Raw genomic sequence first — 112,758 nt, forward strand, 5'->3', positions numbered from 1 at the left:
GCCCAGTGCGCGGCGCAGCATGTCGTCCAGCAAGCGCACCAGGCGGCCCAGGTTCACCACCTTGGGCGCCAGCGGCTGGCGCCGCCCGAAGGCCAGCAGCTGCGACGCCAGCTTGGCGCCGCGCGCGACGCCGGCCAGCGCGTTGCGCAGGCGCAGTTCGGCGCGGGCGTCGCCGGCCAGGTCCCGCACCAGCAGCTGCAGGTTGCCGCCGATCACCTGCAGCAGGTTGTTGAAGTCATGCGCAACGCCGCCGGTCAGATTGCCGATGGCCTCCATCTTCTGCGCCGTGCGCAAGGCCTCGTCGGCATGACGCAGGGCGGCCTGGGCTTCGCGGTCGCTGGTCACGTCGCGGCCGACCCCGTGGATATGGCCGTTGGCCGGATCCACCGACAGGGTCCAGGCCAGCCAGCGCAGCGCGCCGTCGGCGCGTGGCTGGCGGCATTCAAAGCGCGCCGGCACGCCGTTGTGGCGCAGTGCGGCCAGCTGCCCGGTGGCGCCTGCCACGTCGTCCGCGTAGATGAACGACAGGTACGGCCGGCCCAGCACGTCCTGCGGTGCATGGCCGAGCGCGCGCGTCCATGCCGGACTCACGCGCCGCAGGCTGCCATCGAAGTCCGCCACCATCAGCAGGTCTTCGCTCAGTTCCCACAGGCGGTCATGGGCCGCCACGGCTTGCGTGACACGGCGCTCCAGCGTGGCGTTGAGTTCCTGCAGGCGGCGCTCCGTGGCGCGGCGCAACTCGGACAGGCGCAGGTTGCTGGCCACTCGCGCGAGCAGTTCGCGCGCGGAGAAGGGCTTGACCAGGTAGTCGTCGGCGCCGCAGCCAAGGCCACTCACGCGTGCCTCCTCGCCGGCGCGCGCGGACAGCAGCAACACCGGCGTGTCGCTCAGCGCGGCGTCGGCGCGCAGCGCGCGCAACAGGCCAAAGCCGCCCAGGCGCGGCATCATCACGTCGGAGACGATCAGCGCCGGCGGCTGCGCGCGCGCGAGCGCAAGCGCCGCCTCGCCATCGGCGGCCACTTCGACGCGATGGCCCGCGGCGCTCAGCAGGCGCCGCATATAGTCGCGCAAGTCGTCGTTGTCATCCACCACCAGCACCGTGGCGCCGCTCGGCGCCTCAGCCGGCGCCGCCGTGTCTTCCGCTGCCAGCGTCATCGCCGGCGATGGCGTTTGCGCTTCCGGCCAGCGCAGCGCGGCATCGACATAGGCGCGCGCCTGCATGCTGCTGTACGCTGGCGCGGTCTCCAGGCCGGCCACTTCGGCCGCGCTGGCAGGCAGGCTGACGGTGAAACAGGTGCCTTCGCCCGGCACGCTCTGCACGTCGATCGTGCCGGCGTGCAGCCGCACCAGTTCCTGCACCAGCGCCAGGCCGATGCCGCTGCCTTCGATGGTGCGCCCCTGCACGCCTTCCACGCGATGGAAGCGCTCGAAGATGCGCGGCAGTTCCGCCGCCGGGATGCCGATGCCGGAGTCGCGCACGCTGAACGCCACGGCGCCGTGGCCGTGCGCGGCCACGGCCACGGTGATGGTGCCGGCAAAGGTGAACTTGAAGGCGTTGGAGACCAGGTTCAGCACGATGGTCTCCCACATGTCGCGGTCCACCGCCACGGCGCGCGCCAGCGGCGGGCACTCGACCCGCAGCGTGATGCCGGCCGCTTCCACGCTGGCGCGAAACAGCGAAGCGAGATCGCTGGTGAACGCGGCCAGGTCAGTGGGCTGGCGGTGCATCGTGACACGGCCCGACTCGATCCGCGAGAAGTCCAGCAGCGCATTGACCAGCTTGAGCAGGCGCAGGCCGTTGCGGTGGGTCATCTCCAGCAACGCGCGCTCTTCGCCGGCGTCCGCGCGCCGCACCAGTTCTTCAAGCGGGCCCAGCATCAGTGTCAGCGGCGTGCGGAACTCATGGCTGATGTTGGAGAAGAAGGTGGTCTTGGCGCGGTCGATCGCGGCCAGTGCCTCGGCGCGCATGCGCGCTTCCTCGTACGCCAGCGCCGAGTTCATGGCCGCGCCGATCTGGCCCGCCGCCAGGGTCAGGAAGCTGCGGTAGCGGTCATCGAACAGTCGGAACGGATTGAGGCCCACCACCAGCACGCCGCGATGCGACGCGCTGCCGGAGGGCGCCACCTCGATCAACGCCGCGGACGACGGCGGCACGGCCCATGCGCCGCCCGGCAGCGGCGCCGCGAAGCGCGAGGCCAGCCCGTTGACCAGCCCTGGCCGCCGATGCGCCAGCACATCGGCCACGGGCCAGGGCGACACCGCGTCCAGCGCGATCTCTGGCGCAGCGGCGGGGTGGTCCGGATCGATGCCGATGGCGCCCGCGCGTTGCAGCGCGCACTCGCCGGGCCCGGCAATGTAGAGCAGTGCAAACACGATGTCGCGCGGGTCCGACGACAGCGCCGCCATGGCGCGTTCGCACGCTTCGCGCCACGCGCGCGCATCGGTGGCCGACGCCGCCACGTCGCGCAGCACGTTCAGCTGCCGCTCGGCCAGCACGCGCTCGGTATCATCGCTGTTGGCGCAGATGATGCCGCCGGTGCCGCCATGATCATTCGGGACCGGGCTGTAGGAGAAGGTGTAGTAAGTCTCTTCCGGGTAGCCGTTGCGCTCCATGATCAGCAGCTTCTGCTCGACGAAGGTGCCTTCGGTGCCGGTCATCGCGGTGGCCAGCAGGGGGCCGATCTCCGGCCAGAGCTCGCGCCAGACCACCGATGTCGGCTGGCCGAGCGCGCCCGGGTGCTTGCCGCCGATGATGGACTTGTAGGGGTCGTTGTAGAAGAAGTGCAGCGCGTCGCCCCAGCCGATCCAGATCGGCTGGCGCGAGGTCAGCATGATGCGAATGGCCGTCTTGAGGCTGTGCGGCCAGGCCTGCGGCACGCCAAGCGGCGTGGCAGCCCAGTCGAACGCACGGATCAGCGCGCCCATTTCGCCGCCGCCGGCAAGAAAACCGGGCGCGTCGGCGGGCGGGTCAGGTTCGGCCGGAGATGCTGGCGCAGATGGCAAGGGTGTCGTGCTGCCGTCTGGTGTCCTCATCGTCGTCTCCCGGGTCGCGCAGGCTTGGCGGCGGCCGCTGCGTCTCGCGCGGCTTTGCCAGCCTTGCCTCGCAACGCAATCAGGCCGCGAGCGCGCCTGGCCCCGGCGCACTAGCGGCCATTTCCGGCGACCCGCCGCAAAAACTTACAGCGGCGGCGAGATCCAATACGGGTCGCGGCCGTAATACTCGTGCAGCGACCTGCCCCACTGCGGGTCGGCCATGGCGGGCCAGCTGTCCTTGTTGAAGCCGGGCGCGGACTTGATCCGGTCCGCGGTCACGGCGATGCGGAAGCACTTTTCGTCGGTGTCCATGACCAGCGCATTCCACGGGATGGCGTGCAGCGTGTCGCCCATTCCGAGGAAGCCGCCGGTGGTCAGCACCGCATAGGCGATGCGGCCGTGCGGCACGTCCAGCATGATCTCGGAGATCTTGCCCACATGTTCGCCATCGGACGAATATGCTTTGGTGCTATCCAGGCTGGATGCTGCCATCACTTCCGGGCCCGGGCCTTCGCCCGCGCCGGAACCGACGATGGCCGCGCCTTCACTGCTGGGGGGGTGGTTTTGCATGCTGTGCTCCTTGTCGCAAGACGGTGGGACATGCGCAATGACCATGCCTGGGCCATTTATGGCGCGGGGGCGCGCAGCGCCGTGGTGGCGATGCCGCCGCCGTGGTAAATCTTTCGCGTGGCTTGCAAAAACAACGCGTCAACGCTGCGTCGTCGGCGCCCACGGCGAGACCGTGGAGCGGGACGTGCCGGGATCGTTCTACGAGCTCATCACGCGCGACCGCTTTGCCGAGGAAGCGGCGGCGCCGCAGCGCTATGACCTGGGGTTTGATGCGGGCAATGCGCAGGGGATCTTCAAGATGACGGCGGCGGCTTGCTGAGGTGGTGAAGGGGGGAGGGCGCGGGCGCGCGGATGCGCCAGCCCTCTCCCCCGGCCCCTACCCAGGAACCGCTTCTTTAGAACGTTGCTCCACTCCGTCATTCCCGTGCGGGCGGGAATCCAGCGTCTTTGAAGTCACTGGGTCCCCGCCTTCGCGGGGACGACGTGTCGGTTCCTGGAAGCAAGTCGGCATGACCAGTGTGCATCGGTCTCTCGCGCAAGCGGGAGAGCAAACCTTCCTTACCCCGCCCGCTTCGCCGATATCACCGCCTCGGCCACATTGGCCGGCGCCTCGGCATAGTGCTTGAACTCCATCGTGAACGTCGCACGCCCCTGCGTCAGCGAACGCAGCGTGGTGGAGTAGCCGAACATGGTCGCCAGCGGCACCTCGGCGCGCACGATCTTGCCGCCGCCGCCGGCAATGTCTTCCATCCCGTGCACCATGCCGCGGCGCGATGACAGGTCGCCCATCACATTGCCGGTGAATTCCTCGGGCGTCTCCACTTCGACCGCCATCATCGGCTCCAGCAGTGTGGGCCTGGCCCGGCGCACGCCTTCCTTGAACGCGATCGACCCGGCCATGCGGAACGCGTTCTCGTTCGAGTCCACGTCGTGGTACGAGCCGAATACCAGCGTGGCCTTGATGTCGACCACCGGGTAGCCGGCCAGCACGCCCGACTGCAAGGTCTCGCGGATGCCCTTGTCCACCGCTGGGATGAACTCGCGCGGCACCACGCCGCCCTTGATGGCATCGACGAACTCATAGCCGCCGCCATGCGGCATCGGTTCCAGGTTGAGCACCACGTGGCCATACTGGCCGCGCCCGCCCGACTGCTTGATGAACTTGCCCTCGACATCCCTGACCGGCTGGCGGATGGTTTCGCGGTAGGCCACCTGCGGCTTGCCGACCGAGGCCTCCACGCCGAACTCGCGCCGCATGCGGTCGACCAGGATCTCCAGGTGCAGCTCGCCCATGCCGGAGATGATGGTCTGGCCCGATTCTTCGTCCGTGGTCACGCGGAAGGACGGGTCCTCCTGCGCGAGGCGGTTCAGCGCAATGCCCATCTTCTCCTGGTCGGCCTTGGTCCTGGGCTCGACCGCCTGCGAGATCACCGGTTCCGGGAAGCTCATGCGCTCCAGGATGATGACCTTGTCGGGATCGCACAGCGTGTCGCCGGTGGTGGCCTCTTTCAGCCCCACTGCCGCGGCGATGTCGCCGGCGCGCACTTCCTTGATCTCCTGGCGCACGTTGGCGTGCATCTGCAGGATGCGGCCCAGGCGCTCGCGCTTGCTCTTGAGCGGGTTGTAGACGGTGTCGCCGGATTTGACCACGCCCGAGTAGACGCGGAAAAAGATCAGCTGGCCGACGAAGGGGTCGGTCATGATCTTGAACGCCAGCGCGGAAAACGGCTCGTCGTCGTTGGGATGGCGCTCGGCCTCGCGGTCGTCTTCGGTATGGCCAAGGATGGCCGGCACGTCGGCGGGCGACGGCAGGTAGTCGATCACCGCGTCCAGCATGCTCTGCACGCCCTTGTTCTTGAAGGCGCTGCCGCACAGCATCGGCACGATCTCGTTGGCGATGGTGCGCTTGCGCAGGCCGTGCTTGATCTGCGCTTCGCTCAGCGGCTCGCCGGACAGGTACTGGTGCAGCAGCGTCTCGTCGGCCTCGGCGGCGGCCTCGACCATCTTGTCGCGCCATTCCTGCGCGGTGGCCACGAGATCGGCCGGAATGTCCTGGTATTCGAAGCGCACGCCCTGGCTGGCCTCGTCCCAGACGATGGCCTTCATCTTGACCAGGTCGACCACGCCCTGGAAATGGTCCTCGGCGCCCAGCGGGATCTGGATCGGCACGGCGCGGCCCTTGAGGCGGTCGGCGATCTGCGTCTGCACGCGGAAGAAGTCGGCGCCGACGCGGTCCATCTTGTTGACGAAGGCAATGCGCGGCACGGCGTACTTGTTGGCCTGGCGCCAGACGGTCTCGGACTGCGGCTGCACGCCGCCGACGGCATCGTAGACCATGCAGGCGCCGTCCAGCACGCGCATGGAGCGCTCGACTTCGATGGTGAAGTCGACGTGTCCCGGCGTATCGATGATGTTGATGCGGTGTTCGGGGTAGTTGCCGGCCATGCCCTTCCAGAAGGCCGTGGTGGCGGCCGACGTGATGGTGATGCCGCGCTCCTGCTCCTGCTCCATCCAGTCCATGGTGGCCGCGCCATCGTGCACTTCGCCCAGCTTGTGGTTGACGCCGGTATAGAACAGGATCCGTTCGGTCGTCGTGGTCTTGCCGGCGTCGATATGCGCGCTGATGCCGATATTGCGGTAGCGCTCGATGGGCGTCTTGCGAGGCACAGTGTTCTCCATGGGTGAAACACGCTGGAATAGAGTAGCACCACTGGCCATTTCCCGTTGTCCCTGCCGTGGGCAGGGACACGCGGTCCGCGGCGGCCCCGGGAGCGGCGCCGCGCGTCTGAGGCCGGCCTAGGACTTTCGCTGCAGCTGAAGCGGATTCCTCCCATCCTGCGCGTGCTTGCGGCTCCCTATACTGGCGTTGCATCGCGCCCCGGCGTGCGCCGCCCCGGCTATCCCATGCCTGTCTGGGGATGCTTCCTCTGCCGATGCTTCCTCGAACCACGGACCAGCGCATGACAACCATCCTGATCGTTGACGACCATCCGGCGATGCGGCTGGTGCTCCGGCACCACCTTTTGCAGCTGCTTGGCGTCGACGAGGTGATCGAGGCGGACAACGGGCAATGTGCCATCGAGATGGTGCGCGCGCGTACGCCCGACCTGGTGCTGCTCGACCTCGACATCCCGCGCTCCAGCGGGCTGGACGTGGCGCCGCGCCTGCGGGTGATCCATCCGCAGGTGCGCATCCTGGTGGTGACGGCGCTGGACCCGGCGGTGTTCGTCAGCCGGTCATGGCAGGCCGGCGCGCAGGGCTTCGTCAGCAAGACGCAGGACATCAAGGAGATCCTGCGCGCGGTCGAGGCGGTGCTGGCCGGCTACACCGTCTTTCCGGTGCTGGGCCGCAGCGGTGCGCCGCGCCAGTCCATGTCGGCCGACGACGAGATGCTGCGGCGGCTTTCGGACAAGGAACTGGTTGTGCTGCAAATGCTGGCGCGCGGCATGTCGTACAAGGCCATCAGCGCCAGCCTCTTTATCAGTAACAAGACCGTCAGCAGCTACAAGGCCCGCATCATGGGCAAGCTGCAGGTGTCGTCGCTGGTGGAGCTGGTCGACTTTGCGCGCCGGTGCCGGCTGACGCCATAGCGGCCAGGGCGCCGGGCCTCATTCCTTATTGGACATCGTATGATGCGACGGACCAGGCACGCAGCCCGGCGTGCCTGGCCGCCTCAGCCCTGCGCGCCGGGCGAACCTGAAGCCTTGCGCAGCCGCTCGCGGCTGTTGGTCAGGTGCATGCGCATGGCCGCCTTGGCGCCGTCCGGGTCGCGGCGCTCGATCGCGTCGTAGATGTTCTCGTGCTCGATGCTGACGCGTTCCAGGTACTGCACACGCTCGGGCGTGCTGACTTGCAAGCGGCTGCGCGGAATCACCATGGTGCCCAGGTGGCCCATGATGTCGGTGAAATAGCGGTTGCCGGTGGCGCGCGCGATGGCCAGGTGGAAGGCGAAGTCGCTCTCCACGGCGTCATTGCCGGCGCCGGCGCTGCGCTTGAGTTCATCCAGCGCCTGGCGCATCGCGGCCAGTTGCTCTTCGGTACGGCGCGTGGCGGCCAGGCCCGCGGCCTCGGCTTCCAGGCTGACGCGGAATTCCAGCATCGCCATCACATCCATCGCCGTACCCAGCGCGTCCGGCCCGATACGGAAGGGCGACGGCGCTTCGGCCGCGCGTGCCAGCACGAAGGTGCCGATGCCGTGACGCGTCTCTACCAGGCCACTCGCCTGCAGCCGCGACAGCGCTTCGCGCACCACGGTGCGGCTGACTCCCATCGACGCCATGATCTCCGACTCGGTCGGCAGCTTGTCGCCAGGCTTGAGGTGGCCCTGGCGGATCTCTTCGCCCAGGGCTTGCACGACTTCCTCGGCAAGCGTGCGGCCACGGCGGCGCAGCGGGAGGGCAGTGACGGGCGGGATGGATTGGGCGTTAGGCATGGCGGGTGAGTACGAATACGGGCGGGGTTACCCGGACTTGACCGGTTCGAGATGGCCTCATTATACTTGGTTATCAGTTATACGATGACAGATGACGTGCGTGATGACGATGCGGCGTTCCTGCTCCCAGGCGGGAAGTTCAGCAACAAAGGCGCATGGTGCGCTGACTCGGTACCGGCGACGACGCCAGCCGGCTGGCTCATTAAATAAAGACACAGCAGGAGACAACGATGCCCCCCATCCAACGCCAGGGCGCCCTGCCCCTGCACCACTGGCTGCACGCCTTCGCGCTTGGTTCGGCTTTCACGGCAGCGGCCCTGACCGTCAGCGCCGCCGCCCTCGCCGCGCCACAGGACTGGCCGCAACGCCCGGTATCGGTCGTGGTGCCATTCCCGCCGGGCGGCTCCAGCGACGCCATCGCGCGCATGCTGACCGTGCCGCTCAATGAAAAGCTGGGCCAGCCTTTTGTCATCGACAACCGCCCCGGCGCAACCGGCGCCATAGGCGCCACCTTCGTCAAGCGCGCGCCGGCCGACGGCTACACCATGATGGTGGCGTCGATTGGCGTGTATGCAGTGAATCCGTTCCTGCAGAAGTCCCTGGCCTATGACCCGGCCAGGGACTTCGACCTGTTGACCGTGGCGGTGCGTGCGCCCAACGTGCTGGTGGCCAATCCGCGGTTCCCGGCCAACACGCTGCAGGAACTGGTGGCCTACATGAAGAAGAACCCGGGCAAGGTCAGCTTTGCCTCATCCGGCGCGGGCTCGTCCGACCACCTGACCGCGGCGCTGTTCTGGCAGAAGAGCAGCACCGACGGCCTCCATGTTCCCTACAAGGGCGGTGGCCCGGCCATCAGCGACCTGCTTGCCGGCCAGGTCGACGTGTCGTTCCAGAACATCAACGCCGTCCTGCAGCACATCCGCGCCGGCAAGCTCAAGGCGATGGCGGTGACCTCCGACAAGCGCTCGCCGGTGCTGCCCAATGTGCCAACCATGGCCGAGGCTGGCGTCAAGGATGTGGAGGTGTACTCGTGGCAGGGCGTGGCCGCGCCGCGCGGCCTGCCGCCCGAGGTGAAGAGCCGCCTGCATGGCGCGCTGGTGTCCTCGCTGAACGACCCGAAGATGCGCCAGACGCTGTCCGAGAACGGCTTCGAGGTGGTGGCCAACACGCCCGAGCAGTTCCACCAGTTCGAGGCGCAGGAGCTGCAGCGCTGGAAGACCGTGATCGAGAAGGGCAAGATCGCGCTGGACTGACGCCACCGCGCTGAACCTGCACACTGAAGCACCGACCCGCGCCACGCCCGTAGCGTCCCCACAAAATTCGCCCTCGTCGAGGGCGTATTTGGGTGGAAGCTTCAGATTGCACAGGATGTGCTGTTATCGGACAACGTAAGTCGAACACTGCATCCGGCAGCGCGCCGGTACTCAGGATTTTTGAAACACCCATGCAAAGCTGCCGCTGCACGGACCCCGGGCGGCTGGCACACTGGCGTCCTGGACTAACGGGGGAGTGCGCGGTGGGAGAGTTACAAGCCTTGCTGGAACACCACGGGCTGATGCTGGTGTTCCTGAATGTGCTGGTCGAGCAGGCGGGGCTGCCGGTGCCGGCGTATCCCATGCTGTTCGTCGCAGGCGCGCTGGGCGTGCAGGAGACCGGGCCGTCGATCGGCGCGGTGCTGGCGGCGGTCATCTTCGCCTGCCTGGTTGCCGATACCGGTTGGTTCTTCGCCGGGCGCCGGCTGGGGCAGCCGATGCTGCGCACGATCTGCCGGGTGTCGATTTCGCAGGATTCCTGCATCCGCCAGACCCAGTCGCTGTACCTGCGCGTGGGACCGCGCGCGCTGGTGTTCGCCAAGCTGTTGCCTGGCGCGGGGGCCTTGTCCACCGCGATGGCGGGCATGACGGGCACGCCGCTGCCGGTGTTCCTGTTCTATGACGCCATCGGCGCGCTGGTGTGGGCCGGCAGCGCCTTGCTGATCGGCGTGGTGTTCAGTGATTTTATCGATACCATCCTGGCGGCGTTCAGCGCCTATGGGCATATGGCGGTGGTGGCGCTGGGGGTAGTGTTTGCGCTGTTCCTGGCGTGGCGCTGGTGGCGCCGGTTCCGGCTGCTGCGCCGCACCCGGCGCGTGCCGCGCATGACCGTGGATGAGCTGGAATCGCGCCGGCGGGCCGGCAGCCTGCCGGTGGTGATCGACGTGCGCGCGCACGGCGACACGCCGATGGAGCGCATCCCCGGCTCGATGGTGCTGGACATGCAGGGCGCGCTCGACAACCTGGACGCGCTGGGCGTGCCGCAAGCCGAGGCCGACATCGTGGTCTATTGCGCCTGCCCCAATGAGCTGTCCGCCGCGCTGCTGGCCGAGCGCCTGCGCGCGGCCGGCTACCCCAGGACCTGGGCGCTGGCCGGCGGCTTCGACGAATGGAAGCGGCGCCACGGCGGCAGCGCCCCGACCGAGGCGGCCAACCAGCCAGGCCCGGCCGAAGCCGCCTGAACTGCCCGGGCCGCCGGCGCTGTGCTCAACGCTTGCCCGCGGTCTGGAATACCGACAGGTCCGGGTAGACCGCGCGGATCTTCTCCCACTCGGTGGCGTTGAAGAACTGGCACTTGCCGGCGCCGAAGCGCTTGGACACCTCCACGCAGAAGCGCACCGCTTCGGCGATGTCGATCTCGTGGTTGGCCGAGGTCGCGCTGCCCGACACCACCGACTGCGCCGTCACCGCCACACCGACCACCGGCGCCCGGGTGGCGACGTGCGGCTGCATGATGCTGTTGAAGTGGTACAGGCCGTTGTGATACGGCGTGATGTCCTGCTGCGAGATCGGGAAGGTCACCGCCGGGCAGCCGGTGGTGGATTCCATGGTCGCCACCAGGTCCGGCGCCACGCGCAGGATGTAGCCCTGCATCGCCGTCGGCGAGATGGCAAAGCCGCGGTGCTTGATGATGCTGTTGCCCTTGGACGCGTCGATCGAGAGGATCGCGTCCATCTCCGGCAGCACCTGGTAGTCGTTCATGGTGTCGGACGAGACCGGCATGCCCATGAACGGCACCGGGTCGTGCGGCTGCATCGAGACATTGGTCGACAGGTGCGTGGTCACGATCACGTCGCCCGCCAGGTGGTCGCCGCGCGCCTTCATCTGCGCCAGCTTGAGCGCCACCGCCAGGCAGCCGATCGGGCCGTCGGCATCAGACACCAGCCCCACCAGTTCCGGACGCGCGCCAATCGCGCCGTTGCGGCCGATCACGCCCAGCGTCGGCGCGTTGCCGCCGCCACGCTTGCCGGCGGTGCCGGGGATCACGATGGTGATGAAGTCGGTGGTGTTGGCCGTGTTCTCGGGCGGCGCGTTGTTGACCGTGGTCACTTCCACGCTCACGCCGGCGCCCGCGTACGGCGCGAACAGTTCGCTGACGACCGCACCGTTGGCGTGCGGGCTGTCCAGGGCTTCGTGAATGACCAGCGTCTGCTGCAGGGCCATGGCTTTCTCCAAATGATGTGCCCCGTCCGCGCGGCGCGGGCAGGGCGTCTACAAAAAGTCAGAACTGGTGGCGCAGGCCGGCCATCACCGTGGTCTGGTTGTCGCGCCCGTCCAGCGGCTTGCCGCTGCCGCCGGTCCAGCTGGTGGTGTTGTTGCCGAACAGGCCCGACCAGTCGCCGTGCACACGGTCGTAGGCCAGCGCCAGGTAGGCATCGGTGCGCTTGCTGAAGGCGTAGTCGGCGACAGCGTAGGCGGTGGTGCGGTTGCCGCTGAAGCCGTCTGCGCGCGTGCGGTTGTGCATCACGCTGCCGATCAGCGTGACGTTGCCGGTGACGGCGTAGCTCGCGCCCAGCGTGAAGAAGTCGTCGTGGCGGCTGCCGCCGAACACCGAGTTGAAGGCCGCGCGGTTGGTCGGGGTGGCGGCGGTGGACATGCTGGTGATAGTCGCCGTGTCGGTGCCGCCCTTGGACGAATCGAAGCCCGCGTCGCGATCGCTGTGCATGTAGTTGGCGAACAGGCTGGCGCGGCCCACCGCGGCCTTCAGGCCGGCCAGGTAGATGCTTGCGGCGCGGCTCTGGCTGTCGCGGGTCTGCTGGAAGTCGCCCACCGCGGTGATCGGGCCTGCGGCGTACTTCGCACCGAACGACACCGACGAGGTCGCGCGGGTGTTGCCCGCGGTTTCGCCCAGCGCGTATTCGGCGATCACCGATAGCGGGCCGAAGTTGCCGGTGTAGCTGACGGCGTTGTCGTAGCGCTGGCCGGTCAGGTAGACCATCCACGCATTGGACGGCGCCGCGCCCACGCCGAGTGGGTCGACGTAGTACAGCATAGTGTTGGCCGTGGTGTACTGCCGGCCCAGCGCCAGCTCGCCCCACTGGTTGCCGATCTTCACATACGCCTGGCGCCCGAACAGCTGGCCCTGCTGGTCCAGCTTGCCGGTGTCGGCCAGCAGGCCGTTCTCCAGCACGAAGCCGGCCTTCAGGCCGCTGCCCAGGTCTTCAACGCCGCGCAGGCCGAAGCGGCTTCCCGACAGGAACCCTTCGCCGCCCTGCTGCAGCCCGATCTGGGCCTCGCCCGCGGGGTTCGAATGGGACTGGTAGGTCAGCGCGGTATCGATCACGCCGTACAGCGTCACCGCGGACTGCGCCATCGCGGCGGCCGGCAGGCCCAGCAGCAGCGGCAGTGCCAGGCGGACGGCGTGGCGAATGGTCTGGCTCATCTTGTTTTCTCCTCCAAAGGGCAAAAGGGAGCCCGCGCGGGCGGCATGGCGCGGCCCGCGGAGCGGATTTCTGTTTGTTGTGCCCGGGGCTGGCCCGAAGTGGCTAGGCGCTAATCAAATATTCGTGCCGCTGGTTTGCTCCCCTCTCCCGCGTGCGGGAGAGGGGCAGGGGGTGAGGGCAGGCGCTGGCATACCACCGGCCGTACTTCGTAAAGACTCCCGCCCTCACCCCCGCCCATAAATGGGAGAGGGGAGACAACCCTTGTCGATTCAGCAACCAACGGCCTCTCAGGCAGCAAAGCCCGGCCAGTCCTGCATCCCCGCCGGACCGGTGATCTGCGACAGCGGAAAGCTCTCGCCTTCGCGAATGGTTTCGACCTGGCCCTCGGCCGGAAACCACAGCGCATGACGCTCGCCCAGCACGGTGCCGTGGCTGCCGTCCGAGAACAGCGCCGAGCCCTCCGGCAGCGCGAACACCTGTTCCGGCGCGTTGATGTGCAGGAACTCGGCCAGGCGCTCTTCGCGGCTTTCGCCGTTGTGGCCGGCGGGCTTGCCGCTGATGAAATGCGGGTTGATCTGGAACGGCACCAGCCCGAGCGCGCGCAGCGACGGCGGCTGCACGACGGGCATGTCGTTGGTGGTGCGGATGGTCGGGCAGGCGACGTTGCTGCCGGCGCTCCAGCCCACGTACGGCGTGCCCGCGCGCACTTTCGCGCGGATCGCGTCGACGATGCCGGCGTCGTACATGCGCTTGAGCAATGCAAAGGTGTTGCCGCCGCCGACCGCGATGGCCTCGGCCTGCTCGACCGCGCGCAGCGGGTCGGCGCTGTGGTGGATCGATTCCAGCGCGTAGCCCAGCTTCTCGAACACCGGCTTGACCATGCCTTCATAGGTGTCGAAGCTGAACGTCACGCCGGCGAACGGCACGAACAGCACCTTGCGCGGCTCGCGCCTGAGCAGCGTGTGGATCTGCTCGCCGGCGTGCTCGAGGTAGCCGAGGCTGTCCTTGCGCGAGCTGCTCATCAGGAGGATGCGTTGGGTCATGTCTTGGTTTCCGTCAGGAGTCTGGTGAGGTTCTGTGCGGGATCAGGCGATCGCGGCGCGGATCAGCGCGGCGACGCGGTCGATCTCTTCATGCGTGTTGAAGTAGTGCAGCGAGACGCGCGCCATGGTCGACACGCCGTAGCGCGCCAGGATGGCGTCGGCCATGAAGTTGCCGGCTTCGATGATGCATTGCTGCGCTTCCAGCGCGGCGACGATGCGCGCCGGGTCAACGCCGCGCACATTGAACGGCACGATGCCGATGCGGTTGGCCACGTCGGCCGGGCCATACAGTTCGAAGCCGGGAATCGACGCGAACTTCGTCACCGCGTATTCGGTCAGGTCGCGCACGCGCGCCTCGATGGCCTCGATGCCGATCGCGGCGGCGTAGTCGATGGCGGTGCCCATGCCGAGGATCGCCGGCACGATCGGGCAGCCGGCCTCGAAGCGCTTCGCGCCGGCCACCAGCGACAGCGCGCCGGTAGCGCGGTCGTAGGCGCCGTTCCACCAGCCCACCAGCGCGGGCTCGACCTGTTCGATCAGCGCGCGGCGCACATACAGGAAGCCAGAGCCCTCGGTCGCGCGCAGCGCCTTGCGTCCGCATCCGGCCAGGAAATCGCAGTCCAGTCCGGCCACGTCCGAGCGCAGCATGCCCACGCTCTGCGCCGCATTGACCAGCGACAGCACGCCGTGGCGGCGCGCCACCGCGCAGATCCGCGCGGCCGGCTGCACCGCTCCCGTGGAATTGGGCAGGTGCGAGAAGGTGAGCAGGCGCGTGCGCGCGGTCACGGCGGCCTCGAACGCCTCGGGCGACAGCAGCCCTTCGGCGTCGGCCGCGACCATCTTCACGACGATGCCGTGCGATTGCTCCAGCCGGCGCCAGGGCAGCAGGTTGCTCAGCATCTCGGTGTCGGCCACCAGTACTTCGTCGCCCGCCTTCCAGTCGATGCCGCGCGCGACGATGGAGATGCTTTCTGTGGCGTTCTTGGTGAAGGCGACTTCATCCGCCGCGCAGCCGAGCAGCCCGGCCAGCTTGCCGCGCACGGCTTCCACGCGCGCATAGGTTTCTTTGCGGAAGCCCGGCAGGTAGATGCCGACGTGGCCGGTATCGAGCAGATAGCTGCGCACGGTATCGAGCACGGCGTCTGGCGGAATCGAGGCCGCGGCCGTGTCGAGATAGATGGTGGAAGCCGTCAGCGGGGTGTCGGCGCGGATTGCTTGGATATCCATGGAACGTCTCGGTAATGACAGGCGGGCGCAGCGCATGCGCCCCGGGGTAAGGCTTACTTCTTCAGCTTGGTGACCGAGCCGAAGAAGCTGAACAGCGCGTCGCCGGCAATCACGCCGCCGGCAAAAGCGCTCATCTCGGCCACGTGCTTGTCACCGCGCAGGCGCTGCAGCACGAAGCGGATGGCGAGGCCCGCCAGCACCGCCCAGCCCGCCAGCGGCGAGGCAATCAGCATGCCCGTGGAGAGCAGGATGCCGAGCTGGCGCCTGGAGCCGCCGATCAGCTGCAACAGCGCGCCCGGGACGGCCCAGATCGCCAGGTTGCGGGCGATCTCGGCCGACGAGCCCGCCTTGATCGAAGCGGCATAGACGCGGTCCACCGGCGGAATCATGTTCTGCGCGAAGAAGGTGCCGTGGAACACCAGCACCACCACCGCAGCCACCGCGAAGCCGATCATCGCGGCCAGGAACTGCTGCTTGCGCCCGGCCAGCTCGGCCTCCATGTCGCGGCCCTCGCCGCGCAGCAGGTAGCCGGTCTTGAGGTCGTAGCCCATGTCGGCAAAGGCCGGGCCGGTGGCGGCGGAAAAGCCCACCAGCACCGCCAGCGCCGTCGGCGGGAAGCCGATCAGGATGCCGATGGTCAGCGTGATCAGCGCCACCGCGAACGCCGGGAACCAGCCCGAATGCATCGCCGCGATGCCGACGATCAGCTCATGCACGTAGGCGGCAAAGGCGGCATACAGCACGAACACCACCAGCATGCCCAGCGACATGTCCGAGACATGGCCGGCCAGCACCGAGATCAGCAGCGCAATCGCCAGGTAGACCAGGAAGCCGCCCGACAGGATGCGGCCGGCGCGCGAAGCCGGGACCTCGATGTTGCCCGCGCCGGCCGCCGGGGCGGTGCGCGCGCGGCGGATTTCATTGGCGACCTGGAACAGCGCGACGATGCCCGCGCCGATCATCAGCCCGTGCGGGATATAGGCCTTGGCGATGTCGATGCCGCTCAGCGCCACCGAATAGCCACGCACCAGCAGGCCGATGCCGAACATGGTCAGCGCCGCCAGGTTGCCCAGGAAGGCCGCGCCGAACGCGGACATCGGCACGCCCAGCCAGGCCCCGCCCACGCCCACCGCAATGCCCAGGCCCAGGAACGCGGCCTTGCGCCCGCCGCGGTCGCCGGCCCAGATGGCCTCGGCGGTGGCGATGCCGGCCGGCCAGGTGCCGGTGGCGGGGAAGATCTTGCTGCCGAACAGGAAGTACAGCATGGCGCCGTCGACAAACATGGCGATTACCGCGCCGATCAGCATTGGCGTGGCCAGTTCCGGCATGCCCATCGCGTACGGCACCCCGATCGGGATCATCAGCGAGTTGGCGGCGCCGAAGGTGGCCGACGAGATCGCTGTCTGCACCAGGTTCTGCCGCTCCAGCACGCGGAAGCGCCGCGTGATCTCCAGCGGGATGCGCGAGAACACGATCGCGATCAGCGCGCCGATGATCGAGGTGTTGGCCGAGATCCCCAGCGACACGATCAGCTGCATGCCGATCATGGCGCCGAATACCGACAGCCCCACGGAGACCAGCAGCAGCAAGGGCTCCATGAAGCGTGTCCGTGTCGCGGGCTGCGCCGCCATCGGCGCGTTCAGTTGTGTTGGCATGGTCATGTTGTCCACCGCTCCCCGTAGTGTTGTCTGGTTTTGTCTGTTGTGTGTGATGCCTTGCGCGCGATCAGCGCATGAAACCCGCCACCGGGCCGATGGTGTTGCGCGCCGTGCGCAGCGCCTCCAGCAACCGGGGCACCGCCTCGGGTGTCAGGCGCTGCAGCGGACCGGCGATGGCCAGCGATCCGACCACCGCCTGGGTGTCGCGGTGGCGCAGCGGCAGCGCCAGTCCGGCCACCGTGGCGGCGGATTCCTCGCAGGTGTAGGCCCAGCCGTCGGCGCGGATCTGCGCCAGCCGCGCTTCCAGTTCCGGCGCGTCGCCCGCCACCTGGCGCCGGAACGCTTCCGGCTGGAACGCCAGGATGGCCTTGGCGTGCGCGCCCGCGTCCAGCGCGAAGCGCTGGCCGACCTCGATCGAAAAGCGCAGCTGGTGCTGGCTGTGCGCGATGTCCGTGCACAAGCCCTCGCCACCATCCAGCCACGACAGGAACACAGTCTCGCCGCATTCGCGCGCCAGCGCTTCCAGCGCGGGCTGCAACACCTCGGCCGGCGAAAACGTCTTGCGCATCACTTGCCCCAGTTCGAACCAGCGCAGCCCCAAGCCGTAGCGTCCCAGCCCGTCCTGCACCAGGAAGCCGTTGGCGGCAAAGGTGGCCAGCACGCGGTGCACCACGGCGTGGTGCACGCCGCTGTGGCGCGCCAGCTCGCGCACGCCCCAGCTGGGCTGGCGAACGGTGAAATGGGTCAACAGCGCCAGGGCGCCGTCCAGGGTCTTGAGCATGGTTGCGGATTGCTTCGACTGCTTGTGTCTCTATATAAGAGACAACGTCTCTGATACAGAGAAATGCTAGGCCTCGACTCGACCCGCAACAATCAGGGTTAACTCGGGGTCGGGCGGGGTAGGGTGGCGGCGCTGGGCGAATATCGGCCGCGCAGGAGGCCCGGTGCCGGCGGAGCGCCGCCGCCTATACTTGGCGCAGAGCGACTGCCACCGGGAGGACGCGCATGGCCGCGGAACATCACGGAGCCGGCGGGGGCGGCGCAACCGGCGCAACTGGCGATGAGGCCGCCCGCATTGCCCAGCGCCGCCGCCAGCTAGGCATTGCGCCGCGCAGTGGCGACGGCCAGCGCAACTGGGCCCTGGCGTTGTCCGGCGGCGGCATCCGCAGCGCCACCTTCTGCCTGGGCGTGATGCAGGCGATGGCCGGTACCGCGATGCCGGCCAAGGCGGCCGCGCCGGACGCGACGACCCCGGCGGCCGCTGAGCAGGCCGTGCCGGGATTGGCTTCGCTGCTGGCGCAGTTCGACTACCTGTCCACCGTCAGCGGCGGCGGCTACCTTGGCGCCTTCTTTGTCAGCCTGTTCGTGCCCGGACGCCTGCGCCGCGGGTCAGGCCCGGTGCAGGCGGCGGCCGATGCCTATCACACACTGCAATGCGAGCCGCCGGGGCGCATCCATACCTCGATGTCCTACGCCGCCGATCCCGGCCGCGGCGCGGTCGCGTGGCTGCGCGAGAACGGCCGCTACCTGTCGCCCACCGGTGCCGGCGACAACCTCTACGCCACCGCGCTGGTGGTGCGCAACTGGCTGGCCATGCATTACGTGATCGGCAGCGCGCTGCTGGTGCTGCTGGCTGTGCTGGCGCTCGGGCAACACGTTGCGATGGGTGTTTTCTACGGGTTGGGGCGCCATGAGATGGACCTGCTGCACGACGCGCGGCAGGCCTTCAACCAGGGCGAATGCGCGATCTGGTGGAGCACGCTGCTGTGGCTGCCGCTGGTCACGGTGCTGGCGGGCGCGGCGCCGCCCGGGCTGGCCTACTGGCTGATCTACCCGCGCGCCAACGATCCGCAGGCGACGGCGCGATTCCTGGGCCCCGCGCCGCTGCTTGCCACGCTGCAGGGCCTGCTGTTGCTGGCCGCGGCGCGCTGGTCGGAATGGCTCGGTCCGGGGCTGGTCATCGGCAAGCTCTTCTTCGCGCTCGGCGTGCTGATGCTGCTGGGCGTGCTGTGGTGCCTGGCGCTGCTGCAGGGCAAGCCGCCCACGGTGGCCGCCTATCGCGTGCGCGCCACGCGCGCGTTGCGCGGTGCCCTTACGCTGACCCTGTGGCTGGCGGCCCTGGGCATTGCCGACACGGTGGCACGCACCGCTTACCTGTATGCCCACCAGGCCCACCACCAGTGGGGCGCGGCGCTGCCCGTGACCGTGCTCGGCGTGCTGGTCTGGCTGGTGCGCTACGGTTCGCGCTGGCGCGACGCCGGCCGCCAGGGCAGCGCCGACACGCCATGGCGCGCGCTATGGGCCCGACTGCCGTTGTCGCTGCTGGCGGGCGCGGTGGCGGCCGTGCTGGCCCTGCTGTTGTTCGTGCTGTGGTCGTGGCTGGTGCTGTGGGTACGCTGGGACGGGCGCGAGCCGGTCGACTGGCTGGTGTTCGGCAACGCCTATACCGGCCCGGCGCTGGCCACGCTGACCGTGGTGAGCCTGGTGCTGGCGCTGGTGATGGGGCGCTTCGCGGGCTTCCTGAACCTGTCGACGCTGCACCAGTTCTATGCGGCGCGGCTCACCCGCGCGTACCTGGGGGCGTCCAACGGTGAGCGCTTTGCGGTCCCCGACCCGAGCGTCGACCCGGACGGCGGCCTGCGTCCGCGCTTCAGCGTGGCCGAGCCCGTTCCCGGCGACCAGCTCAGCCTGAACACCTACTACGATCCGCGCGTGCTGGCGCCGCTGCACCTGATCAATGTCACGCTGAACCTGACCGTCGACCCGGCCGAGCAACTGGTGCAGCGCGACCGCAAGGGCAAGCCGCTGTGCCTCGCGCCCGGCCCCTGCGTGGCGCAGCCCGGCGCGGCGGCGGCGATCGCGCCGGACGCCTACGCGCGCTTCACCATCGACGGCCGGGCCTGCTGCCCCGACGTGTCGCCGCCGGCTTCGGGCAAGCTGGCCGAATCGCGCACGGTGGGCGACTGGATGGCGATCTCGGGCGCGGCCGTCTCCACCAGGCTGGGGCGCGCGACCACGCTGGGCACGGCCTTGCTGCTTGGCCTGGCGAACCTGCGGCTGGGCATATGGTGGCCGTCGTATCCGGCCAGCCAGGCGCGCGAAGGCGGCCGCCGGGGCCGCGCCAGGCCCTATCCGGAACGTGCCGCCCATCCGTTGCTGGCCGCGGGCATCGCGCTCTTTCGCACGCAGTACTACCTGGGCTGCGAGCTGAGCGCGCGCTTCCACGGCACGCGGCGCGGCTGGCAGTACCTGTCCGACGGCGGGCATTTCGACAATACCGGCGTGTACGAACTGCTGCGCCCGGGCCGCGACGTATCGCTGATCGTGCTGTGCGATTGCGGCGTCGATCCCGGCTACCGCTTCGGCGACCCGGCCAGCCTGATCCGGCTGGCGCGCATCGACCATGGGCTGGAGATCGTGGTCGATACCGAAGCCGCGACCACGCACCCGGTGCTGAGCCGTGTCTTCGGCGTGCCGGACGACTTCCTGCCGGGCACGGCGACAACCGACAAATGCGCCGTGCTGCTCAACGTCTATCGCACCGGCCCGGAGTGCGGCGCGCCACGCGCGCGCACCTGCCGCATCGTGCTGCTCAAGCCGCGGCTGGTGTCATGGGCGCCGGCTGATGTGCGCTACTACGGCGCGACCCATCCCGCGTTTCCGCAGCAACCCACCGGCGACCAGTTCTTCGATGAGGCGCAATGGGAAAGCTATCGCGCGCTGGGCCATGCGATCGGCCAGCGCGTGCTGGGCGGGGCGGTGGGCAAGGCCCTGTTGGTGTAGGCGACCGGTCAGTCAGCGCACGAAGCCAATGACGTCTTCGAGCCGGCCGCTGGCATCGCGCAGCGCCTCCAGCAGTCGCGGCACCGCGGCTTCGTCCAGCCGCTGCTGCGGCCCGGCGATGGCGACCGAGCCCACCACCGCGCTGCGGTCGCGCGACCACAGCGGCAGCGCCAGGCCGGCCACGCTGGCAGCGGCCTCTTCGCGCGTGTGGGCCCAGCCGCGTTCGCGCACTTCGGCAAGTTGCGGCTCGATGCGCTCGCGGTCCAGCGTCATGTGCGGGCCCATGCGCGCGAGCCCCTGGCGGTAGACCTCGTCACGGAAGGCATCGTCCTGGAAGGCCAGCATGGCCTTGGCATGCGCGCCCGCATAGAGCGGAAAGCGCTCGCCCAGCTCGATCGAAAAGCGCAGCTGGTGCTGGCTCTGCACCAGCCCCACGCACAGGCCTTCATGGCCGTCGAGCCACGACAGGAACACGGTCTCGCCGCTTTGCGCGGCGAGCTTTTCCAGCACCGGGCGCACGATCTCGTCGGGCGAGAAGCTCTTGCGCACCACCTGCCCCAGCTCGAACAGCCGCAGCCCCAGCGAATACTTGCCGGTGCCTGCATCCTGCACCAGGAAGCCGTTGGCGGCGAATGTGGCCAGCACGCGGTGCACCACGGCGTAGTGCACGCCGCTGTGCTTGGCCAGCTCGCGCACGCCCCAGGTCGGCTGGCGCACGGTGAAGTGGGTCAGCAGGGCCAGCGCGCCGTCCAGTGTCTTGAGTGTCATCGCTTGTTCCTTCGCATCGGGCTGCATGGTACGGGCAAGCGCGGCGCGACTCAATCCTTCGCGCCCGCGAATATACCCACGCCGCCCGAAGGGCCGCGATCTGGCCGCCAGCACGATCGCGGCGGGGTCTCTAAGATAGCGAGCCATACGCATTGCCTGCGTGCGGCACAGGCCGCCCGCCTCAAACTCATGAATCACGACTCGATCCCCACTGGAGCAGCCGTTGCCTGGTCCGTCCTGGACCTGGCTCCCATCCCGGTAGGCAGCGACGCCGGCCAGGCCATGCGCAACTCGCTTGACCTGGCCCGCCACGCCGAGCAGCTGGGCTACCACCGCTACTGGCTGGCCGAGCACCACAACATGCCCGGCATCGCCAGCGCCGCCACCGCCGTGCTGATCGGCTATGTCGCCAACGGCACCAGGACCATCCGCGTGGGCTCGGGCGGCGTGATGCTGCCCAATCATTCGCCGCTGGTGATCGCCGAGCAGTTCGGCACGCTGGCCTCGCTGTACCCGGGGCGCATCGACCTGGGCCTGGGCCGCGCGCCCGGCACCGACCAGGCCACCGCGCGCGCCTTGCGCCGCCACCTGTCGGCCGACAGCGCCGATACCTTCCCGCAGGACGTGGAAGAACTGCAGGCCTACTTCGACGATGTGCGCCCTGGCCAGCGGCTGCGCGCGGTGCCCGGCGCCGGGCTCAAGGTGCCGATCTGGCTGCTCGGATCGAGCCTGTTCAGCGCGCAGCTGGCCGCGGCCATGGGCCTGCCGTTCGCCTTTGCCTCGCACTTTGCGCCGGGCTTCATGCGCCAGGCGGTCGACCTGTACCGGCGCACCTTCCGGCCTTCCGAAACGCTGGAACGGCCCTACGTGATGCTGGGCCTGAACGTGTTTGCGGCCGAAACCGGCGACGAGGCGCGCCGCCTGTTCAGCTCGCTGCAGCAGCAGTTCCTGGCGCTGGTGCGCGGCACTCCCGGGCAGTTGCGCGCGCCGGTGGACGACATCGAATCGCTGTGGACCGAGAGCGAGGCCGACCATATCCGGCGCTCGCTGGCCTGCTCGGTGGTGGGCGATCCCGACGCCGTGCGCGCCGGCATGCAGCGCTTTGTCGACGACCTGCGCCCGGACGAGCTGATGCTGACCGGCCAGATCCACGACCACCAGGCGCGCCTGCGCTCGTTTGCCATTGCCGCCGACGCGGCACGCAGCCTGAAGACCGCTTCGGCGCTCTGAGCCCCTGCGGCCCTCCGGCATGGCGTGCGCCGCACTTGCGGCGTGCGCCCGCCGGCGCGCCCCCATTCCTGTTTGCGCATCGCTGACCGGCTCGGATACATTAGAAGGCCCGAGACACAGAGAGGCGCGGCGTTCGCAGCACGCGCCCGACAGTCCGCCCGGTCCACCGCCCCATCTTCGACATGGTGGGGCCGACGGCAGCGACGACAGGAGACAGCGATGGACCTGCGGCAACGCGAGCACATCGAGACCGTGGTCCAGGCGACCACATACCTTGCCCCGCCGGCCGTGCTGGCGGACCGGATCGCGCACGACGCCATCATCCAGAACTCATGGCGCCGCTGCGTGCACCAGTACGGGCTGGATCCGTCGCGCATGCAGGAGGCGCGCATCCTGCCGCAGCCGCGCCTGCGCGAGCACCAGGAACGCATCGACGACTTCGCCCGCATCGCGCGCCACGGCCTGCAGAGCCTGTACGGGCAAGTGGCGGGCCTTGGCTACGTAGTGCTGCTGACCGATGCGCAGGGGGTGACGGTCGACTATATCGGCAATGCCCGCACCGACGCCGCACTGCGGCATGCGGGCCTGTACCTGGGCGCCGAGTGGAGCGAGCGCGGCGCCGGCACCTGCGCGGTCGGCACCGCGCTGGCCACCGGCCAGGCGCTCACGGTGCACCAGGCCGACCATTTCGACGCCACCCATATCCCGCTCACCTGCACCGCGGCGCCGCTGTTCGACACGCACGGCAACCTGCACGCCATCCTCGACATCTCCGCGCTGACTTCGCCGCAGGCCAAGGACAGCCAGGGGCTGGCGCTGCAGATGGTGCGCATCTACGCCGCGCATATCGAGAACGCCAACTTCCTGCGCGCGCACCGGCGCGACTGGATCCTGAAGCTGAACGTGGCGCCGGAGTTTGTCGACGTCAATCCCGAGTACCTGCTGGCGCTGGACGACGCGGGCCGCATCGTCGGCCACAACCACCGCGCCAGGCTCATGCTGGAGAGCGAACTCAGCGGCGCGCCGGGTGCCACGGTGCTGGGCCAGCCGTTCGAGGCGCTGTTCGACGCGCGCATGGAAGACCTGGGCCGCTATGTCTACTCGCGGCCGAGCGAGCAGCGGCTGGTGGCGCTGCACCGCAGCGGCGGCCTGCTGTACCTGAGCGTGCTGCCGCCGGCGCTGCACTGGCAGGCGCCGCCCGCCGAAGCTGCCGTGCCGATGCCCGCGGCGCTGGCGGCGCTGACCGGCGGCGATGCCGCGCTGCAGCAGCAACTGCAGCGCGCGGCCAGGCTGGTCGATTCCCCCATCAACCTGCTGATCCACGGCGAGACCGGCAGCGGCAAGGAGTATCTTGCCAAGGCCCTGCACCTGGCCAGCGCGCGCCGCGACGGCCCGTTCGTGGCGGTGAACTGCGCGGCGATCCCTGAAACGCTGATTGAAAGCGAGCTGTTCGGCCACCTGCCCAACAGCTTTTCCGGCGCGGGCCCGCGCGGCAAGCGCGGCCTGATCCAGGAGGCCGACGGCGGCACGCTGTTCCTGGACGAGATCGGCGACATGCCGCGCGAGCTGCAGTCGCGGCTGCTGCGCGTGCTGGCCGAAGGCGAAGTGCTGCCGGTCGGCGCCGCGCGGCCGGTGCCGGTGCGGCTGCGGGTCATCTCCGCCACGCACCACGGCCTGGAGCAGCTGGTCGCCGAAGGGCGCTTCCGCGAAGACCTGTACTACCGCCTCAACGGCGCGCGCTTCACGCTGCCGCCGCTGCGCGAGCGCACCGACCTGGACTGGCTGATCCGCAAGCTGTTGCAGGAAGGCAGCGCGCAGGGCGGTGAAACCACGCTGTCGCCCGCCGCACGCGAGCGGCTGCACCGCCACCGCTGGCCGGGCAACCTGCGCGAGCTGCGCAACGTGCTGGAGTACGCGCGCGCGGTCTGCGCCGACGGCTATATCGACCTGCAGGACCTGCCCGACAGCCTGGCCGGGCCGGCGCCGTCCGCGGCGCTGCAACCGCCCGCACCGCCAAGTGCCGGCGCGCCGGCCGAGCCGCACCCGTTGCCGCCGGAAGGCATGCTGCTGATGCAGTACCTGCGCGCCGCCGGCTGGAACCTGAGCGCGGTCGCGCGGCAGATCGGCGTGAGCCGCATGACGCTGTACCGGCGCATGGAGCGCTACGGCATCCAGTCTCCCAACCGGCGCGACGGCGGCGCCGAGCCGCCCGACGCCTAGGCCGGCGGGCAGCACGGCACACGCGCCCGATACGATTGTCCATCCCCTGTACACCTGCGCTGTGACACCTGTCACAGCGCAGCGTTGTTTTTGCCCCGTCGCTTCGGGGTAATCCCTCACGTCCGACCCCGCTGACGCCCCGGTTTCCCCTGTTTTCGCTGCCTGCACAGGCTGGCACAGCCATTGCAAATACGGCTGGCAAGACAACGACAACAGGAGAGAGGCAATGGGGCACGCAGCAGGCGCCAGCGCGCAGATCGCGCCAGTGGTCGGCATCATCGCCAACCCGGTTTCCGCGCGCGACATTCGCCGCGTGATTGCCAACGCCAACAGCCTGCAGCTGGCCGACCGCGTCAATATCGTGCTGCGCCTGCTGGCCGCGCTGGCGTCATGCGGCGTGCAGCGCGTGCTGATGATGCCGGACCGCGAAGGGCTGCGCGTCATGCTGGCCCGGCATCTGGCGCGCCGGCAAGGGCCGGACTCCGGCCTGCCCCAGGTCGACTATGTCGACATGCCGGTCGCCTCGCGCGTCGACGACACGCTGCACGCCGCGCGCTGCATGGCCGATGCGGGCGTGGCCGCCATCATCGTGCTGGGCGGCGACGGCACCCACCGCGCAGTGGTGCGCGAGTGCGGCGCGGTGCCGGTCGCGGGCCTGTCGACCGGCACCAACAATGCCTACCCCGAGATGCGCGAGCCCACCATCACCGGGCTGGCCACCGGCCTCTATGCCATCGGGCGCATTCCCGCCAGCCAGGCGCTGGCATCGAACAAGCGGCTGGACATTGTCATCCGCGACGGCAACGGCGGCTTTCGCCGCGATATCGCGCTGGTGGACGCGGTGATCTCGCACGAGCACTTCATCGGCGCGCGCGCCTTGTGGAAGACCGACACGCTGGCCGCGGTCTACGTGTCCTTTGCCGACCCCGAGGCCATCGGCCTGTCATCGATCGCCGGGCTGCTGGAACCGGTGGGCCGGCGCGAAGCGGGCGGCCTCGCGATCGAGCTGGCCGCGCCCGGCGAAGGCGAATTCGACCTGTGCGCGCCGATCGCGCCTGGCCTGATGTGCACCGTGTCGGTCGCCGACTGGCAGCGGCTCGAGCACGGCCGTCCCCATCGCGTGCGCCAGCGCAGCGGCATCGTCGCCCTCGACGGCGAGCGCGAGCTGACCTTCGGCCCGGACGACGAAGTCACGGTCACGCTGCATGACCACGCCTTTCGCAGCATCGACGTCGCGGCGTGCATGCGCCATGCCGCGCGCCAGCACCTGATGCGCAGCGTGCCGCAGCACGCTTTTGCCTGATGACGCCGCGGGCCAATGCAGCAAATGCCCGCTTCGTGCCCCGCTTTTCTTGAAGTGCAACACCTGAAAACGAAGGAGACAGACATGACAGCCAGAGCTTCGCAAGATTCCGCCGCGCTGCCGCTCGACAAGGAGACGCTGCTGACGGTGTACCGCAAGATGCGCACCATCCGCGATTTTGAGGAACGACTGCACGTGGACTTCGGGCGCGGCGACATCCCGGGCTTCGTTCACCTGTATGCGGGCGAAGAAGCGGCGGGCGTCGGCATCCTGCACCACCTGAACGACGGCGACCGCATCGCCAGTACGCACCGCGGCCATGGCCACTGCATTGCCAAGGGCGTCGATCCGGTGGCGATGATGAAGGAGATCTACGGCAAGAAGGGCGGCTCGTGCAACGGCAAGGGCGGCTCGATGCATATCGCCGACCTGTCCAGGGGCATGATGGGCGCCAACGGCATCCTGGGCGCCGGCGCGCCGCTGATCTGCGGCGCCGCGCTGGCGGCCAAGTTCCGCGGCAAGGGCGAGGTCGGCATCACCTTCTGCGGCGACGGCGCCTCCAACCAGGGCACCTTCCTGGAAAGCCTGAACCTGGCCGCGGTGTGGAACCTGCCGGTGATCTTCGTGATCGAGAACAACGGCTACGCCGAATCCACCTCGCGCGATTACGGCACCGCCGTGGACAGCTACGTCGACCGCGCCGCCGGCTTCGGCATCCCCGGTGTCACGGTGGACGGCACCGACTTCTTCGCGGTCCATGAAGCGGCCGGCGAAGTCATCCGCCGCGCACGCGAAGGCGGCGGGCCGTCGCTGCTCGAATGCAAGATGGTCCGCTTCTACGGCCACTTTGAAGGCGACGCGCAGACCTACCGCGCCCCCGGCGAACTCGACGATATCCGTGCCAACAAGGACTGCCTGAAGCTGTTCGGCCGCACCGTGACCCAGGCCGGCGTGGTCGCGCGCGAAGAGCTCGACACCATCGATCGCGAGGTTGCCGCGCTGATCGAGCACGCCGTGCAGGAAGCCAAGGCCGCACCGCAGCCGGGTCCCGAGGACCTGCTCACCGACGTCTACGTCAGCTACTGATCCGCCACGCGCAACCCAATCATCAGGAGACAAACATGGCTCGCAAACTGAGCATCAAGCTGGCGATCAACGAGGCGATCGACCAGGAAATGACCCGCGATCCCAGCGTCATCATGCTGGGCGAAGACATCGTCGGCGGCGCCGGCGCGGACGGCGAGAAGGACGCCTGGGGCGGCGTGCTGGGCGTGACCAAGGGCCTGTACGCCAAGCATGGCGACCGGCTGCTGGACACGCCCCTGTCCGAATCCGCCTACGTGGGCGCCGCCATTGGCGCCGCGGCCTGCGGCATGCGCCCGATCGCCGAGCTGATGTTCATCGACTTCATGGGCGTTTGCTTCGACCAGATCTTCAACCAGGCGGCCAAGTTCCGCTACATGTTCGGCGGCAAGGCCGAGACCCCGGTGGTGATCCGCGCCATGGTCGGCGCCGGTTTTCGCGCGGCCGCGCAGCACAGCCAGATGCTGACGCCGTTGTTCACGCATATCCCCGGCCTGAAGGTGGTGTGCCCGTCCACGCCGTACGACACCAAGGGCCTGCTGATCCAGGCGATCCGCGACAACGACCCGGTGATCTTCTGCGAGCACAAGAACCTCTACGGGCTGGAAGGGGAAGTACCGGAAGGCGCGTACGCCATTCCGTTCGGCGAGGCCAATATCGTGCGCGACGGCAAGGACGTGTCGATCGTCACTTACGGGCTGATGGTGCATCGCGCGCTGGAAGCGGCGGCGACGCTGGCCAGGGAAGGCATCGAGGCCGAGGTCGTCGACCTGCGCACGCTCTCGCCGCTGGACATGGACACGGTGCTGGAGTCGGTCGAGAACACCGGCCGGCTGGTGGTGGTCGACGAGGCCAGCCCGCGCTGCAATATCGCCACCGATATCTCGGCGCAGGTCGCGCAGCAGGCCTTCGGCGCGCTCAAGGCCGGCATCGAGATGGTGTGCCCGCCGCATACGCCCGTGCCGTTCTCGCCCACGCTGGAGGACCTGTATATCCCCAGCGCCGCGCAGATCGTGGCTGCCGCGCGCAAGACCATGAAGGGAGGCAAGCACTGATGGCAACCGCACTTTCCCCCACGATTACCCCGATCGTGATGCCCAAGTGGGGTCTGTCGATGAAGGAAGGCACGGTCAATGCCTGGCTGGTCGACGAAGGCACCGAGATTACCGTGGGCATGCCGATCCTGGATGTGGAAACCGACAAGATCGCCAATGCGGTGGAGGCGCCCGACGCGGGCACGCTGCGCCGCAAGGTGGCGCAGGCCGGCGACGTGCTGCCGGTGAAAGCGCTGCTGGGCGTGCTGGCACCTGCGGAGGTGAGCGATGCGCAAATCGATGACTATGTCGCGGCTTATGAAACGCCGGCGGACGACGGTGGCGAAGAGGACGCCGCTGCCGCGTACCACTTTGCCGACGTCGACGGCATCCGGGTCCGCTATGCCCGCAAGGGTGACGGCGTCCAGACCGTGCTCTTCATCCACGGATTCGGCGGAGACCTGGACAACTGGCTGTTCAACCTCGACCCCCTGGCCGACGCGTACACCGTTGTGGCGCTTGACCTGCCCGGCCATGGACAGTCGTCGCCGCGGCTCGCGGGCACGACGCTGGCGCAGATGGCCGGCTTTGTAGCGCGCTTCATGGACGAAACCGGGATCGGGGCGGCGCACGTGGTCGGCCACTCGATGGGCGGCGGCGTGGCCGCGCAACTGGCGGTCGATGCCCCGCAGCGGGTGCTGTCGGTGGCGCTGGTGTCGCCGGTGGGCTTTGGCGAGGCCGTCAACAGCGGCTATACCGATGGCTTCGTCAACGCGCAATCGCGGCGCGAGCTCAAGCCCGTGGTCGAGCTGCTGTTTGCCGAGCCGGGACTGGTCAGCCGCCAGATGCTGGACGACCTGCTGCGCTACAAGCGGCTGGACGGCGTCACCGAGGCATTGACGGCACTGGGGCAGGGCCTCTTCGGCGGAGACCGCCAGAGCGAGCAGCCCGGCCAGCGGCTGGCCGGCAGCGGCAAGCGCGTGCTGGTGGTGTGGGGTGGGCAGGACCAGATCATCCCCGCCACGCACGCCGAAGCCGCACCGCCGGGCGCAACCGTCAAGGTCTTCGCCGATGCCGGCCATATGAGCCAGATGGAGAAGGCCAATGACTTCAATGCGCTGCTGAAGACGCACCTGGCCGGCTGATGCCGCGCGCGGACGGTGCCGCCGTGCGCCGTCCGCGCTGCCAGCCTGCTTCGATCGACTCACCACAGGACACCCCGTGACCACAGACCTGAAATCCCGCCTAGCGGAGATCAACAAACAATTCGGCGCGCTCGGCCAGGCCCAGCCCGCCGCCATGAGCGCCTTCCAGGGCGTGATGAAGGCTGCCACCCAGGAAGGCAGCCTGCCGGCTGCAGTCAAGGAGCTGGTGGCCGTTGCGCTGGCCGTGCAGAAGGGCTGCGACGACTGCGTGCTGTTCCACACCAGCCAGGCGCTGCGCCATCGCGCAACCCGCGAGCAGCTGGCCGAAGTGCTGGCCATCAATATCGAGATGGGAGGCGGACCCGGCGCCATGTATGCGTCGAAGGCGCTGGCGTACTTCGATGCGCTCAACGGCTAGTATTGCTAGACTCGGCGCGTTGCCATCCCAAGGCAGGTGCCATCCGATGCCGTTTGAACTTGTCGAGACAGCAGGTGCGGACCACGCGGGCAGCGACCCGCTGCAGGATGAGCTGGCCTTGCTCAACCTCGCGGCGCAGGGCCGGCAGGTGGCGCAACTGTGGGAGGCGCCGCTGTCGCTGGTGGTGCCGCGCACCTACCTGCGCCATGCGGCGCTTGAAAGCGCGCGCGCCGACTTCGCGCAGCAGGGGTGCCCGGTATTCCTGCGCATGTCCGGGGGTGGCCTGGTGCCGCAGGGTCCCGGCATCCTCAACCTGAGCCTGGCCTACGCCGTGGCCCGGCCTCCGGGTGCGCTCAGCGACGCGGTCTACCTGCATCTGTGCCAGGTCATCGGCGAGGCCCTGCAAACGCTCGGCGTCGACACGCACTGGCAGGCAGTGGCCGGCTCCTTCTGCGACGGCCGCTACAACCTGGCCTGGGGCCCGCCCGACACCGCGCGCAAGATCGCCGGCACGGCCCAGTACTGGCGGCGCGCGCCTGCCGCCATGCAATCGGCCGACGGCCAGCGCCACCTGGTGCTGGCCCATGCGGTGCTGCTGGTCAGCGCCGACCCCGTGCAGATCAACGCGCGTGCCAATGCCTTCGAAGCGGCCATCGACAGTGACCGGCGCTATGACGCCGGCAAGGTCGTCAGCATACGCGAGGCGCTGCTGGCCGGCGGGCGCGCGGTGGACGATGATGGCGCGCTGATGGCGCAGGTCGCGGTTGCCCTGCGACGAAGCGTCAGCCAGACGCCGCCGCCGATCTAGTGTTCTGCCCCGCCCCCCGGCAGGAAGCGGATGTCGCCATACCAGGCGCGGGCGGTGGTATTGGTGTTGTCCGTGTCGGTCATGATGCCGTAGGCCTTGATCTGGCCCGGCGGTTCGTGGAACACCCGCTCATAGTCCTGCGCGACATTGCGGCGCAGGTCTTGCCATTTGCCGGCATCGTCCGCGCCGGATACCACGATCATCTGCACGCGGCGGGTATGCGGATTGGGAATGACGCTGCCGGGCGCGGCGCTGGTCGACCAGATATACATCAGCGTGGCGTAAGGCAGTTCCTCGCCGGCCAGGGTCTTTGCCAGTCGCATCATGATGCGGTCGCCCAGCGAAAGCTTGCGCTTGTCGCCATCGAAGAAGAACACCAGGCGCGCGGGCGCATCCTCATGCGCGCCGTCGCGGTTATCGGCGCCGGGAATCGCGCCTTCGGCTTTCCAGCGCCAGGCCACCACCGGGGTGCGGGACAGATCCACGTTGCCTGCATGCATCAGCGCCGAGGCGGAATGGTTGGCGTCGGCCTGGAGCACCGTGGTGCTGCCATCCGCCACCAGTTGATAGTCGGTCCTGGCCTTGCCTTGGGCGACCGGCAGATTATTCCAGTCCGGCGGCAATGGGCCGCCCGGCTTGCGCGCGGCAATGGCGAGCCCCGGCATGCTGCTTTGTGCCGGCGCGGGAAGCGAGCCAAGCAGCAGCGTGGCACACAGGGCAATACGCAGGGCGGACAGGGTCGTCATGGCTGGGCGCTGCCGTTGTTTGCTGGTTTGCCTGATGCCAGCTGGGGCGCGCCCAAAAAAATCGCGGCCCACATGGGGCCGCAAATCGGGAATGCGAGGAGTGTTACTATCCTCAGGAGACGTTATCGGCGCAAAACGGCTACCCGAGACCCCCCTTCGGTGGGGTCCATCGATCACAGCGATGGCTGCGAGTCGCCGCTTATGCGATGAGATAGGTCGAACGCGGATCCGGATTGATGGCCGCGCGCAGTCTTCTGACATTGGCTTCCAGTTCGGCATGGGCGGCATCGAGCCAGTCGACGCGATGCCGCACCGGATCCTTGGCTGAGAGGGCACTGGCCGCGACCTCGCGCAGGAAGTAGCGCACCATGCTGCCGGCGCGCGCCGGGACCGGCATCATCCCCAGCAACTGGTGCCCAGCCAGCAGCCGGAGGCTGACTGCATGCCGCAGTCCGGCCCAGGCGGTACGGCCGAGGGCGATGTACAGCGCGTCAGTGCGCATCTGCCGCACAGCGCCCAGGAACTGGGTCTCGAAGACTTCGCGCAACATCGGCACATCCTGCAATTCCTCCAGGGAGCCGTCGAACGCCAGGCCGCGCCGCGTCGTGGCATGCGGCAGCAAGGCGAGTGGCTGCAGGCGCTCGAAGCCGTCGTTCCACAAGGCCGCGGCGTGCGGCAGGCCGACCAGTTCCGGCACGCGGAAGTGGTCGAGCATGCGGATCAGGTTGGGCCGCACCAGCTTGCCGCCCAGTTCGACGCGGCGCTTGTTCTCGCGCTGGATCACGCGGCCGGGCGCACGCGTGCGCATCAGTTCTTCGGTGACGGCGGCGGCCAGACGCACATGGGCATGGCCGGGCGTGGTGCTGACCAGCACCAGGGGCGCCTGGGCGTTCAGGTATTCGCAAGGCACGTAGTGCATGGCATAAGTGCTGTCCTGCGCCACGACGACCGGTTTGGCAATGACGCCGGCTGCGCCCGCAAGTCGCAGCTGCGCGCAATACGCTTCAATAAAGTTGGACAAGGCAACCCCCGCTCGCTTCGGTATGTAAGCATTTTTTTTATTTTTGTGCTTTCCGTTCATGGTAAGTCGGCGATGCATGGCAGGCCAAGCGCCCGGCCCTGGTTTAGGCGGAATGCGGCGAATCCTTGGTGCGCCGGCCAACACATCTGGTGGGGCTGCCCCCGAACGAGCGGACCAGAAACCGGATTTCGCGGCGAATACGGTACTGTTGCGCCCGCGTCAGCACGATGACACCGCGACGGGGGCCGGAAAGAAAAAACCGGACACGACTGTGTCCGGTCAATCCATTTGCTGACTCCGGCCGTGTCAGAACCTGAGTTCATAAATGGTAACGATTATCATTATGGTTTGCAGCCCACCAACAGTGGCCGGGTTTTGTGGGCTCAGGCAATCGAGGTCTGGATGGAGAATTGTCCGGACAAAGTCTTGTGCACCGGGCAGCGGTTGGCCACGCGCAGCAGGTCGTCGAGGATCTGGGGTGTAAGCTCCCCGCCGACCCTGACCTCGCGGTTCATCGTATAAGTGCCGTTCGCTTCCTCGTGGCCGACGGACACGTGGATCTCGGTGACGGCGTAGCCCTTGCGCTTGGCGTACAGCTGCAAGGTCAGGGTGGTGCAAGCCGCCAGGGCCGAGTCCAGCAGGTCATGCGGATTCGGATATTTGGTGTCGCCGCCGGCCGAAGCGTCCAGGTCGGCCTGCCACTCGGCCGTGCCGTTGGTCAGGTGGCAGATGCTGTTGCCCTGGCTTGGCTTCCATGTCGCTTGGATAGTCATCGAACGTTCCCTTCTATAAGAGAGCGGCCCAGCGGGCCGGAACGGCCATTCTATAAGCAGCGCTGCTCCATGGCGGAGGCATCGAAAGGGGCACTTTCCAGGCAATTTGGCTTTTTCCCGAGAAACCCCTTGCCAACCCCGCTGCGCTCGCATATTATTCGCCCCCTCGCAACACAACGCAGCGCTGCAAAGCAGACGGGGCAAGGGTTGCGGGGTTGACCGGAAGGTTGGTGCAGCGAAGTTTGCAGTGCCGGCCGCAGCAAAAAAAGATTGCTGAAACGGTTGACGAAACGAAGAAAGCTCTGCATAATCTCGTTTCTCTGCTGCAGACAACGCAGCGACGCAAACGGCAAAGCCGGTAGCGCAGTTCTTTAACAAACAAACAACCGATAAGTGTGGGCGCTGGGTAGCGGACGCCGCTGTCTTCGGACAGTGATGCTTCACAAGTTATACAGTGCTCGCACAGCAAAACGTGACTGGATCTTCGGATCTGGTCAGTCAGTTTTCTGAGAGTGAGCGACCGCTCGAAAGAGCGAGGGAGCCGCGAGGCTTCCACACAGAGATTGAACTGAAGAGTTTGATCCTGGCTCAGATTGAACGCTGGCGGCATGCCTTACACATGCAAGTCGAACGGCAGCACGGGCTTCGGCCTGGTGGCGAGTGGCGAACGGGTGAGTAATACATCGGAACGTGCCCTGTAGTGGGGGATAACTAGTCGAAAGATTAGCTAATACCGCATACGACCTGAGGGTGAAAGCGGGGGACCGCAAGGCCTCGCGCTACAGGAGCGGCCGATGTCTGATTAGCTAGTTGGTGGGGTAAAAGCCTACCAAGGCGACGATCAGTAGCTGGTCTGAGAGGACGATCAGCCACACTGGGACTGAGACACGGCCCAGACTCCTACGGGAGGCAGCAGTGGGGAATTTTGGACAATGGGGGCAACCCTGATCCAGCAATGCCGCGTGTGTGAAGAAGGCCTTCGGGTTGTAAAGCACTTTTGTCCGGAAAGAAATGGCTCTGGTTAATACCTGGGGTCGATGACGGTACCGGAAGAATAAGCACCGGCTAACTACGTGCCAGCAGCCGCGGTAATACGTAGGGTGCGAGCGTTAATCGGAATTACTGGGCGTAAAGCGTGCGCAGGCGGTTTTGTAAGACAGGCGTGAAATCCCCGAGCTCAACTTGGGAATGGCGCTTGTGACTGCAAGGCTAGAGTATGTCAGAGGGGGGTAGAATTCCACGTGTAGCAGTGAAATGCGTAGAGATGTGGAGGAATACCGATGGCGAAGGCAGCCCCCTGGGACGTCACTGACGCTCATGCACGAAAGCGTGGGGAGCAAACAGGATTAGATACCCTGGTAGTCCACGCCCTAAACGATGTCAACTAGTTGTTGGGGATTCATTTCTTCAGTAACGTAGCTAACGCGTGAAGTTGACCGCCTGGGGAGTACGGTCGCAAGATTAAAACTCAAAGGAATTGACGGGGACCCGCACAAGCGGTGGATGATGTGGATTAATTCGATGCAACGCGAAAAACCTTACCTACCCTTGACATGCCACTAACGAAGCAGAGATGCATCAGGTGCCCGAAAGGGAAAGTGGACACAGGTGCTGCATGGCTGTCGTCAGCTCGTGTCGTGAGATGTTGGGTTAAGTCCCGCAACGAGCGCAACCCTTGTCTCTAGTTGCTACGAAAGGGCACTCTAGAGAGACTGCCGGTGACAAACCGGAGGAAGGTGGGGATGACGTCAAGTCCTCATGGCCCTTATGGGTAGGGCTTCACACGTCATACAATGGTGCGTACAGAGGGTTGCCAACCCGCGAGGGGGAGCTAATCCCAGAAAACGCATCGTAGTCCGGATCGTAGTCTGCAACTCGACTACGTGAAGCTGGAATCGCTAGTAATCGCGGATCAGCATGCCGCGGTGAATACGTTCCCGGGTCTTGTACACACCGCCCGTCACACCATGGGAGTGGGTTTTGCCAGAAGTAGTTAGCCTAACCGCAAGGAGGGCGATTACCACGGCAGGGTTCATGACTGGGGTGAAGTCGTAACAAGGTAGCCGTATCGGAAGGTGCGGCTGGATCACCTCCTTTCTAGAGGCTTGTGTCTCAAGCCTAGCGTTCACACTTATCGGTTTGTTTGCTGTTACAGCCAAGGGTCTGTAGCTCAGGTGGTTAGAGCACCGTCTTGATAAGGCGGGGGTCGTAGGTTCAAGTCCTACCAGACCCACCAAGTTATCCGGAAGGGGGATTAGCTCAGCTGGGAGAGCACCTGCTTTGCAAGCAGGGGGTCGTCGGTTCGATCCCGTCATCCTCCACCATCACTTACGAGTGAGCCTGGTACCTTGGATTGGTGGTCAAATGCAAGCGCTTAGCCTTGAGCGTTTGCATTTGGCATTGCCAAGCGATCTGATGATCGGCTGTTCTTTAACAATATGGGATGTAGTAAAGGTGTCGCGAAGCGTTGATGAGACGCTGCAGTACAAAACGCGATACCGGGTTGTGATTGTATCAACCAAAATGTATTTAAGTGATCGAAAGATGACTTGGAATACGGCACAAATGCGAGAACTCATCCTGTAGCGACGTTTCGAGCAATCGAGACACACTCGTTATAGGGTCAAGCGAACAAGTGCATGTGGTGGATGCCTTGGCGATCACAGGCGATGAAGGACGCGGTAGCCTGCGAAAAGCTTCGGGGAGCTGGCAAACAAGCTTTGATCCGGAGATGTCCGAATGGGGAAACCCGGCCCGTATGGGTCATCCCACACTGAATCCATAGGTGTGGGAAGCGAACGCGGCGAACTGAAACATCTAAGTAGCTGCAGGAACAGAAATCAACCGAGATTCCCAAAGTAGTGGCGAACGAAATGGGAAGAGCCTTGTACTCTTTAGCAGTGGTGTTAGCAGAACGGGATGGAAAGCCCGGCCCTAGCAGGTGATAGCCCTGTATGCGAAAGCACGATTGTGGAACTAGGTGTACGACAAGTAGGGCGGGACACGTGAAATCCTGTCTGAAGATGGGGGGACCATCCTCCAAGGCTAAATACTCGTGATCGACCGATAGTGAACCAGTACCGTGAGGGAAAGGCGAAAAGAACCCCGGGAGGGGAGTGAAATAGATCCTGAAACCGCATGCATACAAACAGTCGGAGCCTGGCAACGGGTGACGGCGTACCTTTTGTATAATGGGTCAGCGACTTACATTCAGTGGCAAGCTTAACCGATTAGGGAAGGCGTAGCGAAAGCGAGTCCGAACAGGGCGTTGAGTCGCTGGGTGTAGACCCGAAACCAGATGATCTATCCATGGCCAGGTTGAAGGTGCGGTAACACGTACTGGAGGACCGAACCCACTAACGTTGAAAAGTTAGGGGATGAGCTGTGGATAGGGGTGAAAGGCTAAACAAATCTGGAAATAGCTGGTTCTCTCCGAAAACTATTTAGGTAGTGCCTCGTGTGTCACCTTCGGGGGTAGAGCACTGTCATGGTTGGGGGGTCTATTGCTGATTACCCCGCCATAGCAAACTCCGAATACCGAAGAGTGCAATCACGGGAGACAGACATCGGGTGCTAACGTCCGGTGTCAAGAGGGAAACAACCCAGACCGCCAGCTAAGGTCCCCAAGATTGGCTAAGTGGGAAACGAAGTGGGAAGGCTAAAACAGTCAGGAGGTTGGCTTAGAAGCAGCCACCCTTTAAAGAAAGCGTAATAGCTCACTGATCGAGTCGTCCTGCGCGGAAGATGTAACGGGGCTAAGCCAGTCACCGAAGCTGCGGACGCACAGCAATGTGCGTGGTAGGAGAGCGTTCTGTAAGCCTGTGAAGGTGTCTTGTAAAGGATGCTGGAGGTATCAGAAGTGCGAATGCTGACATGAGTAGCGATAAAGGGGGTGAAAGGCCCCCTCGCCGTAAGCCCAAGGTTTCCTACGCAACGTTCATCGGCGTAGGGTGAGTCGGCCCCTAAGGCGAGGCAGAGATGCGTAGCTGATGGGAAGCAGGTTAATATTCCTGCACCGTCGTATGATGCGATGGGGGGACGGATCGCGGAAGGTTGTCCGGGTGTTGGAAGTCCCGGTCCCTGCATTGGAGAAGGCGCTTTGGCAAATCCGGGCGCGGGATTCAAGGATGCGGGGCGAGCGGCCTAGTGCTGCGAAGCAATTGGAAGTGGTTCCAAGAAAAGCCTCTAAGCTTCAGTCATACGAGACCGTACCGCAAACCGACACAGGTGGGCGAGATGAGTATTCTAAGGCGCTTGAGAGAACTCGGGAGAAGGAACTCGGCAAATTGGTACCGTAACTTCGGGATAAGGTACGCCCTGGTAGCTTGACTGGCCTGCGCCAGAAGGGTGAAGGGGTTGCAATAAAATGGTGGCTGCGACTGTTTAATAAAAACACAGCACTCTGCAAACACGAAAGTGGACGTATAGGGTGTGACGCCTGCCCGGTGCCGGAAGATTAAATGATGGGGTGCAAGCTCTTGATTGAAGTCCCGGTAAACGGCGGCCGTAACTATAACGGTCCTAAGGTAGCGAAATTCCTTGTCGGGTAAGTTCCGACCTGCACGAATGGCGTAACGATGGCCACACTGTCTCCTCCCGAGACTCAGCGAAGTTGAAGTGTTTGTGATGATGCAATCTCCCCGCGGCTAGACGGAAAGACCCCATGAACCTTTACTGTAGCTTTGCATTGGACTTTGAACCGATCTGTGTAGGATAGGTGGGAGGCTTTGAAGCGTGGACGCTAGTTCACGTGGAGCCGTCCTTGAAATACCACCCTGGTTTGTTTGAGGTTCTAACCTTGACCCGTGAATCCGGGTCGGGGACAGTGCATGGTAGGCAGTTTGACTGGGGCGGTCTCCTCCCAAAGTGTAACGGAGGAGTTCGAAGGTACGCTTGGTACGGTCGGACATCGTACCTAAAGTGCAATGGCAAAAGCGTGCTTAACTGCGAGACCGACAAGTCGAGCAGGTGCGAAAGCAGGACATAGTGATCCGGTGGTTCTGAATGGAAGGGCCATCGCTCAACGGATAAAAGGTACTCTGGGGATAACAGGCTGATACCGCCCAAGAGTTCATATCGACGGCGGTGTTTGGCACCTCGATGTCGGCTCATCTCATCCTGGGGCTGTAGCCGGTCCCAAGGGTATGGCTGTTCGCCATTTAAAGAGGTACGTGAGCTGGGTTTAAAACGTCGTGAGACAGTTTGGTCCCTATCTGCCGTGGGCGTTGGAATCTTGACGGGGGCTGCTCCTAGTACGAGAGGACCGGAGTGGACGTACCGCTGGTGTACCTGTTGTCTCGCCAGAGGCATCGCAGGGTAGCTATGTACGGAAGAGATAACCGCTGAAAGCATCTAAGCGGGAAACTCGCCTGAAGATGAGGATTCCCTGGCGGCTTGACCGCCTTGAAGGGTCGTTCGAGACCAGGACGTTGATAGGCTGGGTGTGGAAGCGCAGTAATGCGTTAAGCTAACCAGTACTAATTGCCCGTAAGGCTTGATCCTATAACCAGTGTGTTTTGCCTGGTGAGCTGATCGCCTTGTGCCACCGATACGCACAACCAAGACTACATCCCTATTCGCAGCGTTGAGCTCAACCTCAGCGCTGCAACCCCTTATGCCTGGTGACCATAGCGAGTTGGAACCACCCCTTCCCATCCCGAACAGGACCGTGAAACGACTTTGCGCCGATGATAGTGCGGATTACCCGTGTGAAAGTAGGTCATCGCCAGGCTCTTATCCCGCAGAACCCCCAGCCCCAAAAGGCTGGGGGTTTTTGCTTTGGCGCGGGGCAAATGCGCCGCTCGCCGTCGCCGTATCGGCGTAACAGCATTACCGCTGTACTTCACTCCATCCATGTCGGCTGACAGCGCCTGGTACCTCTATCTGCTCGAATGCACCGGCGATTCCATCTACACCGGAATCACGACCGATGTCGCACGCCGTTTTGCCGAGCATCAGTCGGGAAAGGGCGCCAAATACACGCGTTCGCGCAAGCCCATCCGCGTGCTGGGACAGCTCCGCTTCGACACGAAGTCCGAGGCGTTGAAGGCGGAAATCGAGATCAAGCGGATGAGTTCGGCACAGAAGCGCGCATTTTGCGCGCAACTCCCGGAGCCGGAACCCGAGTAGCAGCCGACGCAATACAAAACAAAGCGGCCCGTATCGCCATGGCGATACGGGCCGTTTTTTACTACCTGCGTCAGACCACAGTCAGCGTCACGTTGATATTGCCGCGGGTAGCGTTCGAGTACGGGCACACCTGGTGTGCCTGCTCCACCAGCTTCTCCGCAGCCGCGCGCTCGAAGCCCGGCAGCGAGATTTTCATTTCGACCTGGATGCCAAAGCCTTGCGGAATCGGGCCGATGCCGACTGCGCTTTCGATCGAGGCATCGGCGGGCACCGCGATCTTCTGCTGGCCTGCGACGAAGCGCATGGCGCCAATAAAGCAGGCCGCATAACCGGCAGCGAACAATTGTTCCGGATTCAGGCCGTCGCCGGCGCCGCCCATTTCTTTGGGCACCGACAGTTTGGCGTCGAGCCGGCCGTCCGAGGTCACGGCACGGCCGTCGCGGCCGCCGGTGGCAGTGGCATGAGCGGTATAAAGGACTTTTTCGAGTTGCATTTAAGGCTCCGGTTTGGTTGCCCGAGGGGGCGTCAATGCCTGTCGTCAGTCCGGCAGGCTGGAATCGGACCGCGCTTGTTCAAGCGTCGACCGCAGTGCATGCAGGCGCTGCGTCAGGGCCTGGATCTCTTCGACCGGGCACTGCGTGGCGCACAACATCTGTTCAGGAATACGCGCCGCGCGCTGGCGCAGCGTGCGGCCGGCCTCGGTCAGGCCGACCAGCACCCGCCGTTCATCGGCTGCATCACGGGTGCGTGTCACCAGCCGCGCCGCCTCCAGCCGCTTCAGCAGTGGCGTCAGCGTGCCGGAATCCAGCGCCAGCCGGGCGCCGAGCTCCGAGACCGTCAGCGTTTTCGTCTCCCACAACACCAGCATCACCAGATATTGCGGGTAAGTAAGCCCAAGCTCACCTAATAGCGGCTTATAGAGCTTGGTCATGGCCAACGAGCTCGAATACAGCGCAAAGCATAGTTGGTGATCCAGCAGAAGCCAGTCGGTGGTGGGGTCGTCGTCGCGTTCCATGTCGATATATTAGGCGCAATTAGATTGTGCGCAATATAAATTTTGAGTTTTTTGGAAAGTGATTCATGCACCCCTATCGGGGTGCCGAACCTTAAGTCTGTTTTAAGTCTCGGCCATTAGCATGACCGTGTTGCGTCGCATAGTGCCGACGCCTGATGCTCAAAGGAAAGGAACAGGACATGATGCGCCAGACCATTGCTCGCACGGCCGTTGGTATCGCCGCCCTGGCCGCCCTTGGCGGCGGCTACGCCTATCTGCAGAAGGAAGTCATCACGCCGGGATACGCGGCCCCAGCGCCGGTCGCTGCCGCTGCACAGCCGGCGGCCGCCATGGCCATGCCGATGGACTTCTCCAGCATCGTGGCGCAGTACGGGCCCGCGGTGGTCAATATCAGCGTGACCGCGCGCGCGCAGCGCACCGCGGCGCAGATGCCGCAGGGCATCGATCCGGACGACCCGCTGTTCCAGTTCTTCAAGCGCTTCGGGCCGCAGTTCCAGGGTCCGCAGGGCGGGCAGCAGCAACTCGTGCGCGGACTGGGCTCGGGCTTTATCGTCAGCCCCGATGGCCTGATCCTGACCAACGCGCACGTGGTCGACGGCGCGCAGGAAGTCACCGTCAAGCTGACTGACCGCCGCGAGTTCAAGGCCAGGGTGCTCGGCAGCGACCCGCAGACCGACGTTGCGGTGATCCGCATCGATGCCAGGAACCTGCCGACCGTGCGCCTGGGCGATCCTTCGCAGGTGCGCGTGGGCGAGCCGGTGCTGGCGATCGGCTCTCCCTACGGCTTCGAGAATACCGTGACCGCCGGCATCGTCAGCGCCAAGTCGCGCTCGCTGCCGGACGATACCTATGTGCCGTTCATCCAGACCGACGTGGCCGTCAACCCCGGCAACTCGGGCGGCCCGCTGTTCAACCAGCGCGGTGAGGTGGTCGGCATCAACGCGCAGATCTACAGCCAGACCGGCGGCTACCAGGGCTTGTCGTTCGCGATCCCGATCGACGTAGCCACCAAGGTGCAGCAGCAGCTGGTGGCGCATGGCAAGGTCACGCGCGGGCGTCTCGGCATCAGCGTGCAGGAGGTCAACCAGGCGCTGGCCCAATCGTTCGGGCTGCCCAAGCCGGCGGGTGCGCTGGTCAATTCGGTCGAGCCTGACAGCCCGGCCGCGCGCGCGGGCGTCAAGCCGGGCGACGTGATCGTGCAGCTGGACAATGACGTGATCGACCATTCGGGCGACCTGCCCGAGCACGTGGCCGATATCAAGCCGGGCACGCAGACTTCGCTGAAGATCATCCGCAAGGGCCAGCCCATGACCTTGTCGGTCACGGTGGGCACGGCCAAGGACCAGGCGGTGGCGCAGAAGCGCGGCGGCAACGAGGCCAGCGGCCGGCTGGGGCTGGCAGTGCGCCCGCTGACGCCGGCGGAGAAGCGCGATAGCGGCATCGAAGGCGGCCTGGTGGTCGAGGATGTGAGCGGTCCCGCCGCGCGCGTCGGCATCCAGCCGGGCGACGTGATCCTGTCGCTCAACGGCACGCCGATCGCATCGGTCGATCAGCTCAGGACGCTGGTGAGCAAATCGGGCAAGCAGGTGGCACTGCTGGTGCTGCGCGACGATGCGCGCATCTTCATTCCGCTCGATCTGGGCTGACGTCAATGGCTTGCGGCGGACACTGCAGACTGGCCGCAAGCCGTTAACCGGCAAGGCTTTGCCGCCTCCGCGGGCCGTATACCTGCACGTATACCGACACGTATACAAGCAGGGTATACGGCCCGCTAAGCCTTAGTGGAGGCGGGATTCAGCACAACGAACTGCTTACAGAAAGCGCGCCAGCAGGTATCATCTCGACTGCGATGCACGAAGCATGCGGCGGCAGCCCCCGCCGGCCCTGGTTCTGCTGAATCGACAAAGAGGAAGTCTATGCAGTTGGATTTCACCCGCGCCCCGCTGCCGGGTACCGATAGAGCGCGGCGACTGACGTCCACGACGTCCAGCGCCGGCTCCGCGCCGAAGCCCCGACGGCGCAAGAAGATGGTCGCTCCCCACTGGGAGCGTGGCTACCGCTCGCATTTCTACCGCAACGAACGCGGCGACAAGCTTGGCGAAGTGCGCCTGTCCGAGCGCGGCGAGATGCCCGTGGTCTACCACTGGGCCGCCGGCAACTACTCGGGCGCAGAAGGCTCGCTGGCCCACGCCCGCGCGCGCGTGGAAGAGACCATCGGTTTCGGCATGCGCCAGCTGTCGCTGTTCTGAGCAGGTACTTCGCCGGTGCCGCGTCCGCCGGCACTGCGACCCGTCCGCGCCATCGCCTCGCGCGCGGTGCCATCGCTTCTCCCTGATTTCCGCAGTCGTCCCGCAGCAGCCCCATAGCCTGACCCGCAGCCAGCGCAGTCCTGACAGGACCGGTGTCGCCATTCGCACAGGCTTCAGGCCAGCCGCCGCTGCACCAGCATGTACGCTGCCGCGCCCAGCGCCAGCACGGCAATCAGCCGATAGATATCCTCGCAGGCAATCAGCCTGGCCTGCTGTTCGATCAGTCCGCTCAGTTGCGCCAGTGCGGCCTGGTGTGCCTGTGCCGCATCGAAGCCGCGCGCGGCCAGTGCCGCCTGCATCGCAGCCATCCATTGCCCGGTTTCGGCAGGGCGCTGGCCCACCGCGTGCAGCAGGCTGTCATGCACGGCGAACTGCCGGTTCTGCAGCAGCACCGCGCCCAGCGCCGAGGCAAAGGAACTGGCGATTTGCCGCATCAGATTCTTGCTGCGGTAGCCGTGGGCGAATTCATCGGGGCTCAGCGCGCGGAAGGTCAGCCCGGCGATGGGGATGATCACCAGCACGCCGAACAGCCCCTTGCCGACCAGTCCCCAGGCCAGCGCCGGCGGGCCGGCATCGGGCGGCATCTGCGAGAACCACCATGCCGTGGCGGCCATCAGCAGCAGGCCGGCCACCATCAGCGGCTTCTTGCGCGTCAGGCGCGGGGCCACCTGCAGGTAGACGAAGATGCCGGCCAGGCTGACCAGCGCGGCAAAGGTATTGAGCCAGCCGGCGGTGGCCAGCGGGATCTTCAGCGCCTGCTCGGCATAGATCGGGAACAGGTAGCCACTCAGGTTGCTGATCATGTAGTACACGAAGTACATCGCCAGGCCGGCCAGGTACACCGGCTGGCGCAGCGCGCGCAGGTGCAGCACCGGTTCGCTGTGGTGCCACTGCTGCCACAGGAACACGGCCAGCAGCGCCAGCCCGGCGGCGGCCACCAGCGTGAGGCGCAGCGGGTGCGAGAACACGTCGAAGCGCGCCTCGGTCAGCGCTGCCTGCAGCGTCACGATGGCGGCGCCGAACAGCAGCAGCGGGCCCAGCGCGGGGCCGCCGCGGCTGCCGGCATCGGCGCGCGGCTCGGCATCCGGCAGCAACAGCCAGGCGCCCAATGTAGCCAGCGCGGCGAATGGCAGCACGCCGTAGAACACGTCCTGCCATACGCCATGGTCGATCAGTTCGGCGGCGAGGGCCGGGCCCAGCGCCGACGCCGAGAAGATGCCGATCATGAAGATGCGGGTGGCGCGCGGGCGCGCCGTCGGCCCAAACAGCACGTTGACCAGGATGCGGCAGCTGGTGAAGAGCGCGCCGCCGCCCACACCCTGGATAAAGCGTGCCACCACCATCTGCGGCAGCGCCTGGCTGGTCGCGGCCACCACCGTGCCGGCCATGAACAGCAGCAGCGCCCCCGTCAGGTAGTAGCGGTAGCCGAACCGGCGCGACAGCCACTGCTGCTTCAGGATCATCAGCATGCTGCCGACCGCGTAGGCCGCCTGCACCAGCGCGAAGCCGCGCGGGTCGGCGTCGAGGCCGCCGACGATATGGCTGGAGGCAAACACGAACATGATGTTCTCGAGGAACTCCACGCCAGTGGCCAGTGCCAGCAGCATCATCAGCAGGGTCTGGCGCTGCCGGTGGCTCAGCCAGCGCAGCCACCGCATGCTGACGCGCAACCGCCACAGCGGCTGCCACGGCGAGCCGGAATTCATGGCTGCAGCCCCTCCAGGGTCTGGTGCAACTGGGTCAGCGCGCGCGTGGCGCCGGCCAGGCTGCCCGCGCCGAGCGGTGCCCAGGCCTCGCCGTAGGCGGCATGCACCACTGGCGCAGCGCGTTCCAGCAACCGGCGGCCGGCCGGGGTCAGGGTCAGCTCCAGGCTGCGGCGGTCGCTGGCCGACGCGCGCCGGCGCAGCAGCCCGCGTGCTTCCAGCCCGTCCAGCAGCCGGGTCATCTGCGTGCGCGTGGCGTCGAGCGTGGCGCTCAGCTCGGACGGCATGCTGGGCTGGTTCTCATCCACGGCAAGCATGCTCAGGAGCAGGTACTGGCTCATGTCCAGTTCGAAGGGCGCCAGCGCCTGGTCGATATGGCCGCGCAGCAGGCGCGCGGTGCGCAGCAGCAGCCTGGAGGCCAGGATCAGGTCGCGCGGAGCTTCGGGATGGCTGGCGCAGAAGCGGTCGATGCGTTGCTCAAAGGACATGGCGGGAGGGGTTGCGATCCGCGCGAGCGGCGGATCGGTTGCATTCGATATAGTTACGTATGTAATTATATCGAACGAAGCTAATTCTGTCAGTGCAGGGCTGGCAATGGGCTTAACGGCGTAAGTCCGCGGCGATCTGGCGAATGCCCGCCCGCATCGCTGCCAGCGCCTGCGCATGGCGCGGGGCCGGCAGGTTGCCGTAGCGCAAGCCGACATAGGCGGCGTTGACGGCAGCGATCGCGTCGGCCGCGCGCGGCAGCCGCGCGCTGGCACGGGTGGCGAAGTCTTGCGGGCCTTCGGCCTGGGCGCGCTCGCAGCCATGGCGGGCCAGCAGGGCGCAGAAGCGGGCATAGGCCGCATCGACAGGATCCGCCGGCCCGCGGCGCCGCCACAGCGGCACCAGCGCCAGCAGGCACAGCGCACCCAGCACGCCGGCCAGCAACTGCCCGGCGCCCACGCCGGCGCCGAGTGCCAGCATCAGCCGCTGCTGCTGCGCATGGTCGTACTGCAGCACCCAGCGCTGCCAGGTGTAGACGGCGCCCTCATAGGCCCAGCGCAAGTCCTTCAGCCACGCCGGTTGCTGCGACGGGCGCCAGTCGGCGGCGTCGCTGCCCACTACCGCATCCAGCCCCTGCTCGATCCGGCTGGGGGCGACGGCACCGGTCGGGTCCACGCGCACCCAGCCGCGGCCGTCGAGCCAGACCTCGGCCCAGGCATGGGCATCGGACTGGCGCACTACGTAGTGATTGCCGATGGGGTTGTACTCGCCGCCCTGGTAGCCGCTGATCACGCGCGCGGGCACGCCGGCGGCGCGCATCAGGAAGACGAAGCTGCCGGCGTAGTGCTCGCAGAAGCCGCGCCGGGTGTCGAACACAAAGCTGTCGACCTGTTCGCTGCCCAGCGGCGGCGGGCTGAGCGTATAGGCGAAGGGGGCGGCCGCGAACAGCCGCAGCGCGGCCTGCACGCGCGCGGCGGGATCGGCATCACGTTCCGCCCACTGGGCGGCCAGCGCGCGGGCGCGCGGATTGCCGGGCGGCAGGCTCAGGGCCAGCCGGCGCGTGGCGGGTGTCAGCGTTTCGGGCGCGGGCGACAGCGTGGAATGCGTGCGGTAGTGGATGCGCTGGTCGACCGGCCGGCGCACCATGAACTCGCCGTCGGGCGTGGCGGCGGCATCTGCGCCGGCGGACAGCGCCTGGCCGCGGTCCAGCGCGAACAGCCAGTGCTGCTGGCTGGGTTCGAGCGTGACGCTGACGTCGATGCCATCCGTGTTGCCGGCAACGGGAGCGGGTGCCAGTTGCTGCCGGCGCTGGCGCGACGGGTGCCAGGTGGTGCCGTCGTATTCCCACAGCACCAGCGCGCGCCAGTAGAGCACCGCCGCGGGCAGGGGCGGCCCGGCAACTTCGGCACGCAAGGCCACTTCGGGCGAACGGATCAGCTGCCCGACGCTGCCCGGCCGCATGGTGTCGCTGATGCCGGTGGTGCCGCGCGGCGCCGATTGCGGCAGCTGCCACAGCGGGTGCTCCAGCCGCGGGAACAGCACGAACAGCGCCAGCGCCCATGGCAGCCCCAGCAGCGCCATGCGTCCCAGCAGCGGCCAGATTGCCAGCCGGCTGCGCGCCTCGGGGTGATGCAGCAGCAGCCAGTTGCGCAGCACCCACGCGCCGATCGCCAGGCTGTACAGGGCCAGCCAGAACGGCTGGTCGGACAGGTACAGCGTCAGCAGCAGGTAGAACGACAGCTGCGTGACCAGCGTCGCGTCCGACAGCGCGCGGCATTCCAGCAGCTTGAGGACGACAAAGGCGCCCAGCAGCGCCACGGCAAGCTCGCGCCCCATGCCGCCGCCGTCCTGCCACACCAGGGCGCCGGCCAGCAAGAGCACCAGCGTCGCGGTCGTGCCGAGCATCCAGCGCGAAGGCAGCGGCGCGCGCCGCCGCCACAGCAGCCAGCGCCACCCCAGCAACAGCACCAGCAGCAGGCTGACCGCCACCGGCAGCGTGCGCGCCTGCGGCGCCAGCACCAGCGCCAGCTGGCCGAGGAGCAGGCCATGGTCTTCATGCCGCAGCGGGCGCGCGAAGGGTTTCACGCGCGGTCCCGGGGGCGGACTTCAGTTCGGTATGCGGCAGGCCGTTGCGGCCACAACGCCAGCGCTTCCAGGCAGGCGCGCCGGTGGCTGGCGCCGCGCGCCGGCGGCAGTTCAACGCCAGGCAGGCGCAGGCCGATCTCGGCCTCGTCACCGGCGGCCAGCAGCCAGGCGCACAGCCGCGACAGCCGGGCCTCGGCCTCCATGCCGGCGGGCAGCGCGTGCCAGTCCAGCCAGCGGGCCGGCAGCTGCGGCGGATCGCCGGCGCGGCTGAGCCAGCGGCCGGTGCGCGCGCTGTGCTTCCAGGCAATGCGGTGCAGCGGGTCGCCGTTGCGGTAGCGGCGCAGCTGGTCGATGCCGTCGTCGCTGCTTGCCGCGCTGGCGGCTGCATGCGCGCCGTCGCCATCGTCGGGGCGGTGCACGGCGGGCGGCGGCGGGGCATTGGCTTCGGGCGCGGGGTAGACCAGCGTCGACATCTCCAGGTCCGCGTAGCTCCAGACGCGGAACAGCCCGAACGGGAAGCGGCTGGCGACCGCCACGCGCGGCAGTGCCAGCCGGCCCCGGCGCGCCGCCGGCACATGCAGGGCCAGCATGCCGCCGGCATTGCCATCGAGCGTCAGCACGGCGGTGGCCACGTCTGGCAGCGTGGGCACGCGGGCTTCGATGCCGATGCGGGCGCTGGCGTCGCGGCTGTCGGCGCGCACCTGGAACACGGCATCCTGCCCGGCATGGACCGCCGCCACCGGACCCGCGGCCACGGCGAGGCCAAGCAGGTTGCGGTAGGCCAGCCACATGCACGACATGCCGATGCCGGCCAGCATGAAGGTCAGCGCAAAACCCAGGCTGACGTTGTAGTTCAGCGAGGTCAGCAGCATCGCGCCCAGCACCACTGCGAAGCCGCTACCACCGCGCGTGGGGAGGATATAGAGATGGCGGCGGTCCAGCAGCACTGCGCCGCCGGCTCCGCCGGGCGGGCGCCGGCTTGCCCGGCGGCGCTGTGCGATGCCTGGCAAGCCGCCGAGCACGCCTTTGCGCGCCGCCATGGCCTTCAGGGAATCGCCACGCCGGCCAGCAGCGCGGCCAGCTGGCTGTCGACGGCTGCGTGGCCGCCGGCGCCGGCGGGCAACAACCGGTGCGCGGCCACTGCCGTGAAGACCGCCTGCACGTCTTCGGGCAGCACCATGTCGCGCTGCGCCAGCAGGGCCCATGCGCGTGCGCAGGCCAGCAGCGCCAGCCCGGCGCGCGGCGACAGCCCCGCGGCAAAGCCGCCGTGGCTGCGCGTGGCCTGCACCAGTGCCAGCACGTAATCGACCAGCGCCGGGCTGGCGTGCACCTGTGCGGCAGCCTCCTGCAGCGCCAGCACCTGGGCGCCATCCATCACCGCGGGCAGCTCCGGCGTGCTGGCGCCGTCCAGGTACAGCACGCGCTCGAAGGCGGGGTCGGGGTAGCCCAGCGACAGCCGCATGGTGAAGCGGTCCAGCTGCGATTCGGGCAGGGCATGCGTGCCGATCTGCTCCAGCGGGTTCTGCGTGGCGATCACGAAGAACGGCGACGGCAGCGCGTGAGTGGTGCCGTCATGGGTCACCTGCCGCTCGGCCATGGCCTCGAGCAGCGCGCTCTGGGTCTTGGGCGGCGCGCGGTTGATTTCGTCGGCCAGCACCACCTGCGCGAACACCGGGCCGCGATGGAAGCGGAACTCGCCCGCGTCGCGGACAAAGACCGAGACCCCGATCAGGTCCGCCGGCAGCAGGTCACTGGTGAACTGCACGCGCTGGTACTGCAGCCCCAGCGTGCGCGCCAGCGCCTGGGCCAGCGTGGTCTTGCCCACGCCGGGGACGTCTTCCAGCAGCAGGTGGCCGCGCGCCAGCATGCAGGCCAGCGCCAGCCGCACCTGCTGCGGCTTGCCAAGAATAATGCGGCCCAGCTGGGCCTGGGCCTCGGCCAGCGAAGCGACGATGCGTGGGCGGGCAGTCACGTTGGACCTCGACGCGAAAAAGGTGGAAAAGCGGGCGGATGCAGGGAATATCGGGCGAGGATCAGCGCATTGTAGCGGCGCGGGCGGCACGCGGCACCGTCTGTTTCCGTACGCAGGCAGCAGCAGCGGGGCGCTGCGTGCATGCTTATGGTGCAACGGCTGCACCAGATTGCGCTGGTTCTGGCATCATGAGCCTGTCGGGCCACCACGGCCCTTCCCATTCCTCTTTCCGCTGCCCGTGCCGCGCCTGCTGCAATGACCACGCTGGATCCCTGCGCCGACCTGCCTTCCTCCGTCCTGTCTGCCGATGCCGGCGCGCTGCCGCGCCTGGCGCAGGCCTTCCATGCCAACGGTTTCGTGATCCTGCGCGGCTTTGCCGATGAGCGGGCATGCGCGGCGCTGGAGGCGGTGACGCGTGAGCACCTGGCGGGGGCAGTGCCGCCGGTCGAGTTCGAGGCCGACCTGGGCTATCCGGGCGCGCCGCCTGCGCGCGATGCCGCCGGCGGCGGCACGGTCAGACGGCTGCGCCAGGCCTACGGACGCGACGAGGTATTCCGCCGCTGGGCCAGCGATCCGAAGCTGGTGGCGGTGGTGCAGGCGCTGCTGGGCGAGCCCGCGCGCATCACGCTGGCGCATCACAACTGCGTCATGACCAAGCATCCGCACTACGGCAGCCAGACCGGATGGCACCGCGATACGCGCTACTGGTCGTTTGCCCGGCCGGAGCTGGTGACGGTGTGGCTGGCGCTGGGCGACGAGGACGAGCGCAACGGCGTGCTGCGCGTCATCCCGGGCTCGCACCAGGCCAAGCTGGAGCCGGGCCAGCTGGACCCGGCTGAATTCCTGATCGAGGCCCACCCGGCCAGCCAGCCCCTGCTGGATGCGGCGCAGCCGCTGGCGCTGCACCGCGGCGATGTGCTGTGCTTCGACAGCCGGCTGTTCCATGCGGCCGGCAGCAATGCGTCCAACGCGGTCAAGCTGTCGGTGGCGTTCGCGTATTTCGGGGCCAGCAACCGGCCGCTGGACGGCACGCGCTCGGCCGAGTTCGGCAGCGTGGAGCTGCCCGTGGCAGTCTGACCGCCGCGGCTGCGCTCAGGTGCGCAGCCCGACCAGCCCTGAAATTTTCCCGGAAGCTTCCAGCAGCGGCGGCAGGAAACGCTCCAGCATCTCCTGCGCGCTGGTGCGGTTGGCCTGGCCGCTGATATTGATGGCGGCAATGGTATGGCCGGCGCGGTTGCGGATCGGCGCGGCCAGCGACACCAGACCTTCTTCCAGCTCCTGGTCGTTGAGCGCCCAGCCGCGCTTGCGGACATCGGCGACGATGGCCTTGAGCGTGTCCGGGTCGGTGACGGTGCGGCCGGTGCGCGCGCGCAGGTCGGTGGCGCGCAGCACGCTGTCGAGCTCCGGCTCGGTCAGGCCGGCCATCAGCACCCGGCCCATCGACGAGCAATAGGCCGGCAGGCGGCTGCCGATCGACAGGTTGATGGTCATGATCTTGCGCGCCGGCACGCGCAGCACGTAGACGATCTCGGTGCCGTCCAGCACCGAGATCGAGCAGCTTTCATGCACCTGCTGCGACAGCGTCTCCATGATCGGCTCGGCCAGGTTCCAGAACGGCATCGAGGTCAGGTAGGCGAAGCCCAGGTCCAGGATCTTGGGCGTCAGGCGGAACAGGCGCCCGTCGGCCTGCACATAGCCCAGTCCCACCAGCGTCAGCAGGATGCGGCGCGCGCCGGCGCGCGTGAGGCCGCTGGCCTGGGCGATTTCGGTCAGGGTCTGGGCCGGATGCTGCGCGTTGAAGGCCCGGATGACCGACAGCCCGCGTGCAAAAGACTGCACATAGCTATCGCTCGGCTTTTCGGGCATGGCGGCGCTGTCGGCGGTCTGCGGTGCTTGCAGTGAGCTCTGGCGGGGATCGGCGGGACTGGCCATCTACGTAGCCCGGCGCGGTTCGCCGGATTGGCACGGAAAGGCCGAAAGGGTAGAGGAAATGCCGGGATTGCGCCAGTGCTGCCCCCGGGGGGGTAATGCCGTTCAGTTAAGGTATCAAACGCTACCGTCATTCCCGCGCAGGCGGGAATCCAGCGTCTTTCACGTCCCCTTTGGGGATGAAGTCACTGGGTTCCCGCCTGCGCGGGAACGACAGTGGTTAACTGAACGGCATTAGCTCCCGAGGGGGCCTTAGCGGAAGCTCCGTTGCGCCAGCACGAATACCGCCGCGACCACGCACGACACGGCAAAACCGTGCAGCATGTCCATGCCGGCCAGCAGCGTGGCCTGCCGGTCGACTTCCAGCGAGATCCTGGCCAGAGCGCTTGCCGACAGCGCATCCGGCGCCTGCAGCACCGGGTTGAAGCGGGTGATGTGCTCCACCAGATGGGTGCGGTGCTGGGCCAGCCCGTCCTGCATGAACACGCTGGCCAGGCCGGTGCCCATGGCCGAGGCGATCTGCTTGCACACGTTCTTGAACTGGTAGGCGTGCGAGAAGTCCTCGACCGGCACCTCCAGGTAGGTCATCGACGCCACCTGCACCATCAGCAGCACCGGCGTCAGCCCTTCAAGCAGCACCACCGGCACCAGCGCGTAGTCCGGCGCGCCCGGCATCAGCTGGTGCGACAGCAGCATCGCCGCGCAGGCGTAGACGATAAAGCCGATGGCGATCACGCGCCGCTTGCGGAACACCAGCGCCATGCCCAGCGTGATGACGACGGCGCCGATGGTCGATATCGTGCCGCTGGTCGACAACAGCATGCAGGTGGTGCGGAAGGTCAGCCCCAGCCCGGTCTGCGTGAGCGAAGGCAGCAGGAACGACCAGGCCGACGACATCAGGTAATACAGCGTGTAGAAGCCCAGGCCGTACAGGTACTGGCGCCCGGCCAGCCGCGAGAAGTCGATCCACGGATCCGGATGGCGATACAGGCGCCAGCCGCTGAAGGCGAACAGCGCCAGCCCGCACAGCGCGGCCAGCGGCATTTCCAGCGAGCTGAAGAAGCGCGTGTAGCGCATCTCCTGCAAGGTGTGCAGGAACACCAGCGCGCCCAGCGCGGCGGCGATGGCGGCGGGCCAGTCCAGTGTCGATACCGGCGGGTGCGGGTCGCGCGCGGCGCGGGTTGGGTAGGTCAGCGCCACCGACAGCAGCACCGGCAGCGCAATGCCGGCCTGGAACAGGAACACCGCGCGCCAGCCGATATCGTCCAGGAAGATGCTGGTCAGCCAGGGCGTGATCGCCAGCATCGAGAATGAGCCGCCGCCAAAGCGCAGCATCAGCGGGCCGCGTTCCGCCGGCGTCGACACCAGCTGCACCAGGATGCGCGAGGCCGCGAACAGGCCGCCGGCGCCCAGACCCTGCACCGCCTTGCCGGTGATCAGCCCGGTGGGGCTGGCAAACTCGGCGCAGATCAGCGAGCCCAGGATGAACACCAGCAGCGACCCGATGGTGAAGCGCTTGTACGTGGTGCGGCGCGCGACCTGGTCCAGCACCATGTTCATCAGCACCGCGGTGGCCGCGTAGGCCGAGATCGCGTACAGATAGTCGTCCGGCGCGGCACCGACGCCGCCCTGGATGTGCTGGCTGGCCACGCCCATCATCAGCGTGGAAGAGAAGTCGATGCCGGTCACCAGCCCTAGCGTCAGGCCGAACATTGAAAGACGCCAGTGACCCATTTCCGGGTGACTGGCGAGTTGCATGCGCGGGCGCTGTGGTGTGGAGACGGTGGCGGGGGCTGCTGGAAGTGCGGGGGCTAAGGCGTCCGCTCCAGCCGGGACAGGCGTTTGTTGCATCGCTCAAGCATAATGTAGGTCTGCCGTCGAGAACTACAGCTTGTCAGGGAAACATTGTCCGGTGAACGAAACAATCCAATGGAATGATTGGGAGGCGTTCTGCTGCGTGGTCGAGCAGGGGACGTTCACGGCCGCGGCGGAGCAGCTGGACTGCCCCAAGTCGCGCGTGTCGGCCGCCGTGGCGCGGCTGGAAACCGCGATTGGCGCCAAGCTGCTGGAGCGCACCACGCGGCGCATGCGCCTTACGGACGCGGGCAAGGCGGTCTATCGCGATGTCGCCCCGCTGTTTGCGCGGCTGCGCGAGATCCGCCAGGAAACGCTGGCGCGCGAGGAGCGCGTGCAGGGCGTGCTGCGCATCGCCACGCCCTATGAATTCGGCGCCCAGCAGCTGGGCGGCGTGATCTGCCGCACGCTGGCGGCGCATCCGGCGCTGGATGTCGCCGTGGAAATCACCCAGGGCATGGTCGATCCGATCCGCGACGGGTTTGACGTGGCCTTTGTCGTCGTCGATACCGACCTGCCGGATTCCGGCACGGTGGCGCGCCGCATCTATCACGTCGAGCGCGGCCTCTTTGCCGCGCCGGCGCTGGCGGCCAGCCTGCCGGCGCAGTTGCGCCCGGAAGACCTGGCCAATATGCCGACGCTGACCACGCCCGGCGACACCGTCTGGGAATTCACCCGCGACGGCCAGACCGTGTCCGTGCCGATCCGCCCGCGCATGCAGACCCACAACGCCGAACTGCGCCTGCAAGGCGCGCTGGCGGGGCTGGGCATCGCCCGGCTGTCGGTCATCTATTGCGAAGCCGAGATCGCGCAAGGGCGGCTGGTGCGCGTGCTGCCTGACTATCCGTTGCCGCCGCTGCGCGTGTTCGCGTTGCTGCCGGACCGGCGCCTGCAACCGCGCAAGGTGCGCGCCTTCATGGAAGCGATCGAATCGATGATGGTGTCGGAGCTGGCGCCGCAGGCGGGAGCCGAGACAGGGAGCCAGCCGGGACTGGAGACCGGAACGGATACAGCCGCGACAGGGCTGGCGGAGGGAGAGGCCCGCCCGGCGGGTTGAGGACGCCGGCGGGCCGCCACGGCCGGGGCCGTGGCAAGGGAAACTGCTGCGGCTCAGGCGCCGTCGGTGAACGCGTCGCGGCGGTCGGTGACGTTGGCGCCGTCGGTGAACGGGTCAGGCTTGCCAACGCGGGCGCCGTCGGTGTACGGGTCGGGCTTGCCAACGCGGGCGCCGTCCAGGAACGGATCGGCCTTGCCCGCGTGGGCGATGCTGCCGTCCAGGCGGGCGTTACCGGAAATAGCGGAAACGGGTTCAGAGGCGTGGGCGGCGGCGGCAAACGACAGGCCGACTGCGCACAACAGGGAAAGCGCCAGGCTGCGGCGTTGGGTGATGGTCTTCATGGTGTAGTCCTTCTTGGCAGGGAGCGTGGCATTAGCGCCGCGTTGACCTGTAATGTAGGACTACGCACTGGTCAGAAAAAGGGTCAATCCGCGACACACTGTCCAGACCCGTGGACAATATTCCGGGTGGCCCCTGCGCCGGGTGTCAGTAGTGCAGTCCGAACACGCCGGCGCCCAGCCGCGCAATCACCATCAGCAAGACCTGCGCAATCACGAACAGGACCAGCGGCGAGATATCGAAGCCGCCCAGGCGTGGCACCACGCGCTGGATCGGGCGCAGCACCGGCGCGGTCAGGTGGTCGACAGCCGGGGTGATCGGCGAATGCGGGTTGACCCACGACAGGATCGCCAACAGCAGCGTGACCCACATCACCAGGCTGATGGCCCACTTCAGCACATAGAGCAAGGCGGTCAGCAGCATCGCGGGCAGGAAGCCGGGCAGGTCGAGGCCGCTGATCAGCGCGACCAGCGCCAGGAACACCACCGCGGTCAGCCAGGCGGCCATGATCGTGGCCCAGTCGATGCCGCCCACGCCCGGGATGACCCGGCGCAGCGGCCGCACCAGCCAGTCGGTGATCTGGAACACCCCCTGGGAGACCGCGTTGCGCGTCGGCAGCCGTGTGAGCTGCATCCACACGCGCAGCAGCAGCGCCATGCCGAACAGGGTAAAGACGGTATCCAGCAGGAAGAGAGCGATTTCCGAGAACATCGGTGCGTTTTCCGGTGACGGGTGAAGGTGCCTGCAACCGCACAGATTCTGCCATAGCCGGGCGCGCGCACGGCGCAAACCGGATTGCGCCGGGGCGGCCTGGCCGGGATTGTGCTGGCGGCGTGCTGCGCGGCCCCTATAATTGCGAGCGCTCCGGTTGCGGGCCCGGCCGCCAGCCGGAGCTTGCGCGTTGTCCCCGAGCCTCTTTCCTTTTCGCGCCTTTTTGCCCGCCTATGCCCAGCAAGTCCGCCTCGTCACGGAGTTCCGCACCGCTCAGCAAGGCCGACTTCGAGGCACTGTCAGATTTCCGCTACCAGCTGCGCCGCTTCCTGCGGTTTTCCGAAGACGCGGCGCGCGAGGAAGGGCTGACTGTGCAGCAATACCTGTTGCTGCTGCATATCCGCGGCTGTGCCGACAAGGACTGGGCCTCGATCGGCGAACTGGCCGAACGGCTGCAGGCCAAGCAGCACGGCGTGGTGGCGCTGGTCAACCGCTGCGAGGCGGCGGGGCTGGTCAAGCGCCGGCTCAACCCCGAGGATCGCCGCGTGGTGCAGGTGCACCTGCTGGCCAAGGGCGAGCGCTACCTGAACCGCCTGGCCATGCTGCACCGGACCGAGCTGGAATCGCTGCGCGGCGCGTTTCGTGTGGCCCGCATCACGCAGTTCAATGACGACGGCGCCGAGCGCGACTGAACCCCGGCAGGCCGGTGGCGCAGCCGGTTACAGGCGGTTACCAATCACAAGCTCCGGTGACACCCGCTGAGCGCCGGCAGCCCTAGACTCGCGCGCATTCCCCAACTCGCGCAGCGCGCAGGAGTCCTGACATGTCTATCCCCCTTCGTTCGGTTGTGCTTGCGGTGCTTGGCGCCGGTGCGCTGGCCGGGTGTGCCACGCCGTATGGCTACGACAACGGCTATGGCGGAGGGTACGGCGGCAGCTATGGTGGCGGCTATAACAGCAGCGGCTACGGCGCCACGACCGCCGGCGGCTACCCGCAGGCATCGGGCTATCCGCAGCAAGGGTATCCGCAACAGGGTTACCCGCAACAAGGCTATCCCCAGCCGGAATACCCGCAGTCTTCCTATCCCCAGCAGCCGTATCCGCAGCAGTCATACCAGGACGGCAGCTATGGCAACAACTACGGCAACCAGGCCTACGGCGTGCGCTACGGATGGGTCGAGGCGATCGAGGTGGTGCCCGGCCAGCCGCCCTCGACCAGTGGCGCGGGCGCCGTGGTCGGCGGCATCGTGGGCGGGCTGCTGGGCCACCAGGTCGGCGGCGGGCGCGGCAATACCGTGGCCACCATCGGCGGCGCCGTGGCCGGCGCGGTGGCTGGCAATGAGGTCGAAAAGCGCACGGGCAGCAGCGCCACGGCCTACCGCGTGCGCGTGCGCACCAGCGACAACGCCTACCTGACGCTGACGCAGCCCAACGCCTACCAGATGCGCATCGGTGACCGCGTCAAGGTCGAGAACGGCGTTGCCGTGCCGTACTGAGTGAGCCAGTCCGTGCCGGACAGCGGCGCGCAATCCTCGCGCAGCTGGCGCTTGAGCGGCTTGCCCGCCGTGTTGCCCGGCAGGTCCGCGACGAACACGATGCGCCTGGGCGCCGCGAATGGGCGGGACTACAGCGCTTCCGACAGGAACACCAGCGCGCGCCCATGCGCCAGCGCGGCGCTGGGCTGATGGTAGGCGCCGCGCGCCCAGCAATTGAAGCCGTGGTCCGCGCCCTCGTAGACGAAGATCTCGCTGCCGGGTTTGCCGGCCATCGCGTCGCGCACGCCTTGCACGGCATCGGGCGGGATATGCGCGTCGAGCGCGCCGTAGTGGAACTGCACCGGCACGCGGATGTTCGCCGCTTCCTGCAGCTGGTTCTGGATGCCGCCGCCGTAGTACGGCACCGCGGCATCCACCAGCCCGCGCGCCGCGCTCAGGTACGACAGCAGGCCGCCGAAGCAGTAGCCCACCGCGGCCACCTTGCCGGCGCCGGTGTGCTGGCGCAGCACCTGCACCGTGGCAGCGATATCGTCCAGCGCGGCCGGCACGTCCACCGCCTTGCGCAGCGCCATGGCGCGCGCCATGTCATCGCCTTCGTAGCCCAGCTGCACGCGCGGCGCCTGGCGCCAGAACACGTCCGGCGCCAGCACGGCATAGCCGTCAGCGGCGTACTGGTCGGCCACGGCGCGGATATGCTCGTTCACGCCGAAGATCTCCTGCAGCAGCACGATGCCCGGCGCGCCGGACTTCACGCCTGCCGGCGGCAGGCTCAGGTAGGCATCGAAGCTGCCCGCGGCGGTATCGACGCGGATCCACTGGCTGTCGGGAATGGCTGTCATGGGAAGGGCTCTCCGGAAAGGCTTTGCACACGAAACAGGCGGGTGTCGCGGCGGCATGCCGCCGCCTGCCGCCGCATCAGCCCGCAAGTTTGCCATCGCGCGCTGCTTTATGCAGGGCGGGCCTGCGCTGCAGCCGTCAGTACGCCCGCGACTGCTGGTAGCGCTTGTTCCAGTTGTCGGTGTAGGCCTTCACCACCGCAGCGTCGCCGCGGATCAGCATCCCGTTCTCGGCATTGCGCTCCTGCGCCGACCTGGTGAAGTTGAACGACCCGGTGAAGACCGCCTGGTCGTCGAACACCATCACCTTGTTGTGCGCGATCGCGGGCTTGTTGTCGATCACCACCGGCACGCCGGCGTGCTTGAGGAAGGTGGCGCTGGTATAGCGCTCGGACTGCTGGCTCTTGTCCAGGATCACGCGCACGTCCACGCCGCGCCGGTGCGCCTGCGCCACCGCCTCGGCAATCGGCGCGCTGGTGAACGAATAGGCCTGAATCAGCAGGCGATGGCGCGTGCTGCGGATGGCATTGACCAGGAGCGCCTGGCAACTCGCGCCATCGGGCACGAAGCACAGCGTGTAGCCGCTGCCGTCGGCAAAGGGCTTGCTCGGCACCGGCTTCGCATCCGGCGGCTGCGCCGGTTGGGTCGGTTGTGTCGGTTTGCCGGTGCGCGTGGGGAAGTGATTGGCGACAGCCTCGTTGAAGGTCTCGCTGATGCTGTTGGCGATGGTTTCGGACACCTGGTCGAAGGTGGAAGCCGAACGGGCGTGCGCCGGCAGCACGAAGGGACTGAACGAGGTGAGGGCCGACACGGCGGCGGCCAGGCCCAGGCCCAGCACGGCCCGGCGAATGAATCGGTATGTCACGGCGGATCTTTGCGTCGGTGAATGACAGCATGCGCGCGCCGCGCGCCGCATGCTGTCGGGGCGGGTCCGCAGCGTAGCAGCCGCATACGCCACTGGCAAAGGGGGATTGTGTAACAGGATCTGCACGTGGCGGCACGCGGTGCAGCATCGGCATGTTGCCGCGCGATCCTTGGGCTAGCCGGGCCCGGCGCCTATGATGGATCTAACCTCCGCGGGGCGGCCCGCCAAGGAGAGGGATATGAGCAACCATACCTACAAGCTGGTCGAGATTGTCGGGTCTTCACCCGATGGCTGCGATCAGGCTATTCAGAGTGCTATTGCCAAGGCTGGTGAAACCATCAAGAACATTGACTGGTTCGAGGTGGTGGAGACGCGGGGGCATATTACTAATGGGAAGATTGCGCATTATCAGGTTACGTTGAAGGTGGGGTTTCGGGTTAGTTGATGGTTTTGTGTTATTGATATGTTGTCGTAGGTTTAACCGCCTGGTTCCGCCCTGCTGGGCGGGTCACTTTTTGGCCGAGCGCCAAAAAGTAACCAAAAAGCGCGTCGCCTCAGGCGGCTGGCCACCAATTCCACGGTGTTGGTGGTTTGGGCGGTGGTGATTTCCGTTCGATGGGGTAGGTGGTTCAGGCCTGCTACGCTCCCGGGATGTGCCTTGCGTCGACGGACTATTGGACGAACCCGACTTTAGGCTGTTGGCAGCCTGCTGATATGACTTCCCGTGTCAATCGAGATTGTTTGGCTCAGGGTTTCATAGTTCCATGCTGTTCCCAATTTCCTGAGGGCGGCGTAGCAGTAAGTCTCGACGGTGGATCACGCTGATATCCGCGGGTTGGTTACCGCATTACAGAGGTCCGCTCAATGAGCCTGCCGCTAACTAAGGCCGCAAGTCGGATGGAATCCGTTGCCTAGCAGGGACGCGGGTTGCTCGTGTGCCGGGCTACGCCGCCTTCAGGAAACTGGCCTCCCAGTAGTTTGTCGGATAGGTTGATTTGTACCCCCCGGTGCCTGGTTACATTGTCCGCGCCTCGTTTGGTACTGAGAGGGACATCGCAAGGCGGCTGATGTCCCAGATGAAGCCGCTCAGTTCGCGGGCCACCGCAACCACCGCAATGTTCGGGTTCTTGCCGCGAGCGGCCAGCCTCCGATAGCGCCGGCAAAGTCGAACCTGGGCGTCCCAGGATCGGTCAACGATGGCCTTTGGAATACCTTCGTGCCGGCGCTGGATCTGAGGGCTCACGCGTGCCGGGTGTCGGTAACTCCAGGCCGCCTCGACCAGTAGCTTTCTTGCATAGCTATTGCCGTTCTTGGTGATGCTGCCCTGGCGCCGTTTCTCGCCCGACGAGTGTTCGGCGGGCGTTACACCAAGCCAGGCCATCAGTTGGCGCGGATGCGCGAAGCGCGAGAGATCGCCCAACTCGGCGAGCATGCCCACCGCCGTGGTGAAGTCGATGCCGCGCATGGTCTGCAAGCCCAGTACAGCCGGATAGAAGCGCCAGTTGACCATTGCCTCGCGCAGGGCCGCTTCGAGACGGCTGCATTGCGCAATCCGGTCCTCGATGGTCCGTCGATATTCCTCAAAGGCAAGTTGCTGCCACACGCTGTCGAACGCATATTGGCTCAACCAACGCTGGTGTGCCGGGCCCCAGTCGGCTTTGCCGGTGTAGCGAACCCCGTGCGAGAGCAGAAAGGCCTTCAGTCGCTGCCGTGCACGCTTCAGATCGTTCTTGGCGCTGACCCACGCGCGCGACAGATCCCGGAAGGCTTCATCCTCCACGCTGGGCACGTACACCGCCGACAGGTCGCCGGCCCGTAGCGATCGCACAAGCTTGACCGCATCGCGTCGGTCGGTCTTGACACGCTCACCGGGCTTCTTCGGGATCAGTGACGGTGCGCATACCATGCACTCGACCCCTTTTCCTGCAAGCTGCCGGTAAAGGCCATATCCGCAGGGGCCGGCCTCGTAGACGATCCGGATGTGGCGCGCTTTGGACTGCAGGCGCTTGCACAGGCGATCGATATCGGCCTGCGACGTACCGATCTTACCAAGCAGTTCCACTTCGCCCATGCCGAGTGCATAGGCGACCGTGATCGAGTCCTTATGGACGTCCAGACCGACATACAAAGTGCTATCGTGTTCCATGCTGGCCTCCGCGCTGGAAATCGCCGGGTGTGGCACTGTCCACACCGTGCGGCTCTGGCAGTCATGCTAACCCGCGTTTGATTCCTCGCGGCGGGCCAGCCCTCTTGCCCCCCCCCCCCGCGGCAGAATAGATGTCGCCCCTATAGAATTTGAACCCTGGGGGCGATAAGAGAAAGAAGTGGCTCGTTACGGACAAGAATTCAAGGACCGGGCGGTAGCACGGTTGTTACCGCCGGAGAGTGCGGCGGTGGAAGTGGTTTCAAGGGAATTGGGTGTGGCAGTGGCCACGCTTGAGCGCTGGCGTGCGGACGCTATGTCCATGCCCGCTCGCGAGCGAGCATGGACAGCGGCGGCCAGGTTTGAGGCGGTGCTGGCGACGGCTGCGATGGACGAGGCCAGTAAGAACGCCTGGTGCCGTGAGAAAGGTGTGTATCCGCAGGAGTTGGAGCAGTGGCGCACCGCCGCCACGCAGGCGCTGGCTGAGCCCGAGGATGCGCGCGCCACCCATCGTGAGACCAAGGCCGATCGGCGCCGCATCAAGGAACTCGAGCGCGAGCTGCGCCGCAAGGAGAAGGCCCTGGCCGAAGCCGCCGCCCTGTTGATACTCTCAAAAAAGCTCGAGGGCATCTTCCCGAAGGACAAGGACGAGGACGCATGATCGGCCTGGAAGATCGCCACACGATGGTCCGCCATATCGAAACCGCTCACGCAGGCGGTGCTCGCCTGCGCCTGGCCTGCGAGGTAGCTGGCATAACCGTGCGGACGCTGCAACGCTGGAAGGCCCACGATGGCTTGGTGGTCGGCGACCGCCGCCCCGGGGCCGAGCGGCCCACGCCCGCGCATGCGCTGAGCATCGAGGAGCGCGAACGCATTCTGGCCGTTGCCAACGAGCCGCGCTTCGCCGACATGCCGCCGGCGCGCATTGTGCCCATGCTGGCCGATGAGGGTGTCTACCTGGCCAGCGAGTCGAGCTTCGGCCGGGTGCTGCGCGCCCATGGGCAGGCCCGGCACCGAGGACGCGCCAAGGCGCCGCGCCAAAGCCGTCCGCCCACCACGCACGTGGCCACCGGGCCACGCCAACTGTGGTGTTGGGACATGACCTATTTGCCGGCTGAGGTCGCCGGGCGCTGGTTCTATCTGTACCTCATCCTGGACGTGTACAGCCGCAAGATCGTGGGTTTCGAGGTTCACGACCGTGACGACGCCGACCACGCGGCGCATCTGGTCAAGCGCACGGCGCTGGCCGAAGGCATCCATGCCATGGCGGCCAAGCCGGTGCTGCATGGCGATAACGGCGCCACGCTCAAGGCCACCACGGTGCTGGCGATGCTGCACTGGCTGGGGGTCAAGCCTTCGTACTCGCGCCCGCGCGTGAGCGACGACAATGCCTTCGTCGAAAGCCTCTTCCGCACGGCCAAGTACCGGCCGGAGTTCCCGTCTACAGGCTTTGCCGATCTGGCCACGGCGCGTACGTGGGCGGCCCACTTCGTCCACTGGTACAACCATGAGCACCGGCACAGCGGCATCCGCTACGTGAGCCCGGCACAGCGCCACGCCGGTCAAGACGACAAGATTCTCGCCGCGCGCCACGCGCTGTACGTTCAGGCCCGTGAGCGCAACCCGCGTCGCTGGTCATGCAACACTCGAGATTGGTCGCCAATCGACACGGTCACGCTCAATCCGGAGCGCGAGATTGCCGTGCCCACCGGTATCAAGCTAGGCGCCGAAAACCAGCGTTTGGCTGCATGAATGAGGCGACATCTACCTTGACGCGCGCCGCCCCAGGGGAGTCATACTGACTAACCAGGTTATCGGTAGGACGCCTACGGCTGCGCTGCGCGCACTCAGTATCGTAGGTCATGGGCTCAGGCACGGAGTGCGTCGCTGCGCTCGCACGGCGTTGTCGTGAATGATGCCGGGCCAAAGGAAAAAAATCAGGACGTAGCCGCCGGTTCTGCCACGTTAGGACGTGCGCGAAGCGCAGCCGAAGGCGTCCGACCGACGACCTGGTTAGGAGGCTGCCAATAGCCTAAAGTCGGGTTCGTCCAATAGTCCGTCGAAGCAGGCACAGACAGGGTGCGTAGCAGGGTCGAACTACCGATCCCATCGACTGGAAATCACCGCCGCCGGAATCACCCACACCGAGGAATGGATGGCCAGCCGCCTGAGGCGTGTACGGGACAACCACATGGGTAACAAACGAGTTCACTCACATGGGTAACACTTTGAGACTTAGATAGCGCTTGCGGTTGTGGCGTTCATCTATTCCTCCAATCACGATTGGGCCGAAGTGAACATGCCAGACGCCATCGTCGATCGCCTCCAGTCCCACCAGTTCTCCTCGCAGCAAGTGTCCGACATACATCACCACGTTGTGGCGGTAGAGCAAACCGGCGGTGCTCACTCGGTACGTCTCCATGTAGCTTGGATAGCTCATCTCCGGCAGCCGGCTCGGATACTCCCGATTCGATGAGGTGTAGCAGCTGTGCGGCGTCTGCTGGCCCAGCGCTTCGTGTGGGCGCTGTTCGTTATAGAAGCGCCGGAACGCATCCATGCGCCGTTGCTGCGCCGCCAGCGTCGCCGCTGGCGGCAACGCCGTCGCGCGCTTGAGCGTGCGGTGCATGCGCTCGTGCCTGCCGTTCTGCTCCGGATGCCCGGGCGCAATCCGCTCCGGCACAATCCCCAGCTTCAGCCACCAGATCGACAGCTGCGACAGTCCTCCACACCCCGTGGACGCGAACGGCACGCCGTTGTCGGTGCGCAGCCGGTCCGGCAACCCATAACGCCGGAACAGCCGCTTGAACACCGACTTCGTCGGCGCCAGCCGCGGGCCGGCCAGGCCCTTGCAACTCAGCAGGTAACGGCTGGCGTGGTCCATCACCGTGAGCGGATAGCACCAGCACTGGTCCGCCGTCAGGAACTGTCCCTTGAAGTCCGCACTCCACAGCGCGTTCGGCTCGCGCGGCGAGCGCAGCGGCGTGCCATACCGCATCACCCGTCGGCGCTTGCGTTGCGGATCGATCCGGCCCGCTGCCTTCAGGATGTTGTAGATGGTCGTGCGCGAGGGTATCTCTGCCTCGCCAAACCGTTCGGCCAGGCGCTGCTGGATCTTCTTCGGCCCCAGCTCCATCCCGCCTTGCCCGCGCAGTTCCAGGATCGCCTGGCGGATCGGATAGGCGATCCGCTCCTGCGCATGGCGGCTGCGGCTGTGGTCCGCGAGCCCACTGGCGCCTTCATTGGCGTAACGATCGATCCACTTGTAGCCAGTCTTGCGGCTGATGCCATAGCGCTCGCACAGCGCGCTGACGCTGTCCGCGCGGCGCAGGTGCTCGGCAATGAACAGAAGTCGTTGGTCCATAGGTTTGAGCTCACTCCAGGGCATGGGCGCCTCCCTTTGGCTGTCGCCCATGCAGGGTAGAAAACTGTTACCTATGTGCTTGAACTGTTCTGTTACCTATGTGGGTGAGTCGTACCGGCGACGCGTTTTTGGTTACTTATATGAACGCGCCCCGGTTTGCAAGGTAAAGCCAACATCAGGCTTGGACAGGATTGGCTGCAGACTTATATCCGGCCTTGCGGTGCAGGCCTGGCCTGCAGGCCCTGATGGATTTCGCCGGGAGTGTCCCTATCTTTTGGCCGTGCTTTGAGCACCAGTAACCAATTGGGCTTGCACTCCCGCGGTCCAACCTGTTTTGCCATCACGTGGACATTACCCTCGCAACCTGTGGACGGGTTCCTTGCTTGCTAGCTCAGGCCTGCCCGCTAGGCAGGCCTGACCGAGACGTAGTCTCGGTCATAGGTGCGGTCGTGGACCAACAGGGCCCAGATGGTACGCACCGTCTTGTTAGCCAGGGCAACAGCCGCGACGTTTTTCGGCCGTCGCTGGGCGAGCATCAGGCTCCAGCCGGGCTGGTTCTTTCTGCGCAGATGACTCAGCACGACCCGAGCGCCGTGAATCAGCAAGGTGCGCAGATAGGGGTCGCCGCGTTTGCTGATGCCGCTCAGCCAGACCTTGCCGCCGGTGCCGGTCTGTTTGGGCACTAGGCCAAGATAAGCCGCCAGTTGGCGCCCGGACTTGAAGGTGTGCGCGTCGCCAATGGTGGCAACCATGGCCGTGGCGGTAAGCATGCCGATGCCGGGAATGGCCAAAATCGTTTTGCAGGCCTGACTTTGCCGACCCCAGGTATCAATGCGTTGATCCAGGCGAGCTATCTCTTGATCGAGCCGTTCGATGCTTTGCAATTGTTCGCGCACGAACTCGAACAGCAAGGGCGGCACGTCCTGTTCGATTTCGTCCATTCGTTGCACGATTTCCTGCAGGCCAATCCGTAGCCCGGGACGGATCCGGATTCCGAACTCAAACAACGTGCCGCGCAATTGGTTGACCAGCATGGTGCGCATCTTCACGCGCAGCTGGCGCATGGCGTGCAGGCTGAGCACGCACTGTTGCGGCTCGGTCTTCGGGGCCACGAACGGCATCCCGGGCTGCTGCGCCGCGGTCCAGATAGCCTTGGCATCGGCCGCATCGGTTTTGTTCGTCTGCACGAACGGTCGCACGTACCTGGCGTGCAGCAGCACTGGCTCATGACCCAAGGCTTGCAGTTGGCGGGCCCACCAGTGCGCGCTGCCACATGCTTCGAGCGCGATACGTCCGGGCTCGCGATTCGCGAGAAACTCCAGCAGCTTGGGCCGGCTGAAGCGGCGGTTGGAACACTTGCCGGAAGGCTCGACCCAATAGAGCTGGAAGACAGTCTTTGCAATATCCAGGCCGTAAGTCGTAGTATTCATCTCGGGTCCCTCCATCCTCGCGTGGTTGGTGACACTCCCACTCTGGCACATCGATGCCGTTTCGTGATGGGGGACCCGCCTATCCTGTCACGTTTCCCCGGATGCACAACTGAACTACCGGCGCCTTTGATCGGAGGGCCGGGGCGCGTTCATTCCATCTTTTGTCGCTCGGACAAAAGTAGGTCGCCCCTTCAGGGGCGAAACCGGGGCCGTCGATCCATCGACAGACATTAGCCGCAAGCCGCAAGCCGCAAGCCGCAAGCCGCAAGCCGCAAGCCCGCAGGACAACTCAAACAACAAAAAAAAACGGCCGACGCAGACCTGCCGCCGGCCGGGGTACAGGGAAACCTTGTCAGCCCAATCACAACCAGTTCAATCAAACTGGTACGAATAAACCATATTGATCCGCGGCGACCGATGACTCGCATTGGTCGGCTTGTCCCCCACCGGCTGCGCCACCGACAAATCCAGCGTGTAATAGCGCCGATCCGAGAAGCGCGCCCCGATGGCCACCGACGAGAGGTTGCGGTGCGACAGCGACACACTATTGGAATACACGCGCGCCATATCGCCCGCCACATAGGGCTGGATCGTGCGCAGGTAGGTCATGTCCGGCAGGAACAGCCGGCTGATTTCGGCCGAGGCGCCCCATCCCTTGTCGCCCGCCACTTCGCCAGCGGGGTAGCCCAGCCCGAAGAAGCGTCCGCCAAAGCTGATCTGCTCACCCGAAGCCAGCCGGTTGCCGCTGTACTGGCCGGCCGCGGCCACGGTCAGACCGAAGCCGGCGGGCAGGTCTTTTGATTGCGACAGCAGCAGCCGCGTGCGGAAGAAGGCCAGGTCGTTGGAATTGTTCTGGCGGCTGGCGCCCAGCGCATCGAAGCCCTTGTACAGGCCCAGCGTGGCGTTGCGGCTCACGCCTTCGCCGCGCTGCACGTAGGTCAGCTCCGTGGTGGCCACGCGCACACTGGTGCCGAGCGTGACGCGCGTGCCGGTGCCGGCATGGGTATAGCGCTCGAACTGGTCGGCGCCGTAGAAGCCGCCAGTCACTGTCAGGGAATGCGCGTTGGACAACAGCAGCGGATAGCTCAGCGTGCCGCCGATGCGCTTGGTGTCGTTGACGTAGCGGGGGTTGAACCCGATCGGCGCCAGCGTGGCGTTCTGCGGCACGCCGCGGTAGTGCGACGCATTGAGCCGCGCGATCATGCCCTCGGTGCCGAGCGGCTGCGCGTAGCTGGCGGCGTAGTACTCCTCGCTGTCGCGGCCCTTGGGGAACAGTGCCGACACCGAGATCTGCTCGCCCAGCGGCGTCAGGCTGTTGGTGGTGGCGGTGGCGATGGCGCGCAGGCCCGGCGACATGTATTCGATGCCGGTGCCGAAGGTGAACGGCTTGCGCTTGACGTCCAGCACCATCTCGCAGGCGCCGTCGGTGGTGGTCGGCGGCTGCACCGTGGCCGCCACCTGCAGCCCCGGCTGCAGCGCCAGCGCATTGACGTAATGCTCGAAACGGTCCTGGCGCAGCGGACGGTCCTGCTGCAGCTTCTCTGCGATGGCGCGCAGGCGGCCCTCTGCCGGGCCTGCCTTGCCGGTGACAGTCACCTTGGCCACATAGCCTTCGACCACGGTGATCAGCACATCGCCGTTGGCAAAATCCTGCGCCGGCACGAAGGCAAACGACAGCGGATAGCCGCGGTCCTTGTACATCTGCGTCACCGTGTTGGCTGCTTCCAGCAGTTGCGCCACCGTGATCTCGCGGTTGGCCAGCGGCGTGAACTGCGCGGCCACCTCTTCGAACGGCAGCGTCTTCGCGCCCTCGATGCGAAAGCGCCGCGGCGTCAGGCGTGCGTTGAGCAAGTCCTGCATGGCCGACTGCGGCCGCTCGACCTGCACGGTCACGCGGCTGTCGGGCCGGGCCGGGGCAATCTTCGGGAGCGTCTGGGTCGGATCGCCCTGGACCGGGCTGCGCGGATCGGCCAGGACCAGGCCGTGATGGAACGCGCCGACGCCGACCAGCAGCGCGGCAACGCGATGACGTGCACGCATGGCAATACCCCTGTAAGGAAACACTGCGGCTATTGACGTCGCGTGCCACTGGCGCGGGGATTGCCGCTATCCCCGGGCGCCTGCTGTCCGATGCTGCCGGCTCAGCGCGTGGCCGCTACGTTGAATCTGGAGTGCTCCGCTGTCCGCGATCGGGCGATCGCCAGGGCAGCGGTCAAGGCTGGATTACTTCTGGCCGAGCGCGCCGGTCAGCCCGCCGAGCAGGCCGCCAACCACGCCGCCGACCGGACCCGTGGCCGCGCCCTTGCCGGTCGTGCTGCCGGTAGTGGCCGTGGCACCGCCGGTCACGGCGGCGACGACACTGGTGACGGGCGCCAGCGGCGTGTTGGCCGTGGCCGAGGTGAGACCGCCGGTGACGGTGCCGGCCAGGCTGGTGACAGGCGCCAGCGGCGAACCCGTGCCGCCAGCGCCTGCACCGCCGCCCAGCCCCCCGGCCAGCGCAGTCACCGGTGCCAGTACCGGGCTCAGCGCGCCCGGGCCGCCGCCGCTGGCGGGGCCGTTCGCCGCGCCGCCGAGCGAGGCCACGGTCGTGCCGGTGGCGTTCACCACGCCGCCAATGCCCGAGATCACCGGCGTGTTGGTCTGTTGCAGCTTGTTGCCGGCCGTGGCTAGCGCACCGCCCACGGTCGCCAGCAGGCTGTTGGTCGGGGCGCCCAGGCCCGTGGCCGAGCCAAGTGTCTGCGTGGCGCCGGTCAACTGGGAGGTGATCGGCACGATCAGCTTGCTGGTGGTGATGGTCACCTGCTCGACCGCGCCGCTCGACAGAACCGTGGTCAGCGTCCCGCCGGTGTTGCTCACCGTGCTGCCGAGCGTATTCACCACCGTGCCCAGCGGCGAAGTCAGCGGTGCCAGCGGTGCGAGCTGGCCGGTGCCCAGGCCGCTGACGGCCGTGCCCGCGCCGGACACGGCCTTGCTGAGTTCGGTCACCACATTGCCGGTGCTGGCGACCGTGGTGCCGACCGGGTTGGCCGAGTTGGGCATGCTGCCCAGGCCCGACTGCAGGCCGTTGGCCAGCGCCCCCACGGCGTCTGCGCCGGAGGCCAGCGCATCGGCCAGGCCGCTTTGCGTCTGCGCCGGCACCAGCGGCAGCTTGGCGTCGCCGAACTGGGTGCCGAGTTCGCTGACCGTCTTGCTGGTGTTGTCCAGCACCTTGCTGGTGTTGTCGATGATCCGAGCGGTCGGGGTCAGTGCGGGCGTTTCGCCGCCGCCGTTATTGCCACCGTTGTCGCCGCCATTGTTCCCCCCGGTGCCTCCGCTTCCTCCCGTGCCATTCGTGCTATTCGTGCCACCGGTCCCGCCGCCGGCCACGTCGGTGCCGCCGCCCGTGCCGCCCGTGCCACCGGTAGCTGCATTCTTGGTGCCGCCACTGGTTCCGCCATTGGTGCCCGCGGTGTTGCTGGTGCCCAAAGAGGTCGATCCGCTGCCGCTGGCGCAGCCGCCCAGGGCCAGCAGGGTTGCAAGGAGTGCCGTTGCGGCGAGTTGTTGTTTGCGCATGATCTGTTCCTTCATTCCCGTCGTTCAAATCGCTCGGCCGCGCAACGCGTTCGTCTTCTGCGTGCTGCGGTGAAGGCTACGGCGCAATCGGTATGCCAGCCCGTTGGAGCGGTATCGCACAGACCCCGCCAAAGTCGGGTATGCGGCCCGCAAAAGCTTGCGGGATGCGGGCCCGAGGGCCGTGAAGGGAAACGCCCCAGGCCGCGCCGGGCGTGTGCGGTGAAGGCGGCGGCGCGTTACGCGTTACGTAACGTGTGTCGTGCGCGGGGAACAAAACAGCGAGAGCGATGGGTTGCGCAGACTGCCTGCTCCATGTGCATAGCCTGCCGTGCCACGACGTTCCGGAATCGATCGCGGCATGGCGGGCTGCCGCCTCATGTTCCCGTGCTCCGGGAACACGTTACGTAGCACGTAACACGTTTGTCCCCTCCCGTCACGGTGCCCGAGACCTCTGCGCAGCGCTCATGTTTTGCCCTGCAACCCGCGCCACGCAAGGCATGCAACGCGCCACCCCGTCTGCGCGCCAGCGCACCTTGCGGTGCTGGCACGCGCCTTGCCATTCCTTGTCATGACGCGTCGACGATCTCGCGTTCCACCGTGCTGCCGTGCCGGTTCGTGCCGGTTGGCCGGGGAGCAAAAAGCGGGACAACGGGGAGGCCCGTCTGCAATTCCATGCGGCACACACAAGAACGCACACAAAGACAAGCCGGGCCGGCAGCGCCCTGGCCAACCAGAATGGAGAAGGACAATGAAAACCAAGCATCCAGCGCAGCATTCCATGATCTCGCTGGCCGCGGCCGGGGTGGCCGCCCTTGCCTTGCTGGTGGCCGGCTGCTCATCGAGCGGTGGCGGCAGTGGCGCCAATCCGCAGCCCAGCGGCGGCGGCGACCTGCCGGTCACGCCCCCTCCTCCGCCTGCGGCTGAAACCACGCCGACCGCGAAGGTTGCTGAAAGCGCAGGCAATACCGTGGTGGCGAGCGGCAATGCGGTCAGCGAGCTTGGCAAATCCATCCAGGACGCACCGCTGCCGCTGCTGCCGGCGCAGGCGCGCCAGGGGGCCGGTGGGGTAGTGGTCAATGCCGGCGAAGCGGTCGGGGCGCTCGGCAAGGGCGTGCGTGACGGGCTCGGACAGATGGGCTCGGTCGACAACCCGGTCGGCGTCACCGTGGCCAGCACTGGCAACGTGGTCCGCAAAGTGGGCGATGCCGTGGTCAGCGGCGGCTCGCTGGTGCAGGGCCTGGGCACAGAACAGCTGGCGCCGCTGGCACCGCTGACCACGCCGGCGGGCGGCCTGGTCCAGCAGGTGGGTGCCGCCGTGCAGGGCGGCGGCGACAAGCTGCAAAGCGTGTTGGGCGATGGCGCCGTTGCACAGGTCACCAACTCGCTCAGCAAGGTCATCGTGCCGCTGACCAGCAAGGTCACCGACGGCACGCAGACACTGGGCGCCACCACGCGCCTGGGCGAGCCGGCCAACGGGCTGCTCTACAAGGTCGGCAATACGGTAGCCACCGGCGGCAGCATGCTCAGCAACATCCAGGCCCCCGTGGTTTCGCCGCTGGGCGGCGTGGTGACCGAGGGCGGCAAGACCGTTGCGGCCGCCGGCGTGCTGCTGCAGGGGAACGGCCAGCCCGGCGGGAACCCACTGGGCGGCCTGTTGAACAACCTGCCGCTGGCCGGCACTGGCGGCGGCCAGGTCGGTGACAGCAGCCAGGGCGGCAATCCGCTGGGGGGGCTGGTGAGCAGCCTGCCGCTGACCAAGGCTGGCAGCGGTGAGGGCGGTTCAGCGGGCGGCAGCGCGCTGGGCCCGGTCAGTGCACTGCTGGCGCCGGTTACCGGCCTGGTTGGCGGCACCAAGAGCGGCGTCGGCAGCAATACGGGTGGCAGCTCCAGCGGCGGCGACAGCAAGCCGCAACTATCGGTCCTCGGGGGGCTGCTGCACTGAAATGTCTCATACCTTATAGGTGTTTTCACGATGCGCTGTCGCTCATCACCCCGTCGCAGCGCATCTTTTTATTCAGCCTGGCTTTGCCCTTCAAATGACCGCAAAGCCAGGCTGCAGGCCGGTTTCGCGCTGGCCTGTCTGCTCTTTAACAACCAGTGATCCGGGCGTGCGGGGCCGTTTCAAACGGGCGTTTTGACTCCTTTGGGTCATTGCTATCACCCACAGGAGGGGTATGGTTGAGACATACCATGTCTTATAAAAAAAGCGCAGCAAGCGTGAATAGTCGATAAAAGAGCGGGCCACAGAGCACCGCGATAATCGAACGGGGAAAGCGTGATCGCGGCCTTAGACTACTTCGGGAGTGTCATACATGAAACGACTCATTGCACGCTTCATTAAAGATGAGCGAGGGGCGACGGCTATTGAATATGGGCTGATTGCGGGGCTTATCGCTCTTGGCGTTGCCGTGGCAGCCAGCGGCTTGGGGGGGAGCATTTCTACCGGCTTTAACCATCTTGCTGCCCGCGTCGCAACGTGGCTTCCCGCCACCGGGACTTCTACCCCTTAAGCCGACAAGACCAGCGTGATTGCCGCGCTCCTCTGCGCGGCGACCCTCTACACAGACTTCGCTTGCCGGCGTGTTCCCAATGCCTTGCTGGCGGCCGCGGTGCTGGCCCTTGGGCTGGCGCTGCTCGCCGGACAGGCCGCGGAACTGCCGCTGGCCACGCGCCTGACCGGCGCGGGGCTGGGTCTTGCCGTCACATTGCCGGTGTATGCCCTCGGGCGTATGGCGGCAGGCGATGTCAAGTTCCTGACGGTGGCGGGGTTGTTCACCGGCCCGCAAGGACTGGTGGTGGCATGGGTCGTCGGCAGCCTGCTCGGGCTGGTGCATGCGCTGCTGGCGCTGGCACTGGATCGTCGCGCGCCGGCCACAAGTCAGGCTATTGATCTCCAGGAAAGCGGACCCATGCCAACGGCGCAGTTTTCACAGGCGCGCGGCATTCCGTATGCCGCGTACCTGGCCGCGGGGGTGCTGGCCTGGATGGCTGCTGGCCAATAGCCGGGCAGGCTAACGGCAAGCAGGCTGCGCCGCCGGTCGGCGCGAAAGAACACCAAAGGACCGGGGTTTCGGATGTTGCTGCGCGCAAGGGTCAACAGGAGGATCAACCGGCGCCGCTTCGGCGCCGGCAGCGCTGCGATCGAGTTTGCGATCGTGGCGCCGGTGCTGATCACCATCGTGATCGGCATCGTCTATTACGGCATGCTGCTGGCGCTGCAGCAGGTGCTGACGCTGGCCGCCGAGGAAGGCGCGCGCGCCGCGCTGCGCTATCCCGCAGGCGTCTCCGGCTCAGGCGCCGCGGCCACCCAGGGCGCGCGCATCAGTGCTGCGGCTGCGATGGCGCGCGGCGCCCTTCCCACGTCCATCAGGAATGAGCTGTCCTCCGGCGACGTTGCGCAGGCAGTGCCCTGCGTATCCGGGTCCACCGATGTCTGCGTGCAGGTCACGCTGAACCTCCCCACCACCAACATCCTCCCCGCCGTGCCGATCGTCCCGGTCCCCGCGATGCTGTCCGGTTCGGCGATGGTCCAGCTTTCTCCTGATATCTGAGCCGCCATGCCCACCCAAAGGATTTCCGCATGACCAGCAAGCAGATCCGACTACTGGCCGTGGTGCTGCTCGGCCTGGCCCTGCTGCTCGCGCTGCTGGCGTGGCAGGTGGGGCGTCAGCCCGCCAGGGCGACAGCGGCATCAAATGCCGCGAAGGCCCTGCATGCGGTGGTGGTGACCACGCGCGCAGCGCAAGCAGGCAAGCCGCTTGAAGCCGACGCGCTCAAGGTAGAGATGCTGCCGATCGACCCCGCCGGCGCCTACGGCGAAGTGGCCCGCGTGACCGGGCAGGTACCGCTGGTGGCGCTGGGCGCCAACGTGCCGGTGCTCGAAAGCCAGCTGCTGTCCGGCCTGGCCGCGCAGGTGCCGGAGGGCCAGCGCGCGGTGGCGGTGTCCATCGATGAGGTCATCGGCGTCGGCAACCAGGTGCAGCCGGGCGACTATGTCGATGTCTTCCTGGTGCTGCGCCGCGACCAGCAGGAGATCCCCGAAAGCCAGGCGCGCATGCTGCTGTCGCGCCTGCGCGTGCTGGCCTATGGCGTCGCCTCGGTCAACCGGCCGCAGGCCGCCAGGCCCGAACCAATGATGGCGCGCCAGGAAGGCGCCAAGACCGCCGTGCTGGCGGTGCCGCTGGAACAGATCAGCCGCCTGGCCATGGCGCAGCAGTCCGGGCGCCTGCTGCTGGCGCTGCGCAATCCGCAGGACGAAGCCATGCCCAGCGACGGCATGTTCGCCGAACCCCCGCCAGCGCTGGCGGCGCGCACCGGCGTTCCCGCCGACGCCCCGCGCGCGGCGCCTGACAAGGCCATGGCCGGCGTGGCGCTGTCCGGCCTGGCCGCCACCACTGGCGCCCAGGCCCCGCGCGCGCCGGCGGCCGCGCCCGCGCCGCGGCCGCTGCAGGTTGCCGCGCCGCCCGCGCCGGCACTGGCGAGACAAAGCGCAGGCGTGGAGGTGATCCGCGCGGGCAAGCGCGAGATCGAATAAGAACGTGGGCGCCGACCAAATGCAAATCCAGAAAGCACAAGCCCATGCCGTGGCCCTGCGCCGCCGGCTGATGCAGCTCACGCTGGCCGCGACGCTGGCCACCACCGCATGGTGCGCGCTGGCGCCTCGCGCGCAGGCGCAGGACGCCGCGCCGGCGCGCCAGCTGCGCCTGATGGCGGGCGCGCAAAAGGAAATCCGCAGCGCGCAGCCGGTAGAGCGCGTGGCCGTGGGCAACCCGGCGGTGGCCGATGCGCTGGTGCTGCGCACGCGCGGCGCCCCGAGCGTGCTGCTGGTGGCCAGGCAACCCGGCGTGACCGACGTGATGGTGTGGACGCGCGGCGCCGAACCGCTGACCTACACCGTGCAGGTCGATGCCGTCGCGCCCGATGCCGATGGCGCGAAACTGGACTATTCCGCGGCCGGCGCCACCATCACCGGCCAGTCGCCGGATGCCTATGGCGCGGCGCGCGCGCAGGCCGCTGCGCGCGCGGCCACTGCAAGCAAGGCCGATGGCAGGCCCGGCCTGGTGGTGGACCGTTCGACCGTGCCGCTCTCCGGCACCGTGCAGGTCGACGTCAAGGTGGTGGAGATCAGCAAGACCGTGCTCAAGGAAGTCGGCATCAACTTTTTCCGCAACAACTCCGGCTTTGCCTTTGGCACTTTCTCGCCGTCGACGCTGAACAAGTTCACCTTCACCCCCGGCAGCGGCGGCGCGCCGGGAAGTTTCACGGCCGACATCTCGCAGCCGATGAGCAGTGCCTTCAACCTGGTCGCGGCGTCGCTGACGCACGGCATCTTCGCCAACATCAGCCTGCTGGAGGCCAACGGCCTGGCGCGCGTGCTGGCCGAGCCCAGCCTGGTGGCGCTGTCGGGCCAGAGCGCCAGCTTCCTGGCCGGCGGCGAGATCCCGATTCCGGTGCCGCAGGCGCTGGGCACGACCACGATCCAGTTCAAGCCGTTCGGCATCGGGCTGACGGTGTCGCCCACGGTGCTGTCGGCCGACCGCATCGCGCTGAAGGTGGCGCCGGAGGCCAGCGACCTCGACCCGTCGCGTGGCATCTCGATCAATGGCGCGGTGGTGCCGGCCATCGTCACGCGGCGCGCCGACACCACGGTGGAGCTGGGCGACGGCGAGAGCTTCGTGATTGGCGGGCTGGTCAGCCGCAACACCGTCAGCAGCGTCAACAAGGTGCCGGTGTTGGGCGACCTGCCGGTGATCGGCACGTTCTTCAAGAACCTGAACTTCCACCAGGAGGACCGCGAGCTGATGATCGTCGTCACCCCGCGCCTGGTGAAGCCGATGGCAAGGAACTCGCCCGCGGCGCAGGCCGTCGGCGCGGAGGGCCGTACCAACGCCAGTCCCAATGTATGGGGCTGGTATGTGCTGGGTGAATACGCGGACCCGACTTTGCCGGGTTTCTCGAAATAGCCGCCGGCCATGCCGGCTGGCATGGCCAACAGCTTTGAGGCGCAGGGATGGACTATTTTCTGTTGCACGCAACGCAGGGCGAAGTCAGGGACTGGCTGGGCAAGGTCCTCGGCGGGCTGGGCACGCTGGTGACCGATGGCGGGGCCCAGGAAGCCTTTATTGAACGCGTGGCCGAGTTGCGCCCGGGCCTGGTGTTCCTGCATTTCTCGGCGGAACTGGCCGGGCAGTCGGCGCGCCTGGGCGAGCAGCTGCTGCGGCTCTTTCCCGGCCTGCCGCTGGTGGCGGTGGGCCACGCCGACGAACCCGGCATCATGCTGGCCGCGCTGCGCGTGGGCGTGAAGGACTTTATCGACCTGCGCGATGCGCCGGCGCAGGCCGAGGCCGTGGTCAAGCGCCTGGCCGTGCCGGGCGAACAGGTGCGCCCGGCCGAGGCGGTGCGCCAGGGCAAGATCGTGGCATTGCTGGGCGCGCGCCCCGGTGTGGGCGTGACCAGCCTGGCGGTCAACCTGGCCGCGGCCGCGCGCCGCCGCCTGCCGCGCCACGAGAAGACCGACGCCCGCGCCGAAGTGCTGCTGATGGACCTGGGCCTGCCCGCGCGCGACGGCGCGCTGTACCTGAACCTGAGCCCGGGCTTTCATTTTGTCGAGGCGGTGCGCAACCTGCGCCGCTTCGACCAGGTCTTTGTGCAGACCGCGCTGACGCGCCACAGCAACGGTGTGTGCGTGCTGCCGCTGCCCGCGGCGCTGAGTGAGCTGCGCGACATCTCGTACTCCGAAGCCATCGGCCTGCTGGAGCGCCTGCGCGCGTTCTTCGACATGCAGATCATCGACCTGGGTGGCTTTGGCAATGCCGAATTCACCGCGCAGATCGTCAAGGCCGCCGACAGCGTGGTGCTGGTGGCCGACCAGAGCGTGGGCGCGATCGTCTCCGCGGCAGAACTGGTGCATGAGCTGCGCGCGCGCGAAGTGGAGCGCGACGACCTGCACTTGCTGGTGTCGCGCTTCGATGCGCGGCTGGGGGTGGACGCCGCGCAGATCGCGCGCCGCGTGGACGTGCAGTCGGTGGCGACGCTGCCGGACAGCCGCGAGGCGCTGGTGCTGGCCATGAACCGCGGTGCGGTGCTGGCCGACGACGATCGGCACAACCCCTATGTGCGCGCGCTGTCCGACCTGCTGGTGCGCCTGGGCTATCGCGCGGCGGCGCCCAGGAACACCACGCTGCTGGCGCGGATCAAGGACAAACTGCCCGGGGCGCTGCGCGCAGCGTTGGTAGCGCGCGGCACGCGCACGGCACGCACTGGAAGCTGACATGACGCAAGCGATCGAATTCTCCGACAACGCCCCCGCACCGTTCCCGGTCTCGCAGGAATTCCACAACATCAAGGAAGCGGCGCATGAGCACCTGCTGACCCGCATCGAAGAGCTGGGCGCCGAGTTCGGCCGCTGGTCGCGCACCGCGATCCAGCGCTTTGTCGACCTGGAGCTCGAGAGCTTTACCCGGCTGCGGCGCATTCCCATCAACGAGGCCGAGCTGCGCCAGATCGCCGAGGCGCTGACCAAGGAGCTGGCCGGCTTCGGCCCGATCGAAGACCTGCTCAACGATCCCGCGGTGGAAGATATCCTGGTCAACGGCCACCTGGATGTCTACGTGTCGCGCCACGGCGTGCTCGAGCGCATCCCGGTGCGCTTTGCCGACAGCGGCCACCTGCTGCGCATCGTGCGCCGCATCCTGGCGCCGATCGGCCGGCGCCTGGACGAGTCCAACCCGATGGTCGATGCGCGCCTGCCCGATGGCGGCCGCATCAACGTGGTGATCCCGCCGCTGGCGCTGGAAGGCCCGGTGGTGTCGATCCGCAAGTTCCGCAAGGATCCGATGACCCCCGCCGACCTGCAGGCGCTGGGCACCATGAGCCCCGAGATCGGCGACCTGCTGCAGGCTGCGGTGCAGGCGCGCTGCAATATCCTGGTGAGCGGCGGCACCAGCTCGGGCAAGACCTCGCTGCTCAATGCGCTGGCCACCTTCGTGCCGGCCACCGAGCGCGTCATTACCATCGAGGACACCGCCGAACTGGCGTTGAACCACCCGCACGTGGTGCGGCTGGAAAGCCGCCCGGGCGGCTTCGAGGGCACGGGCGTGGTGTCGATCCGCGACCTGCTGCGCAACAGCCTGCGCATGCGCCCGGACCGCATCATCGTGGGCGAAGTGCGCGGCGGCGAGGTGCTGGAGATGCTGCAGGCCATGAGCACCGGCCACGACGGCTCGATGGGCACCATCCATGCCAGCAGCCCGCGCGAATGCCTGTACCGGCTGGAGATGCTGGCCGGCTTTGCCGGTTTCCAGGGCAGCGAGCTGAGCCTGCGGCGCCAGATCGCGAATGCGATCGACTTCATCGTGCAGATTGCGCGCCTGTCGAACGGCAAGCGCCGCATCGTCTCGATTACCGAGGTGACCGGCCTGGGCGACAACATCATCTCCACGCAGGAGCTGTACCGGCACGAGCCCTTCATGAACCCGGACGGCACCGAGACCGACCGCTGGCTCTCGCTCGGCCTGCTGCCGCACTCGCCCAAGCTGGCGCGCATGCGCGGGCCGGGCTTCATGCTGGACGACCGCTTCGATGTCTAGCGCCACGCTGCTGCTCGCCGCGCTGGCCCTGGTCATCAGCGGCCTGGGCCTGCTGCTGCTCGCCGGCGCGCAGGCCCGCGCGCGCCGCGAACAGCAGCAGGCGTTCCTGCAGGCGCAGACCGAGCAGGTGCGGCTGCGCTATGCGCAGGCGCCGGACCCGTCGCTGCAGATGCCCGGGCGCGACCTGCGCCGCCGCTGGGACGACTTCCTGCGCCGTGCCGACCTGGCGCCGACGCGCCGCACCGCGATCGCCTGGATCACGCCGGTGGTGCTGTGCACGCTGGCCGGTGCGGTGGCGGGGCAATGGCTGGGCGCGGTGTCGGCGCTCATCGTGGCGATGGCGGTGGCGGCGTTCGCGGCCTGGAACCGCGTGCGCCGCTTGCACAAGAAGCTGCTGTCGCAGCTGCCCGGTTTCCTGGACGGCGTGGTGCGGTTGATGACCATCGGCAGCAGCGTGCCGGCGGCGTTCCAGAATTCGATCGCCAATACCGAGGCGCCGTTGCGCCAGTGCCTGGTGCAGGCCGTGCACTTGCAGCGCGCTGGCAAGGAGCTGGATCAGGCAGTGCTGCAGGTCGGGCGCGCCTACAAGGTCGAGGAACTGGTGCTGGTGGCTTCCGTGCTGCGCCTGTCAGTGCGCTACGGCGGCCGCGCCGACGTGGTGATGGAGCGCACTGCCGCCTTCATGCGCGACCGCGAGCAGGCGCAGCGCGAGTTGATGGCGCTGTCGGCCGAGACGCGGCTGTCGGCGTGGATTCTGGGGCTGCTGCCGCTGGTGGTGGCCGGCGGCCTGTTCACACTGAACGCGGGCTACATCATGATGATGTGGAAAGACCCCACCGGCAAATCGATGCTGCTGTCGGCGGCGGCGCTGGAAGTCGCCGGCGCCTTCATGCTGTACCGGCTGGCCAAGTCGATCTGAGCGGCACAGACACGGACATCGCCATCATGGACCGCCTGACCCTGATCTCGCTAAGCCTGTTCGTCGCCGCATGCGGCGTGGGTGTGCTGACGCTGCCGCTGCTGCGCGACTGGCGCCAGCGCCGGCTGTCGGCGCGCACCATCGATTCCGCGCTGGCGCGGCAGCGGGTGCTGGAGGCTGCCCAGGCTGCCCGCGCCGCGCAGGCTGCTGCCCCGGCTGCATCGGGTGCACCGGCTACGGCAAAGGCTGCCGCGGCAGGGGTTGCGCAAGGCAGGGCCGGAGCGGCCACCGCCATCGGTGCACAACTCGGCGCGCGCGTCGGCGAGCGCTTCGATGCCCATTGGCTGGAATCGCGGCTGGGCCGCGCGGTGGTGGCGCCGGAAGACCAGCAACTGCTGGAGCAATGCGGCTGGTATGGCCCGCAGGCGCGCGTGGTGTTCGGCGTGCTGCGGCTGGGGCTGCCGTTGGCATTGGCATTGGCGGCCATGCTGTGGCATGCGGGCGCGGGCGCCTTTGCAGTGATCGCATGGGGCTTCGGCACGTTCGCGGTGGCCTACCTGGCGCCCAAGTGGTACCTGCGCCGCCGCGCCACGGCCCGGCTGCGCATGGTCGATGACGAGCTGTCGGTGCTGATCGACATGTTGCGGCTGCTGCAGGGCGTGGGCCTGTCGATCGACCAGAGCCTGCAAGTGATCGTGGCCGAGTTCGGCGGCATGCTGCACGTGCTGGGGCCGGAACTGGCGCGCGCCAACCAGCAGTTTGCCTCGGGCCGCTCGCGCGAGCAGACGCTGCTGCGCATCGGCCGGCTGTTCGACAGCGAAGACCTGAAGAGCCTGATCACGCTGCTGACGCAGGTGGATAAGCACGGCGGCGCGGTGCAGGAGCCGCTGCGCCAGTTCGGCCTGCGCATGCAGGAGGCGCGCAAATCGCGCATGAAGGACGAGATCGGCCGGCTTACGGTCAAGATGACCGCGGTGATGGTGGTCAGCCTGCTGCCGGTGCTGCTGATCCTGACCGCCGGCCCCGGCTTTCTCGGGGTGATCCGCATGATGGCGACGATGGGAGGGACGCGATGATTGGCGCTATAGCGCGCTCAACCGGCCAGGCACTGGGCCGGATCTGCAAACCGGCGGCGTGCCTGCTGCTGGCGGCGCTGTCCGGCTGTGCCGCCAGCAACAACGGGGCCGCGGCCATGCATGAGCAGGCCGAGGCCCAGGTGGAACTGGCCAGGCTGCGCGACAAGACCGCCCGCGCCGAATACAGCGAGCAGGCGGTCTACCTGGGGCTGATCCGCAAGATGCAGCAGGACGGGCTCTACTTTGCCTCGCTCGCGCATATCGAGGTCTATGTGCAGCGCTTCGGCGCCGGACCGGAAATCCAGGTGATGCGCGCCGATGCGCTGCGCGAGACCGGGCAGGACAAGGCCGCCACCGAGGCCTACCAGAAGCTGGCGGCCAGCGCCCAGGGCGCGGACGCCGCCCATGCGCACCACGGGCTTGGCCTGCTGGCCGGGCGCCAGGATGATTTTGCGCGCGCTGTCACGGAGCTGCGCGAGGCCGCCACGCTGGACCCGGTCAACGCGCGCATCGCCAGCGACCTGGGCTACGCGCTGATGCGCGCCGGCGCGCTGCAGGACGCGCGCGTGCCGGTGATGCAGGCGCTGGAGCTCGATGCGCGCAACCCGCGCCTGATCAGCAATGCCGTGGTGTGGCTGATGGCCGACGGCAAGCGCGCGCAGGCCAACGCCATGATGCAGAAGGCCGCGCTGCCGGAGGCCACACGCAACGCCATTCGCAAGGAAGCCGACCGCATCGCCCGCGCCACCGCCACGCGCGACCGCGCCGCGGCACGCTCGGGCCAGCCGAAGCCGATGTCCGCCCCGGCCACTGCCGTGGCGGTCGTCGCCAAGCCAATCGCCGTCGCCGCACAAGAGGGCGCTACCCCATGACAGCCAATCTCCCTACTGTTATCCGCAAGCGCGCCCTGTGCGCGGCGCTTGCCCTGTCGGCGCTGGCGCCGCTTGCACACGCGCAGACCGGCGGCACGGTGACGGAAGCGCCTGCCGCCACTTCCTCCGGCATGCCGCAGGGCCGTCCCGCGCAGCGCGAGATCGGCGCTGACACACGCGCCATCCTCGCGATCCAGCGCGAGGGCACGCAGGCCGGACCGATGCTGCCGATGCACGGCGAGCTGGCCGCGCTGGGCTATGAGCGCTATATGAACAGCTTCCGCTTCGCGCTGCCGGAGTTCTACACGGGGCAGGCCAACGCCAGCACCGCGCGCTCCGGCTCCGCGGGCCAGATGATGGGCGGGAAATGAGCTTGCGACAGTCGCGTCTGCGCAGGGCACACCGATCCGCGCGTGGCGCCGTCAGCGTGATGGCGGCGCTGCTGATCGGCACCGTGGCGATTGCCGCGCTGGTGTCGATCGACGTGGGGCATGTGTTCATGCGCCAGCGGCAGCTGCAGAACATGGTGGACCTGGCGGCGATGTCGGCGGCGCAGCAGCTCAAGCGGGCGGATAGTGCGGCGAATCTCAACGGCGCCGTGCTGGGCACGGTCAGCAATATCGGTGCGAAAAACGGCTATCCGTCAGGCATTGCAATGGGTTGCGGCGACGCCGCCGGCGGCGCTGCGGATGCCATGAGCGCCTGCCTTGGCGTGTGGGATCCCGCAACCAGCGGCCCCAGGCATTTCAGCGCTACATATGACCCAACCACGGTCTCGCCCAACGCCGTGCGCGTGCAGGCCACGCAGACGGTGCCGATCCTGTTCGTGATCGACGGCGGCAGCGGACGCCAGCTTTTTGCGGAATCGATAGCCAGCGGCAGTCCGCCGGTGGCGGCGTTTTCGCTGGGCACGGGGTTATTGGACGTTTCCACGGCCAACAGCATGTTGAGTGTGCTACTGGGCAATACGGTGAGTTTGTCGTTGGTGGACTGGCAGGGACTGGTCAATACCACGGTGACGCTGGATCAGCTGCGGCTCAAAGCCAATGTCGGCACGGTGGACCAGTTGCTGAATACCTCGTTGAACCTGCGCGATTTTTACGCACTGGTGCTTGGCGCGGCCGGCCGCGACGGGCTGCTGACGACGATGCTGGGCAGCCCGCCTACCGCGCTTGGTGCCAGCGGGGCGGCGGCGACGGTGTCACTGGCCAGGCTGCTTGATCTTGGCGTGATGGCGCCTGCGGCATCATCGGCGGTGGAAGTGGGCCTGAATGTGGCCCAACTGCTGCTGGCCGGCGCGCAGGTGGCGCGAGGGGACACGGCACTCGCCCTGCCGCTGAACATACCCAATCTGCCGCTCGGTCTGGGGGGGATCAGTGCCAGCCTGCGCGTGATCCAGCCGCCGGTGACGGCGGCTGGTCCGGCGCGGCAGCTTTCCAGCAACCCGGACACCTGGCAGACGACGGCAAGCTCGTCCCAGGTGAAACTGACCCTGATGCTCCAGATTTCTGCCGACATCCTGAAACCGGTGCTGGACGCCAACCTGAACGTGCCGCTCTATCTCGACGTGGCCAGTGCCACTGCCGACCTGACCAAGCTGCAATGCGCGGCAAGTCCTGCGGACCGTCGTGCCACCATGCATGTAAAGAGCGGTCTCGTCACGGCGTGCATGACCGGCGGCTGCACGGGCAGCGACGTCGTGCTCGGCCAGACCAAGGTCTTCGGGGTCGGCATTGCGGACGTGATTGCCACAGACGCGCCACGCTATGGCAACACCGCTGGCCAGGACGTCACGCTGGCACCGGGCGGGCACACCCAGGTTGGCGCCACCGACCCGTTTGGCGGGTTGTTCTCGCAAGTGCTGGCCCTGAAGGTGCGGACCAGGCTGCTGGGCATCCTTAGCCTGCCCATTGACCTTGGCCCGTTACTCGCGCCGGTCGGGGCAGCGCTTGACGCGCTGATCCCACCGCTGCTCGCCAGCCTGGGCATCCAGCTCGGCAGCGCCGATCTCTGGGTCCACAGCATCGACTGCAACAATGCCGAACTGGTGTACTGAGCCATGGAAGCGCCAAACCGCCTGATGGCAGAAATCGAATGAAGACAGACCGCTGGGCCTACGAAAACCTTGAAGTCTACGTGTGGGAAGGCAAGTACGAAATTGCCGACCGCGTCACGCGTTTCCTGGCGCCGCTGGGCGTGGACGTGGTCCGCGCCGGCGCGCTCGAAGCCCTGCCCGCCGAGCCGCGCCTGAAGCCCTGCATCGCCGTGATCAGCGTATCGGTGATCGGCGCGGCGCGCTTCTCGCTGGACTGGGAGGCCGCGCATGGGATGCCGGTGATCTGGGTGGCCGGACCCGGCCGCGAGACCGATCCCGGCCGTTTTCCACCGGAGTACGCGCATATCCTCGCCGATGACTTCACCGGTGCGGACTTGCGCAGCCAGATCGGCAAGCTGCTGCCGCAGCTGCTGGCCACGGACGCGCCCGGCGAGCGCGAGGCCGACCTGGTGGCAGGCTCGCCGGCGATGCGCCAGCTGCTGCAGCACGTGGAAACCTTCGCCGACTTCGGCAGCAACGTGATGCTGTACGGCGAGACCGGCGCGGGCAAGGAGCGTATCGCGCGCCTGTTCCACGACCGCAACGGCACCTATGGCAAGGGCCCGTTCGTTGCGGTCAACTGCGGCGCGATTCCGGACGGGCTGTTCGAATCGCAGTTCTTCGGCCATGCCAAGGGCGCCTTCACCGGCGCCTCGTTCGCGCACCGTGGCTACTTTGAGCAGGCCAACGGCGGCACGCTGTTTCTCGATGAAATCGGCGACCTGCCGCTGTTCCAGCAGGTCAAGCTGCTGCGCGTGCTGGAAGAGAACGTGATCACGCGGCTGGGCTCGACGCTGGCGGTCAAGCTGGATTTCCGGCTGGTCGCGGCCACCAACAAGGACCTGCGCGATGCGGTGCGGCAGGGGCGGTTCCGTGCCGACCTGTTCTTCCGCCTGGCCGTGATCGAGATGCGCATCCCCAGCCTGGAAGAGCGCGGCCAGGCCGACAAGGTGGCGCTGCTGCAGTCGTTCCTGCGCCATATGCTGGGGGCGTCCGGCTTCGACGCGCTGCCGCCGCTGCCGGACTGGCTCAAGGGCGCGGTCGGCACCGCCTACTTCACCGGCAACGTGCGCGAGCTGCGCAATCTGGCCGAGCGCGTGGGCATTACCGTGCAGCAGACCGGTCATTGGGATGAGGAGCGTATCCGGCCGCTGTTTCGCTCGCTTCATCCGGGGGCGTTCGATGGCGGCGAGCGCACCGACCTGCGCGCGGATACGGAAGAACGCCGCCGCATCCTGGCCGCGCTCGATGCCAATGGCTGGCGGCGTCAGGACACGGCGGCCAGCCTGGGCATCAGCCGCAAGGTGCTGTGGGAAAAGATGCGCAAGTACCAGATCGCCGACAGCGAGGCCGAGCCGGTCTGAGCGCGCGCATCCGGACACGCCTCACTGCAGGCGGATCTCCTTCACGTCGAAGTGCGATTCGCCGATCAGCTCCTTGTCGTATTCGCCGACCAGCTCGACGGTGGTTTGCGCATCCACCGGCTTCTGTGCGGGCCAGAGCCTGGCCTTGATCTTCACCTGCATCTGGCCGGTGCCGTCCGAGAACAGGTAGCGCTCGTGGCCGACGCTGCTGACGATCTTGCCGCGCAGCACGGCGGGCTGGTCGTCCTTGCCATCGGCCTGCAGCGCCTTGACGGTCATGGCGGGCACCGTGGAGGGGCCGGTGTACTGGGCGCTGGCGCCGGCAGCGGCGAAGCCAAGCGCGAGCGCCAGGGCGGTGGTGGTCAGGATGCGTTTCATGTGCGTTCTCCGTGAATGTCAATCTGGGGGCGACTGCAGGCATGATGCGCGCGCGCGCCTTAACCGCTGCTGAACGGCTGGGCAGGTCGCGAAGCATTATGATGCGGGTTTCGCCCTTTCCTCAACCGGACCCCGGATTGCGTTTTCTTCACACCGCCGACTGGCATCTCGGCCGGCTCTTCCATGCGCGCAGCCTGCTGGAAGACCAGGCCCATATCCTCAACCAGTTTGTCGAACTGGTCCGCACCGAGCGCCCCAATGCCGTGCTGATCGCCGGCGACGTCTACGACCGCGCCGTGCCGCCGCCCGAGGCGGTGGCCTTGCTCGATGACGTGCTGGGCCGCATCGTCATCGACGCCGGCGTGCCGGTGGTGATGATCGCGGGCAACCATGACAGCGCGCAGCGGCTGGAGTTCGGTGCACGGCTGATGCGCGCGCAAGGTTTGCACGTGGCCGGCCGCACGCTGGCGCAGGCCAGTTGCGTGAGCTTGCACGACGCGCATGGCGAAGTGCGCATTTACGCGCTGCCGTATGCCGAGCCCGCCGTGGTGCGCGATGCGATGGGCGCCGAGCTGCTGTCGCATGAGGCCGCACTGCGCGCGCAGCTCGACGCCATCCGCGCGGTGCATCCGCCGGGCGTGCGCGCCGTGGTAGTGGGCCACGCCTTCGTCGTGGGCGGCGCGGCGAGCGAATCGGAACGCCCGCTGTCGGTCGGCGGCAGCGGCGCGGTGGCCGCGGACCTGTTTGCCGGCTTCGACCTGGTCGCGCTGGGCCATCTGCACCGGCCGCAGACGCTGGGCGGCGGGCGCATCCACTATGCGGGCTCGCTGCTGAAGTATTCGCTGTCAGAGTGCGCGCACGACAAGTCGGTGTCGCGCATCGAACTGGGTGCGGACGGGGCCGTCACCATCACGCCGGTGGCGCTGCAGGCGCTGCGCGACGTGCGGGTGGTGGAAGGCGAACTGGCACAGGTGCTGGCCGCGGGCGCCGATGATCCGCAATGCGATGACTACATCCACGCGCGGCTCACCGATACCGGCGCGCTGCTGGACCCGATGGCCCGGCTGCGCCAGGTCTATCCCAACGCGCTGGCGATCGAGCGCACGGTGCTGGCGCGCACCGGCACGGCTTCGGAGGCCGGGCGCAAGCTGCGGCAACTGGGAACCGGCGAGCTGTTTGCCAACTTCTTCCGCGAAGTGGCGGATGCCGAGCTGGACCCGGACCAGCGCGCGGTGCTGGACCAAGTGCTGACCGGTATCGCCGCCGCGGACAGGGAGTCGGCATGAGACCGCTGCATTTGACGCTCCAGGCCTTCGGTCCCTTTGCCGCGACCGAGCAGGTCGATTTCACGCGGCTGGGCGAACAGGCCTTCGTGCTGATCCACGGCCCCACCGGCGCGGGCAAGACCACGCTGCTCGATGCGATCTGCTTTGCGCTGTACGGCGATACCTCCGGCGGCGAGCGCAGTGCGCAGGCCATGCGCAGCGCCAACGCCGCGCCGGCGCTGCGCACCGAGGTGACGCTGGAGTTCGGCCTTGGCGCGCAGCGCTGGCGCGTGGTGCGCTCGCCCGTGCAGGAGCGGCCCAAACAGCGCGGCGAGGGCTGGGTGACCGAGCCGGCCAAGGCGCAGCTGGACCTGCACGACGGCAACGATTGGGTCAGCAAGGCCAGCCAGCCGGGCAAGGTCAGCGATGCCGTGCGCGACCTGCTGGGCTTCGACAGCGCCCAGTTCCGCCAGGTGATCGTGCTGCCGCAGGGCCGTTTCCGTGAATTGCTGACCGCCAGCTCGCAGGCGCGGCAGGCCATTCTGGAGCGGCTGTTCCGCACCGAGCTGTACCGCCGCGTGGAAGAGCTGCTGAAGGCCGAGGCCGCCGGCATCCGCCGCGATGCCGAGCGCATCGCCATCCAGCGCGACGAAGCGTTGCGGCAAGCTGGCGTGGCGTCGGCGCAGGCGCTTGCGGAGGGGATCGAGGCGCTGCAGGCCGAGTTGCTGGCGCTGCAAGGGCAGGAACAAGGCGCGCGCACGGCGCTGGCCACAGCCCAGACGGCGCTGGGCGCCGCAGAGCAGGTGGCGGCGCGCTTGCAGGAACGCCAGCAGGCGCAGGCCGCGCATGCGGCGCTGCTGGCGCGGCAGCCAGCCATGGACAGCGAGCGCGCCCGCCTGGACGGGGCGCAACGCGCCGCACGGGTCAGTCCGGCCTTGCAGGCATGGCAAGCCGCGCAGCGTGACCAGGCAGGCAGCGCGGCTGCCCTGGCGCAGGCGAGCGAACAGGCGGAGCGTGCCACGCAACGGGCCGCGCAAGCGGCGGCGGCCTTGCAGGCGCAAGCGGAACGCACTGACGCACGCCAGCAAGCACAGCGGCGCATTTCCCAACTGGAAGCCATGCTGCCACGCGCGCAACAGCTGGGCGCATTGCTGGGCGCGTTGCAGGCGGCCGGGGCAAAGCAGGCCGCCGCAGCCGCCGCGCGCGAACGTGCCGCCGCACAGCTTGCCACGCGGCAAGCCGATGCCGTGGCCGCGGAGTCGGCGCTGGCGCAGGCACAGCTTGCCGCCGCGCAGGCGCAGGCGACGGCGCTACAGCTGGCCGCGCTGCAGGAGCGCGCGCGGCATTTTGAACGGTATCGGCAAGCGGCGCACGCGCTGGAAGCCGCGAACGCGCAGGCTGCCAGCTGCGCAGCAGCCGAACAGCAGGCGCTGCGCCGGCGCGACCGCTGTCGCACCGAGCTGGCCGATGCAGAATCCGTTTGGCGCGCCGGGCAGGCCGCGCGCCTGGCCGCAAGCCTTGCCGCGGGCGATGCCTGCCCCGTATGCGGCAGCACTGCGCATCCGGTGCCGGCGCAACACGTGGCGGAACCGCTGTCAGACCAGGCACTGGAGGCAGCGCGTCGCGCTGCGCTGGAAGCCGAGTCCCATGCCGTGCGCTGCGCTGGCCAGCAGCAGGCCGCGCAGGCAGCCATCACGCAGGCGCGTGAGCGGCTCGACGAGCTGGCCGAGGTATTGGCCGATGTCGGCGAGGAGGCCGCGCGCAACCTGAGCGCGGAGATCAATTCGCTGGAAGCGGCACTGGCCGAAGGCCGGCAGGCGGCGGCAAGTGTCGCGCAACGCGAAGCGGCGATTGCCGCTTGCCGCACGGCGCTCGCCACTGCGCAAACCGCCCACCGCGATGCCGCCGCCGCAGCCGATGCCGCCGCGCAGGCGCTGGCCCACTGCCGTGGCGAATGGCAGGCCAACAGCGCGCAGGTCCCCGAGGATTCACGCGACCCTGTGGCGCTGGGCGAAGCGCTGCGCCAGGCGCAAGCCACTCTCGCTGCCATGGAGCAAGCGCTGGCCGCCGCGCAGGCGGCCGAACGCCAGGCCGCGGCGGACGCAGCCGGGGCCCAGGCCGGACTGGTTTCGGCTCAGCACGCACAAGCGCAGGCGACTAAGGGCTTGACCGATGCCGAAGCCGCGTTCGAGAAGTCGCTAGCGCAACAAGGCTTTGCCGATGAGCCGGCCCAGGCCGCCGCCGAGCTTAGCGACGAAGCGATGCAGGCGCTCGACGCGACGCTGCGCGCTTTCGATACCCAACTGGCTACAGCCGTCGATCGGCGCGAGCGCGCCGAGGCCGCCGCGCAAGCGCTGGACGCACCGGACCTGGACGGCCTGCGCGCAGCGCGGGATGCATCGGCAGCCGCGGTGGAAGCCCTGGTCCGGCAACAGGCCGAGCGCGGCCGGTCGCGCGACACGCTGCTGCAATGCCGGCAGCGCCTGCATCAGCTGGACGCGCAGGGCCGCGACATCGAAGCCCGCTTCGCCGTGCTGGGCCGCCTGGCCGAAGTCGCCAACGGCAACAACCCGCGCCGCATGACCTTCCAGCGCTTCGTGCTGGCCACGCTGCTCGACGAGGTGCTGGAAGCCGCGTCGGCGCGCCTGCTGGCGATGAGCCGCGGCCGCTATGTGCTGCAGCGCGTGCGCGAGCAGGCGGACCAGCGCAGCGCGGGCGGACTGGATATCGAGGTGTTCGACCACGATACCGGGGCGCCACGCCCGGCCAATACGCTTTCAGGCGGCGAGGGCTTCCTCGCGTCGCTGTCGCTGGCGCTGGGGCTGGCCGATGTGGTGCAATCGCGCGCGGGCGGCATCCAGCTCGATACGCTGTTTGTTGACGAGGGCTTTGGCACGCTCGACCCCGAGAGCCTGGACTTCGCCATCCGCACGCTGCTGGACCTGCAGCAGGCCGGACGGCTGGTCGGGATCATTTCTCACGTCACGGAGTTGCGCGAGCGCATCGACGTGCGGCTGGAGGTGCGCCCCGGGGTTGGCGGCAGCCGGGTGCTTTTGACGGGGGTGGCGGCACCCGCGTAGTGTGGCGTGGTGTCTCTGTCAGCCGACGCATGCCTGTCGGCAGCGAATCGCCATCACCTGCGCCTCAAACGCACGGGCGGCTGCCCGGGCCAGGCGCGCACGGCGTGACAACGCGGGCGTGCGCGATTGCATGGCGGCGCCTGCCGCGGCAAGCGCGGGGGATTGCGGCCGATCCTTGTACGGGTCCAGTCCCCACGCCAGCTGCGTGACACGCAGGATGCGCGCAAGCGCCGCTGCATGGGGCGTGGATGAAAACGGGACGTGGGCGATGGCCATGACGTGCTCCTCTTTCTTGTTTGGTGCCAGGGCTGCCTGCTCAGCGGGGTGGTCCGGTGGCTGCTGTGGGGCATTGCCTTGTCTGATTCCACAATAGCCCGCGCGGCGCGCGGGCCATATCGAGTGCGAGCCGATTGTGATGTCGGCCCTGTCCTACAGACGGGTCGTGCCCGTCACCCATGGGCGCTTATCGCACAATCTGATTTGCCGTCCGCCGGGTCGGCTTGACCGTCGCCGATACGCAGGTGTAATCTGTTCATACTGCGAATTCAAGTTCGTATATCGAACATCTCGGTCGTCTCGATAGTTCCGATCCACGAACATCTGGTCCATAGTCACAGAAGCAGACCACACGCAGACTGCTGGACTCGTTCACAAGGGTGGCGCCCACGCTGCCCGCCGCGACGAACATCCTTCCGGCAGGATTACCGGAGACAGCCTTTCATGCGCCGCATCTTGCGGCCCGCTCCGGTAGCCTGGCGGATCTTCCGACCTGGAACGCAAGTGATCAACAAGCTATACGACACGGTGGAAGCGGCGGTCGCCGGCATCCACGACGGCGCCACCATCCTGATTGGCGGTTTCGGCATGGCAGGCATGCCCGCGGAACTGATCGACGCACTGATCGCGCAAGGCGCGCGCGACCTGACGATCGTCAACAACAACGCCGGCAACGGCGACACCGGGCTGGCCGCGCTGCTCAAGACCAAGCGCGTGCGCAAGATCATCTGCTCGTTCCCGCGCCAGTCGGATTCCTACGTGTTCGATTCGCTCTACCACGCGGGCGAGATCGAACTGGAACTGGTGCCGCAGGGCAACCTGGCCGAGCGCATCCGCGCCGCCGGCGCCGGCATCGGCGGCTTCTTCACCCGTACCGCGTACGGCACGCCGCTGGCCGAAGGCAAGGAAACGCGCATCATCGACGGCCAGGGTTATGTGTTCGAGACCCCGATCCACGCCGACTTTGCGCTGATCAAGGCCGACACCGCCGACCGCTGGGGCAACCTTACCTACCGCAAGACCGCGCGCAACTTCGGCCCGATCATGGCGATGGCCGCCAAATGCGCCATCGTGCAAGTGAGCCGCGTGGTGGCGCTGGGCGAGATGGACCCCGAACACATCGTGACGCCCGGTCTTTTCGTCAAGCGCGTCGTCAAGGTCGCCTGAGCGACAGGTAACAGGAGAATCCAGATGCAACGCCTGACCCGCGATCAGATGGCCGCCCGCGTGGCCAAAGACATTCCCGACGGTGCCGTGGTCAACCTCGGTATCGGCCTGCCGACCCTGGTTGGCAACCACCTGCCCGCAGACAGGGAAATCCTGCTGCACAGCGAGAACGGCCTGCTCGGCATGGGCCCCGCGCCCGCGCCCGGCGAGGAAGACGGCGACCTGATCAACGCCGGCAAGCAGCCCGTGACGATCAAGCCGGGCGCCTCGTACTTCCATCACGCCGATTCGTTCGCGATGATGCGCGGCGGCCACCTCGACTTCTGCGTGCTGGGTGCGTTCCAGGTCTCCGAGAAGGGTGACCTGGCCAACTGGCACACCGGCGCGCCCGGCGCCATCCCCGCCGTGGGCGGTGCGATGGACCTGGCCATCGGCGCCAAGCAGGTGTTCGTGATGATGGAGCACCAGACCAAGCAGGGCGAGAGCAAGATCGTGCCGCAGTGCACCTATCCGCTCACCGGCATCGGCTGTGTGACCCGCATCTACACTGACCTTGCGACCATCGACGTGACCGCCGATGGGCTGGTCGCACGCGACCTGGTCGAAGGCCTGAGCTTCGAAGAGCTGCAGCGCCTGACCGGGGTGCCGCTCAGGCAAGCCGCATAAGCCGGGCCAGCGCCCGCGACGACACACACCAAGACGAGAGAGACACACCATGACCGAAGCCTTTATCTGCGACGCCATCCGCACCCCCATCGGCCGTTACGGCGGCAGCCTGTCCGCGGTGCGCGCGGACGACCTCGGCGCGGTGCCGCTGAAGGCGCTGATGGCCCGCAATCCGAACCTGGACTGGAAGGCCATCGATGACGTGATCTACGGCAACGCCAACCAGGCCGGCGAAGACAACCGCAACGTGGCGCGCATGTCGGCGTTGCTGGCCGGCCTGCCGCAGGAAGTGCCGGGTGCCACCCTGAACCGCCTGTGCGGCTCCGGCATGGACGCCACCGGCACCGCCGCGCGCGCCCTCAAGGCCGGCGAAGCCACCCTGATGATCGCCGGCGGCGTGGAAAGCATGAGCCGCGCCCCGTTCGTGATGGGCAAGGCCACCAGCGCGTTCTCGCGCGATGCGCAGATCTTCGACACCACCATCGGCTGGCGCTTTATCAACCCGGCCATGCGCGCGGCCTACGGCGTGGACTCGATGCCCGAGACCGCCGAGAACGTCGCCACCGACTACAAGATCAGCCGTGAAGACCAGGACCTGATGGCGCTGCGCAGCCAGGAAAAGGCTTCGCGCGCGCAGGCCGACGGCACGCTGGCGCAGGAAATCACCCCGGTCACCATCGCCCAGAAGAAGGGCGACCCGATCGTGGTCGAGCGCGACGAGCACCCGCGCGCCACCAGCATGGAAGCGCTGGCCAAGCTGCGCGGCGTGGTCCGTCCTGACGGCACCGTGACCGCCGGCAACGCCTCGGGCGTGAACGACGGCGCCTGCGCGCTGCTGCTGGCCAGCGAAGCCGGCCTCAAGCAGCACGGCCTGACCCCGCGCGCCCGCATCGTCGGCATGGCCACCGCCGGCGTGGCGCCGCGCGTGATGGGCATCGGCCCGGCACCGGCGTCGCAGAAGCTGCTCAGGCAGCTGGGCATGACCATGGACCAGATCGACGTGATCGAGCTTAACGAAGCGTTCGCCGCGCAAGGCCTGGCCGTGCTGCGTGAACTGGGCGTGGCCGATGACGACAAGCGCGTCAACCCGAACGGCGGCGCGATTGCGCTGGGCCACCCGCTGGGCATGAGCGGCGCGCGCCTGGTCACCACCGCGATGTACCAGCTGCACCGCACCGGCGGCCGCTTCGCGCTGTGCACGATGTGCATCGGCGTGGGCCAGGGTATTGCGATGGTGATCGAGCGGGTTTAAGAGCGCGCTCGGGTGATTTCATGATCTCCCGCTTGTTTGCTCCCCTCCCGCGTGCGGGAGAGGGAGCCAGTCCGCAGTAGTCTTGAAAGTGAGTCAAAGATGTCCCTTCCCGTCGCCACGCTCGTGACCGGCGCCAGCTCCGGTATCGGCCGCGCCATCTGTGAAATGCTGCTGGCCGATGGCGTGACGCAGGTGGTCAATATCGACTACGCCGAACCGGCCTGGTCGCACCCGAATATGACTTTCTTCCAGGCCGACCTGACCGATGCCGAGGCGACCCGCGCCGTGGCCGCGCAGATGACCTCGCGCTTCGCCGTCACGCGCCTGGTGAACAACGCCGGCGCCACGCGCCCCGGCACCGCCGATACCGCGACCGTCGCCGACCTGGACTACGTGAGCGGCCTGCACCTGCAGGCCACGCTGCTGCTGACGCAGGCATGCCTGCCCGCGATGCGCGCCGCCGGTTTCGGCCGCATCGTCAACATGGCCTCGCGCGCCGCGCTGGGCAAGGCCGAGCGCGTGGTGTACTCGGCCACCAAGGCCGGCCTGATCGGCATGACCCGCACGCTGGCGATGGAGCTGGGCGGCGAAGGCGTCACCGTCAACGCCGTGGCCCCGGGCCCGATCGCCACCGAACTGTTCCGCAAGAGCAACCCGGAAGGCGCCGAACAGACCAAGCGCATCCTGGCCAGCATCACGGTCAAGCGCATGGGCACGCCGGAAGACGTGGCGCGCGCCGCGCTGTTCTTCCTGTCGCCGGACAACGGCTTCGTCACCGGCCAGGTGCTGTACGTGTGCGGCGGCACCACGCTGGGCGTTGCGCCGGTGTAAGCACCGCGCGCCGGCCCGCCAGCATTCAAGCATTCAAGAAGAAGAGGCGTTAATCAAGCGTCACGCATGGCGGCCCGTGGCCGGGCCGCCCACCGGATGCGCGCCAGTGCGCGCCATCCGTTCGGGAACGGCAATCAAGCCATTCAGCACAACCCCCCGCGGTACCCAATCACCGCCGGAACGATCCAGCACCGGAGCATTACCGATGAGACAAGATTCCCAGACCTCCACCACGCGCCGCCGCCTGCTTGCCGCTGGCGTGGCGCTGGCTACCACCATCGCCGGCTTTGCCGGTGCGGCCCATGCGCAGGGCGGCTACCCGACCAAGCCGATCACCCTGATCGTGCCGTTCTCGGCCGGTGGCACCACCGACATCCTGGCCCGTATCGTCGGCCTGCAACTGGGCAAGGCGCTCGGCCAGCCGGTGGTGGTCGACAACCGTCCGGGCGCGGGCGGCAATATCGGCGCCTCGCTGGCGGCCAAGGCCCCGGGCGACGGCTACACGCTGTTCATGGGCACCATCGGCACGCACGCGATCAACCAGTCGCTGTATTCCAGGCTGCCGTATGACCCGGTCAAGGACTTCGCGCCGATCTCCCGCGTGGCGATGGTGCCGAACCTGGTGGTGGTGAATCCCAAGGTGCCGGTCAGCAACATCAAGGAACTGATCGCCTACGTCAAGGCCAACCCGGACAAGCTGTCGTACGGTTCGTCGGGCAGCGGCTCGTCGATGCACCTGTCGGGCGAGCTGTTCAACTCGATGACCGGCCTGCATATCCAGCACGTCCCCTACAAGGGCAGCGCGCCTGCCGTGAACGACCTGCTGGGCAACCAGATCGGCCTGATGTTCGACAACATGCCGTCGTCGTATCCGCACGTGAAGGCCGGCAAGCTGCGCGCCATCGCCGTGACCTCGGCCAAGCGCTCGCCGGCGCTGCCGAACGTGCCGACCGTGGCCGAATCGGGCGTGCCCGGCTATGAAGCCACCTCGTGGTTCGCGCTGTACGCCACCGCCGGCACGCCGCAGCCCATCGTCGACCGCCTGAACGCCGAAGTGGTGAAGATCCTCGCCATGCCGGAAGTGAAGAAGCAGATGGCCGACCAGGGTGCGGAACCCAACCCGGAAAAGCCGGCCCAGCTGGCCGCGTTCATGAAGTCGGAAACGGCCAAGTGGGCGAAGGTGGTGAAGGCTTCGGGTGCTACCGTGGATTGATTCACGTCCTGGCTGCGCCATGGCACGAAAAGCCGGTCCCTGTCGGGGACCGGCTTTTTTGCTTATGCGTGGCCGCCGGCGTCGCCGCCGCTCAATCGCTGCCTAGCTGCAGTGTGTTCTTCTGCCGCTTCTCGATCGCGGACTTGAGCAGCGCCGCACTGCGATAGATGCCGTGCGCGAACTTGCCATAAGGCAGCGTCGCAAACAACGCCATCACCACGCCCAGGTGGACCGCCAGCAGCAGCGGCATCGCCGCAGTGCCGCGCCCCGCCAGCAACCCCAGCCCGGTGGCGCTGGTCAGCAGCAGCAGCGCGATAAAGCCGCGGTCCATCGGCCGCTGCCTGGCATCCCCATGCATCGGGTGCCGGCGCAGGTTCAGCCACAGCAAGCCGGCCGGGCCCACCAGCAGGCCCACGCCGCCGGCGGTGCCCAGCAGCACCGGCAGGCTTGTGACCGGGTAGGGCGCATGCCAGCCCAGCAGGTAGTGGTAGCCGGTCGCCACCGCCGTCGACGCAAAGCACAGCATGAAGCCGTAGAACGTGAAATGGTGGAAGCGCCGCCGTGCCAGCGTGAAGCGGTCGCTGGCCTCGTTGCAGCCGTCGCCGTGGCCGCCGTCGAGATAGGTAAGCGCCAGCACGTTCCCGGCCGCCTCGGCCACGGCGGGCGCCGATGCCGTACCGGCCGACACGTCGCGCCAGAAGCGGCGCACGCCCAGGCCAAGCGCCAGCACGGCAAAGCCGAACACCCCGCCGAACCATGCCGCCAGCGTGTTGTGCGGGAATACCGCGTAGAAATTGCCGCCCGCATGCGCCTGCCACAGCGCGCCGCCCGGCGTGACGGCCAGCGCCAGGAACAGCGCCAGTCCGAAGGCCAGCGCCACCGACACCGTGAGCCCGTTGCGCTGGTACAGCTTGCCCAGCGGCGCTGGCCAGGCGTACTCGCTGTACGTCTGCAGCCGCACCTTTGCCATCGCCTGCGGCACATTGACGCCGAAGTCGTGCGGCGGCGCGTACTGGCAGGCGTGGTAGCAGGCGCCGCAGTTGTGGCACAGGTTGGCCAGGTAGTGAACGTCGGCCTTGCCGAATTCCAGCCGGCGGGTCATGGCCGGGAACACCGCGCAGAAGCCTTCGCAGTAGCGGCAGGCATTGCAGATCTGCATCTGCCGGGCGACTTCGGCTTCGTTGTCGGTCAGCGGCAGCACGCGGATGACGCCGCTTTGCGGCGCCGCAGCGGCAGCGCCCTGCCCAGCCAGTTGCGCGGCCTCGCGTGCCAGGGCTTCAAGCTTCTGCATGGGCTGCTCCCGTGTCGATGCCTGCCGCCAGCGCAGCCTGCGTGCCCGCGATGCGCCCGAAGGCGGTGCCGATCGACATGCCGACACCGGCGGTGTATCCCTTGCCGAGCACGTTGCCGGCCATCATTTCTCCTGCCACGAACAGATTCCCGCTTGGCTTGCCGCCAAAGTGCACCTGGGCGCGGTCATTGACCTTGAGGCCCAGGTAGGTGAAGGTAATGCCCGGCCGCAGCGCGTAGCCGTAGAACGGCGCCTGGTCGAGCGGCCTGGCCCAATGCGTCTTGGCCGGTGCCAGGCCTTCGGTGTGGCAGTCGTCCAGCGCGGTGTGGTCGAAGTTGCCGGCGCGGCAGGCGGCGTTGTAGTCCTGCACGGTCTGCACGAAAGCGGCTTCCGGCAGCCCCAGCTTGCGCGCGAGCTCCGGCAGCGTGTCGGCCTTCTCGCCGGGAAACACCGGTGGCATGAAGCGGCCGATGGCCTGGCTGTCGATGATCGAATAGCCGATCTGCCCGGGCTGCTGCGCCACCAGCCGGCCCCAGATGGCGTAGCGCTTGGGCCAGAAGTCCTCGCCCTCGTCGTAGAAGCGCCCGGCGTCGCGATTGACCACGATGCCCAGCGACACGCAATCGATGCGCGTGCAGATGCCGCCGTCGTACAGCGGCGCGCGCGCGTCGATGGCGACGCAGTGCGATTGCGACGGGTCGCCGATGGCATCGGCGCCCGCGTCGATCATATAGCGCAGCAGCACGCCCTGGTTGAAGCGCGTGCCGCGGATCAGGAAGTTGTCGGCGGGCCATTCGCCGCGTTCGTTCTGGCCCCAGGCCTCGCGCAGCCATTCGCGGTTGGATTCGAAACCGCCCGCGGCCAGCACGCAGGTGCGCGCGGTGAAGCGCTGGCTGCCGCTGCGCGCGGCGACGAAGCGGTCGCCGTCCAGTTCGATGGCGTCCACCGGGGTGTCATAGCGGACCCGCACGCCCATCGCTTCGGCGCTGCGGTAATACGCATTGACCAGCGCCTTGCCGCCACCCATGAAGAAGGCATTGGTGCGGGCCACGTGCAACGCGCCCGACAGCGGCGGCTGGAAGCGCACGCCATGCCTGCGCATCCACGGCCGGCAGGTGGACGACGCGCGGATCACCAGCCGCGCCAGGTGTTCGTCGGTGATGCCGCCGGTGACCTTGAGCAGGTCCTGCCAGTACTCTTCTTCGGGATAGGCGTCGACCAGCACGTCTTGCGGCGCGTCGTGCATGCAGCGCAGGTTGCGCGTGTGCTGGGAGTTGCCGCCGCGCCACTCGCGCGGCGCGGATTCGAGCAGCTGCACCGAGGCCCCGGCTTCGCGCGCCATCAGCGCCGCGCACAGGGCCGCGTTGCCGCCGCCAATTACCAATACGTCGACCATCGGGATTGTCTCCTTGCTGGCGCCATCTTGGCGGGCAAGTCTGAGCGGCGCCATCAGGGGGGCGGCAAGGGGGCTTCAGCTTTCGTGAAGCCCGGCCCGGGCGGCGCCTGGTTCAGCGCGGGCGCAACGTGGCGCCGGGCCAGTGTCCTTCGCGCACCAGCGTGGTGGCGACGTCGGCCAGCACCACGCGCGCGGCCAGGCCGGCCGGCGACAGTTCATCGTCGCACAGGCTGACCAGCAGGTTGGGCCGCGTGGCGCCTGCGTCGCTGACCAGGATGCTGCGGTAGGGCGTGCCGTGGCTGCGCGCCAGCGCCGCGCCGGGCTGAATGGTGGCGCCCAGGCCGCCGCGCACGGCGTCCATCAGGATGGCCAGTCCGTCGATCTCCGCCACGACCTGGGGCTCGCGCCTGGCCTGGCGGAAGCACGCAGCAACCAGCGCGCGCAGCCCGTGCGAGCCGCTGGGCAGGATCAGCGGCAGCTTGCCCAGTGCCGCCACCGAGGTCTGCTCGCCGCGCGGCATGCCCGCCAGTCCCTCGGCGCCGATCACGAACAGGCGCTCATCGAGCAGCGGCAGCACGCTCCAGCGCTGTGCGGGCTCTTCGCTGAACAGCACCGCCAGGTCGATCTGGCGTGCGCTCAGCATGCTGCCGAGGTAGCCGGACAGGCTCTCCACCATGCGCAGCCGCACGTCGGGGTAGCGCTCGCGCATGGCCTGCATGAAGGGCAGTGCCAGCACTGCCGCGGTGCTGGGCGGCAGGCCCACGCTGACATGGCCAGACAGGCGCGCCTGCCGCGCGGCCAGCGCGGCGTCGTCGATATGGCGCAGCGCCAGCTGGGCCTGGCGCCAGAAGGCCAGCCCGGCGTCGGTGGCGACCACGCCGGTGGAAGTGCGCTGCAGCAGCCGCGTCGACAGCTCGCTCTCCAGCCGGCTGATCTGCTGGCTCAGCGCGGACGTGACCACGCCCAGCTCCAGCGCCGCCTTGCCCATGCTGCCGTGCTCGATCACGCTGATGAAGTAGCGCAGTTGCCTCAGTTCCATGCCGCGTCCCCGCTGCTGCAATTTGCCCGCATGGTAGCGGAAAACCTGCCACGGTTCACGAATCCTGAAGACCCGTTAACGCCCGCCCGATGGCGCGCTTGCCAGCCCCTGCGTAGAGTCGCGCCGGTCAGAAACGGGCGGCCCGCACCGCCATCCGATCACTACATGACTTCCCGCAAAGGAGACTGCATGACAACCGTTTCGCGCATGCGCCGCGCCGTGGTGGCCTGCCTTGCCGGCAGCGCCGTGCTGGGCGCGCCCGCCGCGTTCGCCGCGGACAACTGGCCGACCAAACCGATCACGCTGGTCGTGCCGTTCGCCAGCGGCGGCACCACCGACAACCTCGCCCGCACGATCGGCCAGAAGCTGGGCGAGGCGCTGCAGCAGCCGGTGGTGGTGGACAACCGCCCCGGCGCCGGCGGCACCCTCGGCGCGGCCAACGTGGCGCGCGCGCCGGCCGACGGCTACACCTTCCTGCTGGCCACCGTCGCCCACACCATGGCGCCGGCCATCTACAAGAGCCTGCCCTACGCGTTCACGCGCGACCTCGATCCGGTGGGCCTGGTGGCGCTGACGCCCAACGTGCTGGTGGTCAATCCTGCAATCCCGGTGAAGTCCGTACCCGACCTGATCGCCTATATCAAGGCGCATCCCGGCAAGATCAACTACGGCTCGGCCGGCATCGGCAGCACCGAGCACTTGTCCGGCGAACTGTTCCGCGCGCTGACGGGCACCGATATCGCACACGTGCCCTACAAGGGCGGCGCGCCGATGATGACCGACCTGATCGCAGGCCAGATCCAGATGGCGATCGAGACCAGCCCGTCGGCCTTGCAACACGTGCGCAGCGGCAAGGTCAGGGCGCTGGCGGTCACCACCGCAAAGCGTTCCGGCGCCTACCCCGGCGTGCCGACGCTGGCGGAGAGCGGCGTCAAGGGCTACGACGTCACCACGTGGTTCGCGCTGATGGCGCCGCGCGGCACGCCCGCGGCGATCGAACAGCGCGTATCGGCGGAACTGGCCAGGCTGTTGCAGGCGCCGGAGGTGCGCAAGCGGTTCGACGAGCAGGGCGTGACCGCGGGCGACCTGACGCCGACGCAGCTTGCCGCCTTTATCCGCGCCGAGACCGACAAGTGGGGCAAGGTGGCGCGGGATTCGGGGGCGAAGGCGGAATAGCGGCCACGCGCACCGGAAGCGGCGCTGGCTGCACCGGGAGACCGTGCGCAGCGCCCGCGGCGGCCGGCCAGCCGCCAGAACCCGGATCTGAACACCCCTTGCCGGCCAGGGTCCAATGGATGTGGCCAGCCTGGACCCGGGAGCAATGCCATGCATGACCTGACCTTCGTTCACGCCGACGCGGCCCATGTCGAATGGCAGGTCGCGCTGGCCGACTGCCAGCGCCAGCTGGACACGCAGGACTTCCTGCGCCAGGCGCGGCTGGACCACCCGCCTCCGCTCACGCTCGGCTGGTGCTACCTGAGCGACTACTATGCGCTGGCCGCCGAGGCCATCCTTGCCGCGTTGCAGCAGAACTGGCCCGGCGTGTCCTGGATCGGCGCGGTCGGCGTGGGGGTGTCGGCCAGCGGCGTGGAGTACATCGACCAGCCCGGCATGGTGCTGATGGCGGCGCCGTTTCCGCGCGAGTCCTTCCAGCTGTTCTCGGGGCGCCAGCCTTTGCCGCCACGGTCTTCCGCGTTTATTCCCCATACCGCGCTGGTGCATGCCGAGAGCAGCACACCGGATCTGCAGGAGCTGCTGCGCGAACTGAGCGCGCGCACGGCCACCGGCTACCTGTTCGGCGGCTTGTCCTCCGCGCGCAACCGTACCTTGCACATCGCGGATGGCGTCTTCTCCGGCGGGTTGTCGGGCGTCTTGTTCGGGCCCGAGGTGGAGCTGGTTTCGCGCGTCACGCAGGGCTGCCAGCCGATCGGGCCGGCGCGCGCCGTGACACGCAGCGATCACAACCTGCTGTTCGAACTGGATGGCAAGCCGGCCCTGGATTGCATCCTGCATGACCTGGGCGTCGAACGCGACGCCCCGGTGGAGACCATGGCGGAGGCACTCTCCGGAACGCTGGCGGGCCTGAATTCAGCCGCCGACGATGCCCCGGTCCTGCCCGGACGATTTGGCGCCGATACGCTGGTGCGCCACCTGATCGGCCTGGACGTGCAGCACCGCGTGCTGGCGCTGGCCGACATGGTCGCGCCCGGCATGCGGCTGGCGTTCTGCGAGCGCAATGCCGCCGCGGCGCGTGCGGACCTGGTGCGCGTCGCCACCGAAATCCGCTCGGAGATCGATCACGGGGCCCGTGGCAGCGCGCGTGGCGCGCTCTATATCAGCTGCGCGGGCAGGGGCGGGCCGCATTTCGGCGCCCCGCATGCCGAGCTCCAGACCGTGCGCCAGGCGCTGGGCGACCTGCCGCTCGCCGGCTTCTTTGCCGGCGGCGAGATCGCAAGGGATCACCTCTATGGCTATACGGGGGTGCTGACGGTGTTTACCGGCCACTGACCTGGCATGCAGGCGTCAGCGGACGACGGCATCGATGCTGCGCACCTGGCGCGCAAACCAGGTGCGCAGCAGGCCGTTGGACAGCACCATCGGCAGCGAATACGCAAGGATCCGGTAGACCTGGCCGCGCGGCACCCTGGACGCCTGGGCGCAGTCCAGCCAGTTGTCGTTGCGCACCAGCAGCAGCAGGGTCTCCATGCCGATCAGGATGGGCCACAGGCAAGCCAGCCGCAGCCGGATGAAGCGAGGGGGGATGGCCAGCGTATAGGCCATCGCCTCGTGAAAGTGGTCCAGTGTCTTGCGCACAAGTTCGCGCATCAGGGCGCGCGCGCGCAGCGAGGCGTCGGGCAGCAGCAGGTCCTGCGGGCTCAAGCCGTGCTGGTGCAGCATCGTGGCCGGCAGATAGCAGCGGCCGATGCGCAGGTCCTTGCCGCAGTCGCGCAGGACATTGGTCATCTGCAAGGCCTTGCCGAAGCGAACCCCGCGACGCAGCATGGCATCGGGCTCGCCGATCGCGCCGGGCATGTGGGCGGCAGTCATGCTGGTCCAGAATTCACCCACGCATCCGGCGACCAGATACGTGTAGCGGTCAAGCGCTTCCGGTTCGCGCAGCGCGACAATGCGGCCGGCGCGCTCGTCGGGGAAGGTGCGCAGGTCGAATTCCATGCCTTCGGTCAGGGTCGACACGATCTGCCGTACCGCTTGCCGGTCATCCGCGTCCAGTTGCGCCAGCACCGCCAGCGCGGGGCCCAGTGACTCGAGCAGGATGCGCTCATCCGACTGTTCCTGCTGGTCCGCCACCTCTGTGGCGATGCTGTCGGCCAGCGCCGCGTCTGCGGTCGCACCGTTGACCTGGTCGCGCAACGCCAGCAGCAGCGCCAGCCGCCGTTGCGGCGGGATCAGCGAGGTATCGGCAATCGTGTCCGCGGCACGCGCCAGCAGGTACGCCAGGCCGACCGGATCGCGCATCCGGGCGGGCAGCACGCGCAGCGTGAGGTAGAACGAACGCGAGACGCCTTTGAGCAGCGGACCTAGGAGGAACGCCCGGCTGGGTTCGCGCATGGGTGGTGTCCTGTTCCCTGAGAGGTTGGCGAAAGTGACATGGCCCGGCCGGCCGTCCGGCCGGGCCCGGGCATTGTACCTTCGACACCAGGGGCAGATGGCAGGCCGTGTTCAGGACGAGTCTTTGCCGAGATAACGCTCAAACCACTGCGCCGCCAGGCGAGCGACCGATTCCAGTGCGCCAGGCTCCTCGAACAAATGGGAGGCGCCGGGCACGATCACCAGTTTCTTGGTGCATGTCAGCTGGGCATAGGCCGACTCATTGCGTTCCAGGACGCTCAGATCCAGCCCGCCGATGATCAGCATGGTGGGCGCAGACAGTTTCGCCAGGGCGTCGGGGCCCGCCAGGTCGACCCGGCCCCCGCGCGAAACAACGGCGTGTACCGGGATGGGCGACTGGCACGCGGCACGGATCGACGCGGCGCCGCCAACGCTGGCGCCGAAGTAGCCGAACCGCTGTGGCACGGCTTGCTGCCGCGCCACCCAGCTTGTCGCCTGCGCCAGCCGTGTCGCCAGGAGCTCAACGTCGAAGCGGATGGCCTGCACCTGGTCTTCCTCCGGCAGGAGCAGGTCCATCAGCAGCGTTGCCATGCCGCAGCGATTGAGCTCCGCGGCCACATGGCGATTGCGCGGGCTAAGCCGGGAACTGCCCGTGCCGTGCGCAAACAATACCAATGCGACTGCGCCGGGCGGCAACGTGAGTATGCCTTGCAGCTCCACGCCGCCGGCGGGGATCACAACCTCGATGGCTTCTGAATTGCTCCGCATGGCGCAGTCCTCCGACAGGTGGTGCGTTGACGTGCCTCGCGTTGCAATCGCGCCCATCCAAGTCCACTATAGGGCGGGCGTGGCGGCGAGGCCAGTCGCCGTGTGCAGGGATCCTGACGTGCGCAATCGACAACCATCCCGATGGATCAGGAGGGACCCATGAAGACCCTGTTTCTCGTCCGGCATGCCAAGTCAAGTCGCGATGATCCGTCCCTGCCCGACCGCGAGCGCCCCCTGGATGACCGTGGCCGGCACGATGCGCCGGAAATGGGCAGGCGCCTGGCCGGCCGCAAGGTGAAGCCCGACCAGATCGTGTCGAGTCCGGCCGTGCGCGCACTGACCACGGCGCAGCTGATCGCCGACGAGCTCGGCTATGAACGCCAGGACATCGTGATCGATGACCGGCTGTACGCCAGCAGTGCCGAAGCGCTGCTGGCCGTCATTCGTGCGCTCGACAAGAAGCTTGGCAGCGTGATGCTGTTCGGTCACAACCCCGAATTCACCGACCTCGCGCATCGCTTGTCGGGCGAGATCACCGACATGCCCACCTGCGCCGTCGCCACATTCCGCTTCGACACGAAGGCGTGGAAGGAGGTCGGGGAAATCACCCCGGCGAAAGCCTCGCTGGACTCGCCGAAGAAGTAGGCCAATGCCCGCCGCTGCTGCGGCAACCAAAAGGCCAGGACTCAGGGGTCATGGCAGTGATAGCCCCGGCTTGACCATCCGGTGCGAAGCGATAAGAATTTGTGATCGCAGGCCCAGGCCCGCCCTCACGTCATTCCCTTTCGCCCCTACCCATGATCCCACCCGTCAGCACCCTCCACGGCCGCCTGAAAATGCAGCACCTGCGCTTGCTGCTGGCGGTGGAGGAGCGCGGTTCGCTGCGCCAGGCCGCGGAAGCACTGACGCTGACGCAGCCCGCGGTCAGCAAGATGCTGCAGGACATGGAAGAGCTGCTCGGCGTGCCGCTGTTCGAGCGCCACGCGCGCGGGCTGCGGGCCACGCGCTTCGGGCTGGCGGCGACGCGCTATGCGCGGCTGGTGTTTGCCGACATGGGCGGGCTGCGCGACGAGCTGGTGGCGCTCGAGTCCGGCAAGATCGGCCGCGTGCGGGTCGGCGCGGTGATGGCCCCAACCCCGGGGCTGCTTGCCGACGTGATCCGCCAGCTCAATCGCGATCATCCGCGGCTGGAGGTGGCGGTGCAGGTGGAGACCAGCGACGTGCTGATGCCGCAGCTTGAGCGCGACCAGCTCGATATCGTGCTGGGGCGCGTGCCGGACGGCTGGGACAGCAGCGGGCTGGAGTTCGAGCAGCTGGGCGACGAGGGCCTGGCCATCGTGGTGGGGCCGCAGCACCCGCTGGCGCGGCGGCGCAAGCTGTCGTTCGAGGAACTGACGCGCTACCCGTGGATCATGCAGCCGCGCCCCAGCCCGATGCGCGCGCTGATCGATCGTTCCTTCGAGGATGCGGGCGTGCCGGCGCCGCCGTCGACCATCGAGACCGCGGCGGTGCTGATGACCACGTCGTTGCTGGGCGACAGCGAGCTGATTGCGGTGCTGCCGGAGTCGGTCGCCGCCTACTACGGCCGGCTTGGCGCGCTGGCGGTGTTGCCGCTGCCCCTGCCGCGCAAGCTGGGGCCCTATGGCATTGTCACGCGGCGGGGCCGCCCGCCGACGGCATCGATGAGCTTGCTGGTCGATGCCTTGCGGGCGTTGTCGAAGTAGGCCTCAGGCGCTCGTGTCCTGCCGCTTGCCGTCGATGCGCCATGCGTGGCGCTGCGGGCTGTCCGGGCGCAGGAAGCGCGCGAAGGCGAGGCTGCCGACCGGGGTGCCGCGGCCATCCGAGGTTGCCGGCCAGGGCCCGCCATGCACCATCGCATGCCCGACCTCCACGCCCGTGCCGAAGCCATTGACCAGGATGTGTCCCGCTAGGCGCTCCAGTGCCTTGTCCTTTCGATCAGATCAGCGGGCCCAGCGCAGCACCAGCGGATCCAGCCGGCGCGCAATCTTCAACAAGCCTTCGCGGGTGGCCGGGTGCATCGGCTGCAGCGGGTGGCGCACCGCGTCAGAGGCGATCACGCCGCCTCCCTGCATCAGCACCTTGCTGGTGGCCAGCCAGCCTTGCCGGTTTTCGTAGTTGATCAGCGGCAGCCATTGCTGGTAGCGCTGCGCGGCCAGTTCGGCGTCGCCGGCCTGCCAGGCGTCGAGGATCTGGCGGATGCCGTCGGGGAAGCCCGCGCCGGTCATGGCGCCGGTGGCGCCTGCCTCCAGGTCGGCCATCAGCGTGATGGCCTCTTCGCCGTCCCAGGGACCGACGATGGCGTCGCCGCCCAGTTCGATCAGTTCGCGCAGCTTGGCCGCAGCCTGCGGCACTTCGATCTTGAAGTACGACACATTGCCGATCTCGCGCGCCATGCGCGCGAGGAACGGCGCGCTCAGCGTGGTGCCGCTGACCGGCGCGTCCTGGATCATGATGGGGATGTCGATGGCATCCGAGACCGTGGCGAAGAATTCGTAGATGCTGCGCTCGGGCACGCGGATGGTGGCGCCGTGGTAGGGCGGCATCACCATCACCATGGCCGCGCCCGCATCCTGCGCCGCGCGGCTGCGCTCGGCGCACAGGCGCGAGCTGAAATGCGTGGTGGTGACGATCACCGGCACGCGGCCGTCCACATGCTCCAGCACGGTCTTCATCAGCACGTTGCGCTCGTCGTCGCTCAGCACGAACTGCTCGGAGAAGTTGGCCAGGATGCAGATGCCGTGCGAACCGGCATCGATCATGAAGTCGATGCAACGGCGCTGGCCGTCGAGGTCGAGGCCGCCTTGGGTGTCGAAGATGGTGGGCGCTACCGGGAATACGCCGCGGTAGACGGTGGGGGATGGGGTGCGGGTCATGGTCTGCTCCGGCTGCTTGTGCATGGACCGGGCCAATATACGAGCCGTCTTGCGGGCTGTATATTGAAACCTTTCCATCTGGTGATCGCTTTCGCGACTCACTGCTCCCGGCCATGAAATCCACCCTCGACACCCTGACGGGCCGGCTGCGCATGAAGCAGCTGCAGCTGCTGATCGCGCTGGACGAACACCCCTCGCTGCACCAGGCCGCCGCCGCCATGTCGATGACCCAGTCGGCGGCCAGCAAGTCGCTGCAGGAACTGGAGGGCATGCTGGAAGCGCCGTTGTTCGAGCGCTCCAGGCGCGGCATGCGCCCCAATGCCTTTGGCCATTGCGTGATCCGGCATGCACGGCAGCTGGTGGCCGACCTGGGCGCCATGTGCGAGGAGGTGGCGGGCATCCGCGCCGGCAGCGGCGGGCGGGTGGCCATCGGCGTGATCATGGGCGCGGTGCCGGAGCTACTGGTGCCGGCGCTGGCGCAGCTGCGCCAGGCGCAGCCGGAACTGGCGCTGGAGATCATCGAGGACACCAGCCTGCGCCTGCTGGGGCTGCTCGATGACGGCCACCTCGACCTGGTGATCGGCCGCTCGCTGGTCAGCGATGAACCGGCCCGGTATCACTACCACCCGCTGGGCGACGAGCAGGTCGCCGTCGTGGTGGGCCATTCGCACCCTGCGCCGCGCGCGCGTGCGATGGGGTTTGCCGACCTGGCGGGCTATCGCTGGATCACCTATGCCGGCCATATGCCGATGCACGCGCTGCTGCAGCGCGAGCTGGACCTGGCCGGCATGAGCTTCCCGGCCAATGCGGTCTCGACCTCGTCAGCCTTGGTCACGGTGGCCATGCTGCAGGGCGACCCGGGGCTGGTGTCGCTGCTGCCGGCCGGCGTGGCGGCGACGTTCGTGCGCCAGAAGATGCTGCGCATCCTGCCGGTGTCGCTGCGGTCGCGGCAGCAGACCTTCGGCATCGTGACGCGGCGCGGTGGCGCCTTGTCCGCGGCGGCGCGGCAGCTGGTCGCGATCCTGAAGGCCTTGCCGCGCGCCGCGGAGCAGGTGGCGTATAACTCCAGGTGATCGCCAGTTCAAAAAACGTCAGTAGTGGCGAATCGCTGATGCTCCTATAGTCTGGCCATCCTCGCCGCAGAGCCGGACCGCAAAACGACGGAGACCACAATGAAGACATGGATCGCCTGCGCACTCGCCGGCCTGGCCACGGTGGCGGCAACCGGCACCGCATGGGCTCAGGACACGCGGCCGCTGCGGCTGATGGTGGGCGCGGCGCCCGGCGGCGGCACCGACGTGATGGCGCGCATCGTCTCCGACAAGCTCGCCGCGCAACTGAAGCAGCCCGTGGTGGTGGACAACCGCCCCGGTGCTTCCAACACCATTGCGGCGGACATCACCGCCAAGGCGGCGCCGGATGGCAATACGCTGCTGATGGGCGTGGTCACCTCGCAGGCGATCGCGCCGCACCTGCTCAAGCTGCAGTTCGATCCGCTCAAGGACCTGGTGCCGGTGGCGCTGGTGTCGTCGGTGCCCAATGTGCTGGTGGTCAACAACCAGGTGCAGGCGCGCGACGTCAAGGCGCTGGTGGCGCAGATCCAGGCCAGCCCGGACAAGTTCCGCTACAGCTCGTCCGGGGTCGGCAGCACCCAGCACCTGGCCGGCGCGGCCTTTGCGCGCCAGATCCAGGGCAAGCTGCTGCACGTGCCCTACAAGAGCAGCAGCGGCGCGCTGGTGGACCTGATGGGCGGGCAGGTGGACATGAGCTTCGAGACCATGCCGTCGGTCATCAGCCATATCAAGGCCGGCAAGCTGCGCGCGCTGGCGGTGACCGCGGACCAGCGCTCGGCGCTGCTGCCCAGCGTGCCCACGCTGGCTGAAGCGGGCGTGCCCGGCATCCAGATGAGTGCGTGGTACGGTGTCTATGCGCCGGCCGGCACGCCGCCGGCGACGCTGCAGAAGCTGGGCGCCGCGCTGGCCACGGTGATCAGGGACCCTGACACGGTGCGCCGGCTGGGTGATGTCGGCGCGGTGCCCGGCACGCTGACCGCGGCGCAGTTCGATGCCTTCTCGCGTGCCGAGTATGCGCGCTATGGCAAGCTGATCGCTGAACTGGGCGTCAGGCTCGACCAATAATTTCCCGGAAGTCTCATGCATTCCCGTCCAAGAATCGCCATGGTGCTGGGCGACCCCGCCGGCATCGGCCCAGAACTGGTCGCCAGGCTGCTGGCTGATCCCGCAACCGCCGCGCAGGCCGACATCCTGCTGATCGCCGACCGCGACGAATGGCGCCACGGCATGCAGGTCGCAGGCGTCGAGCTGGCGCTGGCCGAGACCGATGCGCCCGCCTTTGCCGATGACGGCAAGCCGCGCCTGTACCACTGGCAGCTGCCGGAGCGCCCGGCCTATGCGCGCGGCCAGGCCAGCGCCGAGGGCGGGCGCTACAGCCTGGGCACGCTGGCGCTGGCGCTGGAACTGGCGCAGGCGGGCCAGGCCGACGCCATCCTGTTCGGGCCGCTGAACAAGAGCTCGCTGCACGCCGCCGGCATGACACACAGCGATGAGCTGCACTGGTTTGCCGAGCGGCTTGGCTATCACGGCAACTTCTGCGAGTTCAACGTGCTGGACGGGTTATGGACCTCGCGCGTGACCTCGCACGTGGCGCTCAAGGACGTGCCGGCGATGATCACGCACGAACGCGTGGGCGGCGCCATCGACCTGATCGAACAGGCCCTGCGCCGTGCCGGCATGGCGCGCCCGCGCATCGCGGTGTGCGGCCTGAACCCGCACAACGGCGACAACGGGGCCTTTGGCCGCGAAGAGATCGATGTGATCGCCCCGGCGGTGGCCGCGGCGCGCGAGCGCGGCGTGGCGGCCGACGGCCCGTTCCCTGCCGACACCATCTTCCTGAAAGTGCAGGGCGGGCCGTCGCAGCGGCAGTTCGATGCCATCGTCACCATGTATCACGACCAGGGCCAGATCGGCATCAAGCTGATGGGCTTCTCGCGCGGCGTGACGGTGCAGGGCGGGCTGCCGGTGCCGATCGCCACGCCCGCGCACGGCACCGCGTTCGACATCACGCAGCAGGGCCGCGCCGATGCGGGCGCCACGCAGCAGGCGTTCCAGATTGCCTGCCGCATGGGTGCGCAACGGCGCGCCGCGGCTTAGCCACCAACTTCACCACATCCATACCAGCAAGACCGCCCCCGGCGCGGCCGGGGAGCGTTCGCGCCAACGCATTGCCATCCGGAGCTGAACATGAAGATCACCAACGTCCGTGCCCGCGTCTTTGAATGGAAGGGCAAGACCGTGCCGCCGCAGGCGCATTTCTGCACCAACGCCACCGACATCCTGTTCGAGCGCGGCGACGCCATGGTCTCGTTCCGCTTCCATGGCTGGATGGTGGTGGAAGTGGAAACCGATACCGGCCTGGTCGGCATCGGCAACTGCGCGCTGGCGCCGCGCGTGGCCAAGGAGATCGTCGACCAGTACCTGGCCCCGGTGGTGATCGGCCAGGATCCGTTCGACAACGAATACCTGTGGCAGAAGATGTACCGCCGCACCCATGCCTGGGGCCGCAAGGGCATCGGCATGGCGGCGATCTCGGCGGTGGATATCGCGCTGTGGGACCTGATGGGCAAGGCGGTCGGCAAGCCCGTGTTCAAGCTGCTGGGCGGGCGCACCAAGGAGAAGATCTGGTGCTATGCCTCCAAGCTCTACAACAACGACGACCGCGACGCCTTCCTGGCCGAGGCGCAGGGCTATCTCGACCAGGGCTTCACCGCGATGAAGATGCGCTTTGGCTATGGCCCCAAGGACGGCCCTGCCGGCATGCAGAAGAACCTCGAGCAGGTGCGCCTGCTGCGCGAGCTGGTCGGCGACGGCGTCGACATCATGCTGGAGTGCTACATGGGCTGGACGCTGGAATACGCGCGCCGCATGCTGCCGCGCCTGGCCGAGTTCAACCCGCGCTGGCTGGAAGAGCCGGTGATCGCCGACGATATCGAAGGCTATGTCGAACTGAGGAAGGCGAGCCCGTTCCCGATCTCCGGCGGCGAGCATGAGTTTACCTCGCACGGCTTCAAGGACCTGCTGGAGCGGCGCGCGGTGGACGTGATCCAGTACGACACCAACCGCGTCGGCGGCATCACCGCGGCGCAGAAGATCAACGCCATGGCCGAGGCCTGGTCGGTGCCCGTGATCCCCCACGCCGGGCAGATGCACAACTACCACCTGACCATGGCGTCGACCGCTTCGCCGATGGCCGAGTACTTCCCGGTGCACGACGTCGAAGTCGGCAATGAGCTGTTCTACTACATCTTCAAGGGCGATCCCGCGCCGGACAACGGCTACCTGCAGCTGGACGACAACCTGCCGGGACTGGGGCTGGAGCTGAACGAGGAGTACTTCAGCCAGTTCGACATCATTGGCTGAAACAGCCTTGGCCGTGCGCGCCGCGCTGCGGTCCCCAGGCGGCGCGGGCGGCCTCTTGTTCCTCAGGGCCGTCTCTTTTTCCACTCGTAGTCGGGTGGCGGGTCCGCTGCACCGGCACGGCCGACCGCGTTGGGATTCTCCGAGCACAGCGTGACAAAGCTCACCGGCTCGCCCGCGTGCTGGCGCTGGCGCAGTGCTTCGGTAAAGCGCAGCGCCTCGCGCATGGCGTCGCCGGGGAATGGCTGCGCGTGGGGACGCAGCCCGGTGCCCTCGGCTTCGGACCAGTAGACCATATACATAGGGCTTCCTCCTGGTTGCGCCGGGCCATTGTGCCGGGTCCCGCAACCTTCGTTCCCGGCGCTGGAAGTATTGCACGGTGGGTCGCGGGGCAGGTCAGGCGCACCGCAATCCCCGTCGCCACGCTTTGCAAGTCCTGGCATGCGGCGGCACAATGGGCGCTTCCCGACACCCACATTCCCACAGGAGTCCATGCTGCAGGCCATTGCTCCCGTTGTGCCAAGGAAACCATGCCGGGCTTTGGCCGGTGCCGCCATCGCCATGGCCGTGCTGGCCGGGTGCGCCAGCCCACCGGACACGCCTGCCGCCGCCAGCCCGGCAGAGGCGGCGGTCAGCCCGGCCCAGGCGAAGCCGCACTGGCAGCGCGTGCACCTGGGCACGGGCGCGGGCTATGACTTCCCGGTCTACGCCAACCATCCGCTCGACGCAGACCTGTCGCGCATCCGCGAGGTGGTGTTCGTGCAGCACGGCCTGCAGCGCAATGGCAATGACTACTACGCCGCCGGCGCGGCGCTGCTCAAGGCCAGCGGCGGCAATCCCGGCGAAGTGCTGCTGATCGCACCGAACTTCCCCGGCACGCCTGACCATGGCAAAGGTTTCGACGGCATGCCGCACTGGTCGGTGCAGGGCTGGATGAGCGGCGAGAACGCGGTCAGCGCGCCGTTCCCGGTCAGTTCGCTGCAGGTGCTGGACGACCTGCTGGCCTTTGTCACCGACAAGGCGCGCCTGCCCCAGGTCGCCAGGGTGACCGTGGCCGGGCATTCGGGCGGCGCGCAGATCGTGCACCGCTATGCCGTGCTGAACAATGTCGACGAGCGCATCCGCGCACGCGGCATCGACTTGCGCTACGTGGTGGCCAATCCTTCGTCCTACCTCTACTTCACGCCTGTGCGTCCGGCCGGCGCGGACGGCCGGTCCTTCGCGCCCTACGACACGGCCGTCTGCCCTGACTATGACAAGTACCGCTATGGCATGCAGGACATCGTGCCCTACGCAAAGGGGACCAACGGACTGTCGTTGTACCGGCGCTATGCCGCCCGGCAGGTGACCTACCTGGCCGGCACCGACGACAACGACCCCAACCACCGCGTGCTGGACAAGGCGTGCGGCGCCGAGGCCGAAGGCGCGACGCGGCTGCAGCGCGCCCGCGGTTACCTGCGCTATGAGCGCTACCTGGCCAGCCCCGGGATGGCGATGCGGCACAAGGCCTATGAAGTGGTGGGCGTGGGCCACGACCAGGCACGCATGTTCGGGTCGCAATGCGGCGCCAGGGCGGTGTTCGGCATGGCGGAATCGGCCAACCCGGACGGCGCGGCCTGCCGCGCGCCCCAGCTCTGATTCTCGCCGGCCAAGAAAAAAACCCGCGAAATTCGCGGGTTCAAGTCCCTGCCCGCAGGATCGGGCTTGGAGGAGACAACCACAGGGAAGCGGTTCGTGCCTGGTCAGCCCAGGCTGTACTTGACGACCTGTTCCTCGACGCCGACAAAGCGCACCAGCTGGCGCAGGCCGCTGGCGTATTCCTTGATATGGTGCCCGTCAGGCGTATCGGGCAGCCGGTAATAGACTGGCGCCTTGTCGCGCATGGGCGGCAGGAAGCCGGGCGGGTGCTCGCTGGCGTCGGCTTCCCAGGGCACGTCGCGATCTTCGGCAAGCAGGGTAATTCCGGTCATGGACACACTCCAGGGTTGCTGCGTGGTGCGGCCGGGGGTGGATCGTGTTGCTCGCACTGGTTTCAATGTATGGAATGTATGGCAGCTGGGGCAAAAATGCCATTCAGCGTTTTTTAATTCTGGTTGCGAGGAAATTTCGAAACTGGCAAATTTGGCGAATAAATGGTATGAGCGCCGCGTCAGGACAAGGGCAAGACCGCGGCGGCGCTGCGCCGCGCCAGGCCTGCATTGCGCTACCATAGCGCCAGTTTTTTGAGGTGCGGCCGCAGGCGCGCTTGCGCGCCATGCCGGTCGCCAACCATGCCCCAACACCACAACCGCCCCCGCGGCCCCTGCCCAGACGCATGTCGACCCAGCACGCCTTGTTGATTTCCCTGATCGAAAAGCCATCGTCCGGCTACGACCTGGCGCGGCGCTTTGACCGTTCCATCGGCTATTTCTGGCACGCCACGCATCAGCAGATCTATCGCGAGCTGGGACGCATGGCGGACAACGGCTGGATTGCGGCTGACGAGAGCGAGGCGGAAGGCGAGAACGCCGCGGACCGCAGGAACCGCAAGAAGGTCTACCGGGTGCTGCCAGCCGGCCGCGACGAACTGGCGCGCTGGGTGCTGGCGCCGGGCGCCGGGCTGGACCAGCGTGAAGAAATACTGGTCAAGCTGCGCGCCGATGCGGTGATCGGGCCGCTTGGCCTGGGCGACGAGATGCGGCGGCTGATCGCGCTGCACCGGGGGCGGCTGGAGACTTACCTTGCCATCGAGCGGCGCGATTTCTCGGCGCCGGACATGGACCGCGCGCAACAGTTGCGCTATGCGCTGCTGCAGCGCGGCATCCGCTTCGAGAATGACTGGGTGGCCTGGGGCGAGGCACTGCTGCTCCTGCTGTAGCCGCGCCGCGCCGCGCTCGGGCGGGCGCCTACAGCCTGACCGGCGCGGACTTGCGTCAGGCCAGATCGACGGCACGCGTGCCGGCCTGCTTCGCTTCGCCCAGGCCCAGGCGGCGGCGCGCCAGCGCATATTCCTCGGCGAAGCGGCGCACCAGCTCGCCCGCGGGCACCACGCGCTTGATCGCGCCCACGCCCTGGCCGGCGCCCCAGATGTCCTTCCACGCCTTCACGCTGGTGGAGCCGAAATTCATCTTCGACGGATCGGATTCGGGCAGCGCGTTCGGGTCCAGCCCGGCGCGTTCGATGCTGCGGCGCAGGTAGTTGCCGTGCACGCCGGTGAACAGGTTGGAATAGACGATGTCGTTGGCGCTGCTGTCGACGATCATCTGCTTGTAGCCATCCTGCGCATTGGCTTCCTGCGTGGCGATAAAGGCCGAGCCGATATAGGCCAGGTCGGCCCCGGCGGCCTGCGCGGCCAGGATGGCGTCGCCGCTGGAGATCGCGCCCGACAGCAGCAGCGGGCCGTCGAACCATTCGCGGATCTCGTGCAGCAGCGCGAACGGCGACAGCGTGCCGGCATGGCCGCCGGCACCGGCGGCCACCGCCACCAGCCCGTCCGCACCCTTCTCGATGGCCTTGCGCGCGAAGGCGTTGTTGATCACGTCATGCAGCACGATGCCGCCGTACGAGTGCACCGCGTCGTTGACTTCCTTGCGCGCGCCCAGCGAGGTGATCACGACGGGCACCTTGTAGCGCACGCACAGCTCCAGGTCATGCTCGAGGCGGTCGTTGGACTTGTGCACGATCTGGTTGACGGCGAACGGCGCCGACGGGCGGTCGGGGTGCTTCGCGTCGTGCTCGGCCAGTTCGGTGGTGATGCGGTCCAGCCATTCCTCCAGCTTGGGCGCCGGGCGCGCATTCAGCGCGGGGAACGAACCCACCACGCCGGCCTTGCACTGGGCGATGACCAGGTCGGGGTTGGAGATGATGAACAGCGGCGAGCAGACCGCCGGCAGCGACAGGCGGTTCTGGAGTTGGGCGGGAAGGGCCATGGTGAAGTCTCCTGGGTATTTCGGGGTGGTTCGGTGAAGCGAATGCGGTGAAAACGAAAGCGCTGAGGCGAAGCAGACCTCAGGCCGCGCCGGTCAGCACGTCTTTCTGGCTGGCCAGGCGCGCGCCCATGGCGGCGGCCAGCGCCTCCAGGCCG

At 67.5% G+C, this 112,758-nt stretch carries 96 protein-coding genes, 2 tRNA genes, 3 rRNA genes and 2 pseudogenes (2 of these 103 running past the window's edge); 58 read left to right on the top strand and 45 right to left on the bottom strand.

Annotation, left to right across the window (positions count from 1 at the left end; translation table 11 throughout):
- Positions 1-3,033, bottom strand: the 5' portion of a protein-coding gene (locus ACREYQ_RS18125; protein WP_432261592.1) for a response regulator. The gene continues 1,260 nt to the left of window position 1, outside the view; only the first 3,033 of its 4,293 coding nucleotides appear in the window; its start codon is at positions 3,031-3,033; its stop codon lies off the left edge, out of view.
- A gap of 144 nt (positions 3,034-3,177) precedes the next feature.
- Positions 3,178-3,603, bottom strand: coding sequence for a PRC-barrel domain-containing protein (locus ACREYQ_RS18130; RefSeq protein ID WP_432261593.1), 426 nt, complete (start codon positions 3,601-3,603; stop codon positions 3,178-3,180).
- A 142-nt stretch (positions 3,604-3,745) separates the two neighbouring features.
- Here ACREYQ_RS18130 and ACREYQ_RS18135 point away from each other — a divergent pair.
- Positions 3,746-3,922, top strand: a pseudogene (locus ACREYQ_RS18135) (DUF1338 domain-containing protein); the annotation flags it as partial.
- A gap of 239 nt (positions 3,923-4,161) precedes the next feature.
- Here ACREYQ_RS18135 and fusA read toward each other — a convergent pair.
- Positions 4,162-6,270: an elongation factor G gene (fusA, locus tag ACREYQ_RS18140; protein ID WP_432261594.1), complete on the bottom strand. Its 2,109-nt coding sequence runs from the start codon at positions 6,268-6,270 to the stop codon at positions 4,162-4,164.
- Positions 6,271-6,563: 293 nt separating this feature from the next.
- Between fusA and ACREYQ_RS18145 the strand changes: the two genes are divergently transcribed.
- Positions 6,564-7,193, top strand: a complete 630-nt coding sequence (locus tag ACREYQ_RS18145; RefSeq protein WP_432261595.1) for a response regulator — start codon at positions 6,564-6,566, stop codon at positions 7,191-7,193.
- Positions 7,194-7,276: 83 nt separating this feature from the next.
- On the opposite strand, the gene ACREYQ_RS18150 is transcribed toward ACREYQ_RS18145, so the two are convergent.
- On the bottom strand, positions 7,277-8,035 hold the full coding sequence (locus ACREYQ_RS18150) for a FadR/GntR family transcriptional regulator (protein WP_432261596.1): 759 nt from the start codon (positions 8,033-8,035) through the stop codon (positions 7,277-7,279).
- A 230-nt stretch (positions 8,036-8,265) separates the two neighbouring features.
- On the opposite strand from ACREYQ_RS18150, the gene ACREYQ_RS18155 reads away from it, so the two are divergent.
- The gene (locus ACREYQ_RS18155; RefSeq protein ID WP_432261597.1) at positions 8,266-9,288 is read left to right on the top strand and encodes a Bug family tripartite tricarboxylate transporter substrate binding protein; all 1,023 of its coding nucleotides are present in this window, start codon (positions 8,266-8,268) and stop codon (positions 9,286-9,288) included.
- A gap of 263 nt (positions 9,289-9,551) precedes the next feature.
- Positions 9,552-10,529, top strand: coding sequence for a DedA family protein/thiosulfate sulfurtransferase GlpE (locus tag ACREYQ_RS18160; protein ID WP_432261598.1), 978 nt, complete (start codon positions 9,552-9,554; stop codon positions 10,527-10,529).
- A gap of 25 nt (positions 10,530-10,554) precedes the next feature.
- Here the strand turns inward: ACREYQ_RS18160 and ACREYQ_RS18165 are convergent, their stop codons facing one another.
- From ACREYQ_RS18165 to ACREYQ_RS18190, 6 genes are all read right to left on the bottom strand, one after another.
- Positions 10,555-11,511: a DUF1177 domain-containing protein gene (locus ACREYQ_RS18165; protein WP_432261599.1), complete on the bottom strand. Its 957-nt coding sequence runs from the start codon at positions 11,509-11,511 to the stop codon at positions 10,555-10,557.
- Between the two features lie 58 nt (positions 11,512-11,569).
- A complete protein-coding gene (locus ACREYQ_RS18170) occupies positions 11,570-12,730 on the bottom strand; it encodes a porin (protein WP_432261600.1) in 1,161 nt (386 codons plus the stop codon).
- Between the two features lie 288 nt (positions 12,731-13,018).
- Positions 13,019-13,774 (bottom strand): dipeptidase PepE, encoded by a 756-nt coding sequence (pepE, locus tag ACREYQ_RS18175; RefSeq protein WP_432261601.1) that lies wholly within the window; start codon positions 13,772-13,774, stop codon positions 13,019-13,021.
- 42 nt (positions 13,775-13,816) lie between these two features.
- The gene (locus ACREYQ_RS18180; RefSeq protein ID WP_432261602.1) at positions 13,817-15,001 is read right to left on the bottom strand and encodes an aminotransferase class V-fold PLP-dependent enzyme; all 1,185 of its coding nucleotides are present in this window, start codon (positions 14,999-15,001) and stop codon (positions 13,817-13,819) included.
- Positions 15,002-15,054: 53 nt separating this feature from the next.
- The gene (locus ACREYQ_RS18185) at positions 15,055-16,662 is read right to left on the bottom strand and encodes an OPT/YSL family transporter (protein ID WP_432261603.1); all 1,608 of its coding nucleotides are present in this window, start codon (positions 16,660-16,662) and stop codon (positions 15,055-15,057) included.
- Between the two features lie 64 nt (positions 16,663-16,726).
- On the bottom strand, positions 16,727-17,440 hold the full coding sequence (locus tag ACREYQ_RS18190; protein WP_432261604.1) for an IclR family transcriptional regulator: 714 nt from the start codon (positions 17,438-17,440) through the stop codon (positions 16,727-16,729).
- Positions 17,441-17,664: 224 nt separating this feature from the next.
- Here ACREYQ_RS18190 and ACREYQ_RS18195 point away from each other — a divergent pair, with 224 nt between their 5' ends.
- Positions 17,665-20,442: a hypothetical protein gene (locus tag ACREYQ_RS18195; protein ID WP_432261605.1), complete on the top strand. Its 2,778-nt coding sequence runs from the start codon at positions 17,665-17,667 to the stop codon at positions 20,440-20,442.
- A 12-nt stretch (positions 20,443-20,454) separates the two neighbouring features.
- On the opposite strand, the gene ACREYQ_RS18200 is transcribed toward ACREYQ_RS18195, so the two are convergent.
- Positions 20,455-21,210 carry an IclR family transcriptional regulator gene (locus ACREYQ_RS18200; RefSeq protein WP_432261606.1) on the bottom strand — a complete coding sequence of 252 codons (756 nt, stop codon included), beginning with the start codon at positions 21,208-21,210 and terminating at the stop codon, positions 20,455-20,457.
- A gap of 189 nt (positions 21,211-21,399) precedes the next feature.
- Here ACREYQ_RS18200 and ACREYQ_RS18205 point away from each other — a divergent pair, with 189 nt between their 5' ends.
- The 8 genes from ACREYQ_RS18205 (at position 21,400) to ACREYQ_RS18240 (ending at position 30,451) form a co-directional block, all read left to right on the top strand.
- Positions 21,400-22,440, top strand: a complete 1,041-nt coding sequence (locus tag ACREYQ_RS18205; protein ID WP_432261607.1) for an LLM class flavin-dependent oxidoreductase — start codon at positions 21,400-21,402, stop codon at positions 22,438-22,440.
- 219 nt (positions 22,441-22,659) lie between these two features.
- Positions 22,660-24,660: a sigma-54-dependent Fis family transcriptional regulator gene (locus tag ACREYQ_RS18210; RefSeq protein ID WP_432261608.1), complete on the top strand. Its 2,001-nt coding sequence runs from the start codon at positions 22,660-22,662 to the stop codon at positions 24,658-24,660.
- A 226-nt stretch (positions 24,661-24,886) separates the two neighbouring features.
- On the top strand, positions 24,887-25,963 hold the full coding sequence (locus ACREYQ_RS18215; RefSeq protein ID WP_432261609.1) for an ATP-NAD kinase family protein: 1,077 nt from the start codon (positions 24,887-24,889) through the stop codon (positions 25,961-25,963).
- An 84-nt stretch (positions 25,964-26,047) separates the two neighbouring features.
- Positions 26,048-27,049, top strand: coding sequence for a thiamine pyrophosphate-dependent dehydrogenase E1 component subunit alpha (locus ACREYQ_RS18220; RefSeq protein WP_432261610.1), 1,002 nt, complete (start codon positions 26,048-26,050; stop codon positions 27,047-27,049).
- A 35-nt stretch (positions 27,050-27,084) separates the two neighbouring features.
- A complete protein-coding gene (locus ACREYQ_RS18225) occupies positions 27,085-28,101 on the top strand; it encodes an alpha-ketoacid dehydrogenase subunit beta (protein WP_432261611.1) in 1,017 nt (338 codons plus the stop codon).
- Complete coding sequence (locus ACREYQ_RS18230; RefSeq protein WP_432261612.1) at positions 28,101-29,225, top strand: acetoin dehydrogenase dihydrolipoyllysine-residue acetyltransferase subunit; 1,125 nt, start codon at positions 28,101-28,103, stop codon at positions 29,223-29,225. Before ACREYQ_RS18225 ends, ACREYQ_RS18230 begins: the two co-directional genes overlap by 1 nt.
- A 76-nt stretch (positions 29,226-29,301) precedes the next feature.
- A complete protein-coding gene (locus ACREYQ_RS18235) occupies positions 29,302-29,643 on the top strand; it encodes a carboxymuconolactone decarboxylase family protein (protein ID WP_432261613.1) in 342 nt (113 codons plus the stop codon).
- 46 nt (positions 29,644-29,689) lie between these two features.
- Positions 29,690-30,451 carry a lipoyl protein ligase domain-containing protein gene (locus tag ACREYQ_RS18240; RefSeq protein ID WP_432261614.1) on the top strand — a complete coding sequence of 254 codons (762 nt, stop codon included), beginning with the start codon at positions 29,690-29,692 and terminating at the stop codon, positions 30,449-30,451.
- On the opposite strand, the gene ACREYQ_RS18245 is transcribed toward ACREYQ_RS18240, so the two are convergent.
- The 3 genes from ACREYQ_RS18245 to ACREYQ_RS18255 form a co-directional block, all read right to left on the bottom strand.
- Positions 30,448-31,197, bottom strand: a complete 750-nt coding sequence (locus ACREYQ_RS18245; protein ID WP_432261615.1) for a DUF3047 domain-containing protein — start codon at positions 31,195-31,197, stop codon at positions 30,448-30,450. The two genes, ACREYQ_RS18240 and ACREYQ_RS18245, sit on opposite strands and share 4 nt — an antisense overlap.
- A gap of 199 nt (positions 31,198-31,396) precedes the next feature.
- A complete protein-coding gene (locus ACREYQ_RS18250) occupies positions 31,397-32,218 on the bottom strand; it encodes a hypothetical protein (protein ID WP_432261616.1) in 822 nt (273 codons plus the stop codon).
- A 383-nt stretch (positions 32,219-32,601) separates the two neighbouring features.
- Entirely contained in the window at positions 32,602-32,991 is a 390-nt protein-coding gene (locus ACREYQ_RS18255; protein WP_432261617.1) for an OsmC family protein, read from the bottom strand.
- A 565-nt stretch (positions 32,992-33,556) separates the two neighbouring features.
- Here ACREYQ_RS18255 and ACREYQ_RS18260 point away from each other — a divergent pair.
- The 6 genes from ACREYQ_RS18260 (at position 33,557) to ACREYQ_RS18285 (ending at position 39,120) form a co-directional block, all read left to right on the top strand.
- Positions 33,557-35,088 (top strand): 16S ribosomal RNA (locus ACREYQ_RS18260).
- A 62-nt stretch (positions 35,089-35,150) separates the two neighbouring features.
- A tRNA-Ile gene (locus tag ACREYQ_RS18265) sits at positions 35,151-35,227 on the top strand.
- 12 nt (positions 35,228-35,239) lie between these two features.
- Positions 35,240-35,315: transfer RNA gene (locus ACREYQ_RS18270), tRNA-Ala, on the top strand.
- 297 nt (positions 35,316-35,612) lie between these two features.
- Positions 35,613-38,493, top strand: a 23S ribosomal RNA gene (locus tag ACREYQ_RS18275).
- Positions 38,494-38,608: 115 nt separating this feature from the next.
- Positions 38,609-38,722, top strand: a 5S ribosomal RNA gene (gene rrf / locus ACREYQ_RS18280).
- Together the 16S, 23S and 5S rRNA genes with 2 tRNA genes alongside form the textbook arrangement of a ribosomal RNA operon.
- 122 nt (positions 38,723-38,844) lie before the next feature.
- Positions 38,845-39,120, top strand: coding sequence for a GIY-YIG nuclease family protein (locus ACREYQ_RS18285; protein ID WP_432261618.1), 276 nt, complete (start codon positions 38,845-38,847; stop codon positions 39,118-39,120).
- Between the two features lie 70 nt (positions 39,121-39,190).
- Here the strand turns inward: ACREYQ_RS18285 and ACREYQ_RS18290 are convergent, their stop codons facing one another.
- Positions 39,191-39,613 carry an organic hydroperoxide resistance protein gene (locus ACREYQ_RS18290; RefSeq protein ID WP_432261619.1) on the bottom strand — a complete coding sequence of 141 codons (423 nt, stop codon included), beginning with the start codon at positions 39,611-39,613 and terminating at the stop codon, positions 39,191-39,193.
- Positions 39,614-39,658: 45 nt separating this feature from the next.
- Positions 39,659-40,135: a MarR family winged helix-turn-helix transcriptional regulator gene (locus ACREYQ_RS18295; protein WP_432261620.1), complete on the bottom strand. Its 477-nt coding sequence runs from the start codon at positions 40,133-40,135 to the stop codon at positions 39,659-39,661.
- Positions 40,136-40,314: 179 nt separating this feature from the next.
- Here ACREYQ_RS18295 and ACREYQ_RS18300 point away from each other — a divergent pair, with 179 nt between their 5' ends.
- A complete protein-coding gene (locus tag ACREYQ_RS18300) occupies positions 40,315-41,781 on the top strand; it encodes a DegQ family serine endoprotease (protein WP_432261621.1) in 1,467 nt (488 codons plus the stop codon).
- A gap of 270 nt (positions 41,782-42,051) precedes the next feature.
- On the top strand, positions 42,052-42,384 hold the full coding sequence (locus ACREYQ_RS18305; protein WP_432261622.1) for a hypothetical protein: 333 nt from the start codon (positions 42,052-42,054) through the stop codon (positions 42,382-42,384).
- A 173-nt stretch (positions 42,385-42,557) separates the two neighbouring features.
- Here the strand turns inward: ACREYQ_RS18305 and ACREYQ_RS18310 are convergent, their stop codons facing one another.
- From ACREYQ_RS18310 to ACREYQ_RS18330, 5 genes are all read right to left on the bottom strand, one after another.
- Entirely contained in the window at positions 42,558-44,150 is a 1,593-nt protein-coding gene (locus tag ACREYQ_RS18310; RefSeq protein ID WP_432261623.1) for an MFS transporter, read from the bottom strand.
- Complete coding sequence (locus ACREYQ_RS18315) at positions 44,147-44,635, bottom strand: MarR family winged helix-turn-helix transcriptional regulator (protein ID WP_432261624.1); 489 nt, start codon at positions 44,633-44,635, stop codon at positions 44,147-44,149. Before ACREYQ_RS18315 ends, ACREYQ_RS18310 begins: the two co-directional genes overlap by 4 nt.
- A 112-nt stretch (positions 44,636-44,747) precedes the next feature.
- A complete protein-coding gene (locus ACREYQ_RS18320; protein ID WP_432261625.1) occupies positions 44,748-46,718 on the bottom strand; it encodes a transglutaminase TgpA family protein in 1,971 nt (656 codons plus the stop codon).
- On the bottom strand, positions 46,715-47,758 hold the full coding sequence (locus ACREYQ_RS18325) for a DUF58 domain-containing protein (RefSeq protein WP_432261626.1): 1,044 nt from the start codon (positions 47,756-47,758) through the stop codon (positions 46,715-46,717). The genes ACREYQ_RS18320 and ACREYQ_RS18325 overlap by 4 nt, the downstream gene beginning before the upstream one ends.
- Positions 47,759-47,763: 5 nt before the next feature.
- Positions 47,764-48,690: an AAA family ATPase gene (locus ACREYQ_RS18330; RefSeq protein WP_432261627.1), complete on the bottom strand. Its 927-nt coding sequence runs from the start codon at positions 48,688-48,690 to the stop codon at positions 47,764-47,766.
- A 255-nt stretch (positions 48,691-48,945) separates the two neighbouring features.
- Here ACREYQ_RS18330 and ACREYQ_RS18335 point away from each other — a divergent pair, with 255 nt between their 5' ends.
- Positions 48,946-49,767, top strand: coding sequence for a phytanoyl-CoA dioxygenase family protein (locus tag ACREYQ_RS18335; protein ID WP_432261628.1), 822 nt, complete (start codon positions 48,946-48,948; stop codon positions 49,765-49,767).
- Positions 49,768-49,782: 15 nt separating this feature from the next.
- On the opposite strand, the gene ACREYQ_RS18340 is transcribed toward ACREYQ_RS18335, so the two are convergent.
- Both ACREYQ_RS18340 and ACREYQ_RS18345 read right to left on the bottom strand, forming a co-directional pair.
- The gene (locus ACREYQ_RS18340; RefSeq protein WP_432261629.1) at positions 49,783-50,622 is read right to left on the bottom strand and encodes an IclR family transcriptional regulator; all 840 of its coding nucleotides are present in this window, start codon (positions 50,620-50,622) and stop codon (positions 49,783-49,785) included.
- 249 nt (positions 50,623-50,871) lie between these two features.
- Positions 50,872-52,470, bottom strand: a complete 1,599-nt coding sequence (locus tag ACREYQ_RS18345; RefSeq protein ID WP_432261630.1) for an MFS transporter — start codon at positions 52,468-52,470, stop codon at positions 50,872-50,874.
- A gap of 61 nt (positions 52,471-52,531) precedes the next feature.
- On the opposite strand from ACREYQ_RS18345, the gene ACREYQ_RS18350 reads away from it, so the two are divergent.
- Positions 52,532-53,530: a LysR family transcriptional regulator gene (locus ACREYQ_RS18350; protein ID WP_432261631.1), complete on the top strand. Its 999-nt coding sequence runs from the start codon at positions 52,532-52,534 to the stop codon at positions 53,528-53,530.
- A 53-nt stretch (positions 53,531-53,583) separates the two neighbouring features.
- On the opposite strand, the gene ACREYQ_RS18355 is transcribed toward ACREYQ_RS18350, so the two are convergent.
- A complete protein-coding gene (locus tag ACREYQ_RS18355; protein WP_432261632.1) occupies positions 53,584-53,871 on the bottom strand; it encodes a hypothetical protein in 288 nt (95 codons plus the stop codon).
- A 145-nt stretch (positions 53,872-54,016) separates the two neighbouring features.
- On the bottom strand, positions 54,017-54,580 hold the full coding sequence (locus ACREYQ_RS18360) for a YggT family protein (protein ID WP_432261633.1): 564 nt from the start codon (positions 54,578-54,580) through the stop codon (positions 54,017-54,019).
- A 233-nt stretch (positions 54,581-54,813) separates the two neighbouring features.
- Here ACREYQ_RS18360 and ACREYQ_RS18365 point away from each other — a divergent pair, with 233 nt between their 5' ends.
- Positions 54,814-55,272 carry a MarR family winged helix-turn-helix transcriptional regulator gene (locus ACREYQ_RS18365; protein WP_432261634.1) on the top strand — a complete coding sequence of 153 codons (459 nt, stop codon included), beginning with the start codon at positions 54,814-54,816 and terminating at the stop codon, positions 55,270-55,272.
- 131 nt (positions 55,273-55,403) lie between these two features.
- Positions 55,404-56,075 (top strand): glycine zipper 2TM domain-containing protein, encoded by a 672-nt coding sequence (locus tag ACREYQ_RS18370; protein ID WP_432261635.1) that lies wholly within the window; start codon positions 55,404-55,406, stop codon positions 56,073-56,075.
- Between the two features lie 128 nt (positions 56,076-56,203).
- On the opposite strand, the gene ACREYQ_RS18375 is transcribed toward ACREYQ_RS18370, so the two are convergent.
- A complete protein-coding gene (locus ACREYQ_RS18375) occupies positions 56,204-56,914 on the bottom strand; it encodes a dienelactone hydrolase family protein (protein WP_432261636.1) in 711 nt (236 codons plus the stop codon).
- A gap of 136 nt (positions 56,915-57,050) precedes the next feature.
- A complete protein-coding gene (locus ACREYQ_RS18380) occupies positions 57,051-57,776 on the bottom strand; it encodes a phospholipase D family protein (protein ID WP_432261637.1) in 726 nt (241 codons plus the stop codon).
- A gap of 238 nt (positions 57,777-58,014) precedes the next feature.
- On the opposite strand from ACREYQ_RS18380, the gene ACREYQ_RS18385 reads away from it, so the two are divergent.
- Positions 58,015-58,221: a dodecin gene (locus tag ACREYQ_RS18385; protein WP_018310031.1), complete on the top strand. Its 207-nt coding sequence runs from the start codon at positions 58,015-58,017 to the stop codon at positions 58,219-58,221.
- 570 nt (positions 58,222-58,791) lie between these two features.
- Here ACREYQ_RS18385 and ACREYQ_RS18390 read toward each other — a convergent pair.
- Positions 58,792-59,922, bottom strand: a complete 1,131-nt coding sequence (locus ACREYQ_RS18390; RefSeq protein WP_432257736.1) for an IS110 family transposase — start codon at positions 59,920-59,922, stop codon at positions 58,792-58,794.
- Positions 59,923-60,100: 178 nt separating this feature from the next.
- Between ACREYQ_RS18390 and ACREYQ_RS18395 the strand changes: the two genes are divergently transcribed.
- Positions 60,101-61,671 (top strand): IS3 family transposase gene (locus tag ACREYQ_RS18395; protein ID WP_432261638.1). Its coding sequence is split into 2 segments (ribosomal slippage): positions 60,101-60,530 and positions 60,530-61,671, totalling 1,572 coding nucleotides; the frame shifts between segments, so codons are not numbered across the junction.
- Between the two features lie 460 nt (positions 61,672-62,131).
- Here the strand turns inward: ACREYQ_RS18395 and ACREYQ_RS18400 are convergent.
- The 4 genes from ACREYQ_RS18400 to ACREYQ_RS18415 all read right to left on the bottom strand — a co-directional run bounded on the left by ACREYQ_RS18400 (position 62,132) and on the right by ACREYQ_RS18415 (position 68,262).
- Positions 62,132-63,280: an integrase core domain-containing protein gene (locus ACREYQ_RS18400; protein WP_432258891.1), complete on the bottom strand. Its 1,149-nt coding sequence runs from the start codon at positions 63,278-63,280 to the stop codon at positions 62,132-62,134.
- Positions 63,281-63,684: 404 nt separating this feature from the next.
- Positions 63,685-64,710, bottom strand: coding sequence for an IS110 family transposase (locus ACREYQ_RS18405; RefSeq protein ID WP_432257737.1), 1,026 nt, complete (start codon positions 64,708-64,710; stop codon positions 63,685-63,687).
- A gap of 372 nt (positions 64,711-65,082) precedes the next feature.
- On the bottom strand, positions 65,083-66,750 hold the full coding sequence (locus tag ACREYQ_RS18410) for a ShlB/FhaC/HecB family hemolysin secretion/activation protein (protein ID WP_432261639.1): 1,668 nt from the start codon (positions 66,748-66,750) through the stop codon (positions 65,083-65,085).
- Positions 66,751-66,933: 183 nt separating this feature from the next.
- Complete coding sequence (locus tag ACREYQ_RS18415) at positions 66,934-68,262, bottom strand: collagen-like triple helix repeat-containing protein (protein ID WP_432261640.1); 1,329 nt, start codon at positions 68,260-68,262, stop codon at positions 66,934-66,936.
- 748 nt (positions 68,263-69,010) lie between these two features.
- Here ACREYQ_RS18415 and ACREYQ_RS18420 point away from each other — a divergent pair.
- From ACREYQ_RS18420 to ACREYQ_RS18485, 14 genes are all read left to right on the top strand, one after another.
- A complete protein-coding gene (locus tag ACREYQ_RS18420; RefSeq protein ID WP_432261641.1) occupies positions 69,011-70,204 on the top strand; it encodes a collagen-like triple helix repeat-containing protein in 1,194 nt (397 codons plus the stop codon).
- Between the two features lie 370 nt (positions 70,205-70,574).
- Positions 70,575-70,772: a Flp family type IVb pilin gene (locus ACREYQ_RS18425; protein ID WP_432261642.1), complete on the top strand. Its 198-nt coding sequence runs from the start codon at positions 70,575-70,577 to the stop codon at positions 70,770-70,772.
- A 15-nt stretch (positions 70,773-70,787) separates the two neighbouring features.
- A complete protein-coding gene (locus ACREYQ_RS18430; protein WP_432261643.1) occupies positions 70,788-71,264 on the top strand; it encodes a prepilin peptidase in 477 nt (158 codons plus the stop codon).
- A 72-nt stretch (positions 71,265-71,336) separates the two neighbouring features.
- On the top strand, positions 71,337-71,813 hold the full coding sequence (locus tag ACREYQ_RS18435) for a TadE/TadG family type IV pilus assembly protein (protein WP_432261644.1): 477 nt from the start codon (positions 71,337-71,339) through the stop codon (positions 71,811-71,813).
- Positions 71,814-71,842: 29 nt separating this feature from the next.
- Positions 71,843-72,796: a Flp pilus assembly protein CpaB gene (gene cpaB / locus ACREYQ_RS18440; protein ID WP_432261645.1), complete on the top strand. Its 954-nt coding sequence runs from the start codon at positions 71,843-71,845 to the stop codon at positions 72,794-72,796.
- A gap of 19 nt (positions 72,797-72,815) precedes the next feature.
- Positions 72,816-74,225 carry a type II and III secretion system protein family protein gene (locus tag ACREYQ_RS18445; RefSeq protein WP_432261646.1) on the top strand — a complete coding sequence of 470 codons (1,410 nt, stop codon included), beginning with the start codon at positions 72,816-72,818 and terminating at the stop codon, positions 74,223-74,225.
- Between the two features lie 47 nt (positions 74,226-74,272).
- Positions 74,273-75,532 carry an AAA family ATPase gene (locus tag ACREYQ_RS18450; RefSeq protein WP_432261647.1) on the top strand — a complete coding sequence of 420 codons (1,260 nt, stop codon included), beginning with the start codon at positions 74,273-74,275 and terminating at the stop codon, positions 75,530-75,532.
- 1 nt (position 75,533) lies between these two features.
- Positions 75,534-76,850 (top strand): CpaF family protein, encoded by a 1,317-nt coding sequence (locus tag ACREYQ_RS18455; protein WP_432261648.1) that lies wholly within the window; start codon positions 75,534-75,536, stop codon positions 76,848-76,850.
- The gene (locus ACREYQ_RS18460) at positions 76,843-77,769 is read left to right on the top strand and encodes a type II secretion system F family protein (protein WP_432261649.1); all 927 of its coding nucleotides are present in this window, start codon (positions 76,843-76,845) and stop codon (positions 77,767-77,769) included. The genes ACREYQ_RS18455 and ACREYQ_RS18460 overlap by 8 nt, the downstream gene beginning before the upstream one ends.
- A gap of 26 nt (positions 77,770-77,795) precedes the next feature.
- Positions 77,796-78,845, top strand: a complete 1,050-nt coding sequence (locus ACREYQ_RS18465) for a type II secretion system F family protein (RefSeq protein WP_432261650.1) — start codon at positions 77,796-77,798, stop codon at positions 78,843-78,845.
- Between the two features lie 8 nt (positions 78,846-78,853).
- A complete protein-coding gene (locus tag ACREYQ_RS18470; protein ID WP_432262586.1) occupies positions 78,854-79,717 on the top strand; it encodes a pilus assembly protein TadD in 864 nt (287 codons plus the stop codon).
- Positions 79,714-80,088, top strand: coding sequence for a DUF3613 domain-containing protein (locus tag ACREYQ_RS18475; protein ID WP_432261651.1), 375 nt, complete (start codon positions 79,714-79,716; stop codon positions 80,086-80,088). The genes ACREYQ_RS18470 and ACREYQ_RS18475 overlap by 4 nt, the downstream gene beginning before the upstream one ends.
- The gene (locus ACREYQ_RS18480; protein WP_432261652.1) at positions 80,085-81,773 is read left to right on the top strand and encodes a TadG family pilus assembly protein; all 1,689 of its coding nucleotides are present in this window, start codon (positions 80,085-80,087) and stop codon (positions 81,771-81,773) included. The genes ACREYQ_RS18475 and ACREYQ_RS18480 overlap by 4 nt, the downstream gene beginning before the upstream one ends.
- 38 nt (positions 81,774-81,811) lie before the next feature.
- Positions 81,812-83,176: a sigma 54-interacting transcriptional regulator gene (locus tag ACREYQ_RS18485; protein ID WP_432261653.1), complete on the top strand. Its 1,365-nt coding sequence runs from the start codon at positions 81,812-81,814 to the stop codon at positions 83,174-83,176.
- Positions 83,177-83,197: 21 nt separating this feature from the next.
- On the opposite strand, the gene ACREYQ_RS18490 is transcribed toward ACREYQ_RS18485, so the two are convergent.
- The gene (locus ACREYQ_RS18490) at positions 83,198-83,554 is read right to left on the bottom strand and encodes a YgiW/YdeI family stress tolerance OB fold protein (protein WP_432261654.1); all 357 of its coding nucleotides are present in this window, start codon (positions 83,552-83,554) and stop codon (positions 83,198-83,200) included.
- A 137-nt stretch (positions 83,555-83,691) separates the two neighbouring features.
- Between ACREYQ_RS18490 and ACREYQ_RS18495 the strand changes: the two genes are divergently transcribed.
- On the top strand, positions 83,692-84,840 hold the full coding sequence (locus ACREYQ_RS18495; protein WP_432261655.1) for an exonuclease SbcCD subunit D: 1,149 nt from the start codon (positions 83,692-83,694) through the stop codon (positions 84,838-84,840).
- Entirely contained in the window at positions 84,837-87,899 is a 3,063-nt protein-coding gene (locus ACREYQ_RS18500; RefSeq protein ID WP_432261656.1) for an AAA family ATPase, read from the top strand. The genes ACREYQ_RS18495 and ACREYQ_RS18500 overlap by 4 nt, the downstream gene beginning before the upstream one ends.
- Before the next feature lie 18 nt (positions 87,900-87,917).
- On the opposite strand, the gene ACREYQ_RS18505 is transcribed toward ACREYQ_RS18500, so the two are convergent.
- Positions 87,918-88,175, bottom strand: a complete 258-nt coding sequence (locus ACREYQ_RS18505) for a hypothetical protein (RefSeq protein ID WP_432261657.1) — start codon at positions 88,173-88,175, stop codon at positions 87,918-87,920.
- 504 nt (positions 88,176-88,679) lie between these two features.
- On the opposite strand from ACREYQ_RS18505, the gene ACREYQ_RS18510 reads away from it, so the two are divergent.
- The 5 genes from ACREYQ_RS18510 to ACREYQ_RS18530 all read left to right on the top strand — a co-directional run bounded on the left by ACREYQ_RS18510 (position 88,680) and on the right by ACREYQ_RS18530 (position 93,304).
- Positions 88,680-89,342, top strand: a complete 663-nt coding sequence (locus tag ACREYQ_RS18510; protein ID WP_432261658.1) for a 3-oxoacid CoA-transferase subunit A — start codon at positions 88,680-88,682, stop codon at positions 89,340-89,342.
- 24 nt (positions 89,343-89,366) lie between these two features.
- Positions 89,367-90,008: a CoA transferase subunit B gene (locus ACREYQ_RS18515; protein ID WP_432261659.1), complete on the top strand. Its 642-nt coding sequence runs from the start codon at positions 89,367-89,369 to the stop codon at positions 90,006-90,008.
- Positions 90,009-90,057: 49 nt separating this feature from the next.
- Positions 90,058-91,260, top strand: a complete 1,203-nt coding sequence (pcaF, locus tag ACREYQ_RS18520; protein WP_432261660.1) for a 3-oxoadipyl-CoA thiolase — start codon at positions 90,058-90,060, stop codon at positions 91,258-91,260.
- 99 nt (positions 91,261-91,359) lie between these two features.
- Positions 91,360-92,091: an SDR family NAD(P)-dependent oxidoreductase gene (locus ACREYQ_RS18525; RefSeq protein WP_432261661.1), complete on the top strand. Its 732-nt coding sequence runs from the start codon at positions 91,360-91,362 to the stop codon at positions 92,089-92,091.
- Positions 92,092-92,296: 205 nt separating this feature from the next.
- Complete coding sequence (locus ACREYQ_RS18530; RefSeq protein WP_432261662.1) at positions 92,297-93,304, top strand: Bug family tripartite tricarboxylate transporter substrate binding protein; 1,008 nt, start codon at positions 92,297-92,299, stop codon at positions 93,302-93,304.
- A gap of 91 nt (positions 93,305-93,395) precedes the next feature.
- On the opposite strand, the gene tcuB is transcribed toward ACREYQ_RS18530, so the two are convergent.
- The 3 genes from tcuB to ACREYQ_RS18545 all read right to left on the bottom strand — a co-directional run bounded on the left by tcuB (position 93,396) and on the right by ACREYQ_RS18545 (position 97,030).
- Complete coding sequence (tcuB, locus tag ACREYQ_RS18535; RefSeq protein ID WP_432261663.1) at positions 93,396-94,595, bottom strand: tricarballylate utilization 4Fe-4S protein TcuB; 1,200 nt, start codon at positions 94,593-94,595, stop codon at positions 93,396-93,398.
- Positions 94,582-95,991 carry an FAD-dependent tricarballylate dehydrogenase TcuA gene (gene tcuA / locus ACREYQ_RS18540; RefSeq protein ID WP_432261664.1) on the bottom strand — a complete coding sequence of 470 codons (1,410 nt, stop codon included), beginning with the start codon at positions 95,989-95,991 and terminating at the stop codon, positions 94,582-94,584. Before tcuA ends, tcuB begins: the two co-directional genes overlap by 14 nt.
- 112 nt (positions 95,992-96,103) lie before the next feature.
- A complete protein-coding gene (locus tag ACREYQ_RS18545; protein WP_432261665.1) occupies positions 96,104-97,030 on the bottom strand; it encodes a LysR family transcriptional regulator in 927 nt (308 codons plus the stop codon).
- Between the two features lie 189 nt (positions 97,031-97,219).
- Between ACREYQ_RS18545 and ACREYQ_RS18550 the strand changes: the two genes are divergently transcribed.
- Together ACREYQ_RS18550 and ACREYQ_RS18555 are read left to right on the top strand one after the other, a co-directional pair.
- Positions 97,220-98,206, top strand: a complete 987-nt coding sequence (locus tag ACREYQ_RS18550) for a Bug family tripartite tricarboxylate transporter substrate binding protein (protein WP_432261666.1) — start codon at positions 97,220-97,222, stop codon at positions 98,204-98,206.
- A gap of 150 nt (positions 98,207-98,356) precedes the next feature.
- On the top strand, positions 98,357-99,538 hold the full coding sequence (locus tag ACREYQ_RS18555; RefSeq protein WP_432261667.1) for an FIST signal transduction protein: 1,182 nt from the start codon (positions 98,357-98,359) through the stop codon (positions 99,536-99,538).
- A 15-nt stretch (positions 99,539-99,553) separates the two neighbouring features.
- Here the strand turns inward: ACREYQ_RS18555 and ACREYQ_RS18560 are convergent, their stop codons facing one another.
- On the bottom strand, positions 99,554-100,600 hold the full coding sequence (locus tag ACREYQ_RS18560; RefSeq protein WP_432261668.1) for a phytoene/squalene synthase family protein: 1,047 nt from the start codon (positions 100,598-100,600) through the stop codon (positions 99,554-99,556).
- A 111-nt stretch (positions 100,601-100,711) separates the two neighbouring features.
- Positions 100,712-101,368 (bottom strand): dienelactone hydrolase family protein, encoded by a 657-nt coding sequence (locus tag ACREYQ_RS18565; RefSeq protein WP_432262587.1) that lies wholly within the window; start codon positions 101,366-101,368, stop codon positions 100,712-100,714.
- A gap of 159 nt (positions 101,369-101,527) precedes the next feature.
- On the opposite strand from ACREYQ_RS18565, the gene ACREYQ_RS18570 reads away from it, so the two are divergent.
- Together ACREYQ_RS18570 and ACREYQ_RS18575 are read left to right on the top strand one after the other, a co-directional pair.
- On the top strand, positions 101,528-102,013 hold the full coding sequence (locus ACREYQ_RS18570; RefSeq protein ID WP_432261669.1) for a SixA phosphatase family protein: 486 nt from the start codon (positions 101,528-101,530) through the stop codon (positions 102,011-102,013).
- A gap of 152 nt (positions 102,014-102,165) precedes the next feature.
- Entirely contained in the window at positions 102,166-103,092 is a 927-nt protein-coding gene (locus tag ACREYQ_RS18575) for a LysR family transcriptional regulator (protein ID WP_432261670.1), read from the top strand.
- A gap of 3 nt (positions 103,093-103,095) precedes the next feature.
- Here the strand turns inward: ACREYQ_RS18575 and ACREYQ_RS18580 are convergent.
- Positions 103,096-103,311, bottom strand: a pseudogene (locus ACREYQ_RS18580) (aldehyde dehydrogenase (NADP(+))); the annotation flags it as partial.
- Positions 103,312-103,329: 18 nt separating this feature from the next.
- On the bottom strand, positions 103,330-104,262 hold the full coding sequence (locus tag ACREYQ_RS18585) for a dihydrodipicolinate synthase family protein (protein WP_432261671.1): 933 nt from the start codon (positions 104,260-104,262) through the stop codon (positions 103,330-103,332).
- 113 nt (positions 104,263-104,375) lie between these two features.
- Between ACREYQ_RS18585 and ACREYQ_RS18590 the strand changes: the two genes are divergently transcribed.
- The 4 genes from ACREYQ_RS18590 (at position 104,376) to ACREYQ_RS18605 (ending at position 108,698) form a co-directional block, all read left to right on the top strand.
- A complete protein-coding gene (locus ACREYQ_RS18590; RefSeq protein WP_432261672.1) occupies positions 104,376-105,335 on the top strand; it encodes a LysR family transcriptional regulator in 960 nt (319 codons plus the stop codon).
- 99 nt (positions 105,336-105,434) lie between these two features.
- Positions 105,435-106,400 (top strand): Bug family tripartite tricarboxylate transporter substrate binding protein, encoded by a 966-nt coding sequence (locus ACREYQ_RS18595; protein WP_432261673.1) that lies wholly within the window; start codon positions 105,435-105,437, stop codon positions 106,398-106,400.
- A 15-nt stretch (positions 106,401-106,415) separates the two neighbouring features.
- A complete protein-coding gene (locus ACREYQ_RS18600) occupies positions 106,416-107,432 on the top strand; it encodes a 4-hydroxythreonine-4-phosphate dehydrogenase PdxA (RefSeq protein ID WP_432261674.1) in 1,017 nt (338 codons plus the stop codon).
- A 90-nt stretch (positions 107,433-107,522) separates the two neighbouring features.
- On the top strand, positions 107,523-108,698 hold the full coding sequence (locus tag ACREYQ_RS18605; RefSeq protein WP_432261675.1) for an L-rhamnonate dehydratase: 1,176 nt from the start codon (positions 107,523-107,525) through the stop codon (positions 108,696-108,698).
- A gap of 62 nt (positions 108,699-108,760) precedes the next feature.
- Here the strand turns inward: ACREYQ_RS18605 and ACREYQ_RS18610 are convergent, their stop codons facing one another.
- Positions 108,761-108,997 carry a hypothetical protein gene (locus ACREYQ_RS18610; protein WP_432261676.1) on the bottom strand — a complete coding sequence of 79 codons (237 nt, stop codon included), beginning with the start codon at positions 108,995-108,997 and terminating at the stop codon, positions 108,761-108,763.
- A gap of 190 nt (positions 108,998-109,187) precedes the next feature.
- On the opposite strand from ACREYQ_RS18610, the gene ACREYQ_RS18615 reads away from it, so the two are divergent.
- A complete protein-coding gene (locus ACREYQ_RS18615) occupies positions 109,188-110,333 on the top strand; it encodes a hypothetical protein (protein WP_432261677.1) in 1,146 nt (381 codons plus the stop codon).
- Between the two features lie 104 nt (positions 110,334-110,437).
- On the opposite strand, the gene ACREYQ_RS18620 is transcribed toward ACREYQ_RS18615, so the two are convergent.
- Positions 110,438-110,665, bottom strand: coding sequence for a hypothetical protein (locus ACREYQ_RS18620; protein ID WP_432261678.1), 228 nt, complete (start codon positions 110,663-110,665; stop codon positions 110,438-110,440).
- 344 nt (positions 110,666-111,009) lie between these two features.
- Here ACREYQ_RS18620 and ACREYQ_RS18625 point away from each other — a divergent pair, with 344 nt between their 5' ends.
- Positions 111,010-111,552 (top strand): PadR family transcriptional regulator, encoded by a 543-nt coding sequence (locus tag ACREYQ_RS18625; RefSeq protein WP_432261679.1) that lies wholly within the window; start codon positions 111,010-111,012, stop codon positions 111,550-111,552.
- A gap of 55 nt (positions 111,553-111,607) precedes the next feature.
- Here the strand turns inward: ACREYQ_RS18625 and ACREYQ_RS18630 are convergent, their stop codons facing one another.
- The gene (locus tag ACREYQ_RS18630) at positions 111,608-112,603 is read right to left on the bottom strand and encodes an NAD(P)H-dependent flavin oxidoreductase (RefSeq protein WP_432261680.1); all 996 of its coding nucleotides are present in this window, start codon (positions 112,601-112,603) and stop codon (positions 111,608-111,610) included.
- Between the two features lie 79 nt (positions 112,604-112,682).
- Positions 112,683-112,758, bottom strand: the end of a protein-coding gene (locus ACREYQ_RS18635) for a nuclear transport factor 2 family protein (RefSeq protein ID WP_432262588.1). It continues 302 nt past the right edge of the window; 76 of the gene's 378 nt are visible here — the last part of the coding sequence; its start codon lies off the right edge, out of view; the stop codon is at positions 112,683-112,685.

It is taken from the genome of Cupriavidus sp. TMH.W2, assembly GCF_050847365.1.
GTDB lineage: Bacteria > Pseudomonadota > Gammaproteobacteria > Burkholderiales > Burkholderiaceae > Cupriavidus.

Bases quoted from the DNA above. Each gene is read 5' to 3' on its own strand.
- ACREYQ_RS18130 (WP_432261593.1), bottom strand. From the start codon at position 3,603: ATGCAAAACCACCCCCCCAGCAGTGAAGGCGCGGCCATCGTCGGTTCC.
- ACREYQ_RS18145 (WP_432261595.1), top strand. From the start codon at position 6,564: ATGACAACCATCCTGATCGTTGACGACCATCCGGCGATGCGGCTGGTG.
- ACREYQ_RS18150 (WP_432261596.1), bottom strand. From the start codon at position 8,035: ATGCCTAACGCCCAATCCATCCCGCCCGTCACTGCCCTCCCGCTGCGC.
- ACREYQ_RS18155 (WP_432261597.1), top strand. From the start codon at position 8,266: ATGCCCCCCATCCAACGCCAGGGCGCCCTGCCCCTGCACCACTGGCTG.
- ACREYQ_RS18165 (WP_432261599.1), bottom strand. From the start codon at position 11,511: ATGGCCCTGCAGCAGACGCTGGTCATTCACGAAGCCCTGGACAGCCCG.
- ACREYQ_RS18170 (WP_432261600.1), bottom strand. From the start codon at position 12,730: ATGAGCCAGACCATTCGCCACGCCGTCCGCCTGGCACTGCCGCTGCTG.
- pepE (WP_432261601.1), bottom strand. From the start codon at position 13,774: ATGACCCAACGCATCCTCCTGATGAGCAGCTCGCGCAAGGACAGCCTC.
- ACREYQ_RS18180 (WP_432261602.1), bottom strand. From the start codon at position 15,001: ATGGATATCCAAGCAATCCGCGCCGACACCCCGCTGACGGCTTCCACC.
- ACREYQ_RS18185 (WP_432261603.1), bottom strand. From the start codon at position 16,662: ATGACCATGCCAACACAACTGAACGCGCCGATGGCGGCGCAGCCCGCG.
- ACREYQ_RS18190 (WP_432261604.1), bottom strand. From the start codon at position 17,440: ATGCTCAAGACCCTGGACGGCGCCCTGGCGCTGTTGACCCATTTCACC.
- ACREYQ_RS18195 (WP_432261605.1), top strand. From the start codon at position 17,665: ATGGCCGCGGAACATCACGGAGCCGGCGGGGGCGGCGCAACCGGCGCA.
- ACREYQ_RS18200 (WP_432261606.1), bottom strand. From the start codon at position 21,210: ATGACACTCAAGACACTGGACGGCGCGCTGGCCCTGCTGACCCACTTC.
- ACREYQ_RS18205 (WP_432261607.1), top strand. From the start codon at position 21,400: ATGAATCACGACTCGATCCCCACTGGAGCAGCCGTTGCCTGGTCCGTC.
- ACREYQ_RS18210 (WP_432261608.1), top strand. From the start codon at position 22,660: ATGGACCTGCGGCAACGCGAGCACATCGAGACCGTGGTCCAGGCGACC.
- ACREYQ_RS18215 (WP_432261609.1), top strand. From the start codon at position 24,887: ATGGGGCACGCAGCAGGCGCCAGCGCGCAGATCGCGCCAGTGGTCGGC.
- ACREYQ_RS18220 (WP_432261610.1), top strand. From the start codon at position 26,048: ATGACAGCCAGAGCTTCGCAAGATTCCGCCGCGCTGCCGCTCGACAAG.
- ACREYQ_RS18225 (WP_432261611.1), top strand. From the start codon at position 27,085: ATGGCTCGCAAACTGAGCATCAAGCTGGCGATCAACGAGGCGATCGAC.
- ACREYQ_RS18230 (WP_432261612.1), top strand. From the start codon at position 28,101: ATGGCAACCGCACTTTCCCCCACGATTACCCCGATCGTGATGCCCAAG.
- ACREYQ_RS18240 (WP_432261614.1), top strand. From the start codon at position 29,690: ATGCCGTTTGAACTTGTCGAGACAGCAGGTGCGGACCACGCGGGCAGC.
- ACREYQ_RS18245 (WP_432261615.1), bottom strand. From the start codon at position 31,197: ATGACGACCCTGTCCGCCCTGCGTATTGCCCTGTGTGCCACGCTGCTG.
- ACREYQ_RS18255 (WP_432261617.1), bottom strand. From the start codon at position 32,991: ATGACTATCCAAGCGACATGGAAGCCAAGCCAGGGCAACAGCATCTGC.
- ACREYQ_RS18285 (WP_432261618.1), top strand. From the start codon at position 38,845: ATGTCGGCTGACAGCGCCTGGTACCTCTATCTGCTCGAATGCACCGGC.
- ACREYQ_RS18290 (WP_432261619.1), bottom strand. From the start codon at position 39,613: ATGCAACTCGAAAAAGTCCTTTATACCGCTCATGCCACTGCCACCGGC.
- ACREYQ_RS18295 (WP_432261620.1), bottom strand. From the start codon at position 40,135: ATGGAACGCGACGACGACCCCACCACCGACTGGCTTCTGCTGGATCAC.
- ACREYQ_RS18300 (WP_432261621.1), top strand. From the start codon at position 40,315: ATGATGCGCCAGACCATTGCTCGCACGGCCGTTGGTATCGCCGCCCTG.
- ACREYQ_RS18305 (WP_432261622.1), top strand. From the start codon at position 42,052: ATGCAGTTGGATTTCACCCGCGCCCCGCTGCCGGGTACCGATAGAGCG.
- ACREYQ_RS18310 (WP_432261623.1), bottom strand. From the start codon at position 44,150: ATGAATTCCGGCTCGCCGTGGCAGCCGCTGTGGCGGTTGCGCGTCAGC.
- ACREYQ_RS18315 (WP_432261624.1), bottom strand. From the start codon at position 44,635: ATGTCCTTTGAGCAACGCATCGACCGCTTCTGCGCCAGCCATCCCGAA.
- ACREYQ_RS18325 (WP_432261626.1), bottom strand. From the start codon at position 47,758: ATGGCGGCGCGCAAAGGCGTGCTCGGCGGCTTGCCAGGCATCGCACAG.
- ACREYQ_RS18335 (WP_432261628.1), top strand. From the start codon at position 48,946: ATGACCACGCTGGATCCCTGCGCCGACCTGCCTTCCTCCGTCCTGTCT.
- ACREYQ_RS18340 (WP_432261629.1), bottom strand. From the start codon at position 50,622: ATGGCCAGTCCCGCCGATCCCCGCCAGAGCTCACTGCAAGCACCGCAG.
- ACREYQ_RS18345 (WP_432261630.1), bottom strand. From the start codon at position 52,470: ATGCAACAAACGCCTGTCCCGGCTGGAGCGGACGCCTTAGCCCCCGCA.
- ACREYQ_RS18355 (WP_432261632.1), bottom strand. From the start codon at position 53,871: ATGAAGACCATCACCCAACGCCGCAGCCTGGCGCTTTCCCTGTTGTGC.
- ACREYQ_RS18360 (WP_432261633.1), bottom strand. From the start codon at position 54,580: ATGTTCTCGGAAATCGCTCTCTTCCTGCTGGATACCGTCTTTACCCTG.
- ACREYQ_RS18365 (WP_432261634.1), top strand. From the start codon at position 54,814: ATGCCCAGCAAGTCCGCCTCGTCACGGAGTTCCGCACCGCTCAGCAAG.
- ACREYQ_RS18370 (WP_432261635.1), top strand. From the start codon at position 55,404: ATGTCTATCCCCCTTCGTTCGGTTGTGCTTGCGGTGCTTGGCGCCGGT.
- ACREYQ_RS18375 (WP_432261636.1), bottom strand. From the start codon at position 56,914: ATGACAGCCATTCCCGACAGCCAGTGGATCCGCGTCGATACCGCCGCG.
- ACREYQ_RS18385 (WP_018310031.1), top strand. From the start codon at position 58,015: ATGAGCAACCATACCTACAAGCTGGTCGAGATTGTCGGGTCTTCACCC.
- ACREYQ_RS18390 (WP_432257736.1), bottom strand. From the start codon at position 59,922: ATGGAACACGATAGCACTTTGTATGTCGGTCTGGACGTCCATAAGGAC.
- ACREYQ_RS18400 (WP_432258891.1), bottom strand. From the start codon at position 63,280: ATGGACCAACGACTTCTGTTCATTGCCGAGCACCTGCGCCGCGCGGAC.
- ACREYQ_RS18405 (WP_432257737.1), bottom strand. From the start codon at position 64,710: ATGAATACTACGACTTACGGCCTGGATATTGCAAAGACTGTCTTCCAG.
- ACREYQ_RS18410 (WP_432261639.1), bottom strand. From the start codon at position 66,750: ATGCGTGCACGTCATCGCGTTGCCGCGCTGCTGGTCGGCGTCGGCGCG.
- ACREYQ_RS18415 (WP_432261640.1), bottom strand. From the start codon at position 68,262: ATGCGCAAACAACAACTCGCCGCAACGGCACTCCTTGCAACCCTGCTG.
- ACREYQ_RS18420 (WP_432261641.1), top strand. From the start codon at position 69,011: ATGAAAACCAAGCATCCAGCGCAGCATTCCATGATCTCGCTGGCCGCG.
- ACREYQ_RS18425 (WP_432261642.1), top strand. From the start codon at position 70,575: ATGAAACGACTCATTGCACGCTTCATTAAAGATGAGCGAGGGGCGACG.
- ACREYQ_RS18435 (WP_432261644.1), top strand. From the start codon at position 71,337: ATGTTGCTGCGCGCAAGGGTCAACAGGAGGATCAACCGGCGCCGCTTC.
- cpaB (WP_432261645.1), top strand. From the start codon at position 71,843: ATGACCAGCAAGCAGATCCGACTACTGGCCGTGGTGCTGCTCGGCCTG.
- ACREYQ_RS18445 (WP_432261646.1), top strand. From the start codon at position 72,816: ATGCAAATCCAGAAAGCACAAGCCCATGCCGTGGCCCTGCGCCGCCGG.
- ACREYQ_RS18450 (WP_432261647.1), top strand. From the start codon at position 74,273: ATGGACTATTTTCTGTTGCACGCAACGCAGGGCGAAGTCAGGGACTGG.
- ACREYQ_RS18455 (WP_432261648.1), top strand. From the start codon at position 75,534: ATGACGCAAGCGATCGAATTCTCCGACAACGCCCCCGCACCGTTCCCG.
- ACREYQ_RS18460 (WP_432261649.1), top strand. From the start codon at position 76,843: ATGTCTAGCGCCACGCTGCTGCTCGCCGCGCTGGCCCTGGTCATCAGC.
- ACREYQ_RS18465 (WP_432261650.1), top strand. From the start codon at position 77,796: ATGGACCGCCTGACCCTGATCTCGCTAAGCCTGTTCGTCGCCGCATGC.
- ACREYQ_RS18475 (WP_432261651.1), top strand. From the start codon at position 79,714: ATGACAGCCAATCTCCCTACTGTTATCCGCAAGCGCGCCCTGTGCGCG.
- ACREYQ_RS18480 (WP_432261652.1), top strand. From the start codon at position 80,085: ATGAGCTTGCGACAGTCGCGTCTGCGCAGGGCACACCGATCCGCGCGT.
- ACREYQ_RS18485 (WP_432261653.1), top strand. From the start codon at position 81,812: ATGAAGACAGACCGCTGGGCCTACGAAAACCTTGAAGTCTACGTGTGG.
- ACREYQ_RS18490 (WP_432261654.1), bottom strand. From the start codon at position 83,554: ATGAAACGCATCCTGACCACCACCGCCCTGGCGCTCGCGCTTGGCTTC.
- ACREYQ_RS18500 (WP_432261656.1), top strand. From the start codon at position 84,837: ATGAGACCGCTGCATTTGACGCTCCAGGCCTTCGGTCCCTTTGCCGCG.
- ACREYQ_RS18505 (WP_432261657.1), bottom strand. From the start codon at position 88,175: ATGGCCATCGCCCACGTCCCGTTTTCATCCACGCCCCATGCAGCGGCG.
- ACREYQ_RS18515 (WP_432261659.1), top strand. From the start codon at position 89,367: ATGCAACGCCTGACCCGCGATCAGATGGCCGCCCGCGTGGCCAAAGAC.
- pcaF (WP_432261660.1), top strand. From the start codon at position 90,058: ATGACCGAAGCCTTTATCTGCGACGCCATCCGCACCCCCATCGGCCGT.
- ACREYQ_RS18525 (WP_432261661.1), top strand. From the start codon at position 91,360: ATGTCCCTTCCCGTCGCCACGCTCGTGACCGGCGCCAGCTCCGGTATC.
- ACREYQ_RS18530 (WP_432261662.1), top strand. From the start codon at position 92,297: ATGAGACAAGATTCCCAGACCTCCACCACGCGCCGCCGCCTGCTTGCC.
- tcuB (WP_432261663.1), bottom strand. From the start codon at position 94,595: ATGCAGAAGCTTGAAGCCCTGGCACGCGAGGCCGCGCAACTGGCTGGG.
- tcuA (WP_432261664.1), bottom strand. From the start codon at position 95,991: ATGGTCGACGTATTGGTAATTGGCGGCGGCAACGCGGCCCTGTGCGCG.
- ACREYQ_RS18545 (WP_432261665.1), bottom strand. From the start codon at position 97,030: ATGGAACTGAGGCAACTGCGCTACTTCATCAGCGTGATCGAGCACGGC.
- ACREYQ_RS18550 (WP_432261666.1), top strand. From the start codon at position 97,220: ATGACAACCGTTTCGCGCATGCGCCGCGCCGTGGTGGCCTGCCTTGCC.
- ACREYQ_RS18555 (WP_432261667.1), top strand. From the start codon at position 98,357: ATGCATGACCTGACCTTCGTTCACGCCGACGCGGCCCATGTCGAATGG.
- ACREYQ_RS18560 (WP_432261668.1), bottom strand. From the start codon at position 100,600: ATGCGCGAACCCAGCCGGGCGTTCCTCCTAGGTCCGCTGCTCAAAGGC.
- ACREYQ_RS18565 (WP_432262587.1), bottom strand. From the start codon at position 101,368: ATGCGGAGCAATTCAGAAGCCATCGAGGTTGTGATCCCCGCCGGCGGC.
- ACREYQ_RS18570 (WP_432261669.1), top strand. From the start codon at position 101,528: ATGAAGACCCTGTTTCTCGTCCGGCATGCCAAGTCAAGTCGCGATGAT.
- ACREYQ_RS18575 (WP_432261670.1), top strand. From the start codon at position 102,166: ATGATCCCACCCGTCAGCACCCTCCACGGCCGCCTGAAAATGCAGCAC.
- ACREYQ_RS18585 (WP_432261671.1), bottom strand. From the start codon at position 104,262: ATGACCCGCACCCCATCCCCCACCGTCTACCGCGGCGTATTCCCGGTA.
- ACREYQ_RS18590 (WP_432261672.1), top strand. From the start codon at position 104,376: ATGAAATCCACCCTCGACACCCTGACGGGCCGGCTGCGCATGAAGCAG.
- ACREYQ_RS18595 (WP_432261673.1), top strand. From the start codon at position 105,435: ATGAAGACATGGATCGCCTGCGCACTCGCCGGCCTGGCCACGGTGGCG.
- ACREYQ_RS18600 (WP_432261674.1), top strand. From the start codon at position 106,416: ATGCATTCCCGTCCAAGAATCGCCATGGTGCTGGGCGACCCCGCCGGC.
- ACREYQ_RS18605 (WP_432261675.1), top strand. From the start codon at position 107,523: ATGAAGATCACCAACGTCCGTGCCCGCGTCTTTGAATGGAAGGGCAAG.
- ACREYQ_RS18610 (WP_432261676.1), bottom strand. From the start codon at position 108,997: ATGTATATGGTCTACTGGTCCGAAGCCGAGGGCACCGGGCTGCGTCCC.
- ACREYQ_RS18615 (WP_432261677.1), top strand. From the start codon at position 109,188: ATGCTGCAGGCCATTGCTCCCGTTGTGCCAAGGAAACCATGCCGGGCT.
- ACREYQ_RS18620 (WP_432261678.1), bottom strand. From the start codon at position 110,665: ATGACCGGAATTACCCTGCTTGCCGAAGATCGCGACGTGCCCTGGGAA.
- ACREYQ_RS18625 (WP_432261679.1), top strand. From the start codon at position 111,010: ATGTCGACCCAGCACGCCTTGTTGATTTCCCTGATCGAAAAGCCATCG.
- ACREYQ_RS18630 (WP_432261680.1), bottom strand. From the start codon at position 112,603: ATGGCCCTTCCCGCCCAACTCCAGAACCGCCTGTCGCTGCCGGCGGTC.